At 68.0% G+C, this 112,663-nt stretch carries 100 protein-coding genes, 2 tRNA genes, 1 rRNA gene, 1 other RNA gene and 1 pseudogene; 78 read left to right on the forward strand and 27 right to left on the reverse strand.

Annotation, left to right across the window (positions count from 1 at the left end; genetic code table 11):
* Positions 1 to 195: 195 nt before the first annotated feature.
* Positions 196 to 308 (forward strand): 5S ribosomal RNA (gene rrf / locus ABD022_RS00255).
* A 128-nt stretch (positions 309 to 436) separates the two neighbouring features.
* Positions 437 to 805 carry a DUF4870 family protein gene (locus tag ABD022_RS00260; protein ID WP_325125742.1) on the forward strand — a complete coding sequence of 123 codons (369 nt, stop codon included), beginning with the start codon at positions 437 to 439 and terminating at the stop codon, positions 803 to 805.
* A gap of 160 nt (positions 806 to 965) precedes the next feature.
* Here ABD022_RS00260 and ABD022_RS00265 read toward each other — a convergent pair whose 3' ends face one another.
* Complete coding sequence (locus ABD022_RS00265) at positions 966 to 1,238, reverse strand: SWIB/MDM2 domain-containing protein (RefSeq protein ID WP_320347135.1); 273 nt, start codon at positions 1,236 to 1,238, stop codon at positions 966 to 968.
* A gap of 130 nt (positions 1,239 to 1,368) precedes the next feature.
* Here ABD022_RS00265 and pyrC point away from each other — a divergent pair, with 130 nt between their 5' ends.
* Positions 1,369 to 2,469 (forward strand): dihydroorotase, encoded by a 1,101-nt coding sequence (pyrC, locus tag ABD022_RS00270; protein ID WP_343819484.1) that lies wholly within the window; start codon positions 1,369 to 1,371, stop codon positions 2,467 to 2,469.
* 53 nt (positions 2,470 to 2,522) lie between these two features.
* Here pyrC and ABD022_RS00275 read toward each other — a convergent pair whose 3' ends face one another.
* Complete coding sequence (locus ABD022_RS00275; RefSeq protein ID WP_325125735.1) at positions 2,523 to 4,364, reverse strand: ATP-binding cassette domain-containing protein; 1,842 nt, start codon at positions 4,362 to 4,364, stop codon at positions 2,523 to 2,525.
* A gap of 121 nt (positions 4,365 to 4,485) precedes the next feature.
* On the opposite strand from ABD022_RS00275, the gene rnpB reads away from it, so the two are divergent.
* From rnpB to ABD022_RS00300, 5 genes are all read left to right on the forward strand, one after another.
* Positions 4,486 to 4,889, forward strand: an RNA gene (gene rnpB, locus ABD022_RS00280) — RNase P RNA component class A.
* 157 nt (positions 4,890 to 5,046) lie between these two features.
* Positions 5,047 to 5,901, forward strand: coding sequence for an ABC transporter ATP-binding protein (locus ABD022_RS00285; RefSeq protein WP_343819485.1), 855 nt, complete (start codon positions 5,047 to 5,049; stop codon positions 5,899 to 5,901).
* Positions 5,861 to 6,589, forward strand: coding sequence for an ABC transporter ATP-binding protein (locus ABD022_RS00290; RefSeq protein WP_343819487.1), 729 nt, complete (start codon positions 5,861 to 5,863; stop codon positions 6,587 to 6,589). Before ABD022_RS00285 ends, ABD022_RS00290 begins: the two co-directional genes overlap by 41 nt.
* Before the next feature lie 4 nt (positions 6,590 to 6,593).
* The gene (locus ABD022_RS00295; RefSeq protein WP_343819488.1) at positions 6,594 to 7,679 is read left to right on the forward strand and encodes a branched-chain amino acid ABC transporter permease; all 1,086 of its coding nucleotides are present in this window, start codon (positions 6,594 to 6,596) and stop codon (positions 7,677 to 7,679) included.
* Between the two features lie 9 nt (positions 7,680 to 7,688).
* Complete coding sequence (locus ABD022_RS00300; RefSeq protein WP_325125727.1) at positions 7,689 to 8,894, forward strand: branched-chain amino acid ABC transporter permease; 1,206 nt, start codon at positions 7,689 to 7,691, stop codon at positions 8,892 to 8,894.
* A gap of 93 nt (positions 8,895 to 8,987) precedes the next feature.
* On the opposite strand, the gene ABD022_RS00305 is transcribed toward ABD022_RS00300, so the two are convergent.
* Positions 8,988 to 10,337, reverse strand: coding sequence for an ABC transporter substrate-binding protein (locus ABD022_RS00305; RefSeq protein ID WP_343819490.1), 1,350 nt, complete (start codon positions 10,335 to 10,337; stop codon positions 8,988 to 8,990).
* A 394-nt stretch (positions 10,338 to 10,731) separates the two neighbouring features.
* Here ABD022_RS00305 and mraZ point away from each other — a divergent pair, with 394 nt between their 5' ends.
* The 15 genes from mraZ (at position 10,732) to lpxC (ending at position 28,798) form a co-directional block, all read left to right on the forward strand.
* Positions 10,732 to 11,160, forward strand: a complete 429-nt coding sequence (gene mraZ, locus ABD022_RS00310; RefSeq protein WP_325125722.1) for a division/cell wall cluster transcriptional repressor MraZ — start codon at positions 10,732 to 10,734, stop codon at positions 11,158 to 11,160.
* Positions 11,161 to 11,168: 8 nt separating this feature from the next.
* Complete coding sequence (rsmH, locus tag ABD022_RS00315; RefSeq protein ID WP_325125720.1) at positions 11,169 to 12,230, forward strand: 16S rRNA (cytosine(1402)-N(4))-methyltransferase RsmH; 1,062 nt, start codon at positions 11,169 to 11,171, stop codon at positions 12,228 to 12,230.
* Complete coding sequence (ftsL, locus tag ABD022_RS00320; RefSeq protein WP_325125718.1) at positions 12,227 to 12,517, forward strand: cell division protein FtsL; 291 nt, start codon at positions 12,227 to 12,229, stop codon at positions 12,515 to 12,517. Before rsmH ends, ftsL begins: the two co-directional genes overlap by 4 nt.
* Positions 12,514 to 14,250: a peptidoglycan D,D-transpeptidase FtsI family protein gene (locus tag ABD022_RS00325; RefSeq protein WP_325125715.1), complete on the forward strand. Its 1,737-nt coding sequence runs from the start codon at positions 12,514 to 12,516 to the stop codon at positions 14,248 to 14,250. Before ftsL ends, ABD022_RS00325 begins: the two co-directional genes overlap by 4 nt.
* Entirely contained in the window at positions 14,247 to 17,033 is a 2,787-nt protein-coding gene (gene murF / locus ABD022_RS00330; RefSeq protein WP_343819494.1) for a bifunctional UDP-N-acetylmuramoyl-L-alanyl-D-glutamate--2,6-diaminopimelate ligase MurE/UDP-N-acetylmuramoyl-tripeptide--D-alanyl-D-alanine ligase MurF, read from the forward strand. The genes ABD022_RS00325 and murF overlap by 4 nt, the downstream gene beginning before the upstream one ends.
* On the forward strand, positions 17,023 to 18,195 hold the full coding sequence (mraY, locus tag ABD022_RS00335; protein WP_325125711.1) for a phospho-N-acetylmuramoyl-pentapeptide-transferase: 1,173 nt from the start codon (positions 17,023 to 17,025) through the stop codon (positions 18,193 to 18,195). Before murF ends, mraY begins: the two co-directional genes overlap by 11 nt.
* Positions 18,192 to 19,730, forward strand: coding sequence for a UDP-N-acetylmuramoyl-L-alanine--D-glutamate ligase (gene murD, locus ABD022_RS00340; RefSeq protein ID WP_343819497.1), 1,539 nt, complete (start codon positions 18,192 to 18,194; stop codon positions 19,728 to 19,730). The genes mraY and murD overlap by 4 nt, the downstream gene beginning before the upstream one ends.
* Positions 19,730 to 20,935 (forward strand): putative lipid II flippase FtsW, encoded by a 1,206-nt coding sequence (gene ftsW / locus ABD022_RS00345; protein WP_325125706.1) that lies wholly within the window; start codon positions 19,730 to 19,732, stop codon positions 20,933 to 20,935. Before murD ends, ftsW begins: the two co-directional genes overlap by 1 nt.
* Positions 20,932 to 22,005, forward strand: a complete 1,074-nt coding sequence (gene murG, locus ABD022_RS00350; RefSeq protein WP_325125704.1) for an undecaprenyldiphospho-muramoylpentapeptide beta-N-acetylglucosaminyltransferase — start codon at positions 20,932 to 20,934, stop codon at positions 22,003 to 22,005. Before ftsW ends, murG begins: the two co-directional genes overlap by 4 nt.
* Entirely contained in the window at positions 22,002 to 23,408 is a 1,407-nt protein-coding gene (gene murC, locus ABD022_RS00355; protein WP_343819499.1) for a UDP-N-acetylmuramate--L-alanine ligase, read from the forward strand. Before murG ends, murC begins: the two co-directional genes overlap by 4 nt.
* Positions 23,405 to 24,346: a D-alanine--D-alanine ligase gene (locus tag ABD022_RS00360; RefSeq protein ID WP_325125699.1), complete on the forward strand. Its 942-nt coding sequence runs from the start codon at positions 23,405 to 23,407 to the stop codon at positions 24,344 to 24,346. Before murC ends, ABD022_RS00360 begins: the two co-directional genes overlap by 4 nt.
* Positions 24,347 to 24,359: 13 nt before the next feature.
* Entirely contained in the window at positions 24,360 to 25,163 is an 804-nt protein-coding gene (locus tag ABD022_RS00365; RefSeq protein ID WP_325125697.1) for a cell division protein FtsQ/DivIB, read from the forward strand.
* Positions 25,160 to 26,386, forward strand: coding sequence for a cell division protein FtsA (gene ftsA, locus ABD022_RS00370; RefSeq protein WP_325125696.1), 1,227 nt, complete (start codon positions 25,160 to 25,162; stop codon positions 26,384 to 26,386). The genes ABD022_RS00365 and ftsA overlap by 4 nt, the downstream gene beginning before the upstream one ends.
* Before the next feature lie 77 nt (positions 26,387 to 26,463).
* The gene (ftsZ, locus tag ABD022_RS00375) at positions 26,464 to 27,636 is read left to right on the forward strand and encodes a cell division protein FtsZ (protein WP_325125694.1); all 1,173 of its coding nucleotides are present in this window, start codon (positions 26,464 to 26,466) and stop codon (positions 27,634 to 27,636) included.
* Between the two features lie 238 nt (positions 27,637 to 27,874).
* On the forward strand, positions 27,875 to 28,798 hold the full coding sequence (lpxC, locus tag ABD022_RS00380; RefSeq protein ID WP_325125692.1) for a UDP-3-O-acyl-N-acetylglucosamine deacetylase: 924 nt from the start codon (positions 27,875 to 27,877) through the stop codon (positions 28,796 to 28,798).
* A gap of 39 nt (positions 28,799 to 28,837) precedes the next feature.
* Here lpxC and ABD022_RS00385 read toward each other — a convergent pair whose 3' ends face one another.
* Positions 28,838 to 29,308, reverse strand: coding sequence for a DciA family protein (locus ABD022_RS00385; protein WP_343819503.1), 471 nt, complete (start codon positions 29,306 to 29,308; stop codon positions 28,838 to 28,840).
* A 12-nt stretch (positions 29,309 to 29,320) separates the two neighbouring features.
* On the opposite strand from ABD022_RS00385, the gene ABD022_RS00390 reads away from it, so the two are divergent.
* Positions 29,321 to 30,361, forward strand: coding sequence for a M23 family metallopeptidase (locus tag ABD022_RS00390; RefSeq protein ID WP_343819505.1), 1,041 nt, complete (start codon positions 29,321 to 29,323; stop codon positions 30,359 to 30,361).
* Positions 30,362 to 30,454: 93 nt separating this feature from the next.
* A complete protein-coding gene (gene secA, locus ABD022_RS00395; RefSeq protein ID WP_343819507.1) occupies positions 30,455 to 33,211 on the forward strand; it encodes a preprotein translocase subunit SecA in 2,757 nt (918 codons plus the stop codon).
* Positions 33,212 to 33,321: 110 nt separating this feature from the next.
* Here secA and mgtE read toward each other — a convergent pair whose 3' ends face one another.
* The 4 genes from mgtE to ABD022_RS00415 form a co-directional block, all read right to left on the reverse strand.
* Positions 33,322 to 34,809, reverse strand: a complete 1,488-nt coding sequence (mgtE, locus tag ABD022_RS00400) for a magnesium transporter (RefSeq protein ID WP_325125684.1) — start codon at positions 34,807 to 34,809, stop codon at positions 33,322 to 33,324.
* Positions 34,810 to 34,822: 13 nt separating this feature from the next.
* Positions 34,823 to 35,215, reverse strand: a complete 393-nt coding sequence (locus tag ABD022_RS00405; protein WP_325125682.1) for an acyl-CoA thioesterase — start codon at positions 35,213 to 35,215, stop codon at positions 34,823 to 34,825.
* Between the two features lie 136 nt (positions 35,216 to 35,351).
* Complete coding sequence (locus tag ABD022_RS00410; protein WP_325125680.1) at positions 35,352 to 36,554, reverse strand: M20 aminoacylase family protein; 1,203 nt, start codon at positions 36,552 to 36,554, stop codon at positions 35,352 to 35,354.
* A complete protein-coding gene (locus tag ABD022_RS00415) occupies positions 36,551 to 37,390 on the reverse strand; it encodes an inositol monophosphatase family protein (protein ID WP_325125678.1) in 840 nt (279 codons plus the stop codon). The genes ABD022_RS00410 and ABD022_RS00415 overlap by 4 nt, the downstream gene beginning before the upstream one ends.
* Positions 37,391 to 37,486: 96 nt before the next feature.
* Between ABD022_RS00415 and mnmC the strand changes: the two genes are divergently transcribed.
* Positions 37,487 to 39,346 carry a bifunctional tRNA (5-methylaminomethyl-2-thiouridine)(34)-methyltransferase MnmC2/FAD-dependent 5-carboxymethylaminomethyl-2-thiouridine(34) oxidoreductase MnmC1 gene (gene mnmC / locus ABD022_RS00420; RefSeq protein WP_325125673.1) on the forward strand — a complete coding sequence of 620 codons (1,860 nt, stop codon included), beginning with the start codon at positions 37,487 to 37,489 and terminating at the stop codon, positions 39,344 to 39,346.
* 242 nt (positions 39,347 to 39,588) lie between these two features.
* Positions 39,589 to 41,721, forward strand: coding sequence for a glycoside hydrolase family 31 protein (locus tag ABD022_RS00425; RefSeq protein WP_325125756.1), 2,133 nt, complete (start codon positions 39,589 to 39,591; stop codon positions 41,719 to 41,721).
* Here ABD022_RS00425 and ABD022_RS00430 read toward each other — a convergent pair.
* Positions 41,699 to 42,484, reverse strand: coding sequence for a metallophosphoesterase (locus tag ABD022_RS00430; protein ID WP_325125671.1), 786 nt, complete (start codon positions 42,482 to 42,484; stop codon positions 41,699 to 41,701). The genes ABD022_RS00425 and ABD022_RS00430 overlap by 23 nt on opposite strands.
* A 69-nt stretch (positions 42,485 to 42,553) precedes the next feature.
* Between ABD022_RS00430 and ABD022_RS00435 the strand changes: the two genes are divergently transcribed.
* Positions 42,554 to 42,629 (forward strand) — tRNA-Lys (locus ABD022_RS00435).
* Between the two features lie 230 nt (positions 42,630 to 42,859).
* Here ABD022_RS00435 and ABD022_RS00440 read toward each other — a convergent pair.
* Positions 42,860 to 44,401 (reverse strand): bifunctional aminoglycoside phosphotransferase/ATP-binding protein, encoded by a 1,542-nt coding sequence (locus ABD022_RS00440; protein WP_325125669.1) that lies wholly within the window; start codon positions 44,399 to 44,401, stop codon positions 42,860 to 42,862.
* A 179-nt stretch (positions 44,402 to 44,580) separates the two neighbouring features.
* Here ABD022_RS00440 and ABD022_RS00445 point away from each other — a divergent pair, with 179 nt between their 5' ends.
* The 6 genes from ABD022_RS00445 to glnQ all read left to right on the forward strand — a co-directional run bounded on the left by ABD022_RS00445 (position 44,581) and on the right by glnQ (position 49,677).
* Positions 44,581 to 45,594 (forward strand): methionine ABC transporter ATP-binding protein, encoded by a 1,014-nt coding sequence (locus ABD022_RS00445; protein WP_325125667.1) that lies wholly within the window; start codon positions 44,581 to 44,583, stop codon positions 45,592 to 45,594.
* A complete protein-coding gene (locus ABD022_RS00450; protein ID WP_325125665.1) occupies positions 45,591 to 46,247 on the forward strand; it encodes a methionine ABC transporter permease in 657 nt (218 codons plus the stop codon). The genes ABD022_RS00445 and ABD022_RS00450 overlap by 4 nt, the downstream gene beginning before the upstream one ends.
* A gap of 23 nt (positions 46,248 to 46,270) precedes the next feature.
* Positions 46,271 to 47,056, forward strand: a complete 786-nt coding sequence (locus ABD022_RS00455; RefSeq protein ID WP_325125663.1) for a MetQ/NlpA family ABC transporter substrate-binding protein — start codon at positions 46,271 to 46,273, stop codon at positions 47,054 to 47,056.
* 191 nt (positions 47,057 to 47,247) lie between these two features.
* Entirely contained in the window at positions 47,248 to 48,006 is a 759-nt protein-coding gene (glnH, locus tag ABD022_RS00460; RefSeq protein ID WP_343819513.1) for a glutamine ABC transporter substrate-binding protein GlnH, read from the forward strand.
* Between the two features lie 106 nt (positions 48,007 to 48,112).
* The gene (locus ABD022_RS00465) at positions 48,113 to 48,952 is read left to right on the forward strand and encodes an ABC transporter permease subunit (RefSeq protein ID WP_325125659.1); all 840 of its coding nucleotides are present in this window, start codon (positions 48,113 to 48,115) and stop codon (positions 48,950 to 48,952) included.
* Positions 48,949 to 49,677 (forward strand): glutamine ABC transporter ATP-binding protein GlnQ, encoded by a 729-nt coding sequence (glnQ, locus tag ABD022_RS00470; protein ID WP_325125656.1) that lies wholly within the window; start codon positions 48,949 to 48,951, stop codon positions 49,675 to 49,677. Before ABD022_RS00465 ends, glnQ begins: the two co-directional genes overlap by 4 nt.
* A gap of 33 nt (positions 49,678 to 49,710) precedes the next feature.
* Here the strand turns inward: glnQ and ABD022_RS00475 are convergent, their stop codons facing one another.
* From ABD022_RS00475 to ABD022_RS00485, 3 genes are all read right to left on the reverse strand, one after another.
* Entirely contained in the window at positions 49,711 to 50,433 is a 723-nt protein-coding gene (locus tag ABD022_RS00475; RefSeq protein WP_325125655.1) for a hypothetical protein, read from the reverse strand.
* 134 nt (positions 50,434 to 50,567) lie between these two features.
* Positions 50,568 to 51,329 (reverse strand): N-acetylmuramate alpha-1-phosphate uridylyltransferase MurU, encoded by a 762-nt coding sequence (murU, locus tag ABD022_RS00480; RefSeq protein WP_325125653.1) that lies wholly within the window; start codon positions 51,327 to 51,329, stop codon positions 50,568 to 50,570.
* Positions 51,329 to 52,378, reverse strand: coding sequence for an aminoglycoside phosphotransferase family protein (locus tag ABD022_RS00485; protein WP_343819518.1), 1,050 nt, complete (start codon positions 52,376 to 52,378; stop codon positions 51,329 to 51,331). The genes murU and ABD022_RS00485 overlap by 1 nt, the downstream gene beginning before the upstream one ends.
* A gap of 151 nt (positions 52,379 to 52,529) precedes the next feature.
* Between ABD022_RS00485 and ABD022_RS00490 the strand changes: the two genes are divergently transcribed.
* The 3 genes from ABD022_RS00490 to rsmA are packed head-to-tail and all read left to right on the forward strand — an operon-like array spanning position 52,530 to position 57,323.
* Positions 52,530 to 54,896 carry an LPS-assembly protein LptD gene (locus ABD022_RS00490; protein ID WP_325125649.1) on the forward strand — a complete coding sequence of 789 codons (2,367 nt, stop codon included), beginning with the start codon at positions 52,530 to 52,532 and terminating at the stop codon, positions 54,894 to 54,896.
* Entirely contained in the window at positions 54,893 to 56,422 is a 1,530-nt protein-coding gene (locus ABD022_RS00495; protein WP_343819520.1) for a peptidylprolyl isomerase, read from the forward strand. The genes ABD022_RS00490 and ABD022_RS00495 overlap by 4 nt, the downstream gene beginning before the upstream one ends.
* 1 nt (position 56,423) lies before the next feature.
* Positions 56,424 to 57,323 carry a 16S rRNA (adenine(1518)-N(6)/adenine(1519)-N(6))-dimethyltransferase RsmA gene (gene rsmA / locus ABD022_RS00500; RefSeq protein WP_343819522.1) on the forward strand — a complete coding sequence of 300 codons (900 nt, stop codon included), beginning with the start codon at positions 56,424 to 56,426 and terminating at the stop codon, positions 57,321 to 57,323.
* Between the two features lie 21 nt (positions 57,324 to 57,344).
* On the opposite strand, the gene gloA is transcribed toward rsmA, so the two are convergent.
* From gloA to glyQ, 6 genes are all read right to left on the reverse strand, one after another.
* A complete protein-coding gene (gloA, locus tag ABD022_RS00505; RefSeq protein ID WP_325125644.1) occupies positions 57,345 to 57,740 on the reverse strand; it encodes a lactoylglutathione lyase in 396 nt (131 codons plus the stop codon).
* Between the two features lie 78 nt (positions 57,741 to 57,818).
* Complete coding sequence (locus ABD022_RS00510; RefSeq protein WP_425545190.1) at positions 57,819 to 58,709, reverse strand: M48 family metallopeptidase; 891 nt, start codon at positions 58,707 to 58,709, stop codon at positions 57,819 to 57,821.
* Between the two features lie 58 nt (positions 58,710 to 58,767).
* Positions 58,768 to 59,499: a lysophospholipid acyltransferase family protein gene (locus ABD022_RS00515; protein WP_325125640.1), complete on the reverse strand. Its 732-nt coding sequence runs from the start codon at positions 59,497 to 59,499 to the stop codon at positions 58,768 to 58,770.
* Positions 59,496 to 60,050: a D-glycero-beta-D-manno-heptose 1,7-bisphosphate 7-phosphatase gene (gmhB, locus tag ABD022_RS00520; RefSeq protein WP_325125637.1), complete on the reverse strand. Its 555-nt coding sequence runs from the start codon at positions 60,048 to 60,050 to the stop codon at positions 59,496 to 59,498. The genes ABD022_RS00515 and gmhB overlap by 4 nt, the downstream gene beginning before the upstream one ends.
* Entirely contained in the window at positions 60,047 to 62,191 is a 2,145-nt protein-coding gene (gene glyS / locus ABD022_RS00525) for a glycine--tRNA ligase subunit beta (protein ID WP_325125635.1), read from the reverse strand. Before glyS ends, gmhB begins: the two co-directional genes overlap by 4 nt.
* 2 nt (positions 62,192 to 62,193) lie before the next feature.
* Entirely contained in the window at positions 62,194 to 63,087 is an 894-nt protein-coding gene (glyQ, locus tag ABD022_RS00530; protein WP_325125633.1) for a glycine--tRNA ligase subunit alpha, read from the reverse strand.
* A gap of 104 nt (positions 63,088 to 63,191) precedes the next feature.
* Here glyQ and ABD022_RS00535 point away from each other — a divergent pair, with 104 nt between their 5' ends.
* From ABD022_RS00535 to ABD022_RS00545, 3 genes are all read left to right on the forward strand, one after another.
* Positions 63,192 to 63,959 (forward strand): crotonase/enoyl-CoA hydratase family protein, encoded by a 768-nt coding sequence (locus ABD022_RS00535; protein WP_325125631.1) that lies wholly within the window; start codon positions 63,192 to 63,194, stop codon positions 63,957 to 63,959.
* Positions 63,960 to 64,033: 74 nt separating this feature from the next.
* Positions 64,034 to 64,852 carry an HpcH/HpaI aldolase/citrate lyase family protein gene (locus ABD022_RS00540; RefSeq protein WP_325125629.1) on the forward strand — a complete coding sequence of 273 codons (819 nt, stop codon included), beginning with the start codon at positions 64,034 to 64,036 and terminating at the stop codon, positions 64,850 to 64,852.
* On the forward strand, positions 64,849 to 65,820 hold the full coding sequence (locus ABD022_RS00545) for a thymidylate synthase (RefSeq protein WP_325125627.1): 972 nt from the start codon (positions 64,849 to 64,851) through the stop codon (positions 65,818 to 65,820). Before ABD022_RS00540 ends, ABD022_RS00545 begins: the two co-directional genes overlap by 4 nt.
* A gap of 50 nt (positions 65,821 to 65,870) precedes the next feature.
* Here the strand turns inward: ABD022_RS00545 and ABD022_RS00550 are convergent, their stop codons facing one another.
* Positions 65,871 to 66,293 carry an OsmC family protein gene (locus tag ABD022_RS00550; RefSeq protein ID WP_325125625.1) on the reverse strand — a complete coding sequence of 141 codons (423 nt, stop codon included), beginning with the start codon at positions 66,291 to 66,293 and terminating at the stop codon, positions 65,871 to 65,873.
* Positions 66,294 to 66,510: 217 nt separating this feature from the next.
* Here ABD022_RS00550 and ABD022_RS00555 point away from each other — a divergent pair, with 217 nt between their 5' ends.
* Genes ABD022_RS00555 through coq7 form a run of 6 tightly spaced genes read left to right on the forward strand, consistent with a single transcriptional unit; the run spans position 66,511 to position 71,374 of the window.
* Positions 66,511 to 68,184, forward strand: a complete 1,674-nt coding sequence (locus ABD022_RS00555) for a cbb3-type cytochrome c oxidase subunit I (RefSeq protein WP_325125623.1) — start codon at positions 66,511 to 66,513, stop codon at positions 68,182 to 68,184.
* Between the two features lie 2 nt (positions 68,185 to 68,186).
* Positions 68,187 to 68,816 (forward strand): cbb3-type cytochrome c oxidase subunit II, encoded by a 630-nt coding sequence (locus ABD022_RS00560; protein ID WP_325125621.1) that lies wholly within the window; start codon positions 68,187 to 68,189, stop codon positions 68,814 to 68,816.
* Positions 68,813 to 69,394, forward strand: coding sequence for a c-type cytochrome (locus ABD022_RS00565; RefSeq protein WP_343819530.1), 582 nt, complete (start codon positions 68,813 to 68,815; stop codon positions 69,392 to 69,394). Before ABD022_RS00560 ends, ABD022_RS00565 begins: the two co-directional genes overlap by 4 nt.
* Before the next feature lie 19 nt (positions 69,395 to 69,413).
* Positions 69,414 to 70,046 carry an SCO family protein gene (locus ABD022_RS00570; protein WP_325125617.1) on the forward strand — a complete coding sequence of 211 codons (633 nt, stop codon included), beginning with the start codon at positions 69,414 to 69,416 and terminating at the stop codon, positions 70,044 to 70,046.
* Positions 70,043 to 70,654: a hypothetical protein gene (locus tag ABD022_RS00575; RefSeq protein ID WP_325125615.1), complete on the forward strand. Its 612-nt coding sequence runs from the start codon at positions 70,043 to 70,045 to the stop codon at positions 70,652 to 70,654. Before ABD022_RS00570 ends, ABD022_RS00575 begins: the two co-directional genes overlap by 4 nt.
* 39 nt (positions 70,655 to 70,693) lie before the next feature.
* Positions 70,694 to 71,374, forward strand: a complete 681-nt coding sequence (coq7, locus tag ABD022_RS00580; RefSeq protein WP_325125754.1) for a 2-polyprenyl-3-methyl-6-methoxy-1,4-benzoquinone monooxygenase — start codon at positions 70,694 to 70,696, stop codon at positions 71,372 to 71,374.
* A 294-nt stretch (positions 71,375 to 71,668) separates the two neighbouring features.
* On the opposite strand, the gene ABD022_RS00585 is transcribed toward coq7, so the two are convergent.
* Entirely contained in the window at positions 71,669 to 72,454 is a 786-nt protein-coding gene (locus ABD022_RS00585) for an IclR family transcriptional regulator (RefSeq protein WP_343819533.1), read from the reverse strand.
* A 149-nt stretch (positions 72,455 to 72,603) separates the two neighbouring features.
* Here ABD022_RS00585 and gabD point away from each other — a divergent pair, with 149 nt between their 5' ends.
* The 22 genes and pseudogenes from gabD to ABD022_RS00695 all read left to right on the forward strand — a co-directional run bounded on the left by gabD (position 72,604) and on the right by ABD022_RS00695 (position 97,638).
* Complete coding sequence (gene gabD / locus ABD022_RS00590; RefSeq protein WP_325125611.1) at positions 72,604 to 74,058, forward strand: NADP-dependent succinate-semialdehyde dehydrogenase; 1,455 nt, start codon at positions 72,604 to 72,606, stop codon at positions 74,056 to 74,058.
* Between the two features lie 191 nt (positions 74,059 to 74,249).
* The gene (locus ABD022_RS00595) at positions 74,250 to 75,332 is read left to right on the forward strand and encodes an MraY family glycosyltransferase (protein ID WP_325125752.1); all 1,083 of its coding nucleotides are present in this window, start codon (positions 74,250 to 74,252) and stop codon (positions 75,330 to 75,332) included.
* Between the two features lie 43 nt (positions 75,333 to 75,375).
* Positions 75,376 to 76,650 (forward strand): Vi polysaccharide biosynthesis UDP-N-acetylglucosamine C-6 dehydrogenase TviB, encoded by a 1,275-nt coding sequence (gene tviB, locus ABD022_RS00600; RefSeq protein WP_343819535.1) that lies wholly within the window; start codon positions 75,376 to 75,378, stop codon positions 76,648 to 76,650.
* A gap of 9 nt (positions 76,651 to 76,659) precedes the next feature.
* Complete coding sequence (locus ABD022_RS00605; protein WP_325125608.1) at positions 76,660 to 77,685, forward strand: SDR family oxidoreductase; 1,026 nt, start codon at positions 76,660 to 76,662, stop codon at positions 77,683 to 77,685.
* Between the two features lie 52 nt (positions 77,686 to 77,737).
* A complete protein-coding gene (gene murJ / locus ABD022_RS00610) occupies positions 77,738 to 79,084 on the forward strand; it encodes a murein biosynthesis integral membrane protein MurJ (protein WP_343819727.1) in 1,347 nt (448 codons plus the stop codon).
* A complete protein-coding gene (locus tag ABD022_RS00615; protein WP_343819537.1) occupies positions 79,081 to 80,205 on the forward strand; it encodes a glycosyltransferase family 4 protein in 1,125 nt (374 codons plus the stop codon). The genes murJ and ABD022_RS00615 overlap by 4 nt, the downstream gene beginning before the upstream one ends.
* 1 nt (position 80,206) lies before the next feature.
* Positions 80,207 to 81,355, forward strand: coding sequence for a glycosyltransferase family 4 protein (locus ABD022_RS00620; protein WP_325125604.1), 1,149 nt, complete (start codon positions 80,207 to 80,209; stop codon positions 81,353 to 81,355).
* 35 nt (positions 81,356 to 81,390) lie between these two features.
* A pseudogene (locus ABD022_RS00625) lies at positions 81,391 to 82,452 on the forward strand (glycosyltransferase); the annotation flags it as partial.
* A gap of 234 nt (positions 82,453 to 82,686) precedes the next feature.
* Entirely contained in the window at positions 82,687 to 83,814 is a 1,128-nt protein-coding gene (locus ABD022_RS00630; protein WP_343819729.1) for a glycosyltransferase family 4 protein, read from the forward strand.
* A 100-nt stretch (positions 83,815 to 83,914) separates the two neighbouring features.
* A complete protein-coding gene (locus ABD022_RS00635; RefSeq protein WP_325125602.1) occupies positions 83,915 to 84,712 on the forward strand; it encodes a GntR family transcriptional regulator in 798 nt (265 codons plus the stop codon).
* An 18-nt stretch (positions 84,713 to 84,730) separates the two neighbouring features.
* Positions 84,731 to 85,936: an ABC transporter substrate-binding protein gene (locus ABD022_RS00640; RefSeq protein WP_325125600.1), complete on the forward strand. Its 1,206-nt coding sequence runs from the start codon at positions 84,731 to 84,733 to the stop codon at positions 85,934 to 85,936.
* Between the two features lie 8 nt (positions 85,937 to 85,944).
* Positions 85,945 to 86,817: a branched-chain amino acid ABC transporter permease gene (locus ABD022_RS00645; RefSeq protein ID WP_325125598.1), complete on the forward strand. Its 873-nt coding sequence runs from the start codon at positions 85,945 to 85,947 to the stop codon at positions 86,815 to 86,817.
* Positions 86,818 to 86,820: 3 nt separating this feature from the next.
* A complete protein-coding gene (locus ABD022_RS00650) occupies positions 86,821 to 87,792 on the forward strand; it encodes a branched-chain amino acid ABC transporter permease (RefSeq protein ID WP_325125596.1) in 972 nt (323 codons plus the stop codon).
* Positions 87,785 to 88,540, forward strand: coding sequence for an ABC transporter ATP-binding protein (locus tag ABD022_RS00655; RefSeq protein WP_325125594.1), 756 nt, complete (start codon positions 87,785 to 87,787; stop codon positions 88,538 to 88,540). The genes ABD022_RS00650 and ABD022_RS00655 overlap by 8 nt, the downstream gene beginning before the upstream one ends.
* Positions 88,537 to 89,247 carry an ABC transporter ATP-binding protein gene (locus ABD022_RS00660; protein ID WP_325125592.1) on the forward strand — a complete coding sequence of 237 codons (711 nt, stop codon included), beginning with the start codon at positions 88,537 to 88,539 and terminating at the stop codon, positions 89,245 to 89,247. The genes ABD022_RS00655 and ABD022_RS00660 overlap by 4 nt, the downstream gene beginning before the upstream one ends.
* A 2-nt stretch (positions 89,248 to 89,249) precedes the next feature.
* Positions 89,250 to 90,518 carry a 3-isopropylmalate dehydratase large subunit gene (locus ABD022_RS00665; protein ID WP_325125590.1) on the forward strand — a complete coding sequence of 423 codons (1,269 nt, stop codon included), beginning with the start codon at positions 89,250 to 89,252 and terminating at the stop codon, positions 90,516 to 90,518.
* Entirely contained in the window at positions 90,515 to 91,015 is a 501-nt protein-coding gene (locus tag ABD022_RS00670; protein ID WP_325125588.1) for a LeuD/DmdB family oxidoreductase small subunit, read from the forward strand. Before ABD022_RS00665 ends, ABD022_RS00670 begins: the two co-directional genes overlap by 4 nt.
* A 9-nt stretch (positions 91,016 to 91,024) precedes the next feature.
* A complete protein-coding gene (locus ABD022_RS00675; RefSeq protein ID WP_325125586.1) occupies positions 91,025 to 92,695 on the forward strand; it encodes a hydantoinase B/oxoprolinase family protein in 1,671 nt (556 codons plus the stop codon).
* Positions 92,692 to 94,740, forward strand: a complete 2,049-nt coding sequence (locus ABD022_RS00680; protein ID WP_325125584.1) for a hydantoinase/oxoprolinase family protein — start codon at positions 92,692 to 92,694, stop codon at positions 94,738 to 94,740. The genes ABD022_RS00675 and ABD022_RS00680 overlap by 4 nt, the downstream gene beginning before the upstream one ends.
* A gap of 10 nt (positions 94,741 to 94,750) precedes the next feature.
* A complete protein-coding gene (locus ABD022_RS00685; RefSeq protein ID WP_325125582.1) occupies positions 94,751 to 95,359 on the forward strand; it encodes a cysteine hydrolase family protein in 609 nt (202 codons plus the stop codon).
* Positions 95,356 to 96,768, forward strand: coding sequence for an FAD-dependent oxidoreductase (locus ABD022_RS00690; RefSeq protein ID WP_325125580.1), 1,413 nt, complete (start codon positions 95,356 to 95,358; stop codon positions 96,766 to 96,768). Before ABD022_RS00685 ends, ABD022_RS00690 begins: the two co-directional genes overlap by 4 nt.
* Before the next feature lie 9 nt (positions 96,769 to 96,777).
* Positions 96,778 to 97,638 (forward strand): isocitrate lyase/PEP mutase family protein, encoded by an 861-nt coding sequence (locus tag ABD022_RS00695; RefSeq protein WP_325125578.1) that lies wholly within the window; start codon positions 96,778 to 96,780, stop codon positions 97,636 to 97,638.
* A 27-nt stretch (positions 97,639 to 97,665) separates the two neighbouring features.
* Here ABD022_RS00695 and ABD022_RS00700 read toward each other — a convergent pair whose 3' ends face one another.
* Complete coding sequence (locus ABD022_RS00700; RefSeq protein ID WP_325125576.1) at positions 97,666 to 99,057, reverse strand: phosphomannomutase/phosphoglucomutase; 1,392 nt, start codon at positions 99,055 to 99,057, stop codon at positions 97,666 to 97,668.
* A 106-nt stretch (positions 99,058 to 99,163) separates the two neighbouring features.
* Between ABD022_RS00700 and ABD022_RS00705 the strand changes: the two genes are divergently transcribed.
* Positions 99,164 to 100,582, forward strand: coding sequence for an FAD-binding oxidoreductase (locus ABD022_RS00705; RefSeq protein ID WP_325125574.1), 1,419 nt, complete (start codon positions 99,164 to 99,166; stop codon positions 100,580 to 100,582).
* A gap of 28 nt (positions 100,583 to 100,610) precedes the next feature.
* Entirely contained in the window at positions 100,611 to 100,955 is a 345-nt protein-coding gene (locus tag ABD022_RS00710; RefSeq protein ID WP_343819543.1) for a RidA family protein, read from the forward strand.
* Positions 100,956 to 101,066: 111 nt separating this feature from the next.
* On the opposite strand, the gene mutM is transcribed toward ABD022_RS00710, so the two are convergent.
* Positions 101,067 to 101,894, reverse strand: coding sequence for a bifunctional DNA-formamidopyrimidine glycosylase/DNA-(apurinic or apyrimidinic site) lyase (gene mutM, locus ABD022_RS00715; RefSeq protein ID WP_343819545.1), 828 nt, complete (start codon positions 101,892 to 101,894; stop codon positions 101,067 to 101,069).
* 85 nt (positions 101,895 to 101,979) lie between these two features.
* On the opposite strand from mutM, the gene ABD022_RS00720 reads away from it, so the two are divergent.
* From ABD022_RS00720 to ABD022_RS00755, 8 genes are all read left to right on the forward strand, one after another.
* Complete coding sequence (locus ABD022_RS00720) at positions 101,980 to 103,755, forward strand: tetratricopeptide repeat protein (RefSeq protein WP_325125568.1); 1,776 nt, start codon at positions 101,980 to 101,982, stop codon at positions 103,753 to 103,755.
* A complete protein-coding gene (locus ABD022_RS00725) occupies positions 103,752 to 104,372 on the forward strand; it encodes an outer membrane lipoprotein LolB (protein ID WP_343819547.1) in 621 nt (206 codons plus the stop codon). The genes ABD022_RS00720 and ABD022_RS00725 overlap by 4 nt, the downstream gene beginning before the upstream one ends.
* A 5-nt stretch (positions 104,373 to 104,377) precedes the next feature.
* Positions 104,378 to 105,280, forward strand: coding sequence for a 4-(cytidine 5'-diphospho)-2-C-methyl-D-erythritol kinase (gene ispE, locus ABD022_RS00730; RefSeq protein WP_343819731.1), 903 nt, complete (start codon positions 104,378 to 104,380; stop codon positions 105,278 to 105,280).
* Between the two features lie 5 nt (positions 105,281 to 105,285).
* A tRNA-Gln gene (locus ABD022_RS00735) sits at positions 105,286 to 105,362 on the forward strand.
* Positions 105,363 to 105,464: 102 nt separating this feature from the next.
* Positions 105,465 to 106,415, forward strand: coding sequence for a ribose-phosphate pyrophosphokinase (locus ABD022_RS00740; protein ID WP_325125564.1), 951 nt, complete (start codon positions 105,465 to 105,467; stop codon positions 106,413 to 106,415).
* A gap of 111 nt (positions 106,416 to 106,526) precedes the next feature.
* A complete protein-coding gene (locus ABD022_RS00745; protein ID WP_325125562.1) occupies positions 106,527 to 107,132 on the forward strand; it encodes a 50S ribosomal protein L25/general stress protein Ctc in 606 nt (201 codons plus the stop codon).
* A gap of 94 nt (positions 107,133 to 107,226) precedes the next feature.
* The gene (gene pth / locus ABD022_RS00750) at positions 107,227 to 107,826 is read left to right on the forward strand and encodes an aminoacyl-tRNA hydrolase (protein WP_325125560.1); all 600 of its coding nucleotides are present in this window, start codon (positions 107,227 to 107,229) and stop codon (positions 107,824 to 107,826) included.
* A gap of 1 nt (position 107,827) precedes the next feature.
* Entirely contained in the window at positions 107,828 to 108,625 is a 798-nt protein-coding gene (locus tag ABD022_RS00755; RefSeq protein ID WP_343819550.1) for a CPBP family glutamic-type intramembrane protease, read from the forward strand.
* 27 nt (positions 108,626 to 108,652) lie between these two features.
* Here ABD022_RS00755 and ABD022_RS00760 read toward each other — a convergent pair whose 3' ends face one another.
* The 4 genes from ABD022_RS00760 to ABD022_RS00775 are packed head-to-tail and all read right to left on the reverse strand — an operon-like array spanning position 108,653 to position 112,657.
* Entirely contained in the window at positions 108,653 to 110,005 is a 1,353-nt protein-coding gene (locus ABD022_RS00760; protein ID WP_343819551.1) for an amidase, read from the reverse strand.
* A 35-nt stretch (positions 110,006 to 110,040) separates the two neighbouring features.
* Complete coding sequence (locus tag ABD022_RS00765; RefSeq protein ID WP_325125554.1) at positions 110,041 to 110,727, reverse strand: DUF2848 domain-containing protein; 687 nt, start codon at positions 110,725 to 110,727, stop codon at positions 110,041 to 110,043.
* Positions 110,728 to 110,756: 29 nt separating this feature from the next.
* Positions 110,757 to 112,040, reverse strand: a complete 1,284-nt coding sequence (locus ABD022_RS00770) for a TRAP transporter large permease (protein ID WP_343819553.1) — start codon at positions 112,038 to 112,040, stop codon at positions 110,757 to 110,759.
* Entirely contained in the window at positions 112,037 to 112,657 is a 621-nt protein-coding gene (locus ABD022_RS00775) for a TRAP transporter small permease subunit (protein ID WP_325125550.1), read from the reverse strand. The genes ABD022_RS00770 and ABD022_RS00775 overlap by 4 nt, the downstream gene beginning before the upstream one ends.
* Between the last annotated feature and the right edge of the window lie 6 nt (positions 112,658 to 112,663).

Consider the following 112,663-nt stretch of genomic DNA (forward strand, 5'->3'; position numbering starts at 1 on the left):
GGAGTACCGCAGCGGAACGTAGTGATCGTGTGTGTAGCCGACACAATTGAACGCAACAACAGCCCGGCGGTGCAGCCGCCAGCGAATCTGCTACAATGCAGCGCGTCGCTGGATGCACACGCAGTGTGCTTCTTCCAAATTGGCGATCCAGTACCAGGTCCCCCGGGGCCGTGCACTGGAGCGCAACCAGTTATGCTTGACGACCATAGCAAGGTGGACCCACTCCTTCCCATCCCGAACAGGACAGTGAAACGCCTTCGCGCCGATGATAGTGGGTGGACACCTGTGAAAGTAGGTCATCGTCAGGCTTCTATACCGCAAAGCCCCTGCAGATCACTCTGCAGGGGCTTTGTCTTTTCTGGGATAGAATACAGTCTTGAAACGCAAACGCCGGCAGGAAATACGGGCCTCAGGCCACGCTTTCGCAGGAGACCTCATGATTCAAGGCGACGAAACCCCCGAAATGGACAAAGGCCTGAACCAGCGGCAACTCGTCCACCTGATGTATGCGCTGTTCGCCGTGGGCATTCTGTCTGCGGGGATCTTTGGTGCGGCTGTCCTGGCGGCCGTCGTTCTGGCGTACCTGAAGCGCGGCGACATGGTCGGCACCGTCTATGCGGGCCATATCGACTGGATCATCCGGACATTCTGGTGGGGGCTGCTGTGGCTGGTGCTCAGCGCCCTGGCAAGCCTGATCTTCGTTGGCTTCGTCACGGGCGTGGTGGCCATCATCTGGATCATCTATCGCATCGCCAAGGGCTGGCTGGCGCACTGGGCTGGCGAAACACCGCTGCCGGGCCTGTGATCCGATCTCGCCCGATCCCCATGGCGGGGCATTCGGGCTTTCTTGTGCGCTCCGTTCCGGGCGCCAGGCGCTCGCCTTGCGGCGGAAGGCGCCGTCCGGCCGGAGGCCGGGCCGTATCAGGAGCAGGCGAGGCTGCCGTGACAGCCCGCCGCAACCCTGCTTATTTCAGGTGCTGACTGACCAGCTTGGTCAGTTCGAACATCGAAACCTGGTCCTTGCCGAACAGGGGACGCAGCTTGGCGTCTGCATTGATGTTGCGGCGGTTCGCGGGATCCTGGAGATTGTGCTTCTTGATATAGTCCCAGATGCGCTTGGTGACTTCGGTGCGGGGCACGGCTTCGTTACCGATCACGGCAGCCAGGGTGGCGCTGGGGGTCAGGGGCTTCATGAATGCCGCATTGGGTTTGCGACCGGACTTTTCGGTGGTTGCCATGTATGCAGGCTCCTACAGTGTTGAGTGAATAGCCCTCGCAGCATACCGCGTGTTTCCCCGAAAGACAAAAAAGGATCGTCAGACAGTGTCACAGACTTCTTCACATGCTTTTTCCGATCGCGCTGCGGGTGTGACCGAAGCCTCCGCCGCACCTGCCGGCATCCGCCTCTGCCGCCCGGACGACTGGCATCTGCATTTACGCGACGGAGCGGTGCTGCGCGATGTGGTGATGGATTCCGCACGCCAGTTCGGGCGCGCCATTGTGATGCCCAACCTGAAGCCTCCGGTGCTGACGACCGAGGATGCGCGTGCCTATCGCGGGCGCATCCTGGACGCCCTGCGCCTGGCGGGCGAACGCGAGGGCGATGTCCCGGCCTTCGATCCCCTGATGACGCTGTACCTCACCGACCGTACGCCGCCTGACGAGATCCGCCGGGCGCGCGAGAGCGGTTTCGTGTACGGGGTGAAGCTCTATCCGGCCGGGGCGACAACCCATTCGGATGCCGGCGTGACCGACCTGCTGGGCCAATGCAAGGCTACGCTTGCGGCCATGCAGGAATGCGGCATGCCGCTGCTGGTGCATGGCGAGGTCACCGATCCGGATGTCGACCTGTTCGATCGCGAGGCGGTGTTCATCGAGCGGGTGATGCAGCCCCTGCGGCGCACTTTCCCTGAACTGAAGGTGGTGTTCGAGCACCTGACCACGGCGGATGGCGCAGCCTATGTCGCCCAGGCCGAAGGCCCCATCGGCGCCACGCTGACGCCGCAGCACCTCCTGTACAACCGCAATGCCCTGTTCAAGGGCGGCCTGCGGCCCCACTGGTATTGCCTGCCTGTCCTGAAGCGGGAAACCCATCGCCAGGCGCTGCTGAAGGCGGCTACCAGCGGCAATCCGCGCTTCTTCCTGGGGACGGACAGCGCCCCGCATCCGCGCGGCGCCAAGGAGCAGGATTGCGGCTGCGCGGGCTGCTATACGGCCCGCCATGCCCTGGCGCTGTATGCAACGGCCTTCGAGTCCGTCGGCCGTCTGGATCGCCTGGAGGCCTTTGCCAGCCTGCATGGCCCTGCATTCTATGGGCTGGCCCCCAATGCCGGCACGCTGACCCTGGAGCGAGTGGCCGATCCCATCCCTCGCAACCTGCCGCTGGGCGATGATGTGGTCGTGCCTCTGGCCGCAGGCGAGTCGCTTCCCTGGCGGGTGCGCCCGGAGCGCGGGTCCGCCGCAGACTGACCCGGGGCAGGCGCAGGGCCGGCATCCCCCCGGCGGGGCCCGGGTGGCGCGGCTCAGTCGCCGCGTTTGTCTTCCAGCAGGGTCCAGCGCTCGAACAGCGTCTCCAGCCGGCTTTCCAGTTCGCTCAGGGCCTGCTGGACGCGCTGGGCCTCGTCGGGGCCCTGGCTGTACAGATCGGGATCGGACAGGCGTGCCGCCAGGGCTGCCTGTTCGGCTTCCAGGCCCGAGATCAGGTCGGGCAAGCCGGCCAGTTCTTCCGCTTCCCAGGGCGCCAGGCGGCTCTTGCGCGGCTTGTCGGCGGCTTCCGGGACCGCCGCCGTCTTTTGTGTGCCGGCCGCGCTGGCGCCGGCCGATGCGGACTGCCGATCCGGGCGGGGCGAGGGGGACGGTTGCGCGGTAGCGCGCGGTCTCTGGGCTTCCCAGTCGTCGTAGCCGCCCACGTATTCACGCCAGTGGCCGTCGCCCTCGGCGGCAATGGTCTGCGTGACCACGTTGTCCAGGAAGCTGCGGTCGTGGCTGACCAGCAGGACGGTGCCCTGGTAGTCCTGCAGCAGGCTTTCCAGCAGTTCCAGTGTGTCGATGTCCAGGTCGTTGGTGGGCTCGTCGAGCACCAGCACGTTGTGCGGCTGGGCGAACATGCGCGCCAGCGCCAGGCGTGCGCGCTCGCCGCCGGACAGGCTGGACACCGGCGAATGGGCGCGGGCGGCGGGAAAGAGGAAGTCCTCGAGGTAGCTCATGACATGCTTGCGCTGGCCGCCGATTTCCACCCATTCGCTGCCGGGGCTGATGGTGTCGGCCAGGGTGGCGGTTTCGTCCAGGCGGTCGCGCATCTGGTCGAAATAGCCGATCGACAGATTGGTGCCCAGGCGCACGCTGCCTTCCAGGGGCTGCAGTTCGCCCAGCAGGATGCGCAGCAGCGTCGTCTTGCCCGCACCGTTGGGGCCGATCAGGCCGATGCGGTCGCCGCGCTGGATCAGGGTGCTGAAATCCCGGATCAGGATGCGGTCGCCGTAGCCGTGGGTGACGCCCAGAAGTTCCGCCACGAGCTTGCCGGAACGCTGGCCGTCGGCCAGGGAGAAACGCACCTGGCCCTGCTGGTCGCGCCGTGCGGCGCGTTCGCGGCGCAGGGCCTCCAGGCGGCGCACCCGGCCTTCGTTGCGGGTGCGGCGTGCTTCGATGCCTTTGCGGATCCAGACTTCTTCCTGGGACAGCAGTTTGTCGAAGCGGGCATTGGCCTGCTGTTCGGCTTCCAGCCACTGGGCCTTGCGGGCCTGCCAGGCGGAGAAATTGCCCGGAAAGCTCAGCAGCCTGCCCCGGTCGAGTTCGACGATGCGGGTGGCGACGGCATCCAGGAAGCGGCGGTCGTGGGTGATCAGCACCACGGCCGCGCGCGTGGCGCGCAGCTGGTCTTCCAGCCAGGCGATGCCGGCGAAATCCAGATGGTTGGTCGGCTCGTCGAGCAGCAGCAGGTCGGGTTCCTGGACCAGGGCGTGGGCCAGGGCCACGCGCTTGCGCGTGCCTCCGGACAGCCCGCGGATGGGCTGGACGGGTTCGAGCTGCAGCGCGTCGATCAGCGCGCCTGCGCGGGCCGAGCGCTGCCAGTCTTCGGACGCCACCAGGTCGCCTGACAGGTAGCCGAGGATGGTTTCGTCTTCAGGCAGTTCGGGTTCCTGCTCGACGGTGGCGATGCGCAGGCCGCCGCGCCGCCTGATCTCGCCGTCGTCGAGACGGACGCGGCCGTCCAGGACGCGCAGCAGGGATGACTTGCCGGCGCCATTGCGGCCGATCAGGCCGATGCGTTCGCCGGACAGCAGGTTCAGGTCGGCGTGATCGAGCAGGGGGTGGTGGCCGTAGGCGAGCTGGGCCTGGGTCAGGGCGAGCAGTGTGTCGGACATTGTGCGGGCGGCGGTGTGGCGGTCGCCGGGGCCGGGGCCCCGGGGTCAAAGGCCTATTGTCGCAGTTTGGACGGTGGCGTGCCGGGCGGCTCCATGCCGGGCTGTCGTACAATGCCGTCGCGGGGCAGATCGGGCGATCGCGGTGCCGACAGGCATCGAGGAAGGTCCGGACTCCATCGGGCGCGATAGCGGCTAACGGCCGTCCGGCGATCCCTTCGGGGAAAGCCGAGGAACAGGGCCACAGAGACGAGACTGCCGCGAGGGTGGGCCGCAAGGCCCGCACCGGTACGGCCATCTCCGTACTGCCCGTCCGGTTCGTCCGGGCGGGGCGCGGCAGGGTGAAACGCGGCAACCTCTATCGGGAGCAACATCAAATAGGCATGCGCCGGCCTCGTGCCGACAGGGCGGCCCGTCCGAGCATGCGGGTAGATGGCTAGAGCGGTCCAGCAATGGCCCGCCCAGAGGAATGATCGCCCGCCGGGGCAACCCGGCGTACAGAATCCGGCCTATAGATCTGTTCCGCTTCTTTACCTGCGCGGTGCCCGCCTTCATGGCGCCGGGCCCCTTTCCATAGGGAATTCGCGCATTCGGCCGCGCCAGCGGCTGTGATACCCTGAACCATCATTTCGAACCGACGGCCCGCCGCGTCGATGCGTGGCGGGTACGCCGGCCGGATTCCTTCATGGAAATCCAGCAGGAGGCATCGGTGGCGGATTCGACAGCATCATCCCTGTCGGAAACGGATGTCGACCAGCGGCGTCCGCTGCTCGAAGTCCGGGACCTGGCGAAAAGCTTCGGCGGCCTGCGGGCCGTGGACCATTGCTCGTTCCAGGTGGAACGGGGCACCATCACCGGGCTGATCGGCCCCAACGGTGCCGGCAAGACCACGGTATTCAATCTCATCACCGGCTTCATCCCCCCGGATTCGGGCCAGATCCTGCTGGACGGCCAGGACATCGGCCATCTGCGGCCGGATCAGATCTTTGCCCGTGGCCTGTGCCGCACATTCCAGATTCCTCGCGAGCACGGCAGCATGAGCGTCCTGGAAAACCTCATGCTGGTGCCGCCCGGGCAGTCCGGGGAACACTGGTGGAATGCGCTCCTGCGGCCGGGTCTGGTCCGCGCCGAAGAAGCGCGCCATCTGGACAAGGCGCGCGAGGTCCTGGAATACCTGCAGCTCACCCACGTCCAGCACGAATACGCCGCCAACCTGTCGGGCGGGCAGAAGAAACTGCTGGAAATGGGGCGCATGCTGATGGCGGACCCGCAGATCATCCTGCTGGACGAGCCGGCCGCCGGGGTCAACCGCACGCTGCTGCAGAGCATCGTGCGGAACATCCAGACCCTGTCGCGTGAACGCGGGATCACCTTTCTGCTGATCGAGCACGACATGAACATGGTCATGAGCCTGTGCGATCCGGTCATCGTCATGAGCGAAGGACGCAAGCTTGCCGAAGGCTCGCCCGAAGCCGTGCGCAACGACCAGGCGGTGCTGGATGCCTACCTTGGAGGACAATATGCCGCTGCTGCAGGTTGACGCCGTCACGGCGGGCTACGGCGATACCGAGATCCTGCGCGCGGTGTCCCTCCGGGTCGAGGCCGACGAGGTCGTCTCCATCATCGGCCCCAATGGGGCGGGCAAGTCCACCCTGATGAAAACCATCTTCGGCCTGCTGCATCCGCGCCAGGGCTCGATCGCCTTCGACGGCCACGATATCACGCACGAGGCGCCGCACCGCATCGTGCGGCTGGGCATGTGCTACGTGCCGCAGGTGGCCAATGTATTCACCACGCTGACGGTCGAGGAAAACCTGGAAATGGGCGCCTTCCCGATGGGGAAGGTCGACCTGTCGGACAACAAGGAACGGGTCTACGCGATGTTCCCCAAGCTGCGCCAGCGCCGCCGGCAGCTGGCGGGCAAGATGTCGGGCGGCGAACGGCAGATGGTCGCGATGGGCAGCGCCCTGATGATGAACCCCCGGCTGCTGTTGCTGGACGAACCCACGGCCGCCCTGTCCCCCAAGCTCGTGGACGAGATCTTCGAGCGCATTGCCCGGATCAACGAGAGCGGGGTGGGCATCCTGATGGTCGAGCAGAACGCCCGGCAATCGCTGGGGATGGCCCACCGCGGCTATGTGCTCGCCAATGGCGAGAACCGCCACGAGGGCACGGGGCGGGACCTGCTCGACGATCCGAACGTCGGGCGCCTCTACCTGGGAGGATGACGCGATGATCGATTCGGCGCAGCCTGCGGCGGACAAGAACATGCTGACGGGCGCCGCGGACGCTGGCGCCGCCGCGGCCGTGGATGCCCGGGATTCGGGCGGCGCGCGCAGCAGCCGCTTCGTCGGCGGCGTGTTGCTGCTGGTGCTGGCCGGCATGTGGGTGGCCGGCTGGCTCGCGGGCACCAGCGCCGAGGACATGCTGTCCCTGACCGCATGGGGCGTGATGCTCGGCGGCATCATCGCACTGGGCGGCATCGGCCTCACCCTGTGCTATGGCGTCCTGAAATTCCCGAATTTCGCCCATGGGGAATTCCTGACCCTGGGGGCCTACGTCACCTACGGCATGGTGCTCGTCCTGCCGCAGTCGAACCCCATCTGGCGGTTCTCCTTCGGCTGGGAACTGGTCGTCGGCCTGCTGCTGGCGGCGGCGGTCACGGCCATCGTGGCGATCGTGATCGACCGGCTGCTGTACCGGCCGTTGCGCCGGCACCAGTCGCCGCTGGTGCTGCTGGCCATGGCTTCGCTGGGCATGGAATTCCTGCTGCGCGGCGTCGTCTACCTGATCTGGGGGTCGGACTTCCACTTCTATTATTCGGGGCGCTCCAATCCGGCCCTGTACCTGCCTTTCGGGTTGCGCATCCAGGCCGACCAGTTCTTCGTCTTTGCCCTGGCGCTGATCCTGGTGGCGCTGCTGTACTGGATGCTGACCCGCACGCGCATCGGCAAGGCCATGCGCGCGACGGCCGACAATCCCGACCTGGCCCAGGTGCGCGGCATCAATACCGAGCAGGTCATCGCCTGGACCTGGTCCATCGGTGCCGGGCTGGCCGCCATCGGCGGCGTCATGTACGGGCTGGCATCGCAGATGCGGCCGGACATGGGTTTCGTGCTGCTGCTGCCGCTGTTCGCGGCGGTGATCATGGGCGGGATCGGCAGCGCCTGGGGCGCGCTGGTCGGATCGATCATCATCGGCGTGGCCATGCAGCTGACTTCCGCCTTCCTGAATCCGGCCTATGGGCCGGCAGTCGCTTTCGTCCTGATGGTGCTGGTGCTGCTGATGCGGCCCCAGGGCCTGTTCGCCCAACGCTAGGAGCCGGACATGGATGCCCTGAATCTGCTCAAGGCCTGCTTCCTGCTGGTCCCCGCCTGTCTGCTGGGGTGCCTGCTGTTCTCGCGCTGGCGTTGGCGGGTGCGCCTGCCGGCGGCCCTGGCGCTGGGCGCCGTGCTGGCCTTCGGCGTCGCAGGCTGGCTGCCCGGCATCATGGATTACCTGGTGTCCTTCAGCATCATGGCGATCATCTACTCGATCCTGTCCCTGGGCCTGAATGCGCAGTGGGGGTACAACGGCCACCTGAATTTCGGCGTGGCCGGGTTCTTCGCCGTGGGGGCATTCACCATGGCGCTGTTCGTCACGTCGCCCCCGTCCGGCCTGATGGCAGCCTATGCCCACCAGTGGTTCGGCCTGGACGCCCCCTACCTGGTCGGGATGGCCGCCGCCGGCATCATGGCCGGGATCGTGGCCTACCTGATCGCCCAGCCCATCCTGCACCTGCGGGCGGATTTCCTGGCGATCGCCACGCTGGGGATCGCCGAGATCATCCGGCTAGTCTTCCAGAACGAGCGCTGGCTGGCCAACGGGCCGCAGCCCATGTCCGGCATTCCCCAGCCCCTGTCCTGCGTCTTCGACCAGGCCGGCTGCGGCTGGCTGCCCGAGGCCCTGCAGTCCGCCCTGTCCGTCATGCAGCCCAGGGACTACAGCTATCTGTACCTGGCGATCGTCACGCTCGCACTGGCCGTGACCTATGCCGTGCTGGAAGCAATGGTGCGCTCCCCCTGGGGGCGCGCGCTGCGCGCCGTACGCGACGAAGAGGATTCGGCGGCCATGAGCGGCAAGCACGTGAAGTCCCTGCGCGTGCAGTCCTTCGTGCTGGGGGCCGTCGTCATCGGTGTGGCCGGCGCGCTGTATGCGCCGTACATGGTCACGATCGACTACAGCCACTTCAAGCCTCTGTTCGCCACCTTCCTGGTCTGGGTGATGCTGATGCTCGGTGGCAGCGGCAACAACAAAGGCGCGATCCTGGGGGCCTTCGTCATCTGGGCCGTATGGAGCGGTACGGGTTTCGTCACGGACTACCTGCAGGTCGCCCTGCAGGGACTCGCCCCCGATGTCGCGTCACGCATGTCCTTCCTGCGCTGGGCCTTCGTGGGGCTGTTGCTGGCGCTGATCGTGCTGTACCGCCCGCAGGGCATCCTGCCCGAAAAGAAGCGTGTATCCCGTTTCATCGACGGCGAACCCGAGCGCTAGATCCGCGGCGCGGGCCCTTGCCGGGGGCATTCGCCGGAAAAGCACAAGGCCGCTTGCGCGGCCTTGTGCTTGCCTGGGCAGGACCGGGGGGCATCAGCCGGCCGGGATGTCCTTGGCGGCAACCATCTTCACCGTCTCGATCTGGCCGCCCGAATACTTCCAGATGTTGACGGGCGTGATGACATCGCCGTTCTTGTCGAAGTCGCACGGGCCGGCGACCCCGTTGTAGTTGATTTTCTTCTTGTCCTTCAGCGCCTTGAGCATGGCGGTGACGCGGTCCTGGTCGCCGCCGTCGATCATTTCGCCCGGCGGGTTGGAGACCTTGCGCAGTTCATCGCGCAGCATCGCCCCCGTGATCTTCGAGGCGTCGGTGGCGCCCTCCGCCACGACCGCGGCCATGGCCAGCCCGGCGACCAGCCCGGCATCGTACGAGCAGGTGGTGAAGGGCGGGAAATGGTCGTATTTGTAGGTGGACAGGTAGGTCTTGGCGAAGTCCTTGTAGGACTGGGTGCTGGTGTCTTCGCCGGGCGCCGTGCCGTAGCGGCCGTCCATGTCCTTGCCGCCGACCTCCTTGATGATGTCGACGCTGGCATTGCCGTCGGTGAATTGCCAGTTGGTGAAGTTGAAGGTGTCGCGGGATTCCTTGCAGATGGCGATGGTGTGCGCCGGGTAGCTGACGATGAGCAGGAGGTCGGGCTTGTCCTTCAGCGCCTGGGACAGCATGGATTTGTAGGTGGGCTGGACTTCTTCCGGGTGCGGGACTTCGGCCAGCACGGTGCCGTCGCGTTTCTTGAAGGCGGCCGCGAAGGCGTTGGACAGGCCCTGCCCGTAGGGGTTGTTGATGTAGATGGTGGCGACGCGCTTGAACTTGTAGTTCGGGTCGATTTCGCCATTGACGAACTGGGCGGCCACCACGCCCTGCATGGCGTCGGACGCGCTGGTGCGGAACAGCAGGTCGGCCTTGGCGTCGGCAGGCAGCACGCTGACCAGCGGGGACGTGGTGCCGTTGCCGATCTGCAGGATGCCCGACGGGATGGTGACCGATGTGGCCACGGCAACCGTGACGCCGCTGGACCAGCCGTTGATGATGACCGGCGTGTGCTGGGTGTCGACCATCTGGCGCGCCGCCTGGACGCCGACCGTGGGCAGGGTCGCGCTGTCGGCGGTGACGTGGTTGGCGATGATCGGGCCCCCGAAGACTTCCTTGGCGGCCGTGTTGATCTGGTCGACGGCCAGCCGCACCGCGTCGCGGTAGTAGGGGCCGAATTCCGCGGCAGAGCCCGTCATGGGCAGGACCTGCCCCAGGTTGATCGCAGGAGGTGCGCCTGCGGCCAGGGCGCGCTGCAGCGGCAGGATGCCGCCGAACATCAGGACGCCGCCGGCAGCCCCGGCGGACTGCAGGAAATGGCGGCGGGAGTTGGGGGACTGGGTTTGATCCGACATGTGGAGATCTCCTTTCTGGTGACTGACGAGACGGCAGGCAAACGCAAAAAAGGCTCGGATGCTTTCGAGTCTGGCACCCGGGAATGCCAGTGTTTCAGCCCGGGGAGATGCAGGCCCATTACATCGGCTGCCTGCAGGCATGTCAATCGGGGATTGGTGCAGGTCCCGGGCGGCCGGAGGGGGGCGGGAAAAGGCCGCGACCTTATAAAGGACTTTCAGTTTGGTTTCCAATCCATTGATTTTTCAGGTTTTTATTTCATGGGAAATTCTCAAAAACAGTTGTAAGTGCTTGTTGTCATTGAATAAATTTCAATTTTTGCCTTGACCAGCCTCGCGCCATCCCGTAGAGTGGGACAAAGTAGATTTTTGTGTCATGAAGTGGGAGAAATCACTCGTGTTCCAAGGAAGCAGTGCGCTCACGCTGGATGCAAAGGGCCGGATGTCCATCCCGGCCCGGCATCGTGACGCCCTGCTGGCCCAGGAACAAGGGCGGCTGACCCTGACGCGGCACCCCGACGGCTGCCTGATGATCTACCCCCGTTCCACCTGGGAAGCCAAGCGCGAGCAGATCGCGGCGTTGCCGGCCTCGGCGCGGCCGCTGCAGCGCCTGCTGCTGGGCAATGCCCAGGATGTGGACATGGACGGGGCGGGCCGCATCCTGGTGGCGCCCGAACTGCGTACGGCCGCGGGCCTGAATCGCGACGTCATGCTACTGGGTCTGGGGTCGAATTTCGAGTTGTGGGATCGCGCCCAATGGGAGGCGCGCTGCATGGTGGACGTGGGCAACCTCGATCCAGCCATTCTTGAACAGATTTCTTTCTGAACCCGCACATGGCGTATTCCCATCGCACCGTTCTGCTGGAACCGGCTATCGACGCGTTGTTGAGCCCCGCGTTCGGCCGTCGGTCCGCGGTGCCGGCGGTGAACGCACCGCCGCTGGATGGCGTGTATGTGGACGGGACTTTCGGGCGCGGGGGGCATAGCCGCCTGCTGCTGAGCCGCCTGGCTCCGCAGGCGCGGCTGCTGGTATTCGACAAGGATCCGGTCGCCATCGCCGAGGCACAGGCGCTGCGCGCCGCCGACGGGAGGGTCGAGGTCGTGCATGACGGTTTCGCTTCCCTGGACACGCAGTTGGACCGCCTGGGCATCACCCTGGTGGACGGCGTACTGCTGGACCTGGGCGTGTCTTCGCCCCAGATCGACGAGGCGGAACGCGGATTCTCGTTCATGCGGGATGGCCCGCTGGACATGCGCATGGACACCAGCCGGGGGCAGACGGCAGCGCAATGGCTGGCCGAGGCCGACCAGGAACAGATCAAGGAGGTCATCGCAGATTATGGCGAAGAACGGTTTGCTTTCCAGATTGCAAAGGCGATTGTTGCGCGCCGCCAATCCGGGCCGCTGCGCACCACGGGCGAACTTGCCCAGCTCGTCGCCGGTACCGTCCGTACGCGCGAAAAGGGTCAACACCCGGCCACCCGCACCTTTCAAGCTATACGGATTCACATCAATGAAGAGCTCGCGCAGCTCGCGCGCGCCCTCCCGACAGCGCTGACCCGCCTGCGGGCGGGTGGGCGCATGGCCGTGATCAGCTTCCATTCCCTGGAAGATCGCATGGTCAAGCAGTGCTTCGCCGCCGCTGCCCATCCCGGCCGGGACCGGGCACGCCTGCCGATTCCCGAGCGTGACATGCCGCAGCCCTACGTGACCCTGCTGGGCCGCGTCCAGGCGGACGAGACCGAAGTGGCGGATAACGTGCGCGCTCGTTCGGCCGTGCTGCGGGTGGCCGAGCGCACCGGTGTGCCCCTGTCGCCGGAAGAGGCCGCGGACTTCGTCCGCCTGCCGGGCCGGGCGTCCGCACAGCAGCGCCGGGGGGGGAGGGCCGCACGATGATCCGGTTGAACCTGTTCCTGGCGATTCTGCTGATGGCTTCGGCCATTTCCCTGGTTACGGTGCGGTTCCAGACGCGCGAACTGTTCGTGGCGTCCGAACGGCTGAAGTCGCACGCGCATGAGCTCGACGCCGAATGGCGCCGCTTGCAGCTCGAACGGGCGGAACTGGCGCGCAACGCACGCATCGATTCGCTGGCCCGCACGGATCTGCACCTGGTGTCGGTGACGCCGGACCGCACGATCTACCTGCAGCAGCCGGCTCCCGCCGTCCGGGAGGGCCAGCCATGAAACGCTTCGGTTTCCACGAAAGCCCCGTGCTGGCGAGCCGCCCGGCCTTCTGGCGGGCGCGGCTGGTGGTGATCGTGCTCATGCTGGGCTTTACCGCGCTGGCCGCCAAGGCCTTGAACCTGCAGATCCTGTCCAACGAATTCCTGCAGCGCCAGGGCGAACGCCGCTACGAACGCACGCTGGTCCTGCCGGCCACGCGCGGCAAGATCCTGGACCGTAGCAGCTCGGTGGTGCTGGCTTCCAGCGTGCCGGCCAAGGCCATCTGGGCGATCCCCGAGGATTTCCACAAGGCCTCCGAGGCTCAGGTGACCGAACTGGCGCGGCTGCTGGACGTCAAGCCGGCCGAACTGCGCCAGCGCACCCAGGACGAGGACAAGAATTTCGTCTACCTGCAACGGCAGGTTTCCGTCGACAAGGCCAGGGCGATCCAGCAATTGAAGATTCCCGGCGTCCAGCAGCTTTCCGAGACGCGCCGCGTCTATCCCGAAGGCGAAGTCATGGCGCACATCGTCGGCTTCACCAACATCGAGGACCGGGGTATCGAAGGCATCGAGCTGGCGTTCAACGACCGGCTGTCGGGCCAGCCGGGATCCCGGCGCGTGATCAAGGACCGCCTGGGCCGCGTGGTCGAGGACGTGCAGGCCGTGGTGCCCCCGGTCGACGGCCAGAACCTGCAGCTGTCCATCGATGCGGGCATCCAGTTCGACACCTACACCGCGCTCAATGCCGCCATGAAGGAACACCAGGCGCGTGCCGCGGCGGCCGTGGTGCTGGACGCCCGCTCGGGTGAAATCCTGGCGATGGTCAACCTGCCTTCCTACGACCCGAACGACAACTCGAAACGCACCGGCGAGGCGCTTCGCAACCGCGTCGTGACCGATACCTTCGAGCCCGGCTCCATCATGAAGCCGTTCACCGCCGCCCTGGCTCTGGACGAAGGCAAGATCACGACCCAGACCCTGTTCGATACCGGCAATGGCCGCTACAGCTACCAGGGCGCCGTGATTTCCGACGTCAGCCGCAATGGCGTGCTGAACGTGGGCGGCATCATCCAGCGCTCCAGCAACATCGGCATGACGATGATCTCGGAGCGCCTGTCGTCCCAGGCGATGTGGGAAAAATTCTCGGCGCTGGGATTCGGCCGGGTGCCCCAGACGCATTTCCCCGGCATGGCTTCGGGCCGCCTGCGGCCCTGGCAGCGCTGGCGGCCGATCGAGCGCGCCACCATGGCATACGGCTACGGCCTGTCCGTCTCCCTGCTCCAGGTGGCGCACGCCTACACCGTCTTCGCCCGCAACGGCGACATGGTGTCGCTGTCCCTCCTGCGGCGCGAAGGCCAGCCCACCAGCGTCCAGATCTATACGCCCGAAATCGCCCGCCTGATGCGCAGTATGCTGGAAGCTGCAGCCGGGCCGGACGGCGCCAAGCGTGCCCGGGTCCAGGGCTACCGTGTGGCGGGCAAGAGCGGCACCGCGCGCAAGATCGTCAACGGCCAGTACAGCAAGACCAAGTACCGCGGCTCTTTCGTCGGCCTGGCGCCGGTGTCCGATCCACGCATCGTCGTGGCCGTGTCCATCGATGAGCCCAGCGCCGGGGGGTATTATGGCGGCCGCGTGGCCGCACCCGTCTTTTCAGACATCGTTTCAAGCACCCTGCGCCGCCTCGGCGTGCGGCCGGACGCGCCCGTGGATTCCCTCGTGGCCGTGGCGGAACAGGGGGGACGCACACAATGATCATGTTAGACATCATGGCCTGGCTGGATGAGCGGGTCGATCGCCGCGCGGATCTCTGCCTGGACTCGCGCCAGCTGCAGCCGGGCGATGTGTTCTTCGCCTGCCCCGGGATCGCCGCGGACGGCCGCGCCTACATGGATGCGGCCGTGGCGGCCGGTGCGGCGGCCATTATCCGGGAAGCGGGCGGCGGGCATGCCTCGCCGGCTGCCGTGCCGGTCCTGGAGGTCGAAGGGCTGGCCGCGCTGCTGGGCGATCTTGCCCACCTGTGGTACGGCCGGCCGTCGGATGCCCTGACCGTGATCGCCGTCACCGGCACCAACGGCAAGACGTCGACCACCCAGTGGATCGCCGCTGCGCTGAATTCCGAAGGCATGCCTTGCGGCACCATCGGGACGCTGGGCGTGACGCTGGCCGACGGCAGCAACCTGGGCGGCGTGCTGACCACGCCGGATGTGCTGACGCTGCATCGCAGCCTGGCCGCCATCGCGCGCGCGGGGGGCGTGGCGGCCGCCATCGAGGCTTCCTCGATCGGAATCGAGCAGGGGCGCCTGGACGGGGTCAGCATCCAGGTCGCGGGCTTCACCAACCTGACCCGCGATCATCTCGATTACCACGGCACGGAAGCGCGCTACAAGCAGGCGAAGTTCGCCCTGTTCGCCAGGCCGGGCCTGCGCGGCGCGGTCATCAACGCCGATGATGCGGCGGGGCGGGAACTGCTGGAAGGAGACGTGCCTTCCGGGCACCGGGTGAGCTACAGCCTGCGGCGCGAGAGCGCGGCCGGTTTCCGGGCCGAGGACATCCAGCACGGCGCCACCGGCCTGGTCTTCAACCTGGTCGCGCCCGACGGCAGCGCCCAGATCCTGACCCACCTGGTCGGGGAGCACAATATTTCCAACCTGCTGCTGGTTGCCGGCGTGTTGCGCGAACTGGGCTGGGGCCTGAGCCGCATCGCCCGCGCCCTGGCCGTGCTGCATCCGGTGCCGGGCCGCCTGCAGGTGGTATCGGCAGTCGGCGGTGCCGTCTCGGCCCGCCCGCTGCCGCTGGTCGTGGTGGATTACGCGCATACGCCGGACGCTCTGGAACGGGCGCTGACGGCACTGCGGCCGCTGGCCGAGGATCGCGGCGGCCGCCTGCGCTGCGTGTTCGGCTGCGGCGGCGATCGGGATGCGGGCAAGCGGCCCCTGATGGGCGCCGCGGTGGCCCGGCTGGCCGACGATGTCCTGGTCACCACCGACAATCCGCGCACCGAGCCGCCCGAGGCAATCATCGAGCAGATCGTGGCGGGGATGCCGGGCCGCCCGGAGATCCGGGTCGACCGCGCCGATGCCATCCTGGAAAGCATCTGGACTGCGGATGAGCGCGACGTGGTGCTGCTGGCGGGCAAGGGCCACGAGACCTACCAGGAAGTCCATCACGTGCGCAGCCCCTTCGACGACCGGGAGTGGGCGCGCTTTGCCCTGACCTGGCGGCAGGGCACGGAACTGTCGACCGATACCCGCAGCCTGCCGCCGGGCGCCCTGTTCCTGGCGCTCGAAGGCGAACGTTTCGACGGCCACGATTACCTGGATGCGGCCGCTCGGGGCGGCGCACGCGCGGCGGTCGTCGCCCATGCGGTTCCAGGCGCGGGCCTGCCCCAGATCGTGCTGGGCGATACCCGCCTGGCGCTGCAGCGCGCGGCCACGGCCTGGCGGCGCCAGTTCCGCGTGCCCGTCATCGCGGTGACCGGCAGCAATGGCAAGACCACGACCAAGGAAATGATCGCCTCGATCCTGGCCGCCTGGCACGGCGAGGACAGCCGCCTGGCGACCCGCGGCAATTTCAACAATGACATCGGCCTGCCGCTGACGGTGCTGCGCCTGCGCCCGGCGCATCGCGCCGCCGTGCTCGAACTGGGCATGAACCACCCCGGCGAAATTCCGGTGCTGGCCGCCATCGCCCAGCCCACGGTGGCCCTGGTGAACAACGCGCAGCGCGAACACCAGGAATTCATGAACACGATCGAGGCTGTGGCACGCGAGAACGGCGCCGTGCTGCAGGCGCTGCCCGCCGATGGCGTGGCGGTGTTCCCGATCGACGAGGACTACACCGGGCTCTGGCGGGAACTGGCCGGTGACCGGACGGTCCGGTGCTTCGGCTTTGCCGACGCGGCCGACGTGTACGCCTCGCAGATCCGTGCCGGGACGGCGCAGACGGAATTCCGCCTGCACCTGGGCACCGAGACGCTGCCCGTCGTGCTGCATGCGCCGGGACGCCACAATCTGCGCAATGCCCTGGCCGCCGCCGCCTGCGCCTGGGCCGCGGGCGCGCCTTCGGCTGCCATTGCCGCCGGGCTGGCGGCCTTCGCCCCGGTGGGCGGCCGGATGCAGCCGAGGCCCCTGGCGGACGGCTTCCAGCTGATCGACGACAGCTACAACGCCAATCCGGATTCCGTGCGCGCGGCCATCGACGTGCTGGCCGGCCTGGATGGCCGGCGCATCCTGGTGCTGGGCGACATGGCGGAAGTCGGCGATCAGGGGCCCGCCATGCATGCCGAGGTCGGCGCCTATGCCCGCCAGTGCGGCGTGGATGCGCTGCTGACGCTCGGCACCGCTGCCCGGGGCGCCGCGCAGGCTTTCGGTCCGCAGGCCCGGGCCTGCGACTCGTTCGAAGAGTTGCTGCCGCATCTGCTGGCGGCGCGGCCGGGCCACATCCTGGTCAAGGGTTCGCGCAGCATGCGCATGGAGCGTGTGGTCCAGGCGCTCGACGCGGACGCGGCCGCGCAGGGGGGCGATCATGCTGCTTGAACTGGCGCGCTGGCTGTCCGACGAACACTTCCGCGCCTTCGGCGTGGTGGAATACATCACGTTCCGGGCGCTGCTGGCCTGTGCAACGGCGCTGGCCATCGGCCTGCTGGCCGGCCCCTGGCTGATCCGCCGCCTGACGGCGCTGAAGATCGGCCAGGCGGTGCGCAGCTATGGCCCGCAGACGCATCTGCAGAAGAACGGCACCCCCACCATGGGCGGCGCGCTGATCCTGATCGGCATCGGCATCAGCACGCTGCTGTGGGCGGACTGGACCAACCGTTTCGTCTGGGTGGTGCTGCTGGTCACTTTCGGTTTCGGCTGGATCGGCTGGGCCGACGATTACCGCAAGGTCGTGCATCACGACCCCGAAGGCATGCCGGCGCGGCAGAAATTTTTCTGGCAGGCGCTGATCGGCGCCGTGGCCGCCGTGTATCTCAGCTTTGCCGTGTCGGTCCCGGCCAATACTGAAATCTGGCCGCTGTTCCGGGAATGGGTCCTGAGCGGCTTTTCCATGCCGCTGCCCGCGCGCGCCGACCTGATCGTGCCGTTCTTCAAGACCGTCAGCTATCCGCTGGGCGTGTTCGGCTTCGTCGCGCTGACCTGGCTGGTGATCGTGGGCACCAGCAATGCCGTGAACCTGACCGACGGCCTGGACGGGCTGGCCATCATGCCCACGGTGATGATCGGGACGGCCCTGGGCATCTTCGCCTACGTGGTCGGCCGCGTCGATTATTCCAAGTACCTGCTGTTTCCCTACATCCCGGGCGCGTCCGAACTGATGGTGCTGTGCGCCGCCATCGCGGGCGCCGGCCTGGCTTTCCTCTGGTTCAACACCTATCCCGCCCAGGTCTTCATGGGCGATGTCGGTGCACTGGCGCTGGGCGGCGCGCTGGGCACGATCGCCGTCATCGTGCGCCAGGAGATCGTGCTGTTCATCATGGGCGGGGTGTTCGTGGTCGAGACCCTCTCGGTCATGCTGCAGGTCACCTGGTTCAAGTACACCAAGAAACGCTACGGGGAGGGACGCCGGATCTTCCGCATGGCCCCGCTGCATCACCATTTCGAGGTGAGCGGCTGGAAGGAAACCCAGGTGGTGGTCCGCTTCTGGATCATCACCATGATGCTAGTCCTGATCGGCCTGGCGAGCCTGAAACTGCGATGACGAACGCCTGCGAGTTCCCCTCCATTCGCCGCGACGGCCTGACCCTGATCCTGGGGTTGGGGGAAACGGGCGTCGCGGCCGCACGCTGGTGCGCCGCGCACGGCGCCCGCCTGCGGGTCCTGGACACGCGCGGGCAGCCGGCCGGGCTGGATGAACTGAAGGCCGGCGGCATCGATGCCGACCTGCGCCTCGGAAGCCAGGCGCTGACGGCCGAGGCGCTCGACGGGGTCCATACGCTGGTGCTCAGCCCGGGCCTGAACCCCCGCGAGGCGCCTGTGTCCGACCTGCTGGCGGCGGCTCGCGAACGGGGTATCGAGGTCCTGGGTGAAATCGAACTGTTCGCCCGCGCACTGGCCGACCTGCGCGCGCAGGATTACGCGCCGGCCGTGCTGGCGGTCACGGGTACCAATGGCAAGACCACCGTCACGTCGCTCACGCGCCACCTGGCCGAGGCGAGCGGACGCCGCGTGCGGGCAGCCGGCAACATCGGGCCGGCGGCGCTCGCCAGCCTGATGGACGCCCTGGAGCGCGACGATCTGCCCGAGGTCTGGGTGCTGGAACTGTCCAGCTTCCAGCTGGAAGCCACCGCCACCCTGGCGCCGGATGCGGCCACGGTGCTCAACGTGACGCAGGATCACCTGGACTGGCACGGTTCGATGCAGGCCTACGCGGCGGCCAAGGCACGCTTGCTGGAAATGGCGCGGATCGCCGTCGTCAACCGCGACGATCCGCTGGTTCGCGGCATGGTGCCCGACCTGGCAGGCGAACGGGTGCGCAGCTTCGGGACCGATGCGCCCGCCCTGGCGGGGGATCTGGGCCTGCTTTCGCAGCAGGGGCTGGCCTGGCTGGCCGCCGCGCCCGAGGTCGAAGCCGATCCCGCAGCCGCGGCGCCGGCGCGCCGCCGCCGCGCGGTGCGCGACGAGGCCCCCGCCCGGCGGCCCGATGCGTCCGCCCAGGCGCTGATGCCGGCCGATGCGTTGCGGATCCAGGGAACCCACAATGCGCTCAACGCACTGGCGGCGCTGGCCCTGGGCCGCGCCATCGGCCTGGATTGGGCGCCGATGCTGCATGCGCTGAGGGCCTACCGGGGCGAGGCGCATCGCACCGAATTCGTGCGTGCGATCGCGGGGGTCGATTTCATCGACGACAGCAAGGGCACCAATGTGGGCGCCACGCTGGCCGCCCTGAAGGGGCTGGGCCGCCCGGTGGTGCTGATCGCAGGCGGCCTGGGCAAGGGGCAGGATTTCACGCCCCTGGCGCCGGCCGTGCGCGCCCATGCGCGCGCCGTGCTGCTGATCGGCCAGGACGGGCCGCTGATCGGCCGCGCACTGGCGGATTGCGGCGTGCCGCTGCAATCGTGCGGCTCGCTGGAGGATGCCGTGGCCCGCGGCCTGGAACTGGCGCAGCCGGGCGATGCCGTGCTGTTGTCGCCAGCCTGCGCCAGCATGGACATGTTCCGCAACTATGCCCACCGCAGTGCCTGCTTCATCGAGGCCGTGCGGGAACTGGCGGCCGAACGGGGGGAGATCGTCTGATGCGCGTATTGAGCACCCTGAGCGGCGGCGTGAATGCGGTGCGTCCGGGACGCACCGCCATGCCCAGCGTGGATGTGGGCCTGATCGTGGCGGTCAGCGCTCTGGTCCTGTTCGGCCTGCTCATGGTGTATTCGGCCTCGATCGCCCTGGCCGACGGGCCGCGCTACGAAAGCTACGGCCGCTTCTATTTCGTCGGCCGCCACGCCGCCTTCATCGTCATCGGCCTGCTGGCGGCCCTGTTCACCGCCAGCATTCCGATGCGGATCTGGCAGAAGGCCTCGGTGCCGCTGTTCATCCTGGCGCTGGCGCTGCTGATGGTGGTGCTGGTGCCCGGCATCGGCCGCGAGGTCAATGGCGCCCGGCGCTGGCTGCCCCTGGGGCCGGTGAATTTCCAGCCGTCGGAACTGATGAAGGCCGCCATCCTGCTGTACGCGGCCGATTACGTGGTGCGCAAGCAGGCCCACCTGCAGGGCTTCGTGCGCGGCTTCGTGCGCGGCTTCACGCCCATGGCGCTGGCGCTGATGCTGGTCGGGGTGCTGCTGCTGCTGGAGCCCGACCTGGGCGCCTTCATCGTCATCGGCGCCATTGCCGTCGGCATCCTCTTCATCGGCGGGATCAACCTCAAGCTGTTCACGCTGCTGCTGAGCGGGGTGATGTCCAGCTTCCTGATGCTGATCTGGCTGTCGCCCTGGCGCCGCGAGCGCCTTTTCGTCTACCTGGATCCCTGGAACCCGGAAAACGCCTACGGCAGCGCCTACCAGCTGTCCCATTCCCTGATCGCCCTGGGACGGGGCGAATGGTTCGGCGTCGGCCTGGGGGCCAGCATCGAGAAGCTGCACTACCTGCCCGAAGCGCATACCGACTTCATCGTTGCCGTCATCGGCGAGGAACTCGGCCTGGTCGGCGTGCTGTGCCTGATCGCCACGTTCATCTTCGTCGTGCTGCGCGGTTTCGACATCGCCCGCCAGGCCATGGTGCTGGAGCGGGTCTTCGACGGCCTGGTCGCCCAGGGCGTGGCCCTGTGGATGGGGGTGCAGGCCTTCATCAACGTCGGCGTCTGCCTGGGGCTGCTGCCCACCAAGGGCCTGACCCTGCCGCTGGTCAGCTACGGTGGTTCGGGCATCGTCATGAACCTGGCCGCCATCGCGCTGCTGCTGCGGGTGGATTATGAAACCCGTTGCATGATGCGGGGGAAACGGCGATGAACACGCGCACGATCCTCATCATGGCGGGCGGCACGGGCGGGCACATCATGCCGGGCCTGGCCGTGGCCGAAGTCCTGCGCGCCGCCGGCTGGCAAGTGCTGTGGCTGGGCGATCCCGATCGCATGGAGGGCCGCCTGGTGCCGGCGCGCGGCATCGAACTGCTGTCGCTGCGTTTCGGCGGGGTGCGCGGCAAGGGGCTTCCGGCCCTGCTGAAGCTGCCGTTCTCTCTGGGCGCCGCCTGCCTGCGCGCGCGCCGGCTGCTGCGCGCGCGCCGTCCCGACGTCGTGCTGGGGATGGGCGGTTATGCGGCCTTCCCGGGCGGGCTGATGGCGCGTCTGGCCGGCATTCCCCTGGTCGTGCACGAGCAGAATGCCGTGGCCGGCACCGCCAACCGCATCCTGGCCCGCTTTGCCAGCCGGGTGCTCTGCGGTTTTCCGGGGGCGCTGTCCGACGCCCTGATGGTGGGCAACCCGGTGCGCGCCGCATTGGAATCGGTCGCTCCCGCGGGCGAGCGCTACGCCGGCCGCCAGGGCCCCCTGCGCCTGCTGGTGGTGGGTGGCAGCCTGGGAGCGGCCCGCCTGAACGAACTGGTGCCCGAGGCCCTGGCGCTGCTGCCGGCGCAATCCCGGCCGCAGGTGCGCCACCAGGCGGGCGAGCGCCACGCCGAAGGGGTGCGCCGGAATTACGAGCGCCTGGGCGTGGAAGGCGAGGTCTCCGCCTTCATCGACGACATGGCCGAGGCCCTGGGCTGGGCCGACCTGGTGGTGTGCCGGGCCGGGGCGATGACCGTGGCCGAAGTCGCGGCCGTGGGGGTGGCGGCCCTGTTCATCCCGCTGCCGCATGCCATCGACGACCACCAGACCGCCAACGCCCGCTATCTGTCGGAGTGCGGGGGAGGATGGATGATGCGCCAGGCGGACCTGGACGCGGCAGGACTGTCGGCCTGGCTGGCCGCCCGTCAGCGTCCCGAACTCGCCGCCGTGGCCGCCCACGCCCGCGAACATGCAAGTCTGAACGCCGCGCAGCTGATTGCCGATGCCTGCGTCCATAGCCTGGAGGAATCGGCATGAAGCACCGCATCCGCAACATCCATTTCGTCGGCATCGGCGGCTCGGGCATGAGCGGCATCGCCGAGGTCCTGCTGAACCTGGGCTATTCCATCAGCGGCTCCGACGTCCAGGAAACCGCCGTGACGCGGCGGCTGGCGTCGCTGGGCGCGCGCATCCTGATCGGCCATGCGGCCGAGCACATCCAGGGCGCGGGCGCCCTGGTCACGTCCACCGCCATCGGCGCCGACAATCCGGAAGTCCTGGCGGCCCGCGCCGCGCGCATCCCGGTGGTGCCCCGCGCCCTGATGCTGGCCGAGCTGATGCGCCTGAAGCGCGGCATCGCCATTGCCGGCACGCACGGCAAGACCACCACCACCAGCCTGGTCGCCAGCGTGCTGGCGGCGGGCGGGCTGGACCCCACTTTCGTCATCGGCGGTCGGCTGAACGCCGCCGATGCCAATGCGCGGCTGGGCCAGGGCGACTACATCGTCGTCGAAGCCGACGAGTCCGACGCGTCCTTCCTGAACCTGCTGCCGGTGATGGCGATCATCACCAACATCGACCTCGACCACATGGACACCTACGGGCACGACGTGGCGCGCCTGAAGAGCGCCTTCGTCGAATTCACCCAGCGCCTGCCGTTCTACGGCAGCGCGGTGCTGTGCGTGGACGACGCCAACGTGCGCGAGATCATTCCCTTCGTGTCGCGGCCCGTGACGACCTACGGCATCGACATGCCGGCCCAGGTGCGCGCGCGCAACCTGCGCGCCGACGGCACCGTCATGTGCTTCGAGGTGGACCGCCAGAGTGTCCAGGGCGACCTGGAACCCCTGTCGGTGCGCCTGAACCTACCGGGCCGCCACAACGTGCTCAACGCGCTGGCCACCATCGCCGTCGCCACCGAACTGGGCGTGGCCGACGAGGCGATCGCCGAAGCGCTGGCCCAGTTCCGGGGCGTGGGGCGCCGTTTCACCCAGGTCGGCCGCTTCCCCGTGTCGGCCAGGAATGGCGGCGGTACGTATTCCGTGATCGACGACTATGGTCACCATCCGGTCGAGATGGCGGCAACCCTGGCGGCCGCGCGCGGTGCCTGGCCGGATCGCCGCATCGTGCTCGCCTTCCAGCCGCACCGCTACACGCGCACGCGCGACTGCTTCGAGGATTTCGTGCGCGTGCTGGGCTTGGCCGACGCGGTGCTGCTGACCGAGGTCTATCCGGCCGGCGAGGCGCCGCTGGTCGCCGCCGACGGCCGCGCGCTGGCGCGCGGCCTGCGGGTCGCCGGCAAGGTCGAGCCGGTATTCGTGGAAGACGTGGCCGACATGGCGGCCGCGATCGAGGACTTCGCCCGCGACGGCGACGTCGTGATCATCATGGGGGCGGGTTCCATCAGCCGCGTTCCCGCGCAATTGGGGAGCCCGCTATGAGCCAGTCATTCGGTCGCGTGGGCGTGCTGTACGGCGGCAGTTCGGCCGAACGGGAAGTCTCGCTGATGTCGGGCGCCGGCGTTTGCGCGGCGCTGCGCGAAGAAGGCATCGATGCGCATTTGTTCGACACCGGCGAGCGCAGCCTGGCGGACCTGGCCGCGGCGGGCTTCGACCGTGTCTTCATCGCCCTGCACGGACGCTACGGCGAGGACGGCACGCTGCAGGGCGCGCTGGAACTGCTGCGGATTCCCTACACCGGCAGCGGTCCGCTCGCCTCCTGCCTGGCCATGGACAAGATCGCCACCAAGCGGCTCTGGCTGCAGCACGGGCTGCCCACGCCGCGATTCGCGGAACTGGAATGCGATGCGGACCCGTCGGCGCTGGCCGAGACGCTGGGCCTGCCGTTGATCGTCAAGCCGCCGCATGAGGGCTCGACGCTGGGACTGACGCGGGTCGAGTCGGCCGAACAGCTGCGCGATGCGCAGGCGCTGGCCTGCCGTTTCGACGACCTGGCCCTGGCCGAGCAGTTCATCCGGGGGCGCGAACTGACCGTTCCCGTGCTGGGCTCCGGTGCCGGCGCCCGGGCGCTGCCGGTCATCGAGATCATCGCGCCCCAGGGCAACTACGACTACGAGCACAAGTACGTGTCCAACGACACCCGCTACGAGTGCCCGGCCCGCCTGCCGGACGACCTGGCGCGGCACATCCAGGATGTGGTGGTGCGAGCCTACCGGGTGCTGGGTTGCGAAGGCTGGGGACGGGCCGATGTGATGCTCGACGAACAGAACCGGCCCTGGCTGCTGGAAATGAACACCTCGCCGGGCATGACGAGCCATTCGCTCGTGCCCATGGGCGCACGGGCTGCCGGCATGAGCTATGGCCGGCTGTGCGTGGAAATCCTGTCCACGGCGCGCTGCAAGCTGCGCCAGGCGGCCTGAGGGGGAGACGGACGTGTTCGCCGAAGCCCGACTGACCAACCTGATCGCCAATCTGCTGGCTTTGCTGGCAGTGCTGGCGATCGTGGTCGGGGCGGTGGTCTGGACCATCCGGCGGCCCTATTTCTCGATTGCCCGGATCGAACTGGCGCCGATGGCCGGCTCGACCCTGCAGTACGTCACTCCGTTGAGCCTCCAGACTGCGCTGGCGGGCCAGGTGCGGGGCAATTTCTTCCTGATGGACCTCGACGCGGCCCGGCGCCGCATCGAATCCGCGCCCTGGGTGCGGCATGCCATCGTGCGGCGGGTGTGGCCCGCCACGCTGCACGTGCGCGTCGAAGAGCAACAGCCGCTGGCCTTCTGGAACGAGAACCAGATGATCAATACCTGGGGCGAGGCATTCACGGCCAACCAGGGCGAACTGCCCGACGGGCTGGACCTGCCGCAGTTGAACGGCCCGGCGAATTCGGAGCGGCTGGTGGTGCAGCGCTATGCCGAGATCGCCCGCTGGTTCGCGCCGCTCGGCCTGAGCGTGCGCGAGGCCACGCTCACCCCCCGCTACGCCTGGGAAGTGACGCTGTCCGACAACGTGCACCTGACGCTGGGCCGGGATCCGGCCGCCGACGTCGCCGACCCCCATGGGCGCTCCGGCGCCCTGCCGTTCGCCGCCCGCATCGAACGCTTCGTCCAGGCCTGGCCGGAACTGACCCGGCGCCTGAGCGGCCGCATGATCGCCAGTGCCGATCTGCGCTATCCGAACGGATTCGCGATCACGCTGGCCCCCGAAACCTCCGCATCCTCCCAATCGACCAGACCATGACCCGTGACATCAAAGACCTGATCGTTGCACTCGATATCGGCACCAGCAAGGTGGTCGCCGTCGTCGCCGAGATCCTGCCCGATGGCGGGTTCGAGGTGCTGGGCCTGGGACAGCATGAGTCCGAGGGCATGCGCAAGGGCGTGGTGGTCAATATCGAGTCCACCGTGAATTCGATCCAGCGCGCGCTCGAAGAGGCCGAGCTGATGGCCGACTGCAAGATCCGCGAGGTCTACACCGGCATCGCGGGCAGCCACATCACCAGCTTCAATTCCAGCGGCATGGTCGCGGTCAAGGACAAGGAAGTCACCGCCACCGACGTGGCGCGCGTGATCGAGACGGCCAAGGCGGTCAACATCCCGACGGACCAGCAGGTGCTGCACGTGCTGACGCAGGAGTTCATCGTCGATGCGCAGGAAGACATCCGCGAACCGATCGGCATGAGCGGGATGCGCCTGGAAGTGCGCGTGCACATCGTCACGGGCGCGGTCAGCGCGGCCCAGAACATCGTCAAGTGCGTGCGCCGCTGCGGCCTCGAGGTCCAGGACCTGATCCTGCAGCCGCTCGCCTCCAGCCTGTCCTGCCTGACGACCGACGAGAAGGAACTGGGCGTGGTGCTGGTGGACATCGGCGGCGGCACGACCGACATCGCCATCTATACCGGCGGCGCGATCCGCCACACCTCGGTGATCCCGATCGCGGGCGACCAGGTCACCAGCGACATCGCGGCCATGCTGCGCACGCCCACGCCGGATGCCGAGGAAATCAAGCTGCGCCACGGCATTGCCAAGCAGGCGCTGGTCGATGCCGAGGAAATGATCGAGGTGCCGGGGCTGGGCGACCGCCCCAACCGCAGCGTCAAGCGCCAGGCACTGGGCGCGGTGATCGAGCCGCGCATGGAGGAATTGTTCGGATTCGTGCAGCAGGTGGTGCGCGAGTCCGGCTACGAGGAATTGCTGTCGTCCGGAGTCGTGCTGACCGGCGGGACGGCGCTCATGCCGGGCATGGTGGAACTGGCCGAGGACGTGTTCCTCAAGCCGGTGCGAGTCGCCGTGCCCATGTACGAAGGAAGTCTGGCCGACGTGATGCGCAATCCGCGCTTCTCGACGGTGATGGGCTTGCTGACCGAGGCGCGCATGCAGCGCGCTCGCGGCCGCAAGGTGGCGCAACAGAAGGGAACGGTCAAATCCATTCTGGCGCGCATGAAGGAGTGGTTCATGAACTGAGGCGGCGTCAAGGCCGCAATGGACATGGGCTTTTCAGGGGAAGTTGTTCGTTTTTCCGTATGTGAGGGAGTCAAACCATGATGAATTTTGAAATGCTGGATACCAGCAGAAACGGCACCGTGATCAAGGTCGTGGGTGTCGGCGGCGCCGGCGGCAATGCCGTGGCGCACATGATCCGGTCGGGCGTGCAGGGGGTGGAATTCATCTGCGCGAATACCGATTCCCAGGCCCTGGCCACCAGCGAGGCGCCGGTCCAGATCCGCCTGGGCCGCACCGGACTGGGCGCGGGCGCCAAGCCCGAGCAGGGCCGCGCCGCCGCCGAGACCGCCCGCGAGGAAATCCGCGCGGCGCTGAACGGCGCCCACATGGTGTTCATCACCGCCGGCATGGGCGGGGGCACCGGGACGGGGGCCGGCCCCGTGGTGGCCGAGGTCGCCAAGGAACTGGGCATCCTGACGGTGGGCGTGGTCACCAAGCCCTTCGTCTTCGAGGGCAGCAAGCGCATGCGCATGGCCGAAGAGGGCATCCGCGAACTGTCGCGCCATGTCCATTCGCTGGTGGTCGTGCTCAACGAGAACCTGTACGAACTGATGGACGAGGACGCCACGCAGGAGGATTGCTTTCGCGCGGCCGATGACGTGCTGCACAACGCCTGCGCCGGGATCGCCGAGATCATCAACGTCGAAGGCAACGTCAACGTCGACTTCGAGGACGTGAAGACCATCATGGGCGAGCAGGGCCAGGCCATGATGGGCACCGCCGTGGCTTCCGGCGCCGACCGCGCCCGCATCGCGGCCGAGCAGGCGATCGCCTGCCCGCTGCTCGAAGGCGTGGACCTGCACGGCGCACGCGGCGTCCTGGTGAACATCACCGCCAGCCGTTCGCTCAAGATGCGCGAGACCCGCGAGATCATGGACACGATCGGCAGCTACGCCTCGGCCGATGCCACCGTGATCTTCGGGACGGCCTACGACGAGTCGATGGGCGAGAACCTGCGCGTCACGGTGGTCGCCACCGGCCTGGGTTCCACCGCGGCCCGTCCGCAACTGGTGTCGAACAATGCCGAAGCCCAGCGTACCGGCACGGACAACATGCCGGTCGGTGGTGTCGGCCACGACTTCTCCGGTACCGACGTGCCGTCCGTGATCCGCAATCCGCGCAGCAATGCCTCGGCCCAGGTCCGGGCATTGGAGACCGCGGGCATGGATCACTTCGACATTCCGGCGTTCCTCCGCAAGCAGGCTGACTGACCCGGCCCGCTCAAGCGCATCACCTCACATCGCAGCTGCCGTACAGCAGTTCGCGGCGCCTGGCGCGTCTTCCCCTGCCCCTGGGGGAGGACGCGCCTTCGCTTTGTTTTGCTTGCACACGTGTCTGTCCTTGTTGCATCCGGCCATCGTGGAAAACCCGGATATTGGTTACAATGCCAGGGATCAGGCAATGCGGGGCACGCTTCGCAGGGCCGCTTTTACGCCAGTGAAGAATCCCATGCTCTTGCAGCGCACCATCAAACAATCCGTATCCACCACCGGGGTGGGGCTGCATTCCGGCCGTCGCGTGGAAATCACCCTGCGCCCTGCCGAGCCCAATACCGGCATCGTGTTCCATCGCGTGGACCTGCCCGAAATCGTGGATCTGCCCGCGCGCGCCGACGCCGTGGGCGATACCCGCATGGCATCCGTCCTGCAGCAGGGCTCCGTGCGCGTCTCCACCGTCGAACACCTGATGTCGGCCCTGGCCGGTCTGGGCGTGGACAACCTGCACGTCGATCTCGATGCCGAAGAAGTCCCCATCATGGATGGCAGCGCCGGCACGTTCGTCTATCTGTTGCGCAGCGCCGGCCTGCTGGAGCAGGCAGCGCCCAAGCATTTCCTGCGGGTGCTCAAGCCCGTCGAAGTCCGCGAAGGCGAAGGGCCGGGCGCCAAGTGGGCGCGGCTGGAACCCTACGACGGCTTTGCGCTGTCCTTCTCGATCGACTTCAAGCATCCCGCCATCGATTCCACGGCCAATGCCGCCGAAATCGACTTTGCCCGGGATTCCTACGTCAAGACCATCGCCCGCGCGCGCACCTTCGGCTTTGCCAGCGAAGTCGAGGCCCTGCGTTCGATGGGCCTGGCTCGCGGAGGCAGCCTGGACAACGCCATCGTGATGGACGAATACCGCGTCCTGAACGCCGACGGCCTGCGTTACGACGATGAATTCGTCAAGCACAAGATCCTCGATGCCATCGGGGACCTGTACCTGGCCGGCAAGCCGCTGGTGGCGCGTTATGTCGCCTGCAAGTCCGGCCATGGGCTGAACAACCAGCTGGTGCGCGCACTGCTGGCCCGGCAGGATTGCTGGGAACTGGTCAGCTACGAATCGCGCGACACCGCGCCCGCCGCCTTCACCCGCGACTGGCAGCTGGCCTGAGCGCGGTTTTCCTTCGCCGGCGTCGCCTGCGCGGTTCTTTCACGAACGGTGGTGGCGCAGCAGCCGGCCAATCGCGTCGGCCAACGGGCCTGGCGCAACCCGGCGCCCCAGATCTTCAAAGGATTTCAGGGCGTTTTCTCCCAGGGGCTCGGCTTCCCGCTGGGGCTTTTCCGTCCAGGTCCTGTCCATGGCGGCGTCGATCCGGACGACAATGCGTTCGATGGGCCAGCCGGCGTCCCGGATGCGGCTGGCGGCGGCTTCGGTCAGCTGGCGCAGCCGTGCCGCGTGCGCGGGGCCGGGAACCATTACGGTGATTTCAGGTCCATCGATGCGGGCGACCCGGATACGGCGCGCCAGGGCGGGCGGCAGCGTCCCCGCGAGCACGGCCTGTACGGCCAGCAGCTCGCGCACCGTGCGCATCATGGGCGCGCCCTGGGGGCTGCGGTCCAGCCATTCCAGGGCCGGGGTTCCGGATGATCGGTTCCGCCGGGGCGGCATCGCCATGGACATGAGGAATTTTGAGTGACGAAATCGAAACACACTGCTCGTGCAGCACTATGGCTGCATTCTAACGTGCGCGTCCTGAAGGGGTTGGGCATGATCGGCGCCCTGGCGCTGGCGGCCTGGGGCGGCGCACAGTGGCAGGCCTGGCGCACGCCGGCCCTGGAGCCCGGTCAGCGCGAGGCCATCGATTCGCGCCTGCGCCAGGATTCCGCGGCGTTGCAGGGCAGCATCGCGGGCCTGGCCGGCAAGCTGGGCGAATTGCAGGGCCGCGTGCTGGCCATGGAATCCGTGCGCGAGCGCGTCGCCCAGGCGGCCGGCCTGAACTACACGGCCCCGGAGCTCGTCCCCGGTGCCCATGCCGCCGCTGCGCCCGCCGGCCTGCCGGCAGGCGGCGATACGGACGACGAGGGCGATGCCCAGGTCATGGACGACATCCCGGCCCAGTCTCTGCCGGCCCCCGCGATCGGATCGGCCGAACTGCTGGGCAGGCACATCGACGCGCTGGGACGGCGCCTGGAAACCCAGGAGGATGCCTATGCCCTGGTGGACGCGGCCCTGTCCCGCCAGGCGGGATTCCAGGCCAGCCTGCCGACCCTGTCGCCGGTCGACTATCCCGCGCTCAGTTCATCGTTCGGCTGGCGCCGCAACCCCGTCAGCGGCCGCCACACCATGCACGAAGGCCTGGATTTCGTCGCGCCCCGCGGCACGCCGATCCGGGCGGCATCCGGCGGGCTGGTGACCCGGGCGGGCACCTGGCATGGCTATGGCAGGATGGTGGAGATCGACCATGGCAATGGCCTGCGCACCCGCTACGCCCATGCTTCCAGCGTGCTGGTGAAGGCGGGCGACATCGTGCGCCAGGGGCAGCTGATCGCGCGGGTGGGCAGCACCGGCCGGTCCACCGGGGCGCATCTGCACTTCGAGGTGCGGATGGCGGACTATCCCCTGGATCCGACCCTGTTCATCCAGGACGGGGCCCGCACCCGCCTGGCGCAGGACGCGGCCCGGGTGGCGCGGGCGGAGCCCGCCGCCGATGCGGGGGCTTCCGTGCTGCGTTAAACTGCAGCGTTCACTTGCGGCCGTCCTGTGGCGGCCGCGTCTCACAATCTTCCGGCGTCCGATCCTCCTTCGGGCCCGCAGCGACGACACGATATGGTTTCTCTGCTCAAAAAAATCATTGGCAGCCGCAACGACCGGCTGTTGAAGCAGTACCGCAAGCAGGTCGCGCAGATCAATGCGCTCGAACCCTCCATGCAGGCCCTGTCCGACGACGCGCTGAAGGCCAAGACCGACGAATTCCGCCAGCAGATCGCGGCGGGCAAGTCCCTGAATTCCCTGCTGCCCGAGGCCTTTGCCGTGGTGCGCGAGGCCAGCCGCCGCGTGTTCGGCATGCGTCACTTCGACGTCCAGATGCTGGGGGCGATCGCCCTGCACAACGGCAAGATCGCCGAAATGCGCACCGGCGAAGGCAAGACGCTGATGGCCACCCTGGCGGTCTACCTGAATGCGCTGCCGGGCCGCGGCGTCCACGTGGTCACGGTCAATGATTACCTGGCGCGCCGGGATGCCGAATGGATGGGCCGTCTCTACGGCTTCCTGGGCATGACGGTCGGCGTGGTGGTGCCGCAGCAGGACAACGCGGAAAAACGCGCCGCCTACCAGGCCGACATCACCTACGGCACGAACAACGAATACGGCTTCGACTACCTGCGCGACAACATGGAATTCCGTCCGGAAGACCGCCGTCAGCGCAGCCTGGCCTACGCCATCGTCGACGAGGTCGACTCGATCCTGATCGACGAGGCGCGCACGCCGCTGATCATCTCCGGCCAGGCCGAGGACAATACCGAGCTCTATGTCCGCATGAACGCGGTGCCGCCCCTGATGACGCGCATGACGGAAGAGCCCAAGCCCCACGAGCCCGAACCCGAGGGTGACTTCTGGGTGGACGAAAAGGCCCAGCAGGTGCACCTGTCGGAAGCCGGCCAGGTCAAGGCCGAGCAGATCATGTCCCGCCTGGGCATCCTGCCCGAGGGTGAGTCCCTGTACGATCCGCGCCACATCTCCCTGATGCACCACCTGCTGGTGGCCCTGCGGGCGCACAACCTGTTCCATCGCGACCAGCAGTACGTGGTCCAGGATGGCGAGGTCGTCATCGTCGACGAATTCACGGGCCGCCTGATGGCGGGCCGCCGCTGGTCAGACGGCCTGCACCAGGCGGTCGAGGCCAAGGAAGGCGTGCGCATCCAGAACGAGAACCAGACGCTGGCCTCGATCACCTTCCAGAACTATTTCCGCATGTACGACAAGCTGGCCGGCATGACGGGTACGGCGGACACCGAGGCCTACGAATTCCAGGAAATCTACGGCCTGGAGACGGTCATCATCCCGACCAACCGGCCGATGGCGCGCCAGGACCAGAACGACCAGGTCTTCAAGACCAACGAGGAAAAATACCGCGCGATCCTGGCCGACATCATCGACTGCCACAAGCGCGGCCAACCGGTGCTGGTGGGCACCACCAGCATCGAAAACTCCGAACTGCTGTCCAACGCGCTGAAGAAGGAAGGCCTGCCCCACGAGGTGCTGAACGCCAAGCAGCACGCGCGCGAAGCGGAAATCGTCGCCGAGGCCGGCAAGCCCGGCCACATCACGATCGCCACCAACATGGCCGGCCGGGGCACGGACATCGTGCTGGGCGGCAGCGTGGACAAGCAGATCGATCTGGTGCGCACCGATCCCAACTTGTCGCCCGAGGAAAAGGAAGCCCGCATCGCCACCATCCGCGCCGAATGGGCGCCGGCCAACGAGGCCGTCAAGAAGGCCGGCGGCCTGCGCATCATCGGCACCGAGCGGCACGAGTCTCGGCGTATCGACAACCAGTTGCGCGGCCGTGCCGGCCGCCAGGGCGATCCGGGTTCCTCGCGCTTCTACCTGTCGCTGGACGATTCGCTGATGCGGATCTTTGCCGGAGACCGGGTGCGCGCCATCATGGAACGCCTGCGGCTTCCCGAAGGCGAGCCCATCGAGGCGCGCATGGTGTCGCGCTCGATCGAATCGGCGCAGCGCAAGGTCGAGGGCCGCAACTTCGACATCCGCAAGCAGCTGCTGGAATACGACGACGTGGCCAACGACCAGCGCAAGGTGCTCTATGCCCAGCGCAACGAGGTCCTGGAAGCCGAATCGGTGGCCGATACGATCGCGAACCTGCGGGACGCGGAAATCACCGCGGTGTTCCGACGCTACGTGCCCGAAGAGACGATGGAAGAGCAATGGGACATCCCGGGCCTGCAGTCGTCCCTGGAATCCGATTGGGCGATCCAGCTGCCGCTGGCGGAGATGCTGGAAAAGGAATCCAACCTGACCGACGACGACCTGCTGGAACGGGTGCTGGCCGAAGCCAGGCGCCTGTACGAGGAAAAGATCGCCCTGGTCGGCGAAGCCGGCTGGCGGCCGTTCGAACGCTCGGTGCTGCTGCAGTCGCTGGACACGAACTGGCGGGCCCACCTGGCATCCCTGGATCACCTGCGCCAGGGCATCCATCTGCGCGGCTATGCGCAGGTGGACCCGAAGCAGGCCTACAAGCGCGAGGCGTTCACGCTGTTCTCGGACATGCTCGACCGCATCCGCAACGAAACGATCCGGGTGCTGATGACGGTGCGCATCCAGTCGCGAGAGCAGGTCGAGGTCGAAGAACCGGCATCGCCGGCGCTGGAAAACGTGCGCTACCACCATGCCGATTACGATGCGGCGCTGCGTGGCGAGGATCCGGGCCTGGATCAACCGCCGGCCGAACCCGGCCGCAAGGCGGCGACTCCGGCCGGCGCGGTGCCGCGCGTGGGGCGCAACGATCCCTGCCCGTGCGGCAGCGGCAAGAAGTACAAGCATTGCCACGGGCAACTGAAGTAAGGCTGCCGTGGAAAACTGAAAAGGCCGGACGCAACGTCCGGCCTTTTTCGTTTCAGGCGGGTGGGCGGCACGTCCGGGAGGGGCCGTGCGGTTGAGATGCCGCAAAAAAACTACAGCAAAAACACCGTTGCCAGCCCCAGGAACAAAAAGAACCCCAGCGAATCCGTCGCGAAAGTCAGCAGCACCGACGAACCCACGGCAGGGTCCTTGCCGAACCGGTCGCGCAGCAGCGGGATCAGCACGCCCAGCGCCGCGCCGATCAGCATGTTGCCGACCATGGCCGCCATCATCACCGCTGCGATCGCGTAGGAGTCCGAGATCACCCAGGCGAAGGTCGCCGCCACCAGGCTGCCGCAGGCGCCCACCAGGAACGTCACCTGCAGCTCGCGCTTGACCAGCTGCCAGATGTTGGCGCCCGTCACCCGGCCCGTCGCCATGGCGCGGATGATCATCGTCATGGTCTGGTTGCCCGAATTGCCGCCGATCCCGGCCACGATGGACATCAGGAAGGCCAGGATCACGATGTGGCTGACGGTGCCCTCGAAGCGCGAGGCGACCAGCGAGGCGATCGAGGCCGTGCACAGGTTCACCAGCAGCCAGGGGGCGCGGTTGCGCATCGCCGCCAGGACCGGGGCGAAGATGTCTTCTTCCTGCAGGCCGGCCCGGGACAGTTCCTGCTCCTGGGAATCTTCCTGCAGCACGTCCACCACTTCGTCGATGGTGACGCGGCCGATCAGGCGGCCCTGCTCGTCCACCACCGGGGCCGACACCAGGTCGTAGCGCTCGAAGGCGTTGGCGGCGTCGGTGTCGGGATCCATCGGGTTCAGGCTGAGGACATCGGGCTCCATGACCGCGTTGACCAGGGTGTCGGGCTCGCTCAGCAGCAGGCGCGACAGCGACAGGGTGCCGCGCAGCTGGTCGGCGCGGTCCACGACGAAGATCTGGTCGGTGTGGTCGGGCAGTTCGTGCAGCCGGCGCAGGTAGCGCAGCACGACTTCCAGCGTCACGTCCTCGCGCACCCGGACCATGTCGAAGTCCATGATGGCGCCGACGGTGTCTTCCGGATAGCCCATGGCGGCGACCAGCTGGGCGCGCTCGGCATCGGTCAGGCCCTTCTGGACCTCGGCGATCACGTCGGGGGGCAGGTCGGGCGCGAGATCGGCGATCTCGTCGGCATCCATGGTGCCCGTGGCCGCGATCAGGTCGTCGTGGTCCATGGACTCGATCAGCGATTCGCGGACCCAGTCCTCGACTTCCAGGAGCACGTCGGCGTCGTATTCCTGGCTGACCAGCTGCCAGACCGCCTGGCGCTGCTGTACCGGCAGGGATTCCAGGATGAAGGCGATGTCGGCCGGATGCAGCGCGTTGATGATCTGGCGGATCTCGTCTTCGTGCTGCCGCTGCAGCATGCCTTCGAGCAGATTCGAGCCGTCCTCGTCCTCGTCTTCGTGCTGGCGCTGGGCGAGCGCGTCCACGACCTCCTGGCGTTTCAGGATGGACTGCAGTTCCTGCAGCGCCAGCTGGGCGTCTTCCGGATCCAGGCGGCGCGGAATGACGACCGGGATGGCGGTGTCGGCGGCGACGGGTTGGTCGGCCATCGATGCGGGCTCCTCAGATCGGGGGCAGGGGACGGCTTTGGCGGTTCGCGTCGGTCGCGACGTAGGTCAGGGTGGCTTCCGTGACCTTGACGACCTCGGTCTCCAGGCGCTGGCGTTCGGCGTAGACCTCGACCGAGACCGTGATGGAGGTTCGTCCCGTGCGGATGATTTCGGCGTAGAAGCTGAGCAGATCGCCCACGAAGACCGGTTGCTTGAAGGTGAAGGCGTTGACGGCCACGGTGGCGACCCTTCCGCCCGCGCGCCGGGTGGCCGGGATCGAGCCGGCGATGTCCACCTGGGCCATGATCCAGCCCCCGAACACGTCGCCATGAATGTTGGCGTCGGACGGCTGGGGCATGACGCGCAGGGTGACCGGATGTTCGGTTGAGGGCAGGGCTGTGGACATGGCGACCTCGGTGTGGAGTGCCGGGCTCCGCGTCCGGACCGGACGGGGCGCGTGTCGGCAAAGCGCGTATTTTAACCGTTCGGCAGGCGGGGCCCGCCGCGGCGCACGGTATTTTTGCCGGTGGGCGGCAGATGCCTCAGGGGGCGGAGTCCAGGAAACGCCGGGCCAGCAGGACCCAGTAGGCGGCGCCCAGGGGGATGATGGCGTCGTTGAAGTCGTAGCTGCCGTTGTGCAGGGTGCATGGCCCCAGGCCGTGGCCCGCCGCCCGGTGATCGCCCGTGCCGTTGCCGATCCAGACGTAGCAACCGGGGCGGGCCTGCAGCATGAAGGCGAAGTCTTCGGCCCCCATGGACGGCCGGACCTGGGTGTCGACCTTGTCGGCGCCCACCAGCTCGGTCAGCACCTGGGCGCAGAGGGCGGCCGGCCCGGGGTGGTTGACGGTGGCCGGGTATTCGCGATGGAAATCGAAGTCGGCCTCGCAGCGCAGCGCCTGGGCAAGCGGCCCGGACAGGTCGCGCATGCGGGTCTCGATCAGGTCCAGCGTGTCGTTGGACAGCGTGCGCACCGTGCCGCGCATGACGGCCTGGTCGGGGATGACGTTGTCGGCCGAGCCGGCATGGATCTGGGTCACGCTGATGACGCCGGATTCCAGCGGATCGAGGTCGCGGGTCAGGATGGTCTGGAACGCCAGGGTGAGCTGGGCGGCGGCGACCACCGGGTCGACGCCCAGGTGGGGCATGGCGCCGTGTGCGCCGCGTCCCCGCAGCGTGATCTCGAACGTGCTGCTGGACGCCATGATGGGCCCGTCGGTGAGGCCGAACGTGCCGGCGGGCAGGCCGGGCCAGTTGTGCATCCCGAATACCGCGTCCATGGGGAACTGCTCGAACAGGCCATCCTCGATCATGCGGCGGGCGCCGCCCCCCGCTTCCTCGGCCGGTTGGAAGATCACGTGCACCGTGCCGTCGAAGTCGCGCTGGCCGGCCAGGTAGCGGGCGGCAGCCAGCAGCATGGCGGTGTGGCCGTCGTGGCCGCAGGCATGCATGGCGCCGGGGTTGCGGCTGGCGTGCGGAAAGGTGTTGGTTTCCGGCATGGGCAGGGCGTCCATGTCGGCCCGCAGACCCACGGACCGGCCCGGCCCGCGCCCCGTGATGCGGCCGACCACCCCCGTTTCACCCAGGCCGCGGTGGACTTCCACGCCCCAGGAATCCAGCAGGCGCGCCACGGTGTCGGCCGTGCGGACTTCCTGGAAGGCGAGCTCGGGCCAGGCGTGGATGGCGCGCCGGATGTCGGTCAGGTCGGGCAGCCAGCTGCCCAGGGTGTCGAGGAGCTGTCGTGTCATGTGTGTCGGTTGATCAGGCCGTCCAGCATGCCGGCGATGTGCGGATTGGCCGCATAGACGTAGCCGCCTTCGGGCCAGGGTTCCTGGTGGCGGATGTCTTCGCAGACCCCGCCCGCCGCGCGGACCAGCACCGTGCCGGCGGCCACGTCCCAGGGCGCCAGGCCCATTTCCCAGTAGCCATCGTAGCGCCCGCACGCCGTCCAGGCCAGGTCCAGGGCGGCCGAGCCCATGCGGCGGATGCCGCGGGTGGCGTGGGTGGCGTCGTGCAGGGTCGGCATGTAGCGGGATTCGAAGGAAAAATCGCGGAAGGGAAACCCGGTGGCCAGCACCGCCTGGTCCAGCGTCGGCGTGGACGAGCAGTGGATGCGGCGGCCATTGAGCCAGGCGCCCAGGCCGTGCAGCGAGGAGAACAGCTCTTCCCGGTTCGGGTCGTAGACCACGCCGATCAGCGGCGTGTCCCGGGGCAGCGGGTCGCGGCCATCGGGACGGCAGCCCGCGTGGCCGATCAGGGCGATCGAAACCGCGTAGTGGGGGATGCCGCTGAGGAAATTGGTGGTGCCGTCCAGCGGATCGATGCACCAGGTGGCCTGATCGCCCGGCTGGCCGCCGGATTCCTCGGCGATGATCCCGATGTCGGGCGTGCGGGCGCGCAGGATGTCGATGATCGCCTGCTCGGCCTCGCGGTCGGCCTGGGACACCAGATCGTTGCGCATCTTGTGGTCGATCACCAGATCCGCGCGGTGCAGGGCGTGGGTTTGTAGAATGGCGGCTGCAGCGTGCGCCGCCGTGACGGCGGCATCCAGGCAGTCTGCCGACAGGAAGTGCGAACTGGGCATGACGCGCTGATTCCCGTGATGAGCCCGCCAGGCCGCCAGCCGGCCCGCGTGGCGTGTTCATCCCATTGTACGTGACCATCGGACGAGTGTCCCCGCATGTCGGACTCCCATCAAATCCTGAAACCCGCCACCTGGCACGAGGACGCACAGGGGGTGCCGTTCAGCCCGGAATACGGCGATGTCTACCACGGCCAGGCCGGCGCCCTGCTGCAGGCGCGGCATGTGTTCCTGCAGGGCAATGGCCTGCCCGGGCGCTGGCGCGGCAGGGCGGCATTCACGATTGCCGAGACCGGCTTCGGCCTGGGCCACAATTTCCTGGCCGCCTGGCGGGCCTGGCTGGACGATCCCGGGCGCAGCGGGCGGCTGCATTATCTGGCGTTCGAGGCGCATCCCTTCGCGGCCCGGGACCTGCTGCGGGCCTGGCGCCGGCTGCCGGACGACTGCCAGGGCCTGGCGCGCGAACTGGCCGGGCGCTGGCCCGATCTGCTGCCGGGCGTCCATCGGCTGGAACTGCAGGGCGGCCGGGTCACGCTGACCCTGCTGTTCGGCGACATCCGCCGCCTGGCGCGTCAGGCGCAGGCGCGCGTCGATGCCTTCTTCCTGGACGGTTTCGCGCCCCGGGTCAATCCCGACATGTGGTCGCCCGCCGTCTTCGGCCAGTTGCGGCGCCTGGCCGTGGCCGGCGCCACGGCCGCCACCTGGTGCGCCGCGGGGCAGGTGCGGCGCGACCTGCGCGATGCCGGATTCCTGGTCGAGAAGGCGCCCGGCATCGCCGGAAAGCGCGACATGACGGTGGCCGTCCTGCGCCCCGGGCTGGGCGCCGAGCCGCCCGGGCCGGAGCGCCGCCGGGTGGCGGTGGTGGGTGGCGGCCTGGCCGGCGCCGGAATCGCCCAGGCCCTGGCGGTGCGAGGGCATGAAGTCGAGGTCTGGGACCCGCAGTGCGCGCTGGATGTCGATCCGTCCATGCGCCGCCGGGGCGCCGCCGCCCTGGTGCCGGCGCTCAGTCCGGACGACGACACGCGTTCGCGCCTGAGCCGCGTCGGCCTGGCCCGGGCGCGCGCCCGCTGGCTGGATCTGGACGAGGCAGCGCGGCCGCAGGCCTGCGGCGCACTGGTCTGCGCGCAGTCGGATGATCAGGCCGGCCTGCAGCGCCAGGCGCTGGCGCGTCTGGGGTTTCCGGAAAGCTGGGTGCGCTGGCTCGATCCCGCACAGGCGGGCCGGCAAGCCGGCGTCGGTGTGCCCTGGGGCGGTCTCTGGTTTCCCGAAGCGCTGCGGGTGTGTCCGGGCGAACTGATCGCCACCTTGCTGGGGCTGCCGGGCGTGATTCGCCGGCCCGTGGCCATCGGATCTCTGGCGCCGGCAGATGGCGGTGGCTGGCTGCTGCAGGATGCCGGCGGCGGGGAACTGGGGCGGGCGGACCAGGTCGTGCTGGCCAATGCGCTGCATGCGCGCACGCTGCTGTCGGGGGTGATGCCCATCGGGCACCTGCCGGTCCTGTCGGGCCTCGCGCCCCTGGCTGGCCAGGTCAGCCTGTATCCCGCAGAGGCTTCATCCGTGCCGCGTTGCGTCCTGTCGGGCCGCGGCTATTGCCTGCCGCCCCGGAACGGCTGGGGCGTGGCCGGCAGCACCTACCGCCCCGATGCGGACGAGGCCGTGGTGGACGAGGAAGGGCATCGGGACATCCTGGCGCGTGTCCGGGGGTGGGTCGAGGCGCGGGACATTCCCTGGCTGGGCGGCAGCGGTGTCGCGGGATGGGCGGGCTGGCGGGCCGCCACGCGCGATCACCTGCCCCTGATCGGCGCGGTGCCGGACAAGGCTGGCCTGTGGCTGGCCTGCGCCTATGGATCGCGCGGCCTGAGCTGGTCGGCCCTGGCGGGCGACCTGATCGGCGCGTGGCTCGATGGCGAGCCCGTGCCGGTGGAACGCGAACTGGCCCGGCGCATCGGCGTGCGCTGAGCCCGGGCGGGAAATCCTGCGCCGGGATTTTATTTTATGGCGCAAATCCGTCAGAATAACGTCTTTTGCAAGGTTGCAAGGGAGCGCCTGGACAATCTGAGCCGAGCCGCCCGAATCCGCGGATGCATGCGGCGCGAGGACTTGTCCAGAAGCTCCCACAGCGGGTAAAGAGCCCAGAGGATCACGCTGTGTCGCCCACCATCGAATTGGCGGACCAAGTTTTCGAGACCGGCCCGGTCGTCATGACGCCCTCGTGCGTCGAATGGGCACTGCATGCCGACGAATGGCGCCTGCGGGTCGAGGCCCACGCGCCCGGCGTGTTCCGGCTGCGCTGCGGGCCGCGCGACTGGCTGGAGCCCGGCAAGCCGTCCCTGCGCGCGCAGCGCCAGGCCGACATGCTGCTGGCCCGCCAGGAACCTGTCGGCGAGATGGCGTGCCAGTCACTGGATGCGGGCCGCTGGCTGCTGGCTCAGGGCGACGCCAGCCTGGAGATCGGGGGTGGCGATGCCGGCCTGCGCTTGTTTCGCGGCGGCCAGTGCGTGGCCCGTGCCCACCTGCCGGTCCAACCCGCCGGCGACGGCGCCGAAGGCACCTGGACGATCGACTGGGCGCTGGAGCCCGGCGAAGGCCTGTACGGCCTGGGCGAAACCTCCGACAGCCTCGACCGCCGCGGCGCACTCCTGGTGTCCGATGTGCCCCGGGACCGCTGCCTGCCCCTGGCCTGGAGCCCGCGCGGCTGGGGTGCGTACCTGAATACGTTCGACCGCGTGGAACACGACCTGCGGACCGGCGGCGCCTACGCCGCCCGGGCGCGCGGCATGGGCCTGGACCTGTTCCTGTTCGTCGGCGACCCGTCCGAAATCCTCAACCAGTACACGGCGCTTACCGGCCGCGCCGGCCAGCCCAATCTCTGGCCCATGGGCGTCTGGCTGGACCAGGCGCCTGGCCAGTCGGCCGAATTCAGCCTGCAGCAAGTCCGCAGCCTGCGCGCCCAGGGCATGGGGCTCGATGCTCTGGTGCTGGCCGAGCCGGCCGTGCTGGGATTCCAGGAAGACAAGCCGGTCTTCGAGTGGTCCGGCCGGGTGTCCGACTGGCGCAGCCTGTCGGCGGCGGCAGCCGAACTCGACCTGCACCTGGCGGGATCCTGCATACCGGGCGTGCTGCACGGCACGCCGCTGTTCGAGGAATGGGCCGACCGGGGCTGGCTGCTGTGCGACGCCGAAGGCGACCCCTGGGTCTGTCCCGGCACGCCGGCTTCCGCCGGGCGGCCTTTCGGGCTGCTGGACCTGACGCACCGGGACACCGCCCGGCTATGGACCGAGCGCCACCTGCAGGCCGTGGAAGACGGGCTGGGCGCACCGGTCTGCCAGGCCCAGTTCGATCTGCCCGACGGGGTCGAGGCACGGGGCGGGGAAACCGGCGCGGTGTTGCGCTCCGCCTATCCCCACCTGGCGCGCCGCGCCTTGTTCGATGCCGTTGCCGGGCCGCGCACGCCCCAGGAAGGCGTCATGCTCAGCCGCGACCTGTTCCCCGGGGTGCAGCGCTTCGCCTGGCAGCAGGGGCCGTCCGTGAGCAACGACTGGGACGGCTACGCCGCCACGCTGCGTGCGGCCCTGTCGGTCGGCAACAGTGGCGTGGCGGTGCAGACCCACCGCCTAGGCGACGCCGGCCGGCCGGCCGGCACCATGACGCCCGAGCTCTACCTGCGCTGGCTGGCGATGGGCGTGTTTTCCGCCAATTTCAGCTTCCAGGGGCTGCCGGCGCTGATGCCGGATGCCTTCGACGCCGATACGCGTGCGTTGGTCGCGCACTGGCTGCAATGGCGCTACCGACTGCTGCCCTATGTGGCCGGCATCATCGACGACGCCGTGCGCACCGGCCTGCCGGTGCAGCGGTCGATGGCCCAGGCCTATCCGGCCGATCCCGAGGCCCACGCCTGGGACACGCAGTACCTGCTGGGCCCGGCGCTGCTGGTTGCTCCCGTGATGCAGCCCGGCGGGGTGACCGAGGTCTATCTGCCCCGGGGCGATGCCTGGTGGGATCTGAACACGGGCTGGCGCTACGAAGGCGGCACCCGCTGGACGGTGCGTCCGGGCCTGGACACGCTGCCGGTGTTCGGCCGCGAGGGCCACATGCTGTGCCTGGGGCCCGCCGCCCAGCATACCGGTGAGATCAATTCGGCCCGGATCCTGGACGAGGTCTGGATGTTCGGCATGCCCGAACACAATCCGGTGGTCATGCGCAACAAGATCCGCGTCATGCAGATGCAGGGTTCCAGCTACATCAAGGGCCTGGAAGGCCTGCGCATCCTGCCGTCCGAAGGCCTGGAGGTCAAGCGCCGCGGGGCCGAGGTCAGGATTTCCAGGGCACGCTGATGCACAGCCCCGGGTCGAAATCCGGGTTCTCGTTCACCCCGTCGCGGCAGTAGCCGCGCGGATTGCAGACGACGCGGGCGCCATAGACCGCGTAGTCGAAGCTGTCGTGCGTGTGGCCGTGGATCCAGAGGTCGGCCCGGCTCAGCAGGCTGGCGCACTCGGACACGAACCCCGCGCTGATCAGCGATTCGGCAAAGCGCGGATGGACGCTGCGCATGTTGGGCGCATGGTGGGTGATCACCACCGTCGGCCCCGGGTGGGGGATGTCCAGCTGGGCGTCCAGCCAGTCGTATTGTTCGCGAAACAGCGCGGCGGCGTCCCGGGGCGTGAAACGCGTGCCGTCGCCATTGCCGATGACCTGGAAATCGCGCATGAATTCGGCGGTGCGTTCCATGGCCAGGTCGCGCAGCTCGGCCCCGAACAGCTCGAAATCCGTCCATAGCGTGGCGCCCAGGAAACGCACGCCGTCGATCACCAGCGCCTGCTGGTCCAGCAGCCGGATGCCGTGGGCTTGCGCCTGGTCTGCCAGTTCGGCGCGCACGGCGGGGATGAGACCGCCGTAGAACTCGTGGTTGCCCGGCACGTAAAGCACGGGGCGTGGGATTCGGCCGGCCCAGTCCATGGCCGCCTGGGGGCGGGCGATGTCGCCGGCGAGGATGGTGATGTCCGCCTCGACGTCGGGCAATTCCAGCCCCTGCCTGCTGAGGTGCAGGTCGGACAGGATGTGCAGCCGCAGGGGCGGGCGGGCGGAAGGGTTGGACATGGGACGGTCTCTCGCGATCTCCGGATACTTGACGCTATATTGATGCAATGTCAAAATAAAAGGCTTCGTGGGTCGTTAGCTCAGTCGGTAGAGCACCGGACTTTTAATCCGTTGGTCGCGCGTTCGAGCCGCGCACGACCCACCAGAATTTCTCCCGCATTTTCATGCACATGGCGCCTCCCTTTCGGGAGGCGTGCTGTTTTCCGGGCCTGGCTGGGCCCCGGGCGGCCGCCCGCATGGGGACTGCGCCGTGCCTGTTCTCGTCATTGTGGGTCGGCGCCGCGGGTCCGTGAATCCGTATTTCCGCGCATTGGCCGGCGCCCCCCGCCGCGCTTCCCTGTCTTTTGCTTTTCTCCGGGCGGTGCCCGGGACGGCTCAGCCGCGAGCCTCCGGCGGGATGCCAAGCGCCGCCAGGACTGCGGCCCGGGTTGCCGCGCCGTCCGTTCCGGCCTGCACCATGTGCCAGCCCATGGGGCGGGCATGCCGCCGGATTTGCGCGAGGACGACATCCTCGGTGGCGTCGGACGGGTCGTTCCTGCGGCCGCGCACGCGCGCGACCAGCGTGTGCGGGTCGGCTTCCAGCCAGATGCCGTGAAAAGGCACGCCCGCTTCCGCGGCGCAGTGCCCGATGGCCCGGCGCTCTTCCTGCCGTGAGAACACGGCATCGGCAATGCATGCATGGCCCAGGGCGAGTGTGTGCCCGGCTTCCGCAACCAGGGTGGCGTAGACGCGGTCGGACGATTCCTGCGTGTAGCTGTCGGGAGGCAGGGGGATTTCGGGCGCAACGCCCGCGATGCGTTTGCGGATGCGGTCGCTGGACAGTATCCGGGCGCCCGGCGCCGCGCCCACATGGTGTGCGATGGCCGCGGCCACGGTGGATTTTCCCGAACCGCTCAGTCCGCCGATCGCCACCAGCCGCCCGGGAGCCGGGCGCAGGAGTTCCATGGCCAGGTCCAGGTATGCGCGGGCCTGGGGGATGAGATCCCGCCGCGCTGCATCCGGCTGGGCCGCCTGGGTGGAAAGGACCTGCGCCCGGATCGAGGCACGCAGCGCCATGAAGAACGGCAGCAGCGGCAGGCCTTCGGTGTCGCCGCTTTCGTCCATGTAGCGATTCATCACCCAGTTCGCCTCGGCCCGCAGGCCGGCCTGCCACAGGTCCATCAGCAGGAAGGCCAGGTCGTAGAGCACGTCGATCGTGGCGATCGATTCACTGAATTCAATGCAATCGAAGAGGGTCGGCTGGCCGTCCAGGAGACACAGGTTGCGCAGGTGCAGGTCGCCGTGGCAGCGGCGCACCCTGCCGCGGCGGGCTCGTTCGTCGAGCTGTGGAGCGTGCCGCCCCCAGGCCGAGCGCAGGGCGGCGCGCAGCGCTTCCACGGGCCGGGTGCCGAACGCGGGGGCCATGTCGGGGCATTGTTCGTTGAGCTCGAGCACTTCGAGCAGGCGCTGGGCACCGTCTTCGCCGGGAACGCGTTCGGCTTGCGCATGGAAAGCGGCGATCGTGCGGGCCAGTGCGGTCAGCAGCGGGCGGTCCAGGCGGCCGGCCTGCGCCAGCCGGGTGAACAGGGTGTCTTCGGCGAAGCGTCGCATCTCGACCGCAGCATCCACCAGTTCGCCCCGGCCGTCGAGCGCCAGCGCGCCGTCGGCTTCCCGGGTGATGCGCCGCGCGCCCAGGTACAGTGCCGGGGCCGTGCGCCGGTTGAGCGACACTTCGCGGCGGCAGGCCTCCAGGCGCAGTTCGGGGGTGGAAAAATCTAGGTAGGGCAGCCGGATCGCGCGTTTGAGCTTGTAGACCCGATCGCCGCCCAGCAGCAGGACGGAAATATGCGTCCGGATCGTTTCGGGGGCGCCTTCGCCGGAGGCGCGCAGACGCCCGGACAGGAAGGCAAGGACTTCGGACGGCTCGTCTTGCGGCATGCGGCCCCCTTGGAACAGGATGCGATGGGGATGCCTGGATTCTAGCCCGTCGTCGGTCCAGGGGGATTCTTCATAATTCCAGGTAATATGTTATCGGCATAATCTGTCAAATCCGCATGGTAAATTCCTGTTTCGCATCCTGTTGATCCGGGACGCCATCTTTTCATTGACCACGTATCTTGATCGATCTCGAGAACATTCGTAAGACGTACGAGTCCGCCGGCCGCGCGGTGAACGCCCTCGTCGACGTCAACCTGAACATCCGCGAAGGCGAAGTCTTCGGCATCATCGGGCGTTCGGGCGCGGGCAAGAGCACCCTGATCCGCATGCTCAACCTGCTGGAACGCCCCACCGAGGGCAGCGTGCGCGTGGATGGGCGCGACATCACGGCATTTTCCGACGCGCAGCTGCGCGAGTACCGGCGCTCGGTGGGCATGGTGTTCCAGCACTTCAACCTGCTGCGCTCGCGCACGGTAATGGACAACGTCTGCTTTCCGCTGCGTCTGTCGGGCATGCCGCGCGCCGACCGCGAGGCGCGCGCCCGCGAGGTCCTGAACCTGGTCGGCCTGTCCGACCAGGCACACAAGTATCCGGGCCAGCTGTCCGGCGGCCAGCAGCAGCGCGTGGGCATCGCGCGCGCGCTGGCCAGCAAGCCACGCCTGCTGTTGTGCGACGAGGCGACCTCGGCGCTGGATCCCGAAACCACCCAGTCCATCCTGCGCCTGCTGGGCGACATCAATCAGCGCCTGGGGCTCACGATCGTGCTGATCACGCACGGCATGGACGTGATCCGGGCGGTCTGCGACCGGGTGGCGGTCATCGAGGGCGGCCGCATCGTCGAGACCGGGCAGGTGCTCGAAGTGTTCCTGCATCCGCGGCACGACGCGACGCGCGCGCTGCTGTCCGAAAGCGGTCTGGACGGCGGCGAAGGCTGGCGGACCCTGGCGCAAGGGGTGGCGGGCCGCCTGCTGCGTCTCAGTTTCCGCGGCGACAGCACGGCCACTCCGCTGCTCAGCCGCCTGAGCCGAGACCTGGGCCTGGACCTGAGCATCCTGCAGGGCTCCGTGGGACGGATCAAGGACACGCCCTACGGCCAGCTGGTCGTGGCGGCCGAGGGTTCCGGCGCCGCCCTGGAAGCGCTTGCTCCGGCGCTGGACGCGGCGGGCGTCGATTACGAGGTATTGCGGCCATGATGGCGAATGTGGACTGGTGGATGATCGGCGAAGCCACGATCGACACCTTGCTGATGACGGGCTTTTCCCTGCTGTTCACCGTGTTGATCGGCCTGCCGGTGGGCGTGCTGCTGTTCCTGTCCAGCCCGGGGCAGGCCATGGACAATCGCATCGTGTACCAGACGGTCGCGTTCGTCGTGAACGTGCTGCGCTCGGTGCCGTTCCTGATCCTGCTGATCGTGATGATCCCGTTTTCCCGACTGGTGGTCGGGACGGCGCTGGGCGTGCAGGGCTCGATCCCGCCGCTGGTGGCCAGCGCGGCGCCGTTCTTCGCCCGGCTGGTGGAGAACGTGCTGCGCGAACTGGACCCGGGCGTTAGCGAAGCCTGCCGCGCCATGGGCGCCACATCCCGCCAGACGGTGCTGTGGGCGCTGCTGCCGGAAGCAACCACCGGCATCCTGGCGGCCATCGTGGTCACCGCCATCACCCTGGTCGGCTATTCCGCCATGTCGGGAGTGATCGGCGGCGGCGGCCTGGGCGACCTGGCGGTGCGCTACGGCTATCAGCGCTACCAGGGCGACGTCATGGCGGTCACGGTCGTGATCCTGGTGATCATGGTCCAGGTTTTCCAAGTGTTTGGCGACCGCTGGGTAGCCAGGCTCAACAGACGGTAGTTCCTAGATTCAGGAGATCTCTCATGTTCAAGAAATTCGCGCCGGTCCTGGCGCTGGCATTGCCCCTGGCCTTCGCCGCCCCGGCGCAGGCGGCCAAGCTGTCCGTGGCGGCCACTCCCGTGCCGCACGCCGAGCTGCTGGAATTCGTCAAGCCCGACCTGGCCAAGGAAGGCGTGGACCTGGACATCAAGGTGTTCACCGATTACGTCCAGCCGAACCTGCAGGTTTCCGACAAGCAGATCGACGTCAACTTCTTCCAGCACCAGCCCTACCTGGATTCCTTCAACAAGGAACACGACACCAAGCTGGTGTCGGTGGGCCTGGTCCATGTCGAGCCCTTCGGCGCCTACTCGCAGAAGATCAAGGACATCAAGGACCTGAAGGACGGCGCCCAGATCGCCATCCCGAACGATCCCTCGAACGGCGCGCGCGCCTTGCTGCTGCTGCAGAAGCAAGGCCTGATCAAGCTGAAGGATCCGGCCAACATCCTGGCGACCGCGCGTGACGTGACGGAAAACCCCAAGAACCTGAAGTTCCGCGAACTGGAAGCCGCCACGCTGCCGCGCGTGCTGCCCGACGTCGACGTGGCGCTGATCAACACCAACTATGCGCTGGAAGCCGGCCTGAACCCGGTCAAGGACGCCCTGTTCATCGAGGACAAGGACTCCCCCTACGCCAACATCGTGGTGACCCGCGCCGATCGCAAGGACGATCCCGCGATCCGCAAGCTGGTCGACGCCCTGCACACCGCCAAGGTCCGCGACTACATCCTGGAGCACTACAAGGGCGCCATCGTTCCCGCGTTCTGATGCCATGGCCCGGTCCCCGCGCGGCGGGGCGGGCGGATTCCCCTGCCAGACTTAGGGGATTTCCCGAGAATCCAGGCGCATGCCCGGGATTTCCGCGGTCCGGATCGCGGGAATCCCGGGCATTTCAGTTAAGATTCACAAGGACGCGGTAAATCGGCCGCAGCAGACGAATCCCACAAGGAGACCCTCACATGAAGCTGTCCAAGACCTTCAAGGCCGCCCTCGCCGGGCTGGCTCTTACCCTGGCACTGCCGATGACCCAGGCATCCGCAAAGGACCTGATCGTCGCGACCGACACGGCCTTCGTGCCCTTCGAGTTCAAGCAGGACGGCAAGTACACCGGCTTCGACATCCAGCTGTGGGAAGCCATCGCCAAGCAGGCCGGCCTGAAATACCGCCTGCAGCCGATGGATTTCAACGGCATCATCCCGGGCCTGCAGACGCGCAACGTGGACGTGGCCCTGGCCGGGATCACCATCCGCGAGGACCGCGCCAAGGTCATCGACTTCTCCGAGCCCTACTATGAGTCCGGCCTGGCGATCCTGGTTGCCAGCGACAGCCCCATCCAGACCGCGAAAGACCTGGAAGGCAAGACGGTCGCCGTGAAGATCGGCACCGCCACGGTGGACTACATGAAGTCCAACGTGCCGTCGGCCAAGCTCAAGCTCTTCCCGAACATCGACAACGCCTTCCTGGAGCTGGCCACCGGCCGCGTGGATGCCGTGGTGCACGATACGCCCAACGTCCAGTACTACGCCAAGACCGCCGGCAACGGCAAGGTCAAGGTCGTCGGTTCCCTCAAGAGCGGCGACTTCTACGGCATCGCCTTCCCCAAGGGCAGCGAACTGGTCGCCGTCGTCAACAAGGCCCTGGGCGAGCTGAAGTCCAACGGCACCTACGACAAGCTGTATGAAACCTGGTTCGGCAAGAAAGCCAGCGCCGTGAACTGAGCGCAAGCGGTCGATCCGACGGCGGCGGCCGGATGCATGCGTCCGGCCGCCGTTGCCGTTTTTCATGCGTCCGCCGTGCGGATGCCGAACTTCATGGAGAAAGGCCATGACTTTTGAATGGTCCGCCATCTGGGCAGCCTGGCCCGACCTGATGGCCGGTTCCTGGATGACGATCCAGATCACCCTGCTCGGCCTGGTCGGCGGCACGATCATCGGCGCCCTGTCCGGCGTCGTGGTGACGTACGTGCCGGTGCCCGTGACCCGCCGCACCCTGGGCTGGGGCATCGTGGTCCTGGTGGCTGCCGTGCTCCTGCTGCGGCTGGCGTCCTGGCTGGGCGACGGCCCCCTGGCCGGCGTGCCCGGCGAGGTCTGGTGGGGCCTGCGGCTGGTGGTGCTGGTCCTGCTGGCGTGGCGCTTCCTGTCCCGGATTCCGCTGGTGCTGTCCTTCCTGGCCCAGGTCTACATCCTGGTGATCCGGGGCACGCCGATCGTGGTCCAGGTCATGTTCATCTATTTTGCCCTGCCGCTGCTGGTGAGCCTGCGCATCGACGGCTTCACGGCCGCGACCGTGACGCTGATGATCAATTCGGGCGCCTATATCGCCGAGATCGTGCGCGCCGGCCTGCAGTCGGTGCCCAAGGGCCTGTACGAGGCGGGCCAGGCCATGGGCCTGCCGTTCCACAAGATCCTGGCCCGCATCATCGGGCCGGTGGCGCTGCGGCGCATGATCCCGACCATGGGCAACCAGTGCATCATCAGCCTCAAGGATTCGTCCCTGTTCATCGTGATCGGGGTGGCCGAGCTGACCCGCCAGGGCCAGGAAATCATTGCCGGCAATTTCCGCGCCGTGGAAATCTGGGGCGCGGTCGCGGTGATCTATCTGATCATGACGGGGTGCATCGCGCTGGCGCTGAAATTCATCGAACACAGGACGCGCATCGTATGAGCATCGTCGAATTCAAGAACGTCACCAAGCGCTTCGGCGACAACATCGTGCTCGACGGCATCGACCTGAGCATCGAGGCGGGCGAGGTCGTGGTCGTGGTCGGCCCGTCCGGGTCGGGCAAGTCCACGTTCCTGCGTTGCATCAACGTGCTGGAAACCATCCAGGGCGGGGACATCATCGTCAATGGCCACAGCGTCCTCGGGCCGCCGGCCCAGGTGCGCGAACTGCGCCGCGAGGCCGGCATGGTGTTCCAGCAGTTCAATCTGTTTCCCCAGCTGACCGCGCTCGAGAACGTCATGTTCGGCCCCATCCACACCCGCGGCACGCCCCGCGCCCAGGCCCGCGAGCAGGCGCTGGAGCTGCTGTCCAAGGTGGGGCTGGCCGAGCGTGCCGGCCATTATCCGGGCCAGTTGTCGGGCGGCCAGCAGCAGCGCGTGGCGATCGCCCGCGCGCTCGCCATCAAGCCGCTGCTGATGCTGTTCGACGAGCCGACCTCGGCGCTGGATCCTGAATTGCGCCACGAAGTCCTGAAGGTGATGCAGGACGTGGCCGAAGAGGGCATGACCATGATCGTGGTCACCCATGAAATGGAGTTCGCCCGCAAGGTGGGCAGCCGGCTGATCTTCATGGACGGCGGCAAGATCGCCGAGGACGGCGATCCCGCCACCCTGCTCAGCCAGCCCCCCAGCCAGCGGCTGAAGGACTTCCTGCAGCACGTGGCCTGATGCCGGATCCCCGGAACGGCCGGGGCTTCGGTCTCAGCGCGCGGCGGTGACGCGGAAGGTGCGCGTGGCGATGACCTTGTCGGACCCTTCGGGGATGACCTGGATGGTGATCTGGCGTGGGCGGAAGGCCTTGTTCGGCAGTTCGGCCCGGCCCTCGACGACGATGTAGCGGCCCATGTCCAGGGGCTGCTCGGCAAGGTCGACATAGGCGGTGTTGCCGTTGGGATACGTGCCCTGGGCGATCAGCTTGACCTGGCCGCGCAGGGCCGGGACTTCGGACTGGCCTTCAGGCAAGTCCTGGATCAGCAGGATGTGGTAATCCACCCCGCCGTCGTCGACGATCATGTCGGCGCCGCGGATCCCCGGCGTGGAGCCGCGCGGATCGGGGGGGATGGCCTGGATCAGGCTGGCGACGCCGGCCTGCATGTCGGCGGCCTGCTTGCGCAGTTGCTCGGCGCGGGCGGCCTGTTCCTGCTGGTCCTGCCGCGCCTGCTTGATCTGGACCTTGAGCTTTTCGGATTCGACGGACAGGCGCTGGTTTTCCAGGTTGGCCGTGTTCAGGTCCGTGCGCAGCTGTTCGGATTGCTCTACCGTGAGGCGCTGCGGCCCGTAGCTGCGCTGCAGGAACAGCACGCCTCCGGCACCCAGGATCGCGCCGGTGATCAGCAGCAGCAGCCAGCGGGGGATCCCGCGGCTGCGGCGGGTGTAGCCATAGGGCGTGGGCTTGAAGGTGGGGCGTTTGGGGCCAAGCGACATGACGAAATTCCTGGATTCCTTGATGCGTGCGTGGTGCGCCGCGTGCGGACGCGGGTGCGAAACCAATTAGGATAAACGGTTTCGCGCCATCCCAGGGAGTGTGCCTACATCCGGTTGCGATTTGACGGATGTGGTCAGTGCGTCTGTGCGCGGGTGCCGGATGCCTGCCCGGAAAGCGCAGCGTCCAGCGCCGCCAGGCGCGCGGGCGTGCCGACATCGACCCAGCGCCCCGCGTGGCGCTCGCCGCTCACGGCATGCGCTGCCATGGCCTGGCGCAGCAGCGGAGCGAGCGGTGCGGGGCGGTCTGCTTCCGTGGCGGCGAACAGGGCCGGATGATAAAGGCCGATGCCGGCGAAGGTGAGCGCGGGGGCCGGTGCGTGGGCCGCCCGGAGCGGCGCATCTTTGCTCGGGCCGTCGGATACCGGGCGCGGCGCGACGAACCCGTCGGCCTGCAGCATGAAATCGCCTTCGGGGTGGTGATCGGGGTTGTCCACCAGGACCAGATGGGCCAGTCGTCCGGCCGGCCAGCCGGCCGCGATCCGGATCGCCCGGGCAGGATCCCAGTCGCACCAGACATCGCCGTTCACGACCAGGAAGGGACGGTCCTGGAAGAAGGGCAGGGCGCGCGCGATGCCGCCCGCCGTTTCCAGGGCGGGGGATTCGGCGGAATAGCGCAGCCGTACGCCGTATGCCTGGCCGTCGCCCAGCGCGGCCTCGATGCGCTCGCCCAGCCAGGCGTGGTTCACCAGGATGTCGGTGATGCCCGCCCGTGCCAGGCGTTCCAGGTGCCAGGCGATCAGGGGGCGTCCGCCCACCGGCAGCAGGGGCTTGGGACAGGTGTCGGTCAGCGGGCGCATGCGTTCGCCGCGCCCGGCGGCCAGGATCATGGCGCGCATCAGAAAGAATATCCGTCGGCCTGCGGCACGCGCTCGGCCTGGTCCAGCAGGCGCAGCAGGGGGCGGAAGACGGCATAGCGGCCCGCCACCTGGCGCACGTAGGCCTGCACGCGCGGCATGTGGTCCAGGTAGTGGTGCTTGCCGTCCCGGTGCGAGAGGCGGGCAAAGACGCCCAGGATGCGCAGGTTGCGCTGCAGCCCCATCCATTCGTAGTCGACGTGGAAGCGGGCGAAGTCGTCCGGAACGGGCAGGCCCGCCGTCCGGGCGTATTCCCAGTAGCGGATGGCCCAGTCGAGCTGGCGTGCCTCGTCCCAGGTGGTGCGGGCATCCAGGGCCAGCGAGGCGATGTCGTAGCTGATCGGGCCGTCCAGGGCGTCCTGGAAGTCGATGATGCCGGGCGCCGGATCCAGCTCGTCCGGGCCGAGCATCAGGTTGGGCGAGTGGAAGTCGCGGTGCACGAGGACGCGCGGCTGGGCCGCCGCGCGCTGCGCCAGCAGGCGGAAGATGTCCGCCAGCGCCGCATCGGCGGCTGCATCGGGGGTGTATCCCAGGTGGGTGCGCAGGTACCACTCGGGAAAGACGGCCAGTTCTTCGAGCAGGCGGGGCTCGTCGTAGGGCGGCAGCCCGTCGGCGGGGCAACGCTGCAGCGCGACCAGGGCGCGCAGCGCGCCCCGGTAATGCCGCTGCAGGGCGGCCTCGTCCTGGTCCAGGCCATCGCGCAAGGCATCGTAGAAGGTGCGGTCGCCCAGGTCGGACAGCAGCAGGAAGCCCTGGTCGAGATCCTGGGCCAGGATGTCGGGAACGCGCAGTCCGCCCCGCGCCAGCAGGCCCGCGATGCGGACGAATGGCGTGCAATCCTCGTGGGGAGGAGGAGCGTCCATGGCAATCAGGGTGCCGCCGGCGGCCTGCAGGCGGAAGTAGCGGCGGAAGCTGGCGTCGCCGGAGACGGGGGCGAGGCTGTCCGGTGCCAGGCCCAGGCGGCCGGCGTGCTGGTCCAGCCAGCGGCGCAGCGCTTCCAGGCGGGAATCCGGAGTGGGGGTAGGGTTCATGCGCAGGATTCGGCGAAAACTCGGAGATGGGACGAAAGACGGATGGGACGGGACACGATGCGGCCCGGCTTCTTCTCTATAATACTGGGTCGCTGGTCGTCGCGGGTGGGCCGATCGGTCGTCTCTTTCAACCATTTCGGGGAACCGGGTCTTGGCGCATTGGATCGGTCGCATCATCTTCCTGGGCCTGTGCCTTTCGGCGCCGGCCCTTGCGGCGCAGCCCTCGCCGGATGCGGACGGTATGCGGATGGTCGGCAGCCTGCGGCTGCATCCCGGCCTGAAAGACGACGCCTTGCCGTCGTTCCTGATCGGCGACGACATCCAGCGCGACGCCGACGGGCGGGTGATCCTGCGCGGCGATGCCCAGGTCCGCCGGCTGGATTCCGTGATCAAGGGCGACCGCATCGATTACCTGCAGTCCACGGGCGAGGCCGATGTCCGCGGCAACGGCCTGGTGATTCGCGACGGCAATATCGTGCGCGGCCCGCATCTGCGCTACAACGTCGATACGCAAAAGGGCATGATCGAGCAGCCGCGCTTCTGGCTGGGCGGCTCGGCTGGCGTCGGCAAGGCCGACGAGGCGGAAATCCTGAGCCGCCAGCACATGCGCCTGAAGAACGTGCGCTACAGCGGCTGGACCGGCCCCGATCCGGCCTGGTACATCGATTCCAGCCGCGTCGACCTGTACCTGGACGAGAACGAGGGCGCGGCGCGCAACGGCGTGCTGTACTTCAAGGGCGCGCCCATCCTGTATTCGCCCTACCTGACGTTCCCGCTCGGCCGGGACCGCAAGTCCGGTTTCCTGCTGCCCACCTACGGCACGTCGAGCAATGGCGGGATCGAGATCACGACCCCGTACTACCTGAATCTGGCGCCGAACTACGATGCCACGCTGTCGCCGCGCTATCTCAGCAAGCGCGGCCTGCTGCTGGGCACGGAATTCCGGCACATGAGCTCCCTGTCGCATTCCGAGCTGTTCGGCACCTACATCATGCGCGACCGCCAGACCGGCGACAAGCGCTGGATGTATTCGGTGCAGCATACCCAGACGCTGGGCAAGGGATTCAGTGCCTACCTGGACGCGCGCAAGGTTTCGGACGACAACTACTTCCGCGATTTCTCGTCCTTCGGCCTGACGGACGCGGCCATCACCTACATGCCCAGCCAGGCGATGCTGTCCTGGGCCGACGGCCACTACCTGTCCGGCTACCTGCAGTTCTACCGCTACCAGACCCTGCAGGACAGCACCGGGTCCTTCCTGGCGCCGCCCTACGACATGCTGCCCAGGCTCAGCTTCACCGCGCAGCGCTACGGCTGGCATGGCCTGGACGTGGTCTCCACGAACACGGCCACGCGTTTCGTCGCGCCGATCTACCACGGCGACGCCTTCCCCGAGCAATCCGGCCAGCGCCTGATGCCCAACGGCACGCGGCTGACGTCCTACACTTCGATCGCGCGCCCCTTCGTGCTGCCCTGGGCCTACCTGACGCCCAAGGTCGGCCTGCACATGAGCCAGTACGAAACGGAATGGTTCGCGAGCACACCGGGCATGGAGCAATTCGCCGGCCGTCCCCGCAGCCAGTCGCGGATCCTGCCGATCGCCTCGGTCGATACCGGGCTGACGCTGGAGCGCGACGCGTCGCTGTTCGGCAATGCCGCCATCCAGACGCTCGAGCCGCGCCTGTACTACCTGTACGTGCCATATCGCGACCAGGACGACCTGCCCGTCTTCGACACGGGCCTGGCCACCTTCAACTACCAGCAGGCCTTCGATGAAAACATCTTCAGCGGCGGCTGGGACCGCATCGCCAACGCCAACCAGCTCACCGTCGGCCTGACGAGCCGCTGGCTGGACGCCGACACCGGCTTCGAGCGTCTTTCCCTGTCGCTCGCCCAGCGCTTCTATTTCGACAACCAGCGCGTGACGCTGTCCAGCGAAACGCCCCGCATCGATACCCAGTCGGACTACCTCGTCGGCGCCAAGGCGGCGCTCACCGACAAGTTCTCGGTGTATTTCGACGGCTTGTTCGACCACGAGACCCAGAAGCGCAACCGGCTCAGCAGCGGCGTGCGCTGGACCCCGAAACGCCTGGCGACGGTGTCGCTGTCCTATCGCTACGAGCGCGACGTCAACAGCTATGCCGACCCCTACGGGGTGCTGCCTTCGGGCACGGTCCCCACAACCCGCGAGCAGGTCAGCCTGAGCGCCCAGTGGCCGCTGTCCCGGCGCTGGTACGGAGTGGGGCGGTACGATTATTCACTGGCCGAAAAGCGCAACACGCAGTCCATCATGGGCCTGGAGTACCGGGGCGACGGCGGCTGGGCCGCGCGCGTGGTGATGCAGCGCTATGCGGTGTCGGCCCAGAAGACCAATACCGCGCTGTTCCTGCAGCTGGAACTCGTCGGCCTGGGTTCGCTCGGCACCGACCCCATGTCCCTGTTGACCGATCGCGTCATCGGCTACCAGCCCGTCACTCCCCATACGCCTGAAAAAACCGTTTTCGAGAGGTACGAATGATGTCTGGCTTGCGTCATCCCGCCCGCGCCCTGGCGCTGGCCATCGTGCTGGGCGCCTGGGTGTCCGCGCCCGCTCTGGCGGCCGGCAAGCAGGCGAACCGCCCGGCTCCCGCCCCGGCGGCACCGGCCCCCGCGGCCGAGCAGTTCGTGGACGGCATCGCCGCCATCGTCGACAAGGAAGTCATCACGCTCGCGCAGGTCGATGCCAAGGCGGCCCAGGTGCGCCGCCAGATGGAGCAGCAGCGCATCCCGGTGCCCGAGGCGCCCGTGCTGCGGCGCCAGGTGCTGCAGCAGATGATCAACGCCGCCCTCCAGGACCACGAGGCCAGGCGCGTCGGCATCCGCGTGTCCGACGCACAGGTCGACCATGCGGTGCAGACCATCGCCCAGCGCAACCGCATCTCGGTCGACCAGTTGCAAAAGGAAATCGCCAACAGCGGCATGAACTGGAACGATTACCGCGCCGAGCTGCGTTCGCAGATCCAGGACGACATCCTGCGCCAGCGCTTCGTCGAGGACCGCATCACGATCAGCGACAGCGACATCGATGCCTTCCTGTCCATGAACGCCGGCCAGCCGATGGCCGCGCCGCCCGCCGCCGTGCCCGCTCCGCAGGCGGAGCCCGAGCCGGCGCCGGCTCCCGCCGGCCCCGAGCTGGTCGAACTGGCGCAGATCCTGATCGAGGTGCCCGACTACGCGGCCAACAGCGTCGTCGAGGAAAAGCGCAAGCAGGCCGAGGCCATCCTGCGCAAGCTCAAGTCCGGCGCCGATTTCGCCGGTGTCGCGGCGGCCTCGTCGAACGGGCCCCAGGCACTGGAAGGCGGCAACATGGGCATCCGGCCGCTGCACGACTGGCCCGACCTGTTCGCGCGGGCCATCGAGAACACGCCCCCCGGCGGCATCAGCGGGATCGTGCAGAGCGGCCGCGGTTTCCACATTCTGAAGGTCCTGCGCCGGGGCTACGCCCAGCGTCCCGCGCCCAGGGCCGCCAGGCCCGATGCCGGCCAGAACGCGCAGGCACAGGCCGCCGCCGCGCCCCGCGCCCCGGCGCCCACGGGGCCCATGATGGTCACCCAGACCCACGCCCGCCACATCCTGATCAAGACGTCCAAGGTCGTGGACGACGACAAGGCCCGCGCCATCCTTGAAGGGCTGCGCAACCGCATCGAACACGGCGAATCCTTCGCCGAACTGGCCAAGCGCTATTCCGAGGACGCTTCCGCGCCCCAGGGGGGTGACCTGGGCTGGCTCAATCCCGGCGAGACCGTGCCGGCCTTCGAGCAGGCCATGAACGCCCTGCAGGACGGCCAGGTCAGCCAGCCCGTCAAGTCGCCGTTCGGCTGGCACCTCATCCAGGTCGAGGCTCGTCAGACCAAGAACATGGAGCAGGAGTTCCGCCGCATGCAGGCGCGCCGCGAGCTGATGCAGCGCCGCATCGGGCCGGCCTACGAAGACTGGCTCGACCAGCTGCGCAGCCAGGCCTATATCGACAACCGCCTGGAAAAGGCGGCGGCCGGCGGTCGCTGACATGGCGCACCGGAAAACCCCGGGCCATTCCCGGGGGGGCGGCGAGACGCAATCCCGGACGGGGGGTGCGCACCAGGCGCGCAAGCGCTTCGGCCAGCACTTCCTGGCCGACGAGTCGGTCGTGGACGCCATCGTGCGCGCCATCGACCCGCAGCCCGGCGATGCCATGGTCGAGATCGGTCCGGGCCTGTCGGCGCTGACGGCGCCCCTGCTGGACCGGCTGGATCGGCTGACCGTGGTCGAACTGGATCGTGACCTGGCCCGCGGGCTGCGCGACCGGTGGGGCGAGGACCGCCTGCGGGTGATCGAGGCCGATGCACTGACCGTGGATTTCGGCGAGCTGGCGGCAGCCGCAAGCGACGCGGAACCGGGCCAGGGTGGAACGGACGCCAGCCGGCTGCGCGTGGTGGGCAACCTGCCCTACAACATCTCCAGCCCGCTGCTGTTCCATCTGCTGCGCTGGGCCGGCCGGATCCACGACCAGCATTTCATGCTGCAGCGCGAAGTCATCGACCGCATGGTGGCCCGTCCCGGCGACAGCCAGTACGGGCGGCTGTCCGTCATGCTGCAGGCGCGCTACCGGATGACGCACCTGTTCGATGTGCCGCCCGAGGCCTTCGATCCGCCGCCCCGGGTGATGTCGGCCGTGGTGCGCATGCGCCCGCTGGCGCCCGATGCGCTGCGCCAGCCCCGCGATCCCCGGGTATTCGAGCGGCTGGTGGCCCGGGTGTTCGAACAGCGTCGCAAGATGATCCGCGGCAGCCTGGGCGCCTGGGCCGAATGGCTGGACTGGGATGCACTGGGGGTGGCGCCGACCGCGCGGCCCCAGGAACTGACCGTGGCGCAGTTCATGGACATGGCCGATGCCCTGTCGGACGCCGGGGTGATGCCGACCGCCTGAGCGTGCCGGTTTTCCGGGAGATCAGTCTTCGCGGCCCTTGCGCTGGATCAGTTCGATCTTGTAGCCGTCGGGGTCTTCGATGAAAGCGATCACGGTGGTGCCGTGCTTCATGGGGCCGGCCTCGCGCACGACCAGGCCGCCGCGCGATTTGATGGTGGCGCAGGTGTCGTAGATGTCTTCGACCTCGATGGCGATGTGGCCGTAACCGGTGCCGATTTCATAGCGGTCGGTGTCCCAGTTGTGGGTGAGTTCGATGACGGCGCCCTCGGACTCGTCCTGGTAGCCGACGAAAGCCAGGGTGAAGCGGCCTTCGGGGTAGTCCTTGCGGCGCAGCAGCCGCATGCCCAGGGTCTCCGTGTAGAACATCAGGGAACGGTCCAGGTTGCCGACGCGCAGCATGGTATGCAGCAGACGCATGATGGGATTCTCCGGTGGTGCGTTGATCACGTCATCATACGCATTTTTCACCCCCTGGGCCGCCTGCGCGCCCCGGGATCAGATCAGGGGCAGGGTGTCCGGAGGCTGGCGGCGCAGCGTGTCGCGCGCCGCCCGGAAATCGGGGCACAGGCGTTCGACCTCGCGCCAGAAGGCGGGGCCGTGGTTCATTTCCTTCAGGTGGGCGACTTCGTGGGCGATCACGTAGTCGATCAGGGCCGGGGCAAAGTGGATCAGGCGCCAGTTCAGGCGGATGCGCCCCTGGCTGGTGCACGAGCCCCAGCGGCCCTGGGCCGAAGACAGGCCCCAGCCGGCGATGGAGCGGCCCGCCCGCTCCAGGCAGCGGTTCAGGCGCACGCCGAAATCGATCCGCGCGCGCTCCTGCAGCCAGGCCTGGGCGCGTTCCTGGATGCGGCTTGCGTCGGCAGCGTCCGGCAGGGGCAGGAACAGGCGGTCGCCTGCGGCGGGGCTGTCCGGATCGCCTTCGTAGCGGACCGGCCGCGCGCCGTCCAGTCGCAGCTCGATGGCGACGCCCAGGTAGGGGATGCGGCCTCCCGGCCGCCACTGGCCGGCCTGCAGGGCCAGCTGTTCCAGCCGCCGGTCGCGGTCCTGGAGTTTTTCGCGAATCCAGTCCGCCTTGTGGCGGATCGCGTCCTCGATCTGCGCGCGCGTGGCCCAGGCGGGGGCCTGGATCGCCACGCCCGTATCTCGGACGTGCAGCCCGATGGTCTTGCGGCGCGCCCGGCGCAGGACGTAGCCCAGCGTCCAGCCGTCCAGTGGCAGGGTCAGCCAGCGTCCGCCCGGCGGCAGTGTGGGCGGCGGCGAAGGCTGGGGCGCGGATGGCCGGTGCGGGGCGGGCGCCTCGGCCCGGGAGGCGGGCGGCTCCCGGGCCGGGCTGGCCGCGGGCGGGGCAGGCTGGCCGGGGCCGCGGCCGTGGGTTGCGCCGGGCATGGCGGCCGGTTCGGCGGCCGGCCAGTCGCCGGCGCCGAACAGGTCGAGCTGCCGGACGTCAGCGGGTTTCATAGCGCTCGGGATTGAGGCGGCGCATTTCGGCCTCGATCCATTCGCGCACGGCGTCGTTCAGGGTGGCCGGGGTGTGCCCGGCCGGATCGATGGCGGGGCCGAAGGACACGGTCACCAATCCGGGCGTCTTCAGGAAGGCGTTGCGCGGCCAGCATTCACCGGCATTGTGGGCGACCGGGATCACCGGCGTGCCGGTGCGGCAGGCCAGCAGCGCCCCGCCTTGCTTGTAGCGGCCAGTCTGGCCGGGTGCCACCCGGGTGCCTTCCGGGAACAGCACGGGCCAGCGGCCTTCTTTGAGGCGCCGGCTGCCGATCTTCACCACCTGGTCGAAGGATTCCCTGCCCTTGGTGCGGTCGATGGGGATCATGCTGAGCAGCGCCAGGCTCCAGCCGAAGAAGGGCACGTAGTGCAGTTCCTTCTTGTAGACGAAGACGACGTCGCGCGGCAGCTTGACCGCGAAATACAGGGTTTCCCAGGCGGACTGGTGCTTGGACAGGATGATGGCCGGCCCTTCGGCGGGCAGGTGCTCCAGGCCGCGCGCCTGGTAGCGCATGCCGAGGATCCAGCGGGCTCCCCACAGCGCCATGCGCGGCCAGCCCAGGGTAAGGCGATAGCGCCACGACAGGGGCAGGGGCGCCCACAGCACGCAGCACAGGGCGTAGGGGATGACCGTCACGACCAGGAAGGCCATGTAGAGCGCGGAGCGAAGGTGGATCATGGGGTGGTCTTCAGCAGGGTGTCGGCCACGGCGGCCAGGTCGTCCCGGACCTGGGTGCCGGCGGGAAGCTCGCCGCTGGTACCCGAGGTTTCCCAGGTCTTGCGGCCCTTGCCGGTCAGGACCAGCCAGGGGGCGCAATGCGCGGCGGCCGCGGCGTGCAGGTCGCGCAGGCTGTCGCCCACCAGGGGGACGCCGTCCAGGCGCACATCCAGGCGCTGGGCGATGTCGTGCAGCATGCCGGGCAGGGGCTTGCGGCAGGCGCAGCCGTCGTCCGGACCGTGGGGGCAGCAGAAGATGGCATCGATGCGTCCGCCCGCGTCGGCCACCACCTGGCGCATCCGGGCGTGGATCGCGCCCAGGGTTTCCATGGTGAACAGGCCGCGGGCGATGCCGGACTGGTTGGTGGCCACCACCACGCGCCAGCCGGCCTGGCTGAGCCGGCCGATGGCCTCCGGGCTACCGGGGATCGGCACCCATTCGTCCGGCGACTTGATGAACGCGTCGCTGTCGTGGTTGATGACCCCGTCGCGGTCCAGGATGATGAGTTTCACCGGGCGAGCCTCGACAGGTCGGCCACCTGGTTCATCAGTCCGTGCAGGGACCGCAGCAGAGCCAGGCGGTTGGCTCGCACGCGGGCATCTTCGGCCATGACCATGACGTCGGTGAAGAAGGCATCCACGGCGGTGCGGGCCTGGGCCAGGGTGGCCAGGCTGGCGGTGAAGTCGCCGGCCTTCAGCTGGGCGGTGGCCTGGGGTTCCAGGCGGGCGATGGTGTCGGCCAGCTGGCGTTCGGCAGGCTCGGTCAGCAGCGCCGGATCGAAGCCGGGCTGGGTGTCGTCGGCCTTTTTCAGCAGATTGCTCACGCGCTTGTTGGCGGCGGCCAGGGATTCGGCCTCGGGCAGCGTGGCAAACCGTTCGCAGGCCTGGACGCGCGCCGCGACCTGGTGCAGCGGGGGGCGCAGGGCCAGCACCGCGTCGATGGCCGAGCGGTCGGAGCCCGCGGCCAGCTGATTGCGGTAGCGCTCGTAGACGAATTCCAGCACGGCGTCGACCGTGTCTTTGGCGAGCTGGCCGGGGGCGAATCCGTCGGCCGCCTGCTCCAGCAGGGCGGCGAGCCGGGCAGGGGTGTCCTGGCTGGGCTGCAGGCGGCCGCCAGCGGTGAGCTGCTCGTAGGCGCTGATCAGGCCCAGGGCCGCGCGGCGCAGGCCGTAGGGGTCGCGTTCGCCGGTGGGCGCCAGGCCGATGCCCCAGATGCCGACCAGGGTCTCGGCGCGTTCCGCCATGAACAGGACGGCGGCCGTGAGCGTGTCGTCCGTCACGGGTTCGTCCAGGCGGATGCGGTACTGGTCGCGCAGGGCACGCACTACGTCGGCGGGCTCGCCGTCGTGCGCCGCGTAGTAGGCCCCCATGATGCCTTGCAGTTCGGGGAACTCGCCCACCATCTGGGTGCCCAGGTCGGCGTGGGCCAGCATGGCGGCGCGGGCGGCCGCCAGGGGGTCGCCGCCCAGCAGCGGCGCCAGCCAGCGGGCCAGCTTGCGCACGCGCTCGGTGCGCTGCAACTGGGTGCCCAGCTTGTTGTGGTAGACACTGTTGGCAAGGTCGGCCACGCGGTCGATCAGCGGCGTCTTCAGGTCTGTCTGGTAGAAGAATTGCGCGTCGGCCAGACGCGGACGCACCACGCGCTGGTTGCCCTGGATGATGTGGGTCGGATCGGCAGGCTGCATGTTGCTGACGATCAGGAAGCGGTGGGTCAGTGCGCCCGTGGCCGGATCGAACAGGGGAAAGTACTTCTGGTTCAGGCGCATCGTGAGGATCAGGCATTCCGGCGGCACGGCCAGGAAGGCTTCCTCGAAGGCGCCGACGTAGACCGTCGGGTATTCGACCAGGGCGGCGACTTCGTCGAGCAGGGCTTCGACTTCGGGGCCCTGGCCGATGGTGGCGCCCACCGAGGCCGATGATTCGGCCAGTTGGCGGGCGATGAGCGCGCGCCGTTCCGCAAAGGACGGCACCACGCGGCCTTCGGAAGCCAGGCGGTCGGCCCAGGTTTCGGCCGATTCAATGCTCAGCGGGCCGGTTTCCAGGAAACGGTGGCCCAGGGTGATCCGGCCGGCCTCCAGGCCGAGCGCATGCACGGGGACGACGTCCGTGCCCCACAGGGCCAGCAGGCGCTGGGCCGGACGCACGAATTTCACGCTGGTGCGGCCGTCGGCCAGCTGGTATTGCATGACCTTGGGAATGGGCAGGTGGCTGGCGGCGTAGTCTAGGGCCTGCTGCAGGCCGTCGGCCAGTTTCGCACCGGGGGCGGTGCCTTCGGCGTACAGCACGTCCTGCTTGCCGTCATGCCGGCGGGCCAGGTCGTTTGCGCCCAGGTGTCCCAGGCCCTTGGCCTGGAGCTTTTTCAGCAGCGCGGGCGTGGGCGCGCCCGCGGCATCCAGGCCGATGGACGCGGGCATGAGTTTTTCGGCGTAGGCCTGGTCGGGGGCCTGACCCAGCACGGCATCGAGCCGGACGGCCAGCCGCCGGGGGGTGGCATAGGCGGTGCAGGCATCGGGGTCGGCCAGCAGGCCGGCTTCGTCGAGCTTCTTCCGGATGCCTTCTGCAAAGGCCCGGCCCAGGGCATCCAGCGCCTTGGGCGGGAGTTCTTCGGTGACCAGCTCGACGACCAGGGCACGTGCGTTCGGATGAGTGCTCATGATCACGCGACCTCCCGCAGCATGGGGAAGCCCAGACGTTCGCGCGCATCGTAGTAGGCCTGCGCCACGGCGCGGGACAGGGTGCGGATGCGGCCGATGTAGGTGGCGCGCTCGGTGACGCTGATGGCGCCGCGCGCATCCAGCAGGTTGAAGGTGTGGGCGGCCTTGAGCGTGGTCTCGTAGGCGGGCAGGGCGAGCGGGACTTCGATCAGGCGCTTGGCCTCGGCCTCGTAGTCGTTGAAGTGGGCAAACAGCATGGCGGTGGAGGCGATTTCGAAATTGTAGGTGGACTGCTCGACCTCGTTCTGGTGGAACACGTCGCGGTAGTACACGGGGGTGCCGTCCGGTCCGCGGGTCCAGACCAGGTCGTAGACCGATTCCACGCCCTGCAGGTACATGGCCAGGCGTTCCAGGCCGTAGGTGATTTCGCCCATGGTCGGGTTGCAGTCCAGACCGCCGACCTGCTGGAAATAGGTGAACTGGGTGACTTCCATGCCGTTGAGCCAGACTTCCCACCCCAGCCCCCAGGCGCCCAGCGTGGGGTTTTCCCAATCATCTTCGACGAAGCGGATGTCGTGCTGCTGCGGGTCGATGCCCAGCGCGCGCAGGGATCCGATGTACAGGTCCAGGATGTCGAGCGGCGCCGGCTTGAGCACGACCTGGAACTGGTAGTAGTGCTGCAGCCGGTTGGGGTTCTCGCCGTAGCGCCCGTCCTTGGGGCGGCGCGAGGGCTGGACGTAGGCCGCGCGCCAGGGTTCCGGGCCGATGGCGCGCAGGAACGTGGCGGTGTGCGAGGTGCCGGCCCCGACTTCCATGTCGTAGGGCTGCAGCAGGGCACACCCCTGGCGATCCCAATATTGCTGGAGCGATAAAATCAGTTGTTGGAATGTGAGCATGGCGTGGCGGGCCAGGCCCGCGAAGGTTGTGTCGTCCGATGAACGCGGCCAGGGGCCGCGTCCGGAACGGCCATTTTATCCACTTCTCTTTTTTCGGAGAAAACATGAGCGATTGCCTCGACGTGCAGCGACTGGATGGCGTGCTGGTCATGCAGCTCAACCGGCCCCAGGCGCGCAATGCGATCAACCTGGAAACCGCTCAGGCCCTGGCGGCGGCCCTGGATGCGCTGGACAGCGATCCGGACCTGCACCTGGGCGTGCTGACCGGGTCGGGAGGAAACTTCTGCTCCGGGATGGACCTGAAGGCCTTTGCCGCGACCGGCCAGCGCCCGTACGTGGGCAAGCGCGGTTTCGCCGGGCTGTGCGAGCAGCCGCCCGCCAAGCCGTTGATCGCTGCCGTCGAAGGCTATGCACTGGCCGGCGGCTGCGAGCTGGTCCTGGCGTGCGACCTGGTCGTGGCGGCGCGCGACGCCCGCTTCGGCCTGCCCGAAGTCCGTCGCGGCCTGGTGCCGGGCTCGGGCGGCATGCTGCGCCTGCCCGCGCGCATTCCCTACCATGTCGCCATGGAAGCCGTGCTCACGGGCGAGGCCTTGGGCGCCGAGCGCCTGTACCAGCTGGGCCTGGTGAACCGCCTGGCCGAACCCGGCGCGGCGCTGGACGAGGCCCTGGCCATGGCGCGCACCATCGCGGCCAACGGCCCGCTGGCGGTGCGCACGGCCAAGTCCGTCATCGCGCAATCGCGCAACTGGCGCCCGGACGAAATGTTCGACCGCCAGCGCCCCCTGATCGCCCACATCTTCACCTCCGAGGACGCCCGCGAGGGCGCGACCGCGTTCGCCGAGAAACGTCCTCCGGTCTGGAAGGGGCGGTGAAGCCCGGGGACGGCCGGTTTCGTTTGCCGATATCATGCGGATGAGCAACGAACTTGAACGGAAGGGGTATTTCCATGCGTGACACATCGATGCGTTCGGCGCTGTTCGTCCCGGCCAGCAGGCCGGAACGCATACCCAAGGCAGTCGCCAGCGGCGCGGACGCCGTGATCGTCGACCTGGAGGACTCCGTCGCGCCCGAGGCCAAGCCCGAGGCGCGCGAAGCGCTGGCGCGCCATGCCGCCGGACACCCCGGGGATCGCCTGTGGGTGCGCATCAACGACGGCACCACGCCCTGGTTCGAGGACGACCTGGCCCTGTGCCGGTCGCTGCCTTCGATCGTCGGCATCGTCCTGCCCAAGGCGCAGGCGCCCGAGCACGTCTACAGCGTGTCCGGCGCGGGCAAGCCCCTGATCCCGGTGATCGAATCCGCCGCCGGGCTCCGGGCGCTGGACGCCATCGCCGAGGCCCATGGGGTGGCGCGGCTGTCCTTCGGCATCCTCGACCTGATGGTGGAGTTCGGCACCCGGCCGGGCACCGAGGCCGCCCGCTTCATGCTGGACCAGACCCGCTTCCGGATCCTCGCGGCCAGCCGCATGCACGGGCTGTGCGCGCCCCTGGACTGCGTGCACCCGGACTTCACCGACCTGGACGCCCTCGAACGGTCGGCCGTGTTCGCGCGTGACATGGGTTTCGGCGGGATGCTGTGCATCCATCCGGTCCAGGTGCCGGTGGTGCACCGCGTCTATCGGCCGCTGCCCGAGGAAATCGACTGGGCGCGGCGGGTGGTGGACCATGCCGATTCCACCGGCGAATACACCTTCCGCCTGGACGGCCGCATGATCGACCTGCCCCTCATCGAACGGGCCCGCCGCGTTCTGGAACAATCCGCATGAAGGCCTATCTGGATCTGGTCCGCTCGATCTTCGAGCAGGGCGCCTGGCAAGACAACCGCACCGGCGTGCGCACCCTGAGCCTGCCGGGGGCCTGCCTGCGGTTCGACCTGCGCCAGGGCTTTCCCGCCGTGACGACCAAGCGACTGGCCTTCAAGTCGGCCATGGGCGAGCTGGTCGGTTTCCTCCGGGCCGCCGACAGCGCCGCGGATTTCCGCGCGTTGGGCTGCCGGGTCTGGGACCAGAACGCCAACGAGAACCGCGCCTGGCTCGACAGTCCCTGGCGCGACGGCCCCGACGACCTGGGGCCGGTGTACGGCGTGCAATGGCGCCAATGGCCGGCCTACAAGCTGCTGCCGGCCGGCGCGGCCGATCGCATCGAGGCCGCGCAAGGGCAGGGCTACCGCCTGATCGGCCCGGTCATGGACCAGGGGCAGCCGCACGTGCTGCTCTACAAGGCTGTGGACCAGCTGCGCGCCTGCCTGGATACGCTGATCCGCGATCCCGGCAGCAGGCGCATCCTGTTCCATGGCTGGAACTGGGCGCAGCTCGAGGAAATGGCCCTGCCACCCTGCCATCTGCTGTATCAGTTCCTGGCGAACCCGACCACCCGCGAACTGTCGCTGTGCCTGTACATCCGCAGCAACGACGTGGGGCTGGGCACGCCGTTCAACCTGGCCGAAGGCGCTGCCCTGACGCACCTGGTGGCGCGCCTGACGGGCTACGAGCCGCGCTGGTTCACGTATTTCATCGGCGATGCGCACATCTACGAAACGCACGTGGACATGCTGCGCGAGCAGCTGCGCCGCGATCCGCTGCCGGCGCCGCGCCTGCGCCTTGCGGACCGCATTCCCGCGTACGCGGAAACCGGCCGCTACGAGCCGGAATGGCTGGAGCGCCTGGAGCCGGGCGATTTTTCCCTGGAAGACTACCGTCACCATCCGCCGCTGACGGCACCGATGGCGGTGTAGGGCCCCGGCCCCGCGCGGTGGCGGCCGGGAATCCTGGCGGTGGGCGGCCGTCAGGCCGCGACGATCTCGATCGAGTGCGTGATTTCGGCCGTCTTTTCCAGCATGGCGATGGCCGAGCAATACTTCGTGTGCGACAGTTCCACCGCGCGTTCCACGGCGGTGGCCGGCAGGTCGCGTCCCGTGACCTTGAACGCATAGTGGATCTTGGTGAAGACCTTGGGTTCGGTATCGGCCCGCTCGGCCGTCAGGGCGACCTGGCAGCCCGTCACGGCATGACGGCCGCGTTTCAGGATCAGCACCACATCGTAGGCGGCACAGCCGCCGGCACCGGTCAGCACGGTTTCCATCGGGCGGGGGGCCAGGTTGCGGCCGCCTCCGTCGGGGGCGCCGTCCATGGCCAGGACGTGCCCGCTGCCAGTGCGGGAAATGAACAGCATGCCCTCGGGGCCTTGCCAGTCGATGGTGCATTCCATGGTGAGTCTTGTTCCTGTGGATGGCCTGGAAAATCCGCTGCCCCGGGAGGGGCGTGCGGCAGCGGGGGCGGGCGTCATGCCCGTATTCGAATTAGGGTAATTCAGGCTTGCAAATGGCGCTCAGATTTATCATAGATCAATTCTATGCCTACAATAGCAGGTTGCCGGGGCCCGATTTCCGGGCCCCGCGCCTCTCTTGTCTTTCATCGGAAGCGCCGTGGATACCGTCACCGTATTACTCCTGACCTTCATATTATCCGTCACCGGGCTGGGTGTCTTCATCTGGTCCCTGCGGCGGAACATGTTCGACGAAAATCCCGAGGCCGCCGGGGTGATCTTCTCCACCGGCGAGATCGGCCACGTCGAGGATCCGTCCGCCACCCCGGAACAACGCGCCGGCCTGCAGAAGGTCGTCACCGATGGCGGCAAGGCCGTCGTCGATCCGTCGCTCGCGGGCGAGCTGAAGCAGGAACTCGCCACGCGCCTGGAAGCCGATCAGTCGACCGCCTACGTCACCTTCACCTTCCTGTGCTGTGCCATCGTCTGGCTGGTGCTGGCCTCGGCCTTCGGCCTGATCAGCTCGATCAAGCTGCACAATCCCGAATTCCTGACGGAATACGCCTGGCTGACTTTCGGCCGCACGCGCACGCTGCACCTGAACATGGTGGCCTACGGCTGGTGTCCGATGGCGGCCTTCGGCGTGGCCATCTGGATGCTGCCGCGCCTGCTGAAGACCCGCCTGTACGGCGGGCGCTTCGCCCTGCTGGGCTGCATGCTGTGGAATGCCGGCCTGATCGCCGGCCTGGGCAGCATCGCCGTGGGCATCAACGACGGCCTGGAATGGCTGGAAATCCCCTGGCAGATCAGCATCCTGCTGGTGCTGGGCGGCGCCCTGATCGCGCTGCCGCTGGTGTTCACGCTGCGCAACCGCAAGGTCGAGCATCTGTACGTGTCGATCTGGTACATGGGCGCGGCGCTGTTCTGGTTCCCGGTGCTGTATCTGGTGGGCAAGATGCCCGGCGTGCATTTCGGCGTCGAGCAGGCCACCATGAACTGGTGGTTCGGCCATAACGTGCTGGGCCTGTACTACACCCCGATCGCCCTGGCGTCGGTGTACTACTTCCTGCCCAAGATCATCGGCCGGCCGATCCAGTCCTACAACCTGTCGCTGATCGGCTTCTGGGCGCTGGCCTTCTTCTACGGCCAGGTCGGCGGCCACCACCTGGTCGGCGGCCCGGTGCCGCACTGGCTGATCACGCTGTCGATCGTCCAGTCCATGATGATGATCATCCCCGTGATGGCCTTCTCGGTGAACCAGCACCTGACGATGCGCGGCCACTTCAAGACCATGTACTACTCGCCCACGCTGCGCTTCATCGTGCTGGGCGCCATGATGTACACCGTCAGCTCCATCGAGGGCTCCTTCGAAGCCCTGCGCAGCGTCAGCACGGTGGCGCACTTCACCCACTTCACCGTGGCCCACGCCCACCTGGGGCTGTATGCCTTCTTCTCGATCGTGATGTTCGGCGCCATCTATTTCGTGATGCCGCGCGTCATGTCCTGGGAATGGCCGCACCCGAAGCTCATCATCGTCCATTTCTGGCTGGTGGCCCTGGGCATCGGCATCTACGTCGTCAGCCTGTCCATCGGCGGCTGGCTGCAGGGCCTGGCGATGCTGGATGCGACCAAGCCCTTCATGGAATCCGTGCGCGTCACGATGCCCTACCTGGAAGGCCGTACGCTGGGCGGCGCCATGATGACCCTGGGCCATCTGGTGTTCGCCGCGCACTTCGTGCTGATGGCCCTGCGCTACGGCACGCGCCGCGTGGGTCCCGCCCTGTTGCACAACCGTAACTCTATGCCTGAGCGTCAGGCGATTGCAGGTGCCTGATCATGGAAAGCGAATACAAACTCCTCAGCGGCGCGATGGTGACCCTTGCGCTGGCCACCGCCACCCTGGTCGTGCTGCCCTACATGCAGCTGTCCGACGTGCAGCCTTCCGAAGGCCTGAAACCCTATACGGAACAGCAACTGCGCGGGCGCCAGGTCTACATCGAGATGGGCTGCGTCTACTGCCATTCGCAGCAGCCGCGCAGCCAGTCGCAGGCGCCGGACTTCCAGCGTGGCTGGGGCCGCGCGCCGGTCGCGGGCGATTATTACTACGATCACCCGCACCTGCTGGGCACCATGCGCACCGGGCCGGATCTGTTCAACATCGGCGCCCGCCAGCCCAGCGTGGACTGGAACCTGGGTCACCTGTACGAGCCGCGCGCCTACACGCCGGGCAGCAACATGCCGTCCTTCCCCTTCCTGTTCAAGCTCAAGGACGAGGCCGAACCCGGCGACAAGGTCGTCAACCTGCCGCCCAGCTTCGCGCCGGCCGGCAAGGTCGTGGTCGCCACGCAGGATGCCCTGGACCTGGTGGATTACCTGATCGGCCTGGATCACACCTATCCGGTCAAACCCGGCGTGCAGTTGCCCGAACTGCCCCAGCAAGCCGGCAGTGAAGGAGCCAAGCAATGAGCGATTCCCTATTCAACCAGCAGCGCCGCGAGCAGCCCGAACCCCACGAGGGCAGCCGTCCGGTCCCCAAGATCGTGCTGACGGTCATCGGCCTGCTGCTGTTGTGGGCGGTGTATCACCTGTATAGCAGCTTCAATCCGATGCCGGCGTCCTTGGGCGACGACCGCGTGGCGGCCGACTTCGCCGTGCCGGCCACGGCCGATGGCGGCCAGCTCTACACGGCCAATTGCGTGGCCTGTCACCAGGCCACCGGTGCCGGGGTGCCGGGGGTCTTCCCGCCGCTGTCCAAGTCCGAATGGGTGGACGCCAAGGATCCGGGCGTCATGATCCGCATCCTGCTGCATGGCATCCATGGCCCGCTGACGGTCGAGGGCGTGAAGTACAACGGCGAGATGCCGAACTTCTCCAAGTTCTCCGACGAGGAGATCGCCGCGCTCGTGACCCATGTGCGCTCCAGCTTCGGCAACACCGCTTCGGCGACCGATGCCAAGACGGTCGCCCAGGTCCGGGAGGAAACCAAGGGGCAGCAAGAGCCCTGGAAGGGCGACGAGGACCTGCGCCCCCTGCTGGGCGAATAGCCTTCGCAGGGCCGGCAGCGTGCGCTGGATTCTTGCGCTGGTCCTGGCCCTGGCGGCCGGCACTGGTGCGCTGTACGGCCTGACCGGCGGCTTCACCGTCCTGACGGCCGAGGCCGCGCGCCGGCAGGACGTGGCCCGTCATCCCCGGGCGATTCCCGCTACCGAGGTGCTGGCCGAGGACGGCGGGGTCCTGGATCTGCGGCAGGACCTGGAGCGCGACGGGCGCGTCGCCATCGTCAATTTCTTCTATACGCGCTGCATGGCGCTGTGCCTGGCGCAGGGTTCGCTCACCGAGCGCCTGCAGCAGGCGATCCAGGCGCGCGGCCTGCAGGACCGCATCCGGCTGATCAGCATCAGTTTCGACGCCCGCGACAAGGCACCCAACCTGATCCGCTATGCGGCCCGCATGGGTGCCGACTCCCGCATCTGGCAGTTTATGTCCTTCACGCAGCCTGCCCAACGCGATGCCGTGCTGGATCTGTTCGGCATCACGGTCGTGCCCGCGCCGTTGGGGGAATTCGAGCACAACGCAGCCTTCCACGTCGTGTCGCCCGATGGCCGGCTGGTGCGCATTTTCGATCTGGATGATCCGGGCCTGGCACTGTCCGCCGCCGAGGCTCTGGCCGCGGCGGGCAGGGGAGGCCAGCCATGAGCATGTCCGGCCGTTCGGGATCTTTGCCCTGGTGGGGGTGGGGGGTGGCCGCACTGGCGTGCCTGGGCCTGGCACTGGCGCTGCGCGGCTGGCTGACGGCGCTGATGAGCCTGCACATGCTGGTCCAGATTCCCCTGCTGGTGCTGGCGGGACTGTTCGCCGAGCAGGCCTGGCACGCCGGCCGGAACCGGGATCCCGCCGGCCGGCCGCGCCCGGCCTGGTCCTATAATGAATACGGTATTCCCGGCCTGCTGCTGGTCAGCCTGGTCGGCGCGGGCTGGATGATTCCCAAGGCGCTGGACGATGCGCTGACGGACTGGCGCGTGGCGGCGTTCAAGTACCTGGGGTTGCCGGTCTGCGGCTGGGTGCTGCGGGCTTCGCTGCGGCGATCCAACGTCGTCATCAAGCTCTTTTTCCTGGGCAATTTCTGCTGGATGAGCGCCATCGTGGGCATGATCTACCTGGATCAGCCCATCCGCCTGTGCAATGCCTACCTGCAGGACGACCAGGATTGGTCGGGCCGCGGGCTGATCGCCCTGGCCATCGTCCTGCCGTCGTGCTGGCTGCTGGCCGAGCTCAAGCCGGTGTGGCGCTTCCTCAACCGTTGACAAGGATTTCTCATGGAACAGGTGATGCACGAGACGGCCATGGAACCTGCGCGCGGACGGGCCGCGGCTTCGGGCTGGCGCCGCAGGATGGGCAGGCTGGATGCGATCCTGGCCGAGGCCGGCCGCGCCCTGCAGGTGCTGGATGGCACGGTGCCCCACGAGCGGGCCAATCCCGCGGGTCCGGCGGCGGCCGACGATCCCGCGCTGACCGATGCCGAGTCCCGCCATGCCGCCGGCCTGATGCGGGTCAACCACGTGGGCGAGATCTGCGCCCAGGCCCTGTACCGGGGCCAGGCACTGCTGTGCCGGGACGAGGGAATCCGCCGCGTGCTGCTGCGGGCCGCCGAAGAAGAAGTCGACCACCTTGCCTGGTGCCGGCAGCGCCTGGACGAACTCCGCAGCCGCCCGAGCCTGCTCAATCCCCTGTGGTATGCCGGGTCGTTCGGCCTCGGGCTGGCCGCCAGCCGCGCGGGAATCCCCTACAACCTGGGCTTCATGGCCGAGACCGAGCGCCAGGTCGAGGAACACCTGGACGGCCACCTGGCCGCATTGCCTGACCCCGACCAGCGTTCGCGGCGCATCGTGACCCAGATGCGCGACGACGAGATCGGCCACCGCACCACCGCCGAGGACCACGGCGCGGTGCCGTTGCCCGCGCCCGTCCGGGGCGCCATGCGGCTGATGTCGAAGATCATGACGACCACCGCCTATCGGATTTGAGCCTGGCGGGCTAGGGACTTACCCTGCTTTGTGATCAAAACACAACAAAGCCCAGGGTATTGTCTATTGACAACAAATTGATCTTGCATCGCAGCAAGTTTCTTCTATATAATTTGCTTATCGGATGTCGAAACGTGATTGCAGCGGGAAAACCCCTAATCACGTCGGCTCGGAACCCCAGGTTCCTCGTAGCCCGACATGCCACGGTTGTCTCCTCCACCCTCCTCCTTTGGTGGATTTAGCCCAGGATCTTCGGATCTTGGGCTTTTTTTTGCCTGTGCCGGGCGGCCCTTTCTATTGCGCTCTCCAGGCCCCCAGGCGCTCGGACAGCCGGTCGGCCAGCTTGCGGATGGCCTGCCCCGCGCGCTCTTCGAGCGCCGGATTGGCTTCCAGCGAACGGATGCTGACCGCGACCCCGGCCACGGCTTCGGGATTGCGCGAATCGAAGACCGGTGCCCCGAAGCAGTACATGCCTTCGCGCACCGCCTCGCGGTCGATCGAATACTGCCGCTGGCGGATCTGCCGCAGTTCGGCGATGACCGATTCGGTATCGCGCAGGCCGTGATCGGTCAGGGGGGCGGGCCAGCCGCCGGACAGGCCATCCAGCAGCCTGCGCACGCCGGCATCGGGCAGGGTGCTGAGCATGGCCAGGCCGGTGGCGGTATAGACCGCGGGCAGGCGCATGCCGGCGTGGAACCGCAGCCCCAGGGGGTGCTTGCCGTTGCGGCAGGCGATGTAGACGACCTCGGCGCCGTCGCGCACCGACAGGGTGATGGTTTCTTCCGGCAGGACGCGCATGTCGTCCCAGGAGGCGAAGAATTCCTGGGTGATGTCCAGCCGTGCCATGAAGGCATTGGCCCACATCATCACGTGCGGTCCCGGTACCATCTGGCCGCCGTCCAGTCGCGTGATCAGGTTCAGGTGCTCCAGCGTGGCGCACAGGCCGTGCAGGCTGCTCTTGGGCAGTTGCAATTCCCGGGCCAGTTCGGCCAGGGTGGCGGGGCGGCCGGTGCGGGCCAGCAGGTCCAGCACGGCCGAGGCGCGGGCGACGGCCGGCGCAAGTATCTTGTCGGTGTTCATCGGGGAATCATCGCAGGGGCGGCGGAAGGGATGCGCCGGGCACGCGCCATGCCGGCGGATTGACGCCCGGCCGTGCCGGCCAGTATCATCGTTGCGTTCATTCAAGCAAACGTCGTTCATTATACTGAACGATCAAACGGAGCACAAGCATGCTGGCATTGAAAAAACCGGACCTGCTTCGCCAGCAGGCCTATATCAATGGTCAATGGTGCGATGCGGATTCCGCCGCTACCTTCGACGTCCGCAATCCGGCCACGGGCGAGATCCTGGGCACCGTGCCCGACATGGGCGCGGCCGAGACGCGCCGTGCCATCGAGGGCGCCCAGGCGGCCTGGGGCGCCTGGCGCGCCATGACCGCCAAGGAACGCGCGGCGATCCTGCGGCGCTGGTTCGATCTGATGACCGAGCATGCCCAGGACCTGGCCGTGATCATGACGGCCGAACAAGGCAAGCCCCTGAGCGAATCCCGGGGCGAGATCGCCTACGGCGCAGCCTTCCTGGAATGGTTCGCCGAAGAAGGCAAGCGAGCCTATGGCGACGTGATTCCCACGTTTGCCAGGGACCGCCGGATCGTCGTCACCAAGGAACCCATTGGCGTGTGCGCCGCCATCACGCCCTGGAATTTCCCTTCTTCCATGATCACGCGCAAGGCGGGCGCCGCGCTGGCGGCGGGCTGCCCGCTGGTGGTCAAGCCGGCCGAGCAGACGCCGTTCTCGGCCCTGGCCCTGGCCGTCCTGGCGGAAGAGGCCGGGGTGCCGCCGGGCGTGTTTTCCGTCCTGACGGGAGACGCCCCCGCCATCGGCGGCGAGATGACCTCCAGCCCGCTCGTGCGCAAGGTCTCGTTCACCGGATCGACCGAGATCGGGCGGCTGTTGATGGGCCAGTGCGCCCCATCGATCAAGAAGCTGTCCCTGGAACTGGGCGGCAACGCGCCTTTCATCGTGTTCGACGATGCCGATCTGGATGCCGCCGTGGAAGGCGCCATCGCCAGCAAATACCGCAACGCCGGGCAGACCTGCGTATGCACCAACCGCTTCTACGTGCAGGATTCGGTCTACGACGCCTTCAGCCGGAAGCTGGTGGAAGCCGTCGGCAGGCTGCGGGTCGGCAACGGCCTTGAAGAAGGCGTCACCCAGGGGCCGCTGATCGACGAGGCCGCCGTGGCCAAGGTCCGGGAGCACATCGCGGATGCCGTTGCGCAAGGCGGGCGCATCCTGACCGGGGGACGGCCCCATGCGCTGGGGCACACGTTCTTCGAGCCCACGGTGCTGGCCGATGCGCTGCCCACGATGCGGCTCGCCCGCGAGGAAACCTTCGGCCCGCTGGCCCCGCTGTTCCGTTTCGGCAGCGATGCCGACGTCATTCGCATGGCCAACGATACCGAATACGGCCTTGCGGCCTATTTCTACAGCCGCGACATCGGCCGGGTGTGGCGTGTGGCGGAGGCGCTGGAATACGGCATGGTGGGCATCAACACCGGGCTGATCTCCAACGAGGCCGTGCCTTTCGGCGGGGTCAAGCAGTCCGGGCTGGGGCGCGAGGGCTCCCATTACGGGCTCGACGATTACCTGGTCGTCAAATACCTGTGCATGGGCGGCATCTGATCACCTGACTCGCCGGCAGGGCCACGCGGGCGGACACTCCCGCGTGGCCCTTTTGTTGCATCTGTATCCGCTGCGCTGCACCACAGGTTACAAAATTGGCCGATAATCTCGTTTTGCTCAACGGGATCCACTTGAACGCCTCCAATCTGTCCGCCACGCTCAGCTGGCCCATCATCGGGATCGTGGCCTTCATGGTCGGCGGCCTGATTGTCGTGTCGGAGCGCTGGCATGGCCGCCTCACCGGCGACACGGACATGCACAAGCCGCAGGCCATGCATTCCCGCGCGGCGCCCCGGGTGGGCGGTCTGGCCGTGGTGGCCGGCAGTCTGGCTGGCTTGCTGGTGCTGGGGCCCAGCAACATGACCCTGACCTGGCTGTGGCCGGCGTTGTTCGTTTCCGCGCTGCCCGTGTTCGTGGCCGGGCTGCTCGAAGACATCACCAAGGACATCGGTTCCGGCAAGCGCCTGCTGGCGGCCTTCGTGTCGGCCGCCATTGCGTGGTGGCTGCTGGGCGGCGTCTCGCGCGTGGGGCTGTCGTGGGCCGACGCGCTGCTGTCATCCTGGCCGATCATCTCGCTGCTGTTCACCATGGTGGCGGTCGGCGGTTGCACGCACGCCCTGAACATCATCGACGGCATGAACGGCCTGGCGGGCATGATCGCCACCCTGATGGCGGTGTCGCTCGCCCTGGTCGCCTGGCAGGTCCAGGACATCCCCATCTTTCTCATCGCCACGTCCCTGGCTTCGGCGACGCTGGGTTTCCTGGTCTGGAACTTCCCCTTCGGCCGGGTTTTCCTGGGCGACGGCGGGGCGTATTTCGTCGGCTTCATGCTGGCCGAGCTGGCCGTGCAGCTGGTGGTGCGCAACCCGGGGGTATCGCCCTTCTATGCGCTGGCGGTGCTGTTCTACCCGGTCTTCGAGACCCTGTTTTCCATCTGGCGCCGCAAGTTCAAGCGCGGCGTGCCGGTCGACCAGCCCGACGCGCTCCACCTGCACCAGCTGGTGTTCCGCCGCCTGGTGCGCATCACCTTCAGCCGCGACCGCCGCCATGCGCTGCCGGCATTGTGCAACGCCATGACTTCGCCCTATCTGTGGGTGCTGGCCCTGATCGGGCTGGTGCCCGCGACGCTCTGGTGGGACAACGCCTGGGTGCTGTGCTTCAGCATGGCGGTCTTTGCCGGGGTCTATATCTGGCTGTACATCCGCCTCGTCACCTGGCGCAGGCCGCGCTGGCTGCTGCTGCCCTCCTTGGGGCGCGGCGTGCGACGCGATTAAAATTCCACATTGTCAAATCGGCATACATGCCGGGGAGAACCAAATGAACATTCAGGACGTCCGTCTGGCCGTCGTCGGTCTGGGATACGTGGGCCTGCCGCTTGCAGTCGAATTCGGCAAGCACCGCGATGTGCTGGGTTTCGACATCAACACGCGACGCATCGAGGAATTGCGCGCCGGACGTGACCATACCCTGGAAGTCGACGGCCCGGAACTGGCCCAGGCCACGCACCTGCGCTATTCGTCGGATCCGGCCGAGCTGGCCGCCGCGAATGTGTTCATCGTGACCGTTCCCACGCCCATCGACGAGTACAAGCAGCCCGACCTGACGCCCCTGGAGCGCGCCAGCGAAACCATCGGCCGCGTCCTCAAGCGCGGCGACATCGTCATCTACGAATCCACGGTCTATCCCGGCGCCACCGAAGAAGTCTGCGTGCCTGTGCTCGAGCGCATTTCCGGGCTGAAGTTCAACGTCGATTTCTACGCGGGCTACAGTCCCGAGCGCATCAATCCGGGCGACAAGCAGCACCGCGTCTCCTCCATCCGCAAGGTCACCTCCGGGTCCACGCCCGAAGTCGCCGACCTGGTCGACGAGCTGTACCGCCAGATCATCACGGCGGGCACGCACAAGGCGCCCTCGATCAAGGTCGCCGAAGCCGCCAAGGTCATCGAGAACACCCAGCGCGATGTGAACATCGCCCTGATCAACGAGCTGGCCCTGATCTTCAACCGCCTCGGCATCGACACGCTGGACGTGCTCCAGGCGGCGGGCACCAAATGGAACTTCCTGCCTTTCCGTCCCGGCCTGGTCGGCGGGCACTGCATCGGCGTCGATCCGTACTACCTGACCCACAAGGCGCAGTCCATCGGCTACCACCCGGAAATCATCCTGGCCGGCCGCCGTCTGAACGATTCCATGGGCAGCTACGTGGTGTCCCAGCTGGTCAAGGCCATGACCAAGCGCCGCATCCAGGTGCAGGGTTCGCGCGTGCTGGTGATGGGCCTGACGTTCAAGGAAAACTGCCCCGACCTGCGCAATACCCGCGTCGTGGACATCGTGCGCGAGCTGGGTGAATACAGCATCGACGTCGACGTCTACGATCCCTGGGTCGATGCGGCCGAGGCGCAGCATGAATACGGCCTCACGCCGGTGGCCAAGCCCGAAGTGGGTGCCTACGACGGCATCATCATCGCGGTGGCGCACGAGCAGTTCGCCGCCATGGGCGCCGCCGCATTGCGCGCGCTGGGCAAGCCCGAACACGTGCTGTACGACCTGAAATACGTGCTCGCCGCCGGCGAGTCCGACCTGCGTCTCTGAGGCTGCGGCATGACTTCTCGCTATGAAACCGTCCTGACCGAACTTCGGGCGCAACCACGCACCTGGCTGGTGACGGGCTGCGCCGGCTTCATCGGTTCCAATCTGCTGGAAGCGCTGCTGGAAATGGACCAGACCGTCGTCGGCCTGGACAATTTCTCCACCGGCTACCAGCGCAACCTGGACGAGGTCGAATCCCGGGTCGGTCCCGCGCGGTGGGCGCGCTTCCGCTTCATCGAAGGCGACATCCGCGACCTGGACACCTGCCGGCAGGCGGTCAAGGGCGTGCGCCATGTGCTGCACCAGGCGGCGCTGGGTTCAGTTCCGCGCTCGCTGCACGACCCGATCACCAGCAACGCGGTCAACGTCGGCGGCCAGCTCAACATGCTGGTGGCCGCGCGCGACGCCCAGGTCGAGTCCTTCGTCTATGCGGCATCCAGTTCCACCTACGGCGACCATCCCGGCCTGCCCAAGGTCGAGGATCAGATCGGCAAGCCGCTGTCGCCCTACGCGGTCACCAAGTACGTCAACGAACTGTACGCCGACGTCTTTGCCCGCGCCTATGGCTTCAAGTCCGTCGGCCTGCGTTATTTCAACGTCTTCGGGCGGCGCCAGGATCCGGACGGCGCCTATGCGGCCGTGATCCCGAAGTGGGTGTCGTCGATGATCCGCGACCAGGAGGTCGTGATCAACGGCGACGGCGAGACCAGCCGCGACTTCTGCTACATCGACAACGTCGTCCAGGCCAATGTGCTGGCGTCCCTGGCCGGCCCCGAAGGCGTCAACCAGGTCTACAACGTCGCCTTCAATGCCCGCACGTCGCTCAACCAGCTGTTCGGGTACCTGAGCGACATCCTGGGGCGCAACGGCGTGGCTTATGCGCGCCCCCCCCGCCATGCCGATTTCCGCGCGGGCGACGTGCGCCATTCGCAGGCCGACATCGCCAAGGCACGCACCCTGCTGGGCTACGATCCGCAGTTCGACATCCTGCGGGGCCTGGAGGTCGCCATGCCCTGGTACGTCCAGTTCCTGAGCTGACGATGGCGCGCGGGTCCGACGCGATCTCCTTGGCGGGCAGGTTCTGGTCGTGATCGCGCCGCTGAAGCGCCGGCTGGCGGGCCTGCACGCCGATCACCGCCGCATCGCCCTGGGAGCGGCCCGCGTGGCCTTCTTTCTGCTGATGGGCAAGGCAGTGGGCGCCGTCAAGGAAATGGCGGTGGCCTACCGCTACGGCGTCAGCGATGCGGTGGATGCCTACCAGTTCACCCTCACGATCGCCAACTGGCTGCCGGTGACGCTGGTCGGCGCCTGTTCCGTGGTGCTGATCCCGGCCCTGGTGCGCAGCCGCCAGGGCGAGTCCGCCCAGCACGGCCGTTTCCTGGGCGAACTGCAGGCCTGGGCCTGGGCGCTGGGCGTCGCGGCGGCCATCCTGCTGGGGCTGGCCTGGCCAATGGTTCTGGACGTGGCGGGGCAGGACCTGTCGCCCGCAGTCCGCGACATGAGCCTGCTGCTGATCCTGGGGTTCGCGCCGGCCGCCTTCTTCACGATCTGGACGGGTCTGGGCGCGGCGCGCCTGAGAGCGCACGAACGCCACATCAATACGCTGCTCGACAGCGTGCCGGCCCTGGCGATCCTGGTCTGCGTGCTGGCCGCGCCCGCGGATGCCGGAATCCTGCCGCTGCTCTGGGGCACCCTGCTGGGCTATGCCGTCCAGGCCGTGTGGCAGGATCTCCTGGCGCGGCGCGCGGACCGCGTGCCGGTGCGGCCGCGCCTGAGCCGGCATGCGCCGCAGTGGTCCAGCCTGGCTGCCGCAGCGGGCATCATGCTGGTCGGCCAGCTGGCCATGAGTTTCGTCGGCCCGATCGACCAGTACACGGCCGCCGGGCTGGGCGCCAATGCCAACGCGACCCTGGGCTACGCGGCGCGGCTGCTGTCGCTGATGATCGGGCTGGGGGCCGCCTCGGTCGGCCGTGCGGCCCTGCCGGTGCTGGCCGACATCCAGGCGCGGGGGGACGCGGCGCACGCCCGCGCCATGGCGCTGAAATGGTCGTTCGCCCTGCTGGCGATCGGCGCGGCCGCCGTGCTGGCCGGCTGGTGGCTGGCCCCCTGGCTGGTGTCGCTGCTGTTCGAACGCGGCGCCTTCACGGCGCAGGATACGGTCGCCGTGGCCCACGTGCTGCGCTGGGGCATGCTCCAGCTGCCGTTCTATTTCGGCGTGCTGATCCTGGTGCAGTTGCTGGCCAGCCAGAACCGCTACGGCTGGATGGCGGCGATCGCCGTTCTGAATTTCGGCCTCAAGGCCTGGATGAACACCGTGCTCGCGCCGTCCATGGGTGCGGCGGGCATCATGCTGGCGACCGCCCTGATGTACGCCCTGTCCTATGCCTGCTACCTGGTCCTGGCCTGGCACGTGCAACCCGGGAAGGAGCCCGCATGACCGCCGACCGGATCGACCTGATGATCGTGATCCATTCGCTGCGGGGCGGCGGCGCCGAGCGCGTGGCCGTGGACCTGGCCGCCGGCTGGCAGGCGCGCGGTTGCCAGGTGATGATCGTGACCCAGACGGATGCCAGCCACGACGCCTATCCGCTTCCGGAAGGCGTGCGGCGCCACGCCCTGGGGCTGGCCGGAGACAGCGCGGGTCCCTTGGGCGCCCTGTGGGGCAACCTGCTGCGGATCCTGGCGCTGCGCCGGCTGGTGCAGCGCCATCGGCCCACCATCGTGCTGGGCATGATGACCCGGGGTTCGGTGCTGGCGGTGCTGGCCGCCCGGGGGCGCAGCCGCGTGATCGCCACCGAGCATGCACATCCGCCCAGCCTGCCGCTGCCGGCATTCTGGGAACGGCTGCGCCGCTGGACCTATCCGCGCGCGGACGCGGTCATCGCCCTGACCCGGGGGACGGCGCAATGGCTCGACGAGCACCTGCCCGGCGTGCGCGCCCAGGTCATCCCCAATGCCGTGCGCTGGCCACTGGTCGACGGCGAACCCGTGCTGGAGCCGCCGCGCGCGCCCGGGCGCCGCCGGCTGCTGGCCGTGGGCCGCCTGCATCCGGTCAAGGGATTCGACGGCCTGTTGCGGGCCTTCGCCCAGCTGGCGGCGCCTTTCCCCGACTGGGACCTGACCATCCTGGGCGAAGGCGAGCAGCGCGCCGGGCTGGAATCCTTGCGCGACGAGCTGGGCCTGGGCGATCGCGTCAGCCTGCCGGGGCGCGTCGGCAACATGGCGGCCTGGTACGCCGCCTCGGACCTGTATGTGCTCAGTTCCCAGGCCGAAGGACTATCCAACACCCTGATCGAGGCCATGGCCAGCGGGCTGCCGTGCGTGGCCACCGATTGCGACACCGGCCCCCGTGAGATCATTCGCGAAGGCCTGGACGGCGTGCTGGTCCGGCCGATCGACGATCCGGACGCCCTGGCCGCCAGGCTGGCGGCGCTGATGGCCGATCCCGCCCTGCGGGCCCGGCTGGCCGGCCGCGCGGTCGACGCGCGCGACCGCTTCAGCACCGCGCGCATCATGGCGCTCTGGGAGCAGGTGTTCCAGGGCCGGAGGGTCGGCTGACATGCGGCTCCTGTTCCTAGTCAGTTCCATGCATGGGGGCGGGGCCGAGCGCGTGGCCGCCACGCTGGCCAATGCCTGGGCGCGGCGCGGCGACGAAGTCATCCTGGTGTGCTGCTATTCCGGCCGTGGCCGCTGCGACCAGGCCCTGGACCCGGCCGTGCGCCTGCTGTGGCTGGCCGACCGGGTGCGCGGCCCGGCCTGGCTGCGCCCCCTGGCCAAGTTCGCCGCCCTGCGGTGCCTGGCGCGGGAATGCAGGCCCGACCGGGTGCTGTCCTTCCTGACCAACGTCAACGTGACGGCGCTGCTCGCCCTGCGCGGCCTGGACCTGCCGATCGTCGTCGGCGAACGCACCGATCCGGCCCACAGCGTCAATCTGGAGCCGGCCCTGCGCCGGCTGCGGCGCCTGACCTATCCCTGGGCTCGCCGCGTCGCCGTGCAGACCCGGCGCAGCGCGCACCACCTGCTGCAGGTTGCGCCGGGTGTGCGACGCATTGCGGTGATACCCAACCCGCTGCCCGACGGGTTGCCGGCGTGCCGCCAGGCAGAGCCTGCGGGCGAACGCCGCGTGCTGGCGGCGCTGGGGCGGTTCAATCCCGTCAAGCAGTTCGACCGGCTGATCGAATGCTTCGCAGCGCTCGCCCCGCAGTGCCCGGACTGGGACCTGTGCATCTGGGGCGACGGTCCGCAGCGCGAGGCCTGCCTGCGGCGCGTCCGGGAACTGGGCCTGGAGTCCCGCATCCTGCTGCCCGGCTTCAGCCGGACGCCCTGGGACGATCTGGCCAGGGCGCATGCCTTCGTGCTGAATTCGCGCGTCGAGGGATTCCCGAATGCGCTGCTCGAGGCCATGGCCCTGGGCCTGCCTTGCGTGGCCACGGATTGCCCATCGGGGCCATCGGAATTGACGCTGGGCGGCCGTCTGGCCGATCTGGTGCCCCTGGGCGACGAAGCGGCCCTGGGGCAGGCCTTGTTGCGGGTCATGCGCGCAGGCACCGCCGAACGCCAGGCCCGGGGCCGGGCCGCCGCCGAATCGGTGCGGGCCCGCTACGGGCTGGACGCCGTCCTGCGGGCCTGGGATGATGCCTGGACGGATGCGGACGGGACGATCGGCTTCCAGGACCGGAGCAGCAACGCACCCAGTCCGGCACCCTGAAAAGCCGCGATGGACCTGATGGTCGAGGACATTTCATGAACGGAAACGAAGCGGGCCTGCCCGCTGCTCACCAGCCGGCCGGCGGCACGCAGTCGCCGGAAAATCGTGCGCCCCTGCAGGTCGTGCACGTGATTTCGGGGCTGCTGCACGGCGGCGCCGAAACCGTGCTGTACCGCCTGGTCACGGCGCCCGGCGGCACCGTCCGGCATACGGTGGTGTCCATGCGGGGCGAAGGCGTCATGGGCGCGCGCCTGCGCGAGGCCGGCATCGAGGTGATCTGCCTGGACATGCAGGGCTGGACGGGGAACGTCCGCGGCCTGTGGCGGCTGTACCGCCTGCTGCGCGCGCGCCGTCCCGACGTGGTGCAGACCTGGATGTACCACGCTGATCTGATCGCGGGCCTGGTGGCGCGCCTGGCCGGTATCCGCGCCGTGGCCTGGGGCATCCGCAATTCGGGCGTCAGCCTGGGCGAAAGCAGCCGTTCTTCCCGCATCGCGGCCTGGGCCTGCGCGCGGGTATCGGCCTGGGTGCCGGGGGTCATCGTGGCCTGCGCGCGCAAGGCGGCCGAGGTCCACCGGGCCTGGGGATACCGTGCCGACCGTGTCCTGGTGGTGCCCAACGGCTACGACCTGGACGTCTGGCATCCGGACGCGTCGGGTGCCGCCGAGCTGCGTGCCCGCTGGGGCGTGCCCCAGGGCGCGCCGCTGCTGGGCAGCGTGGCGCGCTGGAACCCCCTGAAGGACCACGGCAACCTGATGGCGGCCCTGGCCCTGAGCGTGCGCACCCATCCGGACCTGCGCTGCGTGCTGATCGGGCTGGGCATGTCGCGCGACAATGCCGAGCTGATCGCCATGGCGCGGCACTATGGCCTCCTGGACCACCTGATCTTTCTGGGGCGCCGCGACGATGTGCCGGAACTGATGCGGGCGCTGGACATCCACGTGCTTTCGAGCAAGGCCGAAGGTTTCCCCAACGTGGTCTCCGAGGCCATGGCATCCGGCGTGGCTTGTGTCGTGACCGATGTGGGCGACGCGGCCGATATCGTGGGCGAGCACGGCTGGGTCGTGCCGCCGGGCGACGCCGTGGCCCTGGCGGGCGCCATCGGGGATGCGGTGACGGCCGTGCGTGACGCCGGCTGGCCGGCGCGGCGCGACGAGGCCCGGGCGTCCGTCGAGCGGCGCTACAGCCTGGGGGCCATGGTGGCCCGCTACGAAACGGTCTGGCGTCGGCTGGCCGCCGATTTCCCGACGGCCGGAGCGGGGCGGGGGCGTTTTCCCGCAGACGTGGCGGCATCCCCGGCTCCGGACGAGGCGGCTGCGGCATCGGCCAGTTTGGCGCCTCGCTTGCTGTTCTTCATCACCAACCCGGCGTTCCTGGTGTCGCACCGGCTGCCGGTCGCGCTGGCTGCCCGGGATGCGGGCTACGAGGTGCACGTCGCTTCCATGGGCGGCCCGGCAGTGGCGCAGATCGAGTCGCTGGGCCTGACGCATCATGTCCTGCCCCTGTCGCGCACCAGCATGCGGCCCTGGACCGAAGCCCGCAGCCTGTGGGCGATCTGGCGCCTGTTCCGCCGGGTGCGGCCCGGCCTGGTGCATGCCGTCACCCTCAAGTCCGTGCTTTACGGAGGCATCGCCGCCCGATTGGCGGGGGTGCCCGCCTACGTCGCGGCGATCTCCGGTCTCGGCTACGTGTTCATCCAGGGCTCCGGGCTGCGCGGCGTGCTGCGGCACCTGGCCCTGGTCCTGTACCGGTTGGCCCTGGGCCATCCGAACAGCCGGGTGATCTTCCAGAACGACGCCGACCGCGACATGCTGGAACGGGCCGGCGCGGTGCGCCCCGGCCAGGCGGTGCTGCTGCGGGGATCGGGCGTCGATCTGGACCGGTTCGCGCCCGCGCCCTGGCCGGAAGGGCCCGTGACCGTTGCCATGGCCAGCAGGCTGCTGCATGACAAGGGCGTGCGGGAATTCGTCGAGGCGGCGCGGCTGTCCGCGGCACGCGGCGAGGGGCTGCGCTGGCGCCTGGCCGGCAGCCTGGATCCCGAGAATCCGGCGTCGGTGACGGCCAGTGAACTGGACGCCTGGCGGGCCGAAGGGGCGATCGAGTACGTGGGCGAATGCGCGGATGTCGCCGGCTTCTACGCGCAGGCGCACATCGTGACGCTGCCGTCCTATCGCGAAGGCCTGCCCAAGTCCCTGATCGAGGCGGCCGCCTGCGGCCGGCCGGTGGTGACCACGGACGTGCCGGGCTGCCGGGACGCGATCGAGCCCGGAGTCAGCGGTGTGCTGGTGCCGCCCCGGGATTCGCGCGCGCTGGCCGATGCGGTCGCGTCCCTGGCCGGAGACGAAAACCGGCGGGCCCGCATGGGCGCCGCGGGACGGGCATTGGCGGAGCGCGACTTCGGCCTGGACCGGATCGTTCGCGCGCATCTGGATGTGTACCGGGACCTTGCGGGGCGCTGAAAGCAGTAGTTGATATCGGATCAGTGTTTTCCCGATGGGACAGCTCTGGCGGCTATTTGTTCCATTGACGATACATTAGGACATCCTTAGAGTTTCCTGCATGGGAACCTCTTTGCCACTGCCGAAGTATCACCAGATCTACCTCATCCTGCGCGAACAGCTGCAGGAAGGGCGTTTCGACCAGGATGGCGTGCCTGGCGAGCATGCGCTTGCCGATCAGTTCAAGGTGGCCCGCATCACGATCCGCAAGGCGATGGAAATGCTGGTGGCCGATGGTCTGGTGTCGCGCCGGCCTGGCCTGGGGACCTGGCCAGTGCGCGGCAAGGCCCGGGCCGATGGCATGGCGGCGGCCGGCAAGCCGCAGAAGGCACATCTGACGGGGCTGCTGGAAAACATCGTCAACATGGGGCGGCGCACCTCGGTGCAGGTGCTCGACAGCGCACTGGTCAGCGCATCGCCCTCCGTGGCCGAGGCGCTGCGCATCGACATCGGTGCGCCCGTGTACAAGAGCCTGCGGGTGCGCAGCACCGACGCCGGCCCGCTTTCCTACATCACCACCTATGTGCCGCAGGCTGTGGCCGATTTCACCCGCGAGGATCTGGAGCGCGAGCCGATGCTGATGCTGCTGGAGTCCGCCGGCGTGGAGTTCGGCGGTGCGACGCAGACCATTTCCGCACGCCTGGCCGATGCGCAGATCGCCCATTACCTGGATGTGTCCCTGGGCTCGGCGCTGTTGTCGGTGACACGGGTCGTTCATGACACGGAGGACCGGCCCGTGCAGCTGCTGTTGGGTTTGTACCGGCCGGATCGCTATCAGTATCAATTGCAACTGTCACGCGTCGGCAGCATCGACGCCAAGGTCTGGGTCAGCGAAGAGCTAACGGCCCAATTTCATTGACTCCTTCGGAGGCTTTCCATGAGCTCGCGTCGTACTTTTCTGTGTCAATCCGCCGCCGCGGCGGCGATGCTGTCCTCTCCCTGGATCGTTCGCGCCCAATCCGCCGCGCCGGTGAAAGTCGGGGTGCTTCATCCGGTGACGGGAGCGCTGGCCTATTCCGGGCAGCAATGCCGGCTGGGTGCGCTGCTGGCCATCGATGACGTCAATCAGGCTGGAGGCATCAAGTCCCTGGGCGGCGCTCCCCTGGCGGCCATTCTGGGCGATGCGCAGTCCCGACCGGAGGCCGGTTCGGCCGAAGTGGAAAAAATGAACCAGGAAGGCGTGTCGGCCATTGTGGGTGCGTATGCATCGGCGATCTGCCTGGCCACGACGCAGACCGCCGCCAAGTACGGCCTGCCTCACGTCGTGGATGTGGGCGTGGCCGACCAGATCGTCGAACGCGGTCTGACGAATACGTTCCGTTTCGGTCCCGGCTACCGCATATGCAGTGAACGCGCGATCACCGACCTGGCCGCCCTGAACAATGCCGCGGGCAAGCCGGCCAAGACCGTGATGATCGTCCATGAGGATTCGCTTTTTGGCACCGGCACGGCGGCCCTCCTGTCCAAATCGTTGCCGCAGCATGGATTCGAGGTGGTGGACGTGCTCAAGCATCCGAATCCCACCAGGGACTTCAACAATATCGTGCTGCGCATGAAATCGGCGAACCCCGATATCGTGATTCCGGCCAACTATTACAACGAATACGCCCTGCTGCTGCGGGCCATGAGGCAGCAGAAGGTCCAGCCCAAGGCGATCTATTCGGTGCTGGGAGGCGCCGCCTCCAGCTACAAGTTCGTGAAGGAGTTCCCGGACATCGCCAACGGCATCATCGATTGCAACCACTGGTTCAATCCCAAGGATGCGCGCGTGGCACCGCTCAAGGCCCGGGTGGAAGGGAAGGGGGCCTACTTCAGTTACGAGGTCTTCATGACCTATACCTCGGTGCTGCTGCTGGCCGATGCCCTGGAGCGGGCCAAGTCCGCCGATCGCGCCGCGATCATCGAGGCGCTGGCTTCGAGCACGTTCAATGAACATTTCATGCCCTATGGCCCCACCCATTTCGTCAATGGGCAGAATACCGGCGCCCAGCCCCTGATGACGCAGGTGCTCGACAACGACATCAAGGTGATTTTCCCCGCGGACTACCGCCAGACCGACGCCGTCTTTCCCCTGATGACCTGAACGACAGCATGCTGGATTCCACCATCCTCTTCTCCTCGGTGCTCAACGGGCTCACGACCGGCGCCGTCTATGCCCTGATCGCTCTGGGCCTGACCCTGATCTACGGCGTGCTGCACATCATCAATTTCGCCCATGGAGCGGCGCTGATGGTGGCTCTGTACGCCGTGTATCTGCTCAAGGATCGCCTGGGCATCGATCCCTACGCGGCCCTGCCGCTGGTGGTGGCCGGGATGTTCGCGCTGGGCTATGGGCTGCAGTGGCTCGTCATCAATCGGGCCGGCAATGGCAAGGACGAGAACATCCTGCTGGTGACACTCGGCCTGGCCATTGTCCTGGAGAACCTGGCCCTGGTCTGGTTCAAGTCCGATACGCGCACCATCGACACGTCCTATGCCCTGTCGACGGTGGCGATCGGCCCGGCCATGATCGCGCTGCCCAAGGTCATTGCGTTTTGTGGTGCATTGGCGGTCGCCGCCATTTTGTTCTGGGTCATCCGCAGTACCGACCTGGGCCGTGCGATCCGGGCAGTTGCCCATGAGAAACAGGGCGCGCGGCTGATGGGCATCGACGTGGAGAAAGTCTATGCGCTGTCGTTCGGCATCGGCATGGCCTGCCTGGGGGCGGCGGCCTGCTTCCTTCTGCCGGCCTACTACGTGAATCCTCAGGTGGGCAGTGGCTTTGTGCTGATCGCCTTCACCATCGTGGTGCTGGGCGGCATGGGCAGTTTTGGCGGTGCGCTGGTCGGCGGCCTGCTGATCGGCGTGGTGGAATCCGTCGGCGGCCTGTTCCTGGGGGACTCGCTGGGGCAGATGGGGATTTTCGCGATCTTCATCGCGGTGTTGCTGTTCCGGCCCCGCGGGCTGTTCGGGGCAAGGGGCTGAGCCATGAAAAGGGATCTCTGCGCGATCGCGCTCTTCGCAGCGGCGGTGCTGGCATTGACCGCACTGGCCGATTCGGGCGTGTGGCTGACTTTCGTGATGATGGCGCTCTATGCCGGGCTCCTGGCGCAAGCCTGGAACATCCTGGGCGGCTATGGCGGTCAGCTGTCTTTCGGGCATGCCCTGTTCTTCGGCGTGGGCGCCTACACGCAGGCCCTGGGGCAATTGTCGATGGGGCTCAACCCCTGGCTGGTTTTGCCGCTGTCCGTCGCCGCGGGGGCGCTGGCCGGCCTGGGGATGGGCGGCCTGACGTTCCGCTACGGGCTCAGGGGGTCGTATTTCGCGCTGGTCACGCTGGCCTTCGCCGAAGTATTCCGCATTCTGGCGGGGTCGGTGGCCTTTACCGGCGGCGGGATGGGGCTCATGGTCCCGCTGCATGAAGGCCTGTCCAACATGCAGTTCGGATCGCGCCGGGGCTATATCTATCTGCTGCTGGCGTTCGTCGGGCTTGCGCTGGTGGTCACCGCCTGGCTGCGACATTCCCGTTTCGGCGCCTATCTGCAGGCAGTGCGCGACAACGAGGACGCCGCCCGCGCCATTGGCGTGAATCCCTTGCGCATCAAACTGGGCGGGATCGCGCTGTCCGCCGCCTTCATGAGCGTCGCCGGCGCGTTCTACGTGCAGGTGTTCCAGTACATCGATCCGGGCATCGTGTTCGGCCCGGCCATTTCTGTCGAGGCGCTGGTGGGGGCCATCGTGGGCGGCCTGGGAACCTTGTGGGGGCCTCTGCTGGGTGCGCTGGTTCTGCATGTGCTGGCCGAGCTGACCCGCAACCTGTTCGGGGAGCTCCCGGGCATCAGCATGGTGATCTACGGCGTGGTGCTGGTCATCATCGTGATGTTCCTGCCGCGCGGCATCAGCGGCGTCGGCCGCTCCCTGGGGCGCCGGTTCGGTTTCAAGGAGCGCATCCGTGTCTGAAGCCTTGTTGCAAGCACGCAATCTGTCGGTTGCCTTCGGGGGCCTGAAGGCGGTGCAGGACGTGAGCCTGGATGTGCCGCAGGGATCCCTCACCGCCCTGGTCGGTCCCAACGGCGCGGGCAAGACCACATTGTTTGCGTTGCTGTCCGGGTTCCTGAAACCCGATTCCGGCTCCGTGCATTTCCTGGGACGGAACATCACGGGACATGCGCCTCATGAGTCCGCCAGGCTGGGTCTGACCCGGACGTTCCAGGTCGTGCAGCCGTTTGGCGCGCAGACGGTGCGCCAGAACATCGCGGTGGGCGCGCACTTGCGCCTGGCCGATCGCCGGGAAGCACTGGCGCTGGCGGAATCCGTTGCCGTCCGCGTCAATCTGGGTGCCGTGCTCGACAAGCCCGCGGCGGATCTGACGGTGGCCGGCCGCAAGCGTCTGGAACTGGCCCGTGCCCTGGCAACCCGGCCGCGCCTGCTGTTGCTTGACGAGGTGCTTGCGGGGCTCAATCCGAGCGAAATAGAGGAGATGATTCCCGTGGTGAGGAATCTGGTTGATGAGGGCGTCACCGTTCTGATGATCGAGCACGTGATGCGTGCCGTGATGAGCCTGGCCGAACAGGTCTGGGTCCTTGCGCAGGGGTGTCTGATTGCCTCGGGTCCTCCCTCCGAAGTGACGCGTGATCCAGGGGTGGTCGAGGCCTACCTGGGCCATGGCGCCGCGGCCCGGCTGGCCGCCCGGGGAGCGCGGGGATGAGCGCATTGCTGGAAGTCGAGGGTTTGCGTTCGGGGTACGGGCCGGTGGAAGTCCTGCATGGCGTCGACCTGACGGTGAATGCGGGCGAGATCGTCGTGCTCCTTGGCAGCAATGGAGCGGGCAAGTCGACCCTGAACAATACGCTGTGCGGCCTGTGCCGCCGCCGGGAAGGGACAGTGCGTTTCGATGGGCAGGATCTGACGGGCCGCCATTATCGCGACGTGGTGCGGGCCGGGTTGATCCAGGTGCCGGAAGGCCGGCGCGTGTTTCCCAACCTGAGCGTGCGGGAGAACCTGGAACTGGGGTCGTTCGCCCGGGCACGCGCGAGGCGTGCCGCCAACCTCGAGAAGGTGCTGGACATCTTCCCGCGGCTGCGTGAGCGCTTGATGCAATTGGCCGGCACGATGTCCGGCGGCGAGCAGCAGATGCTGGCCATCGGCCGGGGGCTGATGGCCGAACCCCGGCTGCTGATCCTGGACGAACCTTCTCTGGGCCTGTCGCCGCTGATGGTCGAGGAACTGTTCGGCCTGATCCTGCGGCTGCATGGCGATGGCCTGTCGATCCTGCTGGTGGAGCAGAACGTGGCCCAGTCACTGGAAATCGGCCAGCGCGCCTACGTCCTGGAAAACGGCATGGTGCGCCATAGCGGCGCCTGCCCGGACTTGCTTGCCAGCGACGACGTGCGCCGCGCGTACCTGGGGGTGTGACGATGAATCAGCCGCAAACACTGGCGCAGAAACTGATCGCCGCCGCCTGCGGGCGGACGGCGGTCACCGAAGGCGAGATCGTGACCTGCGCGGTAGACCTGGCGATGTTCCACGACTCCAGCGGACCCCGGCGACTGCAGCCCATGCTGGAAGAGCTTGGCATGCCTCTGTGGGACAAGTCCAGGATCGTCCTGGTCATCGATCACTATGTCCCGGAGTCGGATGACGAGTCGCGCCGGATCGTCCGGATCGCCCGCGACTGGGCGGCCGAACAGCGACTGCCCAATGTCTACGATTCCGTCGGGATCTCCCACGTCGTGGTGCCGCAGCATGGCCATATCCGCCCCGGCATGTTCTGTGTGGGCGGGGATTCGCACTCTCCCACGGGCGGTGCCTTCGGCGCGTACATGTTCGGCATCGGCAGCACGGAAATGCTGGGAGTGGCGGTGACCGGGCATATCTGGGTCAAGGTGCCCAGGACCCTGATGATGCACTGGAGCGGCCGCCTGTCCGCTGGCGTCACCGCCAAGGACATGATGCTGCACATGATCGGTCGCCACGGCATGAATGGCGGCCGCTATCAGGCTGTGGAGTTCTGCGGCGAGGCAGTGCGCGCCCTGCCGATGCAGGAACGGATGACGCTCTCGAACATGAGCGCCGAATTCGGCGCTCAAGTGGGCCTGATCGCGCCGGATGAAATCACGGTCGACTATCTGCGCCTCGCTGGCGTGACGCAGCCATTCGATCTCCCGCACTGGCAGAGCGATGCCGGGGCGGATGCCGAGCGGCACGAGTTCGATGCGGGTGTGCTGGCGCCGCAGGTGGCTGCGCCGCATAGCCCCGCCAATGCGCGGGATGTGGATCAGTACGCCGGCACGCCGGTCCAGGTGGCCTATATCGGCGCCTGCACGGGTGCCAAACTCGAGGACCTGCGCGCGGCGGCCAGCATCCTGAAGGGCCGTCGCGTCGCCGATGGCCTGCGGCTGATCGTGGCGCCGGCCAGCCGGCAGGACCAGGAACAGGCCGAGCGGGAAGGGCTCATCCAGGCCTTGCGGGATGCGGGCGGCGAAATGTTTCCCACGGCCTGCGGCGCGTGCGCGGGCTATGGGGGCTCGATCCCGGACGGTGCCAACGTCATTTCCACCACTGCGCGGAACTTCAAGGGCCGCATGGGCTCGGAGACTGCGCAGGTGTTCCTCTCTTCCCCCTATACCGCGGCGGCCTCGGCAGTGCGCGGCCGCATCAGCGATCCACGGGAGTTCCTGTCATGAGCGATCAGGCCGACACGCACCGCGTCTGGAGGGTGGGCGCGGATATCGATACCGACGCGCTGGCGCCCGGCGCCTACATGAAGTTCGGCATCGAAGAAATCATGCGGCATTGCCTGCAGCGGGTGCGTCCCGAGTTTGCCGGCCAGGTCAGACCGGGCGACGTGCTGGTGGCGGGTCCGAACTTCGGCATCGGCTCTTCGCGCGAACAAGCGGCACTGGCCCTGGCCCGCCTCGGCGTGGCTGCCGTGATCGCCCCGTCCTTCAATGGATTGTTCTTCCGCAATGCGTTCAACGTAGGCCTGCTGCTGCTGACGTGCGCACGGGCCGAGGTCATGGCCGAGGGCGAATGCATCCGCCTGGATCCCGCCAGCGGGCGGATCAGCCGCACGGGTCCCGGTCCTTCCGAGCTGGCCTGCGAGCCCGTGCCCCCGTTTCTCCTGGACATGGTGCGCGCCGGCGGGTTGCTGAATGTATTGAAACAGCGTCACACCTCTTAGGAAATCACCATGCTGGATCCCGTCACCCTGGCCGTCCTGAAGGGACGCCTGGAACAGATTGCCGATGAAATGGACGCGACGCTGTATCGCAGCGCGTTCAATCCCATCATCGCCGAAGCCCATGACGCATGTCACGGGATGTACGACGCGCAGACCGGCGCGACCCTGATCCAGGGCAAGTCGGGCCTGCCGGTGTTCGTTGGCGCCATGGCGTTCGCCGTCAAGGCAGCCGCAGCTGCGGCTGCCGAGCGCGGCGGCATGGCCGAGGGCGACGTCTGGCTGTTCAATGATCCCTACGAGGGTGGGACGCACGCCAATGACTTCAAGCTGGTGCGGCCTGTCTTCCGTGACGGCGCCTTGTTCTGCTTCCTGGCCTCGGCGGCGCACTGGCATGATGTCGGCGGTGCCGTGCCCGGCAACTACAATCCCGCCGCGACAGAGTGCTGGCAGGAGGCGGTGCAGATCCCGCCTGTGCGGATCATGCGCGCCGGTGTGCTGGATCTCGACGTGCTGGCCATCCTGAAGGCCAACACGCGCCTGCCCGACAGCCTCTGGGGCGATCTGAACGGACAACTGGCCGCCCTGGATCTGGGGGCGCGCCGTCTGGACGGTCTGCTCGACGAGTACGGCGATGCCGTCGTGCTGGAATCGCTGGACACGCTGCGCGAACGTGCGCGCCGCCTGATGCGCCAGCATATTGCCCGGCTGCCGGACGGGGAATACGCGTTCGAGGACATGCTGGACAACGACGGCGTGCGAAACGAACCGCTGCGCATTGCCCTGCGCATGAAAGTCGCCGGAGACCGTCTGTCGCTGGACTTCTCGGGCACATCGCCGGCCTGTGCCGGGCCGGTGAACATTTCCCGCTCCACGGCGATTGCGGCCTGCTATGTCGCACTGAAGCATCTTTTCCCGGATGTGCCGGCCAATGCCGGCGTGCTGGACGCGGTGGACGTGGAACTGCCGGCCGGGTCGGTGATTTCAGCGGACCGTCCGCGCCCGGTGGGGGGCTACACCGAAACCATCCTGCGGATGATCGACGTTGTGTTCTGCGCGATGGCCCAGGCTGCGCCGGAACGTGCGATGGCGCAGGCCTACGGCACCATCAACGCATTGTCCATCGCCGGTCATCGCACCGATGCCGGCCGTGCAGGCCAGCGTTGGGTGATGTTCAGTTTCTTCGGCGGCGGCCACGGCGGCCATTCCGACGGCGATGGGCTGAGTCATGGCAATGCGCCGATCTCGACCGCGACCATTCCGCCCCTGGAAATCCTGGAAGCTGCCTATCCCGTGCGTTTCACGCAATGGGCGTTGCGGCCGGATTCGGCGGGCGACGGCCAGTATCGCGGCGGTCTGGGCGCGATCTATGAAATCGAACTGCTTGAAGAGCAGGCCGAAGCGTTCGTGTTCGGCGAGCGCGGCTGCAGCGCGCCCAAGGGCATCGCAGGCGGCGGGCCGGCGGCGTTGAACGTATTCCGCTATCAGCAGGATGGTACGTGGCGGACTCCGCCGATGACTTCGAAGATGCTGGGCATCCAGTTGCGGCGGGGCGACCGGGTGCGCCTGGAGACACCGGGCGGCGGCGGCTATGGGCCGCCGGACAGGCGCACGGCGGCAGCGCGTGAGCGGGATTGCCGCATGGGGTATGTGAACGAGGGTTTGAAGGAGCGGTCGGCATGAGTGCTGTACGAGGCCTGGTGGTTGGAGTGGATGTGGGCGGCACGTTCACGGATCTGTTCGTGCTGGATGAAGACAGCAGCTCTGTGCAGGTCGTCAAGGTGCCGTCCACGCGTGGTGAAGAGGCGCGAGGCTTCATGGATGGCATCGCGCGGATCGATGGCGGTGTGCAGGAGATTTCTTCCATCGTGCACGGCACGACGGTGGGCACCAATGCGCTGCTTGAGCGCAAGGTGGCGCGTACCGGCATCATCACGTCCGCCGGGTTTCGCGACGTGCTGGAAATGCGGCGCCGCGACCGGCCCCAGACCTGGGGGCTGCGCGGCAATTATCAGCCCATCGTGTCGCGCGACCTGCGCCTGGAGGTCGACGAACGCGTGCTGGCCGACGGCACGGTGCATACGCCCGTGGATCTGGACCAGGTCGACGCGGCGGCGCGCGCCCTGATGGAGCAGGGCTGCGATGCCGTTTGCGTGTTCTTCATCAATGCCTATGCCAACCCGGTCAACGAGGCGCGTGCTGTCGCGCGAGTGCGTGCGATCTGGCCCAATGAGCACGTCACGGCCGCCTCCGAGGTGTTGCCCGAAATCCGCGAATTCGAGCGCTGTTCCACGGCGGTGCTGAACGCCACGCTGCAGCCGGTGGTGGGCAATTACCTGAACCGGCTCGAAGCCGACCTGCAGGGCCATGGTTTCGGCGGCGAACTGCTGGTCGTGCAAAGCAATGGCGGTGTGATGTCGCGCGAGACGGCTTGCGCGTTGCCTGTGCGCACGGCGCTGTCGGGTCCGGCCGCCGGAGTGATCGCCTGCGCTGCCATCGCGCGCGCTGCGGGTTTCCCGGACGTGGTCACCGGCGACATGGGCGGCACGTCGTTCGATGTGTCGTTGGTGGCGGCGGGTGAAGCCTCCCTGGCGGCGCAGACGTCCATCGACTTCGGCATGGTGGTGCGCGCGCCGATGATCCAGATCGAGACCATCGGTGCCGGCGGTGGTTCCATCGCCAGCGTGGATGCGGGCGGCCTGCTGCAGGTCGGCCCCGAATCGGCAGGCAGCATTCCCGGCCCCGCCTGCTACGGGCGCGGCAATACCCGCCCCACGGTCACGGATGCCAATGTGCTGCTGGGCCGCATCGCTGCCGATCGGCCGCTGGGCGGGGGGCTGCTGGCGCGGATGGACGTCGCGCTTGCGCGGGCCGCGATCGAGGAGCACGTCGCCCGGCCGCTGGGGCTGGACGTCCATGCGGCCGCAGAGGCCATCCTGACGGTGGCGAATGCCAAGATGGCGGGCGCCATCCGGCTGGTGTCCATCGAGCGTGGGCACGATCCGCGCAAGTTCGCCTACATGCCTTTCGGCGGCGGCGGTGCCCTGCATGTGTGCGCGATGATGAGCGAGGTCGGTGCCGCTCACGGCATCATTCCGCGTTTCCCCGGCGTGACGTCGGCGCTGGGTTGCGTCATGGCCGACATGCGCCATGACGGGGTGCAGACGCTGAACGTCTCGCTGGACGCCCTGGACGTCGAAGACTTGCTGGCCCGTGTCGATGAGTTGGTCCGGGCCTGCCAGGCCCGCCTGGATTCCGCCCGCGTGGCTTTCGAGGGTGTGCATGAAAGCATCGAGCTGGATATGCTGTACGTCGGCCAGAGCCATACCGTGCGCGTCGAGGTCGCCCGTGCCGAACTGAACCGCGCCGGGATTGCCGCTGCTTTCGATCGGGCCTACTGCGCGGCCTTTGGCCGCAGCCTGAGCGGCATTCCGGTCCGCATTCTCAATTTGCGCTATGCGCGCATCGGCCGGCGTCCCAAATTCGACCTGACGCTGCTGGCCCCCAAGGGCACCCGCATGCCGGCTACCCTGGGCACGCAGGCTGTGTTCCATGCCGGGCAATGGCACGATGCGGTGCGCTACGCCCGCCTGGAACTGCCGGTGGATGCCCGCGTGGACGGTCCCGCGATTCTCGAACAGGCGGATACCACCATCTGGATCGAACCGGGGTTTTCCGGCCGGGTGGATGGCCTGGGCAATCTGCTGATTTCGCGCATCGGATCATAGGGGCTGGGTCATGAGTTCATTGGATATCCGCGGCACGGCGCTGATCGTGGTCGACCTGCAGAATGATTTCCTGGTCCCTGGGGGCGCCTATGATCGCGGCGGCGCGGTCAGCCCGCAGGCGCGTGCCCTGCCCGCCAGGGTGGCGCCGGTGGCGCGCGCGATCAAGGCGGGGGGCGGCTTCGTGGCCGCCAGCCAGTTCACGCTGTGGCCGGATGCACAGGGCGAGCCCATGATTTCGCCGCACCTGAAGCGGCTGCGCCCTTTCCTGTCCAAGGGTGACTTTGCCGCCGGTTCGGCCGGGCACGCCAATGTGGCGGAATTCGACGGCCTGATCGACGTGTCGGTCTGGAAAGTGGCCTATTCGGCCTTTTTCAATACGCAGCTGGACTGGGTATTGCGACGCGCCGGCATCACCCGCCTGATCGTCGCCGGCATCGTGACCAATGGCGGTGTCGCCAGTACGGTGCGTGATGCCCATATGCGCGATTACCATGTGACGGTGCTGGCCGACGGCTGTGCCGCACCTACGCCGGCCATGCACGATGCCGCGTTGGCGGATCTGAAGACCGTCGCCGATATCGTGACGTGCCGGGATCTGCTGGATGGGATGCGGCGATGAGCGGGAAACCCATCGTCCGTCGCGGCGTGGCGCCGGGCCCGGATGCGATGCACGTACAGGTTGCGATTGTCGGCGCCGGCGCCTGTGGGCTGACCGCGGCATTGCGCCTGGCAGAAGCCGGTATCGAGACCGTGCTGATCGAGCGCGACGGGACGCCCAGCGGGTCGACTGCATTGTCCTCGGGCTTCATTCCCGCTGCAGGTACCGCGGTGCAGCGCGCCCTGGGCATCGACGACGATCCGCGGCGCTTTGCGGCAGACATCCAGGCCAAGGCTCACGGCACCGCCGCGCAGCATCTGGTGCAGGCCTATACGCGGGCCATTGCGCCAGCCATGGATGATCTGGGACGCCACGGCCTGGTGTTCGAGGTGCTGGATGGCTTCCTGTATCCGGGCCATGCCGCCCACCGCATGCACACCTTGCCCGAGCGCAGCGGCGCGGCGCTGGTCGCCGCCCTGACACGCGCCGCCACCGAGGCGGGGGCCTATCTGCTGACTTCCGCGCGGGTGGCGGAGATTCTGGTGGATGCCCGCGATCGGGTTGTGGCGGCCGTCTGCGAACGTCCGGATGGCACGACGGAAGTCATTGCCTGCGACGTGCTGATCCTGGCTTGCAACGGGTTCGGCGGCAACCCGGACATGGTGCGCCGATACTTGCCGGCCATGCGCCAGGCCGTGTATGGCGGCCACGCAGGCAATGATGGCAGTGCCGTCGAATGGGGCCTGCAGCTCGGGGCGCGCCTGGCAGACCTGGGCGCCTATCAGGGGCACGGGTCCTGGGCCACGCCCCTGGGGGTGCTGATTTCATGGGCCGTGATGATGGGCGGCGGCGTGCAGATCAATCGGGAAGGACGGCGTTTTCATGACGAGACGCGCGGCTATTCCGAGGCGGCCGTGCAGGTGCTGGCGCAGCCCGGCTCCGTCGCCTGGGATGTGTTCGATGAGCAGGCCCGGAGTCTGGTGTCCGGATTCCCCGATTTTGCGCTGGCCGAATCGAATCATGCCGTGAAGACCTGTGCCGGACCCGCCGAGCTTGCGGCGGTGATCGGATGTGACGTGGATGCGCTGGGCCGCACCCTGGACGGGATCGGCCCAGGTGCGGTGGACACACATGGCCGTGTATTCGAGCGGGCCTTGCAGGCACCGTACTACGCCGTCAAGGTCACCGGCGCGCTGTTCCATACCCAGGGCGGCCTGGATATCGACGCGCAGTGCCGCGTCCTGAACGAGGCCGGTCTCCCCTTCCCGAATCTTCTGGCTGCGGGAGGCGCCGCCCGGGGGGTGTCCGGGAACGACGTCTCGGGCTATCTGTCCGGCAATGGCCTGCTCAGTGCCGTGGCGGGCGGCTACATCGCGGCGGCGACTGCCGCTGCGCAGATAGGGCGGGCGCTCGTCCCGGCAGCGGATTAGGAATCAGAAATGAAACAGATCTTGAAGACCCGGCTGGCAGACGGGACCGTCCTGGCGCCCGGCGTCTACGATGTCCTGTCGGCCTTGCTGGCCGAACAGGCCGGCTTCGATGCCCTGTATCTCTCGGGCGCATCGATCGCTTACACGCAGCTTGGGCGCTCGGATGTCGGGCTGACCACCTACACCGAAGTCGAAAGCCTGCTGGCCCGCATCACCGACCGGGTTCGGACGCCCGTGATCGTGGATGCCGATACGGGATTCGGCAATGCGCTCAACACGCAGCGTACCGTGCGCGGTTTCGAGCGGGCGGGCGCGGCGATGATCCAGCTGGAAGACCAGACCTTTCCCAAACGCTGCGGTCATCTGGACGGGAAGGGCGTCATTCCCGTTGCCGAGATGCTGGGCAAATTGCATGCGGCCCTGGATGCCCGGACCGATCCGTCGACCCTGATCCTGGCGCGCACCGATGCGCTGGCACCGGAGGGCCTGGAGGCCGCGCTGGACCGTGCCGAAGCCTATCTCGAAGCCGGGGCCGACGCGCTGTTCGTCGAAGCCCTGCGTACGCCCGAGCAGATGCGGGTGGCCTGCGAACGTCTTGCGCATCGCGTGCCGCTGCTGGCGAACATGGTCGAAGGGGGCAAGACGCCCGTGCAAGGAGTCGAGGCGCTGGCGGAGTTCGGGTTTCGCATCGTCATCTTCCCAGGGGGCACGGCGCGGGCGGTGGCGCATACCCTGCAGGACTACTACGGCAGTCTGCGCCGCCTGGGCTCGACCTTGTCCTGGAAGGACAGGATGCTGGATTTCGACGGCCTGAATGCGGTGATCGGCACCCCCGATCTGCTGGAGCAGGGGCGGCGATACGGCGGTTGATTCGAAATTCCGGCAGGAGCCGTTCCGTCAGAACGGCAGTTCGCGCCCCGGCAGCAACTGGGCGATGGCGGCTCGGAATTCGCCCTGGATCCGCTCCAGGGCTTCGGGCGTGTCGCCCTCGAAGCGCAGCACCACCACGGGTGTCGTGTTGGATGCGCGCGCCAGGCCGAAGCCGTCCGGGTATTCGGCGCGGATGCCGTCGATCGTGATGCGGTCCGTGGCGCCGGGAAAATGGCCTTCGGATTGCAGGCGGCGGATGAAGGGATGCGGTTCGCCTTCGGCCATGGGCAGTTTCAGTTCGGGGGTGGAGATTCCCTGGGGCAGGGCTTCCAGCACCCCGCTCGGATCGTCGCTGCGCGACAGGATTTCCAGCAGGCGCGCGCCGGCATAGAGGCCGTCGTCGAAGCCGTACCAGCGCTCCTTGAAGAAGATGTGGCCGCTCATCTCGCCGGCCAGGGGGGCGCCGGTCTCGGCCAGGCGCGCCTTGATCAGCGAGTGTCCCGTCTGCGACATCAGCGGCGTCCCGCCCGCTTCCAGCACGGCACGGCCCAGGTGGCGGCTGCACTTGACGTCGAAGATGATGGAGGCGCCCGGCTGGCGCTGCAGGATGTCGCGGGCGAACAGGATCATCTGGCGGTCGGGCCAGATGATCTGGCCCGAACGGGTGACCACGCCCAGGCGATCGGCGTCGCCGTCGAATGCCAGGCCCAGTTCGCAATCGGTGTCGCGCAGGTGGGCGGTCAGGTCCCGCAGATTGGCCGGGTCGGCCGGATCGGGGTGGTGGTTGGGGAATTGGCCGTCGACCTCGCAGTACAACTCGTCCACCGTGCAGCCCAGTGCCCGGAACAGCCGGGCGGCCGCCACGCCGCCCACGCCGTTGCCGCAGTCGATGGCGATGCGCATGGGGCGGGCCAGGCGGACGTGATCGGCGATCTCGCGGATGTAGGTGTCCGTCAGGTCGGTGACGACGCTGATGCCCGGCGTCGTGTCCAGGGGCGGCTGGATGCCGTCCATGGCCTGGCGCAGGGCCTGGATGTCGTCGCCGTGGAGGGTGCGCCCCGCCATCATCATCTTGAAACCGTTGTAGTCGGGCGGGTTGTGGCTGCCGGTGATGGCGATGCCCGAGCCGCTGCCGTCCCGGTGGGCGGCGTAGTACACCAGCGGGGTGTGCGCCAGGCCGAGGTCCACCGTGTTGATCCCGCCCGCGTGCAGTCCCGTCTTGACGGCGTGGGCCAGGCCGCGGCTGCTCAGCCGACCGTCGTAGCCGATCGCCATGCTGCGCACGCCTTCGCGCCGGGCCTGGGCGGCCAATGCCAGCCCCAGGCGGTGGGCGAAGGGTTCGTTGATCTGCCCGGGCACGGTGCCGCGGATGTCGTAGGCTTTGAAGACGGCAGAAGGCAGAGGGGCATTCATGTGCATGGTCCGGCGGAAAGATCGGCTGCCGCCATTATCGCCGATTACAATCTGGGATTCCGTTCATCGAAAGGCCCTGTTGCATTGCCGGGCCGCTGGAATTACGAAGATCATGGATCATCTGGATGCTTTGCGCGCGACGGTCGGCGCCGCGCAGGTGCTGACCGGGGCGGATGCGCAGCCCTGGGAAACGGACTGGCGCGAGCGCTATCGCGGCCGGTCGCTGGCCGTGGTGCGGCCCGGCACCACCGACGAGGTCGCGGCGGTCGTGCGCCTGTGCGCGCAGGCGGGCCTGCCCGTGATTCCCCAGGGGGGCAACACCGGGCTGTGCGGCGGCGCGACGCCCGATGATTCCGGCCGGGCGGTGATCCTGTCGCTGCAGCGGCTGAACCGGATCCGCGGCATCGATACCGACAACGACACCATGGAAGTCGAGGCCGGCTGCATCCTCCAGTCCGTGCAGCAGGCCGCGCGCGAGGCCGGGCGGCTGTTCCCGCTCAGCCTGGCGGCCGAGGGCAGCTGCACGATCGGCGGCAACCTGGCCACCAATGCGGGCGGCACGCAGGTCCTGCGCTACGGCAATATGCGCGAACTGACCCTGGGGCTCGAGGTCGTGACCGCCCAGGGCGATGTCTGGCACGGCCTGCGCGGCCTGCGCAAGGACAACACCGGCTACGACCTGCGCGATCTGTTCATCGGCAGCGAGGGCACGCTGGGCGTCATCACCGCGGCCACCCTGAAACTGCATCCGCTGCCGGTGGCGCGCTGCACCGCGCTGCTGGCGCTGGAATCGATCGAGGCGGCCATCGACATGCTGGGCCGCGCCCGTGCGGGCCTGGGCGCCTCGCTGACCGGCTTCGAACTGATGGCCGGCGACTGCCTCCAGGACGTGGTGCGCTGTTTCCCGCAGCAGCGCCTGCCCTTCGAGGGGCCGTCGGCCGATATGCCCTGGTATGCGCTGCTCGAGCTGTCGGACAGCGAATCCGAGGCCCACGCCCGGGAACGCTTCGAGGTCGTGGTGGGCGATGCGATCGAGGCCGGCGTCGTCCTGGACGCGGTGATAGCCGAATCCATGGCGCAAAGCCACGCGCTGTGGCATCTGCGCGAAAGCATCCCCCTGGCTGAAAAGGAATCCGGCAAGAGCATCAAGCACGACGTCTCGATCCCGGTGTCGCGCATGGCCGAATTCGTGCTGGGCACCAACGCCGCGCTGCAGGCCGCGTTCCCGGGGATCCGGAACGTGATCTTCGGGCACCTGGGCGACGGCAACCTGCACTACAACGTTGCGCGCGGGGCCGACTGGGCCGAAGGCCAGCTGCTGGCGCGCCAGGATGCGGTCTACGATCTGGTGCATGACCGCGTGCATGCGGTGGGAGGATCGATCAGCGCGGAACACGGCGTGGGCCAGCTCAAGCGCGACGTGCTGCCGCGCTACAAGGACCCGGTCGAAATGGCGCTGATGCATCGCATCAAATCGGCCCTGGATCCCCAGGGCATCATGAATCCGGGCAAGGTGCTGGGCACCCCCTGAATCCCCTTCACTTGTGGAATCTGTCATCATGACCATTCAACGCATCGAACCCGGCGCCCGCATGAGCGGGGCCGTCGTCCACGGCAATACCGTCTACCTGTCGGGCCAGGTGGGCCACGAAGGCGACGACATCCAGAGCCAGGTGCGCACGGCGCTGGCCGAAGTCGACCGGCTGCTGGCCCAGGCCGGCAGCCACAAGTCCCGCATCCTGCAGGCCACGATCTGGCTGGCCGACATGGCCGATTTCCAGGCCATGAACCAGATCTGGGAGGCCTGGATCGACCCCGCCAATCCGCCGGCCCGCGCCACGGGCGAGTCGAGCCTGGCAGCACCTGGGCTGAAGTTCGAAGTGATCATCGTCGCCGCGATCTGATTCGGCGCCTGGGCTTGCCATGCTGCGTTGCAAATCCTTGCGATAGTCAGACTATCGCTGCGGTTTGCGCCTTGCCTGACAAGCCCATCCATCCGAATTGAGTGCCTGGGCCTAACGTTTCTGGCAATTCGGGCAGAAGTACGTGGCCCGCTGGCCCTGCACGATGCGCCGGATCGGGGTGGCGCATCGCGGGCAGGGCTGGCCGTCGCGCTCATAGACGGCGGCGTGCTGGGTGAAATACGCCCCTGGTGCGCCCTGGGCATTGACGTAGTCGCGCAGCGTGCTGCCGCCCGATTCCAGCGCCTGGCCCAGTGTCTGCAGAATCGCCGCGTGCAGCCGGGCGCTGCGCGGGCGCGACACGCGCGCGCCCGGCAGGCGCGGGTCGATGCCGGCCAGGAACAGCGATTCCGATGCATAGATGTTGCCCACGCCCACGACGATCCGCCCGCCCAGCAACAGCTGCTTGACCGATTGGCGGCGCCCCCGCAGGCCCGCGTGCAGGAAGCCGGGCGTGAATGCCGGGTCGAAGGGCTCGATGCCGAGCCCGGCCAGCAGCGGGTGGGCCTCGATCGCGCCGGCCTCGGCCGGATGCCACAGGACGGCGCCGAAGCGGCGCGGGTCGTGCAGCAGGAAGCGGGCATCGTCGAACAGCCATTCCACGTGGTCGTGCTTGCGCAGCGGTTCGTCCATCGGCACACGCCGCAGGGATCCCGACATGCCCAGGTGGACGATCTGGGTGCCTTGCGCGAAGCGGATCAGCAGGTATTTGCCCCGGCGCTCGCAGGCCAGGACTTCGGTGTCGCGGATCCGGCCGGGCAGGTCGTCCGGCACGGGCCAGCGCAGCCGCGATTCGTGCACGATCAGGCGCCGGAGGATGCGCCCGGGCATGATCGTGGCAATTCCACGACGCGTTGTTTCGACTTCTGGCAGTTCCGGCATGGCAGGGTGATAACATCCTCTTTCGATGATGCAATTTTGCCACCAGACGCGGTTTCTTCCTGCGTTCCGGCCATGGTTACCGCAAATGAGATTTCCCGTTTCCGTGATTCCCGTTGTGCTGGCGCTGGCCGTCGCACACGAGGTGGCGTGGGCTGCGCCTCCGGCCGCAGCGCCGGCCGATCCGGTCGAGACCATCCATTTGCGTAGCGGCGAGCCGCCCGCCGTCAATCTCACCCCCGAACTGCTGTATCGCCTGCTGGTGGCCGAATTGTCCGCCCAGCGCGGCCAGTACGACGATGCTGCCCAGGAACTCCTGTCCCTGGCGCACGATACGCTGGATCCCCGGCTGGCGCGCCGCGCCTTCCAGATGTCCATGACGGGGCGCAACCTGGCGCTGGCGCTGCGCGCGGCCCGGGAATGGGCCAGCCTGGATCCGACCAATCCCGAAGCCGTGGCCGCATCGCTCGCGCTGTCGGCTTCCAGCGGCCAGACCGAAGGCCTGGCCCGGACGCTGTCGCGCCGCATCGCCTCGGCCGAGGACCAGGACCAGGCCATCGTCCAGGCCGCCGGGATCGTTTCCAAGATGACGGACAAGCGCCTGGCCCTGGACGTGCTGGACAAGGCCTTGGCGGATGTGTCGGGCACATCGGCGCTCGCCCGCCTGGCGCTGGCCGACGCGGCCTGGGCGGCCGGCGAACCCGCGCGTGCCGTGGACGAGGCGCGCCGTGCCCAGGTGCTGGACCCGGATTCCCAGGATGCCGCCCAGCGAGTGCTCGAATACGGGCTCAGGGTCGAACCCGCCCAGGCCATCAAGGAAACCTATGCCTACCTGGAGCGCCACCCGGACCGCCGGGGCCTGCAGCTGCTGCTGGTCAGCCGCCTGACGGGGCGGGGAGCCTTCGACGAGGCCCTGGGCCTGCTCGACCGCATGCGCAGCCGCGCTCCGGAAGACTTCGACCTGCTCTACACCGAAGCCGAGGTCAATGCCCGGGCCGGGCGCTACACCGAAGCCAAGGCCCTGCTGAACCAGTACATCGCGATCCAGCAGCAGCGGCGCCAGGCCATCCGCGACGCGTCCACCAACGCCCAGTCCGACGTCTCCGATGCAAGGCTGCTGCTGGTGCAGATCGCCGAGCGCCAGAACGACCTGCGCGAGGCGATCCGCCAGCTGCGCAGCATCGACGAGCCGTCGCTGCTCTTCCAGGCGCGCACGCACGAGGCCGTGCTGCACGGCAAGCTGGGCGATCTGAACCAGGCGCGCGCCACCCTGGATGCCATCAAGCCGGCCGACCGCCGCGAGCGGGCCGTGGTGCGCCTGACCCTGGCCTCGATCTACCGGGATGCGGGGCGCACCGACCAGGCGGTCGAGCTGCTGAAAGCGTCCGACCTTGAAATGCCCGATACGCCGGAAATCAAGTACGACCTGGGCATGCTGCTGCACCAGCAGGGCAAGACGGCCGAATTCGAGGCCCTGATGCGCCGCGTGATCGAGCTCGATCCCGATAATGCCAATGCCTACAATTCGCTGGGCTACACCTTCGTCGAGCAGAACCGCAACCTGGACGAGGCGCGCGACCTGCTCGAGCGGGCGCTGGAACTCGATCCCGACAACGCCTACATCCTGGACAGCGTCGGCTGGTATCTGTTCCGCACCCGCGACTACCAGGGGGCGCTGGAATACCTGCGCCGCTCGTACGACCAGTTGCCCGCAGCCGACGTGGCCGCGCACCTGGGCGAGACGCTGTGGATGCTGGGTCGCCACGAAGAAGCCCGGCGCATCTGGGCCGAAGGCCTCAAGGCCGATCCCGGCAGCGCGGCCCTGAAGGAAACGCTCCACCGCCTGGGGGTCAGGCTGCCATGACGACGGGTTCCGCTGCCTTTCCGTTCCGTGCCGCGCGCAGCCTTGGTGCACGGTTCAGGCGGCTCGGTGCCGTCTGCCTGGCGGCGCTCCTGGCCAGCCTGCTGGCCGCCTGCGCCACGCCGCAGCGCATCGGCGGCCAGGGCCCCGCATTCGAGCGGCAGGGGCGGTTCGCCGTCAACCTGCAGCCGGCGGGCGCGGCTCCCTATGCTGCCCAGGGGGGGTTCTCCTGGCGCGACGATGGCCGCGTCCTGCGCCTGGACCTGGTTTCTCCGCTGGGCAGCGTCCTGGCCCGGATCCGGGTGGCCCCCGGCCTGTCCGAACTGGAACGCGCCGACGGCAGCCGCGAATCGGCGCCCACGCCCGACGACCTGCTGGCCCTGGTCTGGGGTCATCCCATGCCGGTGTCCGGGCTGCGCCACTGGATGCGCGGCGAAGCCGCCCCCGGCATCGTCGTCGATGCGCAGCGCGACGACCAGGACCGTCTGGCGTCGATGCGCCAGGACGGCTGGGAAGTGCGCCTCTCGGCCTACGACGACCAGGGGCCAGGCCGCGTGCGCCTGTCCCGCCTGGACGATCAGGGGCAGTGGCGCTTGCAACTGGTCGTGGACCGGCCCTGACCCGCATGGCGGCGCTGTACGACGTGCCGGCCCCGGCCAAGCTGAACCTGTTCCTGCATGTCGTGGGGCGGCGCCCGGACGGCTATCACCTGCTGCAGACGGTCTTCCGCTTCGTGGACCTCTGCGACAGCCTCGATTTCGAATCCACGCCGGACGGCGTGCTGTCGCGCGAAGGCGATGGCCTGGCGGGGCTGCCTGCCGACCAGGACCTGGTGCTGCGCGCCGCGCGCGCCCTGCAGCGGGCCACCGGCGCCCGGCAGGGCGCTCGCATCCGCTACCGCAAGCGCATTCCGGCCGGCGGCGGCCTGGGGGGCGGGTCCAGCGATGCGGCCACGACCCTGATCGCCCTGAACCGCCTGTGGGGCACGGGCCTGGCGCGCGCCGAGCTGATGCGCCTGGCCCTGCTGCTGGGGGCGGACGTGCCGGTCTTCGTCTTCGGCCGCCCGGCTTTTGCGCAGGGCGTGGGCGAGGACCTGTCGGCCGTGGCCCTGCCCGAGCGGGCCTACTGGATCGTGCGCCCGCATGCGCACGTGGCTACCGCGGATGTTTTTCGCGATCCCGATTTGACAAGAAATTCCGAATCGGTAAAAATCCCGGTCTTTACTGATTGGCAGACAGGACGGCACGCCGGCGCTTTATTTGGCCGCAACGACCTGGAAGCCGTGGTCTTTCGGCAGCACCCTGAAATCGCCGCGCTTGCGCGATCGATGCAGGGCCAGGGGGTCGAAGTCCGCATGACGGGTTCGGGTTCGTGCCTGTTCGCGGAATTCCCCGATGCGGCCAGCGCAGGGATGCATCGAGACCGAATAATCAGTAAAATGGAAGGCCCGCCCGATGCGGCGATCGAAGGCTCCTGGATCTGCCGGGGACTGGATGATCATCCGTTGCTTGGCTGGGTCGCTGATTGAATTATTGGGGAATCGCCAAGCTGGTTAAGGCACCGGATTTTGATTCCGGCATGCGAAGGTTCGAATCCTTCTTCCCCAGCCATCATTTCTGCGCCAGAGCGCATGCTATCAGGCTGTTGCACCAGCCCGCTCCCTGCGGGAAGGCTGTCAACAGCCTTGTCATTTGACACATTGGTTCGACACCATGGCACAAGACAGATTCATGATTTTCACCGGTACGGCCAATCCTCGTCTGGCCGTCGATGTCGTGAATCACCTGGACATGTCATTGGGCAAGATGACCGTCGGCCGGTTCTCCGACGGCGAAGTCATGGTGGAAATCAATGAAAACGTCCGCGGCAAGGACGTCTTCGTGCTGCAGCCCACCTGTGCGCCGACCAACGACAACCTGATGGAAATCATGGTGATGGTCGATGCCCTGCGCCGCGCTTCCGCGCGCAACATCACCGCCGCCATCCCGTATTTCGGCTACGCCCGCCAGGACCGCCGGCCGCGTTCGGCCCGCGTGTCGATCTCGGCCAAGGTCGTGGCCAACATGCTGCAGGTCGTGGGCGTGGACCGAGTCCTGACCATGGACCTGCACGCCGACCAGATCCAGGGCTTCTTCGACATCCCCGTGGACAACATCTACGCCGGGCCGATCCTGCTGGGCGACATCTGGAGCCGCAATTTCCAGAACCTGGTGGTCGTGTCCCCCGACATCGGCGGCGTGGTGCGCGCCCGGGCCCTGGCCAAGCAGCTCGAATCCGACCTGGCCATCATCGACAAGCGCCGGCCGCGCGCCAATGTGTCCGAGGTCATGAACATCATCGGCGACGTCAACGGCCGCACCTGCCTGATCATGGACGACATGGTCGATACCGCCGGCACGCTGTGCAAGGCCGCCCAGGCCCTGAAGGACCGTGGCGCCGGCTCCGTGTATGCCTATTGCACGCACCCCGTGCTGTCGGGCGAAGCCATCAAGCGCATCCAGGAATCCGCCCTGGACGAGCTCGTGGTCACCGACACCATTCCGCTGAACGAAGACGCGCGTGCCTGCGCGAAGATCCGCCAGCTGTCCTGCGCATCCCTGCTGGGGGAAACCATCCTGCGCATCTCGACGGCGGAATCGGTCAGCTCGCTGTTCGCCGACTGACGGCGGGCGCATTCTGTTTCATGGCCCTGCGCTGGTCGCGGCGCAGGGCGTTTCGCAGCTTCGGCTGCTTTGTTGTCGGGGGTCTTCCAAGGTCCCTTTTTGGAGTTTTCCATGAAATTCACCGCCACTTCGCGTAGCGTCCAGGGTTCGAGTGCGAGCCGCCGCCTGCGCCGCGCCGGTCGGGTGCCCGCCATCGTCTACGGTGGCAAGTCCGCCCCGGCCAATATCGAGCTCGACCACAACGAGATCTACCACGCCCTGAACAAGGAAGAATTCCACGCTTCCATCCTGGACATGGTCCTGGACGGCAAGGCCGAGCCGGTCCTGGTGCGTGCCGTTCAATGGCACCCCTACAAGCCCCTGGTCCTGCACGTCGACTTCCAGCGCGTGGACGCCTCCCAGGCCGTCACCACCAAGGTTCCGGTGCACTACCTGAACGCCGACGCCTGCCCGGCCGTCAAGCTGGCCGGCCAGATCGTCACCCATGGCCCGACCGAACTCGACATCACCTGCCTGCCGGCCAACCTGCCGCAGTTCATCGAAGTCGACCTCGGCGGCCTGGTGGGCAACGCTCGCCTGCACCTGTCGGACGTCACCCTGCCCAAGGGCGTGAAGTTCGTCCCGCACGGCGATGACACCGACCCGCTGCTGGCCCAGGCGAATGCACCCAAGGGCACGGCCTCCGAAGGCGAAGCCGAAGCGCCGGCCGCCGAATAAGCAGTCGTCCGCAAGACCCCACAAAACCCCCGCCAGCCCCAGGGCCGGCGGGGGTTTTGTCGTATGATGGGTGCTTTTCGAACGACCCCACCCGATGACGACAGCGCCCATCCGCCTCATCGTGGGGCTGGGCAATCCCGGCCCCGAATACGAAGCCACGCGCCACAACGCCGGCTTCTGGCTGGCGGACCATTTCGCCGACGACCTGCGGGCCACCTTCACCCTGGAAAAACCGTTCTTTGCCTGGGTCGCGCGTGCGCGCCATGCCGGGCAGGCCGTGATCCTGGCCAAGCCCGCCACCTTCATGAACAAATCCGGCCAGGCGGTCGGCGCGCTGGCACGCTTCTACAAGCTCCAGCCCGAAGAAATCCTGGTCCTGCACGACGAACTCGATCTGCTGCCGGGGGCGGTCAAGCTCAAGCTGGGCGGCGGCCATGCCGGCCACAACGGCCTGCGCGACATCCAGTCCGCCTTGGGCACGCCGAACTTCTGGCGCCTGCGCATCGGTATCGGCCATCCGCGCAGCCTGGGCCTGGCCCAGCAGGTGGTCAACTTCGTCCTGCATCCGCCGCGCAAGGACGACATGCCGGGCATCGAGGACGTCATCAACCGCTGCCGCGTGATCCTGCCGCAGTTGCTGGACGGCGCTTTCGATCGCGCCACCGAACGCCTGCATCAGGCCAATCACTCCTGACATGGCGCGCCTGCCCTTCTTCCAGCGGCCCCCCGGCCTGCCCACCATGGGCCAGGAAATCGTCGATTTCCTGCGCTTCGTGGTGCGCCCGCGCCCGGGTCCGCGTCTCGGGGGGCGGAATGCGGGGCCGGGCATGCGGGTGGATCTGCGCCTGAACGCGCCCTGGTGGCGCCTGGCCCACTGGGCCGTGCTGCTGTGGATGGTGAATGTCTTCGTCTTCGCGCCGCTGGCCCTGTCAGCGGCCGATGCGGGCGGGGCCCAACACCGGCTGGACATCCACAACCTGCCCTGGATGACGGCCCTGGTCTGGGCGCCGATCGTGGAAGAGCTGACCTTCCGCTACGCGCTGCGCCGTCCGGCCATGCTGTGGTGGTTCGTGCCCCTGATGGCGTCCATCCTGGTCCAGGGGGCCGGCATCGCCTCGGGCCTTCTGGCGGCGGCCGCCGCGCTGCTGGCCCTGGCACCGGCCTGGTATCCGGTCGATCACCGCTGGCGGGCCGGCTGGCGCATGTCCTGGCGCGGCCGGAAGCTGATGCGGCGCGCCTATCCCCTGCTTTTCCATGGCGCCGCGCTGGCCTTCGCCGCCGTGCACCTGTTCAATTTTCGCCTGAACGCCATGGCGCTGGTGCTGCTGCCGCTGCTGGTGCTGCCGCAGTGGGTCACCGGCCTGGTGCTGGGCTGGATGCGCGTGCGCCGGGGCATCGGCGCCTCGATCGCCCTGCATGCCATCTTCAATGGCGGGCCGCTGCTGCTGATCGGCCTGGTGCTGCATTTTGCGCCGCAGCTTGCGGCGGGGTGAGCCGCCGCCGGGGCCACCCCGTGCTGCTCAGCGCGCGCCCAGGATGCGCTCGATCGTCAGGCCGACGTCCAGGATATGTGCGTCGGTGTGCGCGGGCCCCGCGACCATCAGGCCGACCGGCGCCTCGCCCGGGGTGTGGCAGGGCAGGCTCAGGGCGCAGCCGTTCAGGAAATTGATCAGGGTGGGATTGCGCAGGATCAGGCCGTTCGCTGCGAAATATGCCTCGTCCGAAGCCTGCAGGGATTCGATGGTCGGCGCGACCACGGGCACGGTGGGCAGCAGCAGGGCGTCGTAGCCCCGCAGCCGGTCCTCGACCGCCGCGATCCAGCGTGCGCGCCGGGCGTGCAGTTCGATGTAGTCGGCGGCGTCGATGTCGCGGCCCCGCAGGATGCGCGAAGACACCCGGGGATCGTAGCGGCCGATCTTCGCGTCCAGTGCCTCGCGGTGGACTGCGTAGGCTTCCGCGCAGACCAGGCCGCCCTTGCGGTTGATGTGCGCCAGTTCCTCGAATTCCGGGATGTCCAGCGTGTCGATGGCGATGCCCGCCGCGCGCAGCCGCCCGACCGCGGCGCCGAACGTATTGCGCACGGTTTCGTCGGCGCCGTCCAGCACCAGGGTGTTCGCCACGGCCAGCCGCAGCCTGGCCGGCGGCGGCGCGGCCGGCAGCCGGCGGGCTTCCTCGCCCGAGAGGATGCCGTCCAGGATCGCGCAGCACGTCACCGAGGCCGCCAGGGGCCCCACCGAGTCCAGGCTCGTTGCCAGGGGGAAGGTGCCGTCGGAAGGCACCCGCGATGCCGTGGGCTTGAATCCCGTCAGCCCGCAGAATGCCGAAGGGATGCGGATCGAGCCGCCCGTATCCGTGCCCAGGGCCGCCACTGCCATGCCGTCGGCCACCGAGACCCCCGCGCCGGAGGACGAGCCGCCCGGAATCCGGCGGCTGGCACGGTCCCAGGGGCTGCTGGGGGTGCCGTAGTGGGGATTCAGGCCCAGGCCGGAAAACGCGAACTCCGTCATGTTGGTGTGCCCGATCAGCACGGCGCCCGCCCGCGCCAGGCGCTGCACAGGCTCGGCATGGCGCCTGGCGGGGGGCTCGTCTTCCCGAACCCTGGATCCCGCGCGCGTGACCTGCCCGGCGACGTCGAACAGATCCTTGATCGAGACGGGCAGGCCTTCCAGGGGGGAGCGGGCCTGGCCGGCGGCCCGCAGCGTGTCGGATGCGCAGGCCGCGGCCAGGGCCTGTTCCGCCCAGACTGCGGTGAAGACCCGCGCGCCCTCGCCGCCAGGGTCGGCGATGCGCGCCAGGGCGGCCCGGGTCAGGTCGACGGACGTGGTTTCGCCCTTCTCCAGGGCTGCTTGCAGTTCGGTCAGGGTGGGCAACATGGTGGTTCCGGGTCTGGTTGGGCGATGCGGACGGGTCAGGCGACTTCGGGCAGGACTTCGACGCGGTAGGCGTGGCGGATGCTGCGGCCGAGTACCGGATCGAACAGTTCCATCTCGAACGACGTGGATGGGCGGATGCCGCCGATGGCGGCCATGGTACCGCAGGTCATTCCGGCGCCGGCCGGCATGCCGTCCGCCCCGAAGCAGCCTTCGATCAGTTCGGCGGGCGGCCGCAGCGATGCCAGGGCGCCTTCCTGGTAGAGCACGCGCTGGCCGTCTTCTTCGATCCACGAGCGCAGGATCAGCGAGTCCCAGTGCGGCGCCACCTCGTCGAACAGCCAGGCCGCCCGCGCGACGGGCTTGACGCAGAGCTGCTTGGACAGGGCCACGCTGGTGGATTCGAGCTTGCGGTCTGTGTGATCGGATGCAAGGCTCACCAGGAGCCGGCCTTCGTGCGTGAACACGAAGACTTCGGCTTCGCCCGAAGAGTGCGGCCCCACCGCCTGCAGTTCGCCGTCCTGGCTGATCTGGTTGGCGGCGATGCGGTAGTACAGGGGGACGGCGCTGGGGCGCGGCACGCCCAGGGCGGCCAGTTCCTCGATGTGGTGCTCTATGGCCGCCAGGTCGCGGCCGGCCCAGCCGGCCACGATGCATTGGTTGATGTCCAAGGCCACGGATTGCGTGGCCGTCCGGGCGGAGATCAGGTCGAAAAACAGTTTCATGCGGTGTTCCAGTGATGAGGTATGCGGGCTCAGCCGAAGACGCGCGGCACCCAGAGCGCGATGTCGGGAGCGATCGCCAGCAGGGCAACCATGATCAGCATCATGATTACGAAGGGCAGGACGCCGACGATGACGTCGTTCATGCTGCCCGTGGTGCGCAGGCTCTGCACCACGAACAGGTTCAGTCCGACCGGCGGGGTGATCAGCGCGCATTCGACCAGGATGATGATGACGATGCCCATCCAGACCGGATCGAATCCCAGGGCGAACATGATGGGCGCGACGATGGGGATGGTGGTGATCATCATCGCCAGGGTTTCCATGAAGCAGCCCAGCACCAGGTAGAACAGCACCAGGATCAGCAGCATGACCATGGGCGAGACGCCCAGGCCGCTGATGGTGTCGATCAGTGCGTTGGTCAGGCCGATGGCCGACATGATGAAGTTCAGGAAGGCCGCGCCGATCACGATGAGCATGATCATGGCCGAAGACTTCATCGTGCCTTCCAGGGCGTCGCGCAGCATCGCCCAGTTCAGGCGGCCCTGGAACAGGGCGAGCAGCAGCGCGCCGACCACGCCCAGCGCCGCCGCCTCCGTCGGCGTGGCGATGCCGGCGTAGATCGAACCCACCACCAGCAGGAAGATGCCGATCGGCGGCACGAGTTGCGCCAGGCTGCGGATCCGGGCGCTCCACGATGCGCTGATCCGTTGGCCGCCCCATTGCGGGCGCAGGATGCAGGCGATCGCGATGGCGAGCATGAACAGCCCGGCCAGGGCCAGCCCCGGGACGATGCCCGCCAGGTAGAGCTTGGGCACCGACGTATTGGTGAGCACGCCGTAGATCACCAGGTTGATGGACGGCGGGATCAGGATGCCCAGCGTGCCGCCGGCGGCGATGCTGCCCAGGAACAGCGGGGGGTTGTAGCCCTGCTTGCGGATCTGCGGGATGGCGACGGTGCCGACGGTGGCCGCGGTGGCCACGCTGGAGCCGGATGTGGCGGCGAACAGCGCGCTTGCGCCGATGTTGGCGTGCATCAGGCCGCCGGGCAGCCACGACAGCCAGAGGCTCATGGCGCCGTACATGCTTTCGGCCATGCCCGAGCGCAGCAGGATTTCGCCCAGCAGGATGAACAGCGGGATGGCGACCATCAGGAATTCGTTGCTGGTGCTCCAGGACACCTCGCCCATGGCCTGGGTGAGCGGCAGCATCGAATACAACGGGTCCAGGATCAGGCCGAGCACGCCGAGCGCGGCGCCCACCGGGATGCTCAGGCCCAGGAGGGCCAGCAAAAGGATGAGGGCGGTGGCGATCATGATGCGTCTCCCTGGACCAGCCGCTTGCCGGCTTCGGCTTCGGCATCGGCTTCTTCCTTGGTGCTGCGCACGCCGCAGATGTCGCGCACGGTGCGCAGGTCGCCCGTCACCAGGGCGATGGTCGAGCGCAGGAGCATCAGGCCCAGCACCACGCACAGCCACAGCAGGCCCGCCACCCACAGGGTCTGCGGAATCCACAGCGGCGTGGCGAAGGTCGTGTTGGCGGTGGACTGGTTGTCCCAGGACAGGCCGGCGACGGTGGCGGCATAGCGGGTCCAGTACACGATGAACACGCTCAGCACGACCAGTGCGAGCCAGTCGGCCAGGGCGGCGATGCGCGGCGGCAGGTACTGGTACAGCGCGTCGATGCGGATATTGGCGCGCTGCAGGGTGGCGAACGACAGGGCCCAGGAAATGCTGATGGCAAAGGCGTAGCCGGACAGCTCGTCGGCACCGCCCAGGGGCCGGCCCAGAAAGTAGCGCACCAGGACGTCGCCTGTGATGTAGAGGGCGCTGGCCAGGGTCAGGCCGCCGGCCACCCAGATGGCGGCGCGGGACAGCGCGTTCGCCTTGCGCAGCAGGCCGTCGAGCACACGGTATCGGTCGGTAGTGTTCATGATGTG

The organism is Castellaniella daejeonensis, assembly GCF_039523555.1.
Classification (GTDB): Bacteria; Pseudomonadota; Gammaproteobacteria; order Burkholderiales; family Burkholderiaceae_B; genus Castellaniella; species Castellaniella daejeonensis.

Excerpts from the sequence above, each read along its gene's own strand:
- ABD022_RS00260 (WP_325125742.1), top strand. The coding sequence starts at position 437 with ATGATTCAAGGCGACGAAACCCCCGAAATGGACAAAGGCCTGAACCAG.
- ABD022_RS00265 (WP_320347135.1), bottom strand. The coding sequence starts at position 1,238 with ATGGCAACCACCGAAAAGTCCGGTCGCAAACCCAATGCGGCATTCATG.
- ABD022_RS00275 (WP_325125735.1), bottom strand. The coding sequence starts at position 4,364 with ATGTCCGACACACTGCTCGCCCTGACCCAGGCCCAGCTCGCCTACGGC.
- ABD022_RS00285 (WP_343819485.1), top strand. The coding sequence starts at position 5,047 with ATGGAAATCCAGCAGGAGGCATCGGTGGCGGATTCGACAGCATCATCC.
- ABD022_RS00290 (WP_343819487.1), top strand. The coding sequence starts at position 5,861 with ATGCCTACCTTGGAGGACAATATGCCGCTGCTGCAGGTTGACGCCGTC.
- ABD022_RS00295 (WP_343819488.1), top strand. The coding sequence starts at position 6,594 with ATGATCGATTCGGCGCAGCCTGCGGCGGACAAGAACATGCTGACGGGC.
- ABD022_RS00300 (WP_325125727.1), top strand. The coding sequence starts at position 7,689 with ATGGATGCCCTGAATCTGCTCAAGGCCTGCTTCCTGCTGGTCCCCGCC.
- ABD022_RS00305 (WP_343819490.1), bottom strand. The coding sequence starts at position 10,337 with ATGTCGGATCAAACCCAGTCCCCCAACTCCCGCCGCCATTTCCTGCAG.
- rsmH (WP_325125720.1), top strand. The coding sequence starts at position 11,169 with ATGGCGTATTCCCATCGCACCGTTCTGCTGGAACCGGCTATCGACGCG.
- ftsL (WP_325125718.1), top strand. The coding sequence starts at position 12,227 with ATGATCCGGTTGAACCTGTTCCTGGCGATTCTGCTGATGGCTTCGGCC.
- ABD022_RS00325 (WP_325125715.1), top strand. The coding sequence starts at position 12,514 with ATGAAACGCTTCGGTTTCCACGAAAGCCCCGTGCTGGCGAGCCGCCCG.
- murF (WP_343819494.1), top strand. The coding sequence starts at position 14,247 with ATGATCATGTTAGACATCATGGCCTGGCTGGATGAGCGGGTCGATCGC.
- mraY (WP_325125711.1), top strand. The coding sequence starts at position 17,023 with ATGCTGCTTGAACTGGCGCGCTGGCTGTCCGACGAACACTTCCGCGCC.
- murD (WP_343819497.1), top strand. The coding sequence starts at position 18,192 with ATGACGAACGCCTGCGAGTTCCCCTCCATTCGCCGCGACGGCCTGACC.
- ftsW (WP_325125706.1), top strand. The coding sequence starts at position 19,730 with ATGCGCGTATTGAGCACCCTGAGCGGCGGCGTGAATGCGGTGCGTCCG.
- murG (WP_325125704.1), top strand. The coding sequence starts at position 20,932 with ATGAACACGCGCACGATCCTCATCATGGCGGGCGGCACGGGCGGGCAC.
- murC (WP_343819499.1), top strand. The coding sequence starts at position 22,002 with ATGAAGCACCGCATCCGCAACATCCATTTCGTCGGCATCGGCGGCTCG.
- ABD022_RS00360 (WP_325125699.1), top strand. The coding sequence starts at position 23,405 with ATGAGCCAGTCATTCGGTCGCGTGGGCGTGCTGTACGGCGGCAGTTCG.
- ftsA (WP_325125696.1), top strand. The coding sequence starts at position 25,160 with ATGACCCGTGACATCAAAGACCTGATCGTTGCACTCGATATCGGCACC.
- ftsZ (WP_325125694.1), top strand. The coding sequence starts at position 26,464 with ATGATGAATTTTGAAATGCTGGATACCAGCAGAAACGGCACCGTGATC.
- lpxC (WP_325125692.1), top strand. The coding sequence starts at position 27,875 with ATGCTCTTGCAGCGCACCATCAAACAATCCGTATCCACCACCGGGGTG.
- ABD022_RS00385 (WP_343819503.1), bottom strand. The coding sequence starts at position 29,308 with ATGTCCATGGCGATGCCGCCCCGGCGGAACCGATCATCCGGAACCCCG.
- secA (WP_343819507.1), top strand. The coding sequence starts at position 30,455 with ATGGTTTCTCTGCTCAAAAAAATCATTGGCAGCCGCAACGACCGGCTG.
- mgtE (WP_325125684.1), bottom strand. The coding sequence starts at position 34,809 with ATGGCCGACCAACCCGTCGCCGCCGACACCGCCATCCCGGTCGTCATT.
- ABD022_RS00405 (WP_325125682.1), bottom strand. The coding sequence starts at position 35,215 with ATGTCCACAGCCCTGCCCTCAACCGAACATCCGGTCACCCTGCGCGTC.
- ABD022_RS00410 (WP_325125680.1), bottom strand. The coding sequence starts at position 36,554 with ATGACACGACAGCTCCTCGACACCCTGGGCAGCTGGCTGCCCGACCTG.
- ABD022_RS00415 (WP_325125678.1), bottom strand. The coding sequence starts at position 37,390 with ATGCCCAGTTCGCACTTCCTGTCGGCAGACTGCCTGGATGCCGCCGTC.
- mnmC (WP_325125673.1), top strand. The coding sequence starts at position 37,487 with ATGTCGGACTCCCATCAAATCCTGAAACCCGCCACCTGGCACGAGGAC.
- ABD022_RS00425 (WP_325125756.1), top strand. The coding sequence starts at position 39,589 with ATGACGCCCTCGTGCGTCGAATGGGCACTGCATGCCGACGAATGGCGC.
- ABD022_RS00430 (WP_325125671.1), bottom strand. The coding sequence starts at position 42,484 with ATGTCCAACCCTTCCGCCCGCCCGCCCCTGCGGCTGCACATCCTGTCC.
- ABD022_RS00440 (WP_325125669.1), bottom strand. The coding sequence starts at position 44,401 with ATGCCGCAAGACGAGCCGTCCGAAGTCCTTGCCTTCCTGTCCGGGCGT.
- ABD022_RS00450 (WP_325125665.1), top strand. The coding sequence starts at position 45,591 with ATGATGGCGAATGTGGACTGGTGGATGATCGGCGAAGCCACGATCGAC.
- ABD022_RS00455 (WP_325125663.1), top strand. The coding sequence starts at position 46,271 with ATGTTCAAGAAATTCGCGCCGGTCCTGGCGCTGGCATTGCCCCTGGCC.
- glnH (WP_343819513.1), top strand. The coding sequence starts at position 47,248 with ATGAAGCTGTCCAAGACCTTCAAGGCCGCCCTCGCCGGGCTGGCTCTT.
- ABD022_RS00465 (WP_325125659.1), top strand. The coding sequence starts at position 48,113 with ATGACTTTTGAATGGTCCGCCATCTGGGCAGCCTGGCCCGACCTGATG.
- glnQ (WP_325125656.1), top strand. The coding sequence starts at position 48,949 with ATGAGCATCGTCGAATTCAAGAACGTCACCAAGCGCTTCGGCGACAAC.
- ABD022_RS00475 (WP_325125655.1), bottom strand. The coding sequence starts at position 50,433 with ATGTCGCTTGGCCCCAAACGCCCCACCTTCAAGCCCACGCCCTATGGC.
- murU (WP_325125653.1), bottom strand. The coding sequence starts at position 51,329 with ATGCGCGCCATGATCCTGGCCGCCGGGCGCGGCGAACGCATGCGCCCG.
- ABD022_RS00485 (WP_343819518.1), bottom strand. The coding sequence starts at position 52,378 with ATGAACCCTACCCCCACTCCGGATTCCCGCCTGGAAGCGCTGCGCCGC.
- ABD022_RS00495 (WP_343819520.1), top strand. The coding sequence starts at position 54,893 with ATGATGTCTGGCTTGCGTCATCCCGCCCGCGCCCTGGCGCTGGCCATC.
- rsmA (WP_343819522.1), top strand. The coding sequence starts at position 56,424 with ATGGCGCACCGGAAAACCCCGGGCCATTCCCGGGGGGGCGGCGAGACG.
- gloA (WP_325125644.1), bottom strand. The coding sequence starts at position 57,740 with ATGCGTCTGCTGCATACCATGCTGCGCGTCGGCAACCTGGACCGTTCC.
- ABD022_RS00510 (WP_425545190.1), bottom strand. The coding sequence starts at position 58,709 with ATGCCCGGCGCAACCCACGGCCGCGGCCCCGGCCAGCCTGCCCCGCCC.
- ABD022_RS00515 (WP_325125640.1), bottom strand. The coding sequence starts at position 59,499 with ATGATCCACCTTCGCTCCGCGCTCTACATGGCCTTCCTGGTCGTGACG.
- glyS (WP_325125635.1), bottom strand. The coding sequence starts at position 62,191 with ATGAGCACTCATCCGAACGCACGTGCCCTGGTCGTCGAGCTGGTCACC.
- glyQ (WP_325125633.1), bottom strand. The coding sequence starts at position 63,087 with ATGCTCACATTCCAACAACTGATTTTATCGCTCCAGCAATATTGGGAT.
- ABD022_RS00535 (WP_325125631.1), top strand. The coding sequence starts at position 63,192 with ATGAGCGATTGCCTCGACGTGCAGCGACTGGATGGCGTGCTGGTCATG.
- ABD022_RS00540 (WP_325125629.1), top strand. The coding sequence starts at position 64,034 with ATGCGTGACACATCGATGCGTTCGGCGCTGTTCGTCCCGGCCAGCAGG.
- ABD022_RS00545 (WP_325125627.1), top strand. The coding sequence starts at position 64,849 with ATGAAGGCCTATCTGGATCTGGTCCGCTCGATCTTCGAGCAGGGCGCC.
- ABD022_RS00550 (WP_325125625.1), bottom strand. The coding sequence starts at position 66,293 with ATGGAATGCACCATCGACTGGCAAGGCCCCGAGGGCATGCTGTTCATT.
- ABD022_RS00560 (WP_325125621.1), top strand. The coding sequence starts at position 68,187 with ATGGAAAGCGAATACAAACTCCTCAGCGGCGCGATGGTGACCCTTGCG.
- ABD022_RS00565 (WP_343819530.1), top strand. The coding sequence starts at position 68,813 with ATGAGCGATTCCCTATTCAACCAGCAGCGCCGCGAGCAGCCCGAACCC.
- ABD022_RS00575 (WP_325125615.1), top strand. The coding sequence starts at position 70,043 with ATGAGCATGTCCGGCCGTTCGGGATCTTTGCCCTGGTGGGGGTGGGGG.
- coq7 (WP_325125754.1), top strand. The coding sequence starts at position 70,694 with ATGGAACCTGCGCGCGGACGGGCCGCGGCTTCGGGCTGGCGCCGCAGG.
- ABD022_RS00585 (WP_343819533.1), bottom strand. The coding sequence starts at position 72,454 with ATGAACACCGACAAGATACTTGCGCCGGCCGTCGCCCGCGCCTCGGCC.
- gabD (WP_325125611.1), top strand. The coding sequence starts at position 72,604 with ATGCTGGCATTGAAAAAACCGGACCTGCTTCGCCAGCAGGCCTATATC.
- ABD022_RS00595 (WP_325125752.1), top strand. The coding sequence starts at position 74,250 with ATGGTCGGCGGCCTGATTGTCGTGTCGGAGCGCTGGCATGGCCGCCTC.
- tviB (WP_343819535.1), top strand. The coding sequence starts at position 75,376 with ATGAACATTCAGGACGTCCGTCTGGCCGTCGTCGGTCTGGGATACGTG.
- ABD022_RS00605 (WP_325125608.1), top strand. The coding sequence starts at position 76,660 with ATGACTTCTCGCTATGAAACCGTCCTGACCGAACTTCGGGCGCAACCA.
- ABD022_RS00615 (WP_343819537.1), top strand. The coding sequence starts at position 79,081 with ATGACCGCCGACCGGATCGACCTGATGATCGTGATCCATTCGCTGCGG.
- ABD022_RS00620 (WP_325125604.1), top strand. The coding sequence starts at position 80,207 with ATGCGGCTCCTGTTCCTAGTCAGTTCCATGCATGGGGGCGGGGCCGAG.
- ABD022_RS00635 (WP_325125602.1), top strand. The coding sequence starts at position 83,915 with ATGGGAACCTCTTTGCCACTGCCGAAGTATCACCAGATCTACCTCATC.
- ABD022_RS00640 (WP_325125600.1), top strand. The coding sequence starts at position 84,731 with ATGAGCTCGCGTCGTACTTTTCTGTGTCAATCCGCCGCCGCGGCGGCG.
- ABD022_RS00645 (WP_325125598.1), top strand. The coding sequence starts at position 85,945 with ATGCTGGATTCCACCATCCTCTTCTCCTCGGTGCTCAACGGGCTCACG.
- ABD022_RS00650 (WP_325125596.1), top strand. The coding sequence starts at position 86,821 with ATGAAAAGGGATCTCTGCGCGATCGCGCTCTTCGCAGCGGCGGTGCTG.
- ABD022_RS00660 (WP_325125592.1), top strand. The coding sequence starts at position 88,537 with ATGAGCGCATTGCTGGAAGTCGAGGGTTTGCGTTCGGGGTACGGGCCG.
- ABD022_RS00665 (WP_325125590.1), top strand. The coding sequence starts at position 89,250 with ATGAATCAGCCGCAAACACTGGCGCAGAAACTGATCGCCGCCGCCTGC.
- ABD022_RS00670 (WP_325125588.1), top strand. The coding sequence starts at position 90,515 with ATGAGCGATCAGGCCGACACGCACCGCGTCTGGAGGGTGGGCGCGGAT.
- ABD022_RS00675 (WP_325125586.1), top strand. The coding sequence starts at position 91,025 with ATGCTGGATCCCGTCACCCTGGCCGTCCTGAAGGGACGCCTGGAACAG.
- ABD022_RS00680 (WP_325125584.1), top strand. The coding sequence starts at position 92,692 with ATGAGTGCTGTACGAGGCCTGGTGGTTGGAGTGGATGTGGGCGGCACG.
- ABD022_RS00685 (WP_325125582.1), top strand. The coding sequence starts at position 94,751 with ATGAGTTCATTGGATATCCGCGGCACGGCGCTGATCGTGGTCGACCTG.
- ABD022_RS00690 (WP_325125580.1), top strand. The coding sequence starts at position 95,356 with ATGAGCGGGAAACCCATCGTCCGTCGCGGCGTGGCGCCGGGCCCGGAT.
- ABD022_RS00695 (WP_325125578.1), top strand. The coding sequence starts at position 96,778 with ATGAAACAGATCTTGAAGACCCGGCTGGCAGACGGGACCGTCCTGGCG.
- ABD022_RS00700 (WP_325125576.1), bottom strand. The coding sequence starts at position 99,057 with ATGCACATGAATGCCCCTCTGCCTTCTGCCGTCTTCAAAGCCTACGAC.
- ABD022_RS00705 (WP_325125574.1), top strand. The coding sequence starts at position 99,164 with ATGGATCATCTGGATGCTTTGCGCGCGACGGTCGGCGCCGCGCAGGTG.
- ABD022_RS00710 (WP_343819543.1), top strand. The coding sequence starts at position 100,611 with ATGACCATTCAACGCATCGAACCCGGCGCCCGCATGAGCGGGGCCGTC.
- mutM (WP_343819545.1), bottom strand. The coding sequence starts at position 101,894 with ATGCCGGAACTGCCAGAAGTCGAAACAACGCGTCGTGGAATTGCCACG.
- ABD022_RS00720 (WP_325125568.1), top strand. The coding sequence starts at position 101,980 with ATGAGATTTCCCGTTTCCGTGATTCCCGTTGTGCTGGCGCTGGCCGTC.
- ABD022_RS00725 (WP_343819547.1), top strand. The coding sequence starts at position 103,752 with ATGACGACGGGTTCCGCTGCCTTTCCGTTCCGTGCCGCGCGCAGCCTT.
- ispE (WP_343819731.1), top strand. The coding sequence starts at position 104,378 with ATGGCGGCGCTGTACGACGTGCCGGCCCCGGCCAAGCTGAACCTGTTC.
- ABD022_RS00740 (WP_325125564.1), top strand. The coding sequence starts at position 105,465 with ATGGCACAAGACAGATTCATGATTTTCACCGGTACGGCCAATCCTCGT.
- ABD022_RS00745 (WP_325125562.1), top strand. The coding sequence starts at position 106,527 with ATGAAATTCACCGCCACTTCGCGTAGCGTCCAGGGTTCGAGTGCGAGC.
- pth (WP_325125560.1), top strand. The coding sequence starts at position 107,227 with ATGACGACAGCGCCCATCCGCCTCATCGTGGGGCTGGGCAATCCCGGC.
- ABD022_RS00755 (WP_343819550.1), top strand. The coding sequence starts at position 107,828 with ATGGCGCGCCTGCCCTTCTTCCAGCGGCCCCCCGGCCTGCCCACCATG.
- ABD022_RS00760 (WP_343819551.1), bottom strand. The coding sequence starts at position 110,005 with ATGTTGCCCACCCTGACCGAACTGCAAGCAGCCCTGGAGAAGGGCGAA.
- ABD022_RS00765 (WP_325125554.1), bottom strand. The coding sequence starts at position 110,727 with ATGAAACTGTTTTTCGACCTGATCTCCGCCCGGACGGCCACGCAATCC.
- ABD022_RS00770 (WP_343819553.1), bottom strand. The coding sequence starts at position 112,040 with ATGATCGCCACCGCCCTCATCCTTTTGCTGGCCCTCCTGGGCCTGAGC.
- ABD022_RS00775 (WP_325125550.1), bottom strand. The coding sequence starts at position 112,657 with ATGAACACTACCGACCGATACCGTGTGCTCGACGGCCTGCTGCGCAAG.